We start from the raw sequence: 95038 nt of genomic DNA on the forward strand, positions 1-95038 counted from the left end.
ACCAGGGCCTGCGCCAGGCCTACGCCGAGATGATCGGCCTCGACAAGTTCACCCCATGGAAGAAGTCCGTCATGGACCTTCCGGGTGGAGTCCGGGCCGAGACCAACGAGCTCGCCAACGGCCGGCGCCGGGCCCGGCTGGTCTTCCTCAACATCGCCATGCTCTCCACGGCGGGCAACACCCGGCTGCCCCAGCTGTGGGACCGCCCCTACGCGATGATGCAGAGCCTGGTCGCGGCGGACTCGCCCTGCACCACCGTCAGCACCTACCGGCACAAGACCGTGGTCGACGTGCTGGCCACGATCATGGCGAGGTTCCGGCCGACCGTGGTGCACACCATGGACCCGGACCCCGACTACCAGGTCCACGACGCCACCCACCCCAAGGACAACGACTACGGGGCGTGCTCGGACCACCGCGACCACACCCCCACCGCGCTGTTCACCTGGAAGGCGCTCGCCCAGTGGGTCGCGGACGCCACCCGGCGCGAGGGGCACCCGCCGCGCTTCACCGTGAACTCCTTCCGCGGCTACTACAACCAGCGCTGGCCGCACAACCTCCCCGCCCAGGTCGTGGAGGACAAGCACCGCCTCGTCACCGCCTACGGCGGCGACCCGTCCTGGCAATGCGGCAACGCCACGGGCTGCGGCGACTACGGCCAGGGCGGCGAGCGCCCCCTGAACAACCGCAAGGGCTGGATCCGCTCCACCCACTACCGCTACCCCGGCGCCCTGCCCGTCGCCGACAGCGACCGCGCGGGCCGTCTGGAGGCCTACGGCGTGCTGGGCCTGCAGGCCGTGCGCTGGCAGGAGACGTCCGCCGGCAGCGGCCGCTGGGGCCCGCCGCAGAACCTGGGCGGCGGCCCCCTGGCGCCCTCCCTGGCGGCCGTCAGGGACGCCAAGGGGCGCCGGCTGCTGTTCGCCCTGCGCTTCTCCGAGCTGGAGGGCCAGGGCCGCGCCAACAGCCGCGAGATCGTCGTCCTGGAGCAGCGCGCCCCCGGCGGCCCCTTCAAGGGCTGGGCCGGCCTGGGCAACCCCGAGCGCAGGACCGAGCGGGGCCGCCGCGTGGGCATGCCCGCCGCCGTCGCCACCCCCGACGGCCGGGTCCACCTCTTCGTCCGCAACGCCGGCAAGGGCCTCTCCAGCCGGGTGCGGGAGGCCGACGGCACCTGGGGGAAGTGGCAGAGCCTGCACGGCCAGGAGATCCAGGAGGGCCTCACCGTCGCCCTGGACAAGCAGAGCCGCGTCCACGTCTTCGGCGCCGGCCGCGACACCGTGCACCACTGGAGCCAGGAGGCACCCGGCCGGCCGGTGCGCCACATGCCGCTGAGGGGCCTGCCGGGCCCCGGCGGGGACCAGGTGGGGGCCGCGCTGGGCCAGGACGGGGCGCTGACGGTCGTCTACCGCACCCCGGCCACCGCCGAGCCGGCCGCCTTCCGGCTGGGGCAGGACGCCGCCGAGCAGAGCGCGGGCGCGGGGCTGCGGAGCTTCTCCGGCTACGGGGCGCTCGCCGCGGCCACGCTGCCCCGGCGCGGCGGCAGGGACTCCCTGATGGTGCTGGGCCGGGGCATGACCGGCGGGATACAGCTCGTCGACGCCGAGTCCGGCGACTCCCCCGTCCGTCCGCCCCGCGACATCCCGGCCGTGGGCACCTCGACGCTGGTCACGGACGCGAGCCACCGGCTGTGCGCCGTGGGCCTGGGCCCGGACGCCGCGCCGTGGGTCTGGCGACCGGCTCCCGGCTCGGGGGCCTGAGCCCTATCCTCCGGGTGGGGCCGGAACGCTCTCTTCCCCGGCCCGTCCCACGTTCAAGCCACGCCACCGAGGGCAGGGGCAGACCGTGCGCATTCACTTCACCGGCGTCGACCTGGGCCGCATCCGCCTGACCGCGGAGCCGGACGTGCTGTGGGAGACGCTGCTGGCCGCCCACATGGTCCAGACGGGGCAGGCGCCCCTGGTCTTCGGCGAGTGGCGCAACCGGGTCCGCGGCCATCTGACGGACCCCATGCGGCGGCTCCTGACCCTGGCGCCGCCGCGGGGCTACTCCCCCGACTTCCTCACCCCGCCCGAGGCGGTCGAGGGGCTGCGGACCGGGCTCGACGCGATGCTCTCGCTGCCCCGCCGGCAGCTGCGCCGGGACCTGGAGCTGCTGGCGCCGGACCGGCGGGAGATGAACTTCGTCCGCGCCCTCGCCGGCGGGGAGACCGCGCCGCTGCAGGCCCTCGGCGACGGCATCACCGCCTTCCACGACCTGGCCGTCCGGCCCTACCTCGGCAAGATGCGCGAGCACATCTCCGCCGACCGGGCCACCCGCTCCCAGTCCATGCTGACGAGCGGCGGCGAGCATCTCCTGGCCACCTTGCATCCGGCCGTGCGCTGGAACCCACCCGTCCTGGAAGTGGCGATCCCATCGAACGAGGACGTCTATCTGGAGGGGCGCGGGCTACGGCTCGTGCCCTCCTTCTTTTGCTGGCGCGCCCCCACCGTGCTCCGGGATCCGGAGCTTCCGCCGGTGCTCGTGTATCCGATCGTCCACGACCCCGCCTGGCTGCTGGACGTCCACGGCCCCAGGCCCGGGCGCGGCGAGCCCCCGCTGGCCGCGCTGCTCGGCCGCACCCGGGCCGAGGTGCTGGAGGCGACCGCCCGCGGCTGCACCACCAGCGAGCTGGCCCGCCGGGTGCGCATCGCCATGGCCACGGCCAGCCACCACGCCACGGTCCTGCGCGACGCCGGGCTGATCACCACGCACCGCGCCAACGGCAGGGCGTACCACACCCTCAGCTTCCTGGGCCGGGAGCTGCTCAACGGCCGGCGGCTGATCGCTCCGGACGGCGCCCGGTGAGCCCCAGCCGCGCCAGCAGGACGTCCTCGGCGGGCAGCGCCAGCACCTGCACGTCCCGGCCGCCCAGCGTGCGCAGCACGGTCTCGAAGCCCTCGCGGGGCGAGAGCGAGCGGAAACCCTGCCGCAGGGCCCGCGCCCTGACCTGCGCCCCCGTGGCGGCGCCCACGGTGCCCCACCAGCCCCAGTCGACGACCCGTACGGGGAACGGCAGCCGTTGGTCGAGGGCGTGCGCGTACGCGTCCTGGAACGCCGATCCGGCCGCGTAGCCGGCCAGGCCCGCGTCGCCCAGGAAGGCCTGGACGGAGGAGAAGAACAGCAGGAAGTCCAGCTCCTCGCCGCCCAGGACCTCGGCCAGCGCGACGCTGACGCGGCTCTTGGCGGCGAGGCTCTCGCGCAGCGCCCCCTCGTCGAGGCCGCGCACCAGGCCCGGGGTGTGGGCGAGCGCCGAGTGGATCACGCCGTGCACGGGCCCGAAGCGCTCGCGGACGGTCCCCAGGCCCGCCCGTAGGCCCGCCGTCCCGGAGGCGTCGGCCCGTACGTACAGCAGCCGGGTGCCGTCGGGGTCGGCCTCGCGGATGCGGCGGCCGCGCTCGGGGTCCAGGGCGGAGCGGCCGAGCAGGGCCACCCGGGCGCCGTGGTCGCGGGCCAGGAAGCGGGCCGTCTCCAGCCCGATGCCGCCGGCGCCCCCGACGATCGCGTACGTGCCGCCGTCGCGGATCCGCCCGGGCGCGGCGGCGGGCAGGGTGAGCGGGTGCAGGGTCCTGACGTGGCGGACGCCGTCGCGGTGGGCGGCGTCGAGGCCCCGCTCGGCCGGTTCGGCGGCGATCAGCGCGGCCAGGCGCGCCATGCCGGGGCTGCCCGGGCCGGGGAGATGGCCGCCGAGGCCGAGGTCGACGACGGGGGCGCGCCAGCGCCGGTGCTCGCTCTCCAGCACCCGGGCGAGGCCGGTGAGGGCGGCGGCGTGCGGATTGAGGACGCGGCTCCCGGCGACGGGCCAGGTGTCGTTGGTGACGATCCGCAGGTCGAGCTCGCGCGTGGCGGCCGCGGGTATGAGCAGGTCCCTGGCGCAGTGGAAGAGCGCCCGGACCCCCCTCTCCTCGGCCTGTTCCAGGGCGGCCGTGCCGTCGGCCGTGCCGGTGCGCAGGCCGCCGAGGAAGTAGACCGTGCGCGGCGCGGATGCCGGCCGCGGGGCGCGGGTGCCCGCCTCGTGCAGGTGGACCCCGGCGCCGGCGTGGTGGGCGGCGAGCGCCTCGGCCAGGGGCCGGCCGTCGGGGGCGTGGACGATCAGCACCGGCCCGTCCGGGCCCTGCGGCGGTGGGGGCGGCGCCGGGGCGGGCCGCCATGCGCCGGTGTACGTGAACTCGCCGGTCGGCATCCGACCCTCCCCCTGCGGATATTGCCCGCCGCACGCCGGGCACCAGGGCCTACCGTAAGTTCCGTATGACGCACCACCAATAGCCGCCCGCGAGTCTGGGATTCGATGCAACAGCCGATTTCGCACCGCCCCGGCCGACGGCTCCTCGCCGTCAGCGATCTGCACACCGGCATGGCCGACAACGTCCCCATCGCCGAGTCCCTGCGCCCCGTGACCGACGAGGACTGGCTGATCGTGGCCGGCGACGTCGCCGAGCGCTTCGAGGACGTCGAGCGCACCCTGGCCCTGCTGGCCGGCCGCTTCGCCAAGGTCGTGTGGGTGCCGGGCAACCACGAGCTGTGGACGCCGAAGACGGATCCGGTCGATCTGCGGGGCGAGGCCCGTTACGAGCGGCTGGTGAAGCTCTGCCGCGACCTGGGCGTGGTGACGCCGGAGGACCCCTGGCCGGTGTGGGAGGGCGAGGGCGGGCCGGTCGCCGTGGCGCCGCTGTTCACGCTGTACGACTACACCTTCCGCACGCCGACGGCGACCACGAAGGAGGAGTCCCTGGCCCAGGCCCACGAGGCCGGCGTGGTGTGCACGGACGAGTTCCTGCTGCACCCGGAGCCCTACGACGGCGCGGACGACTGGTGCCGTGCCCGCGTCGCGGCGACCGAGGCCCGGCTGGCCGCGCACGACCCGGCCGTGCCGCTGGTGCTGGTCAACCACTGGCCGCTGGTGCGCGAGCCCACGGACGTCATGACGTACCCGGAGTTCGCCCAGTGGTGCGGGACCGTGCTGACCAGGGACTGGCACACGCGGTTCAACACCGCGGCGGTGGTCTACGGCCATCTGCACATCCCGCGCACGACCTGGTACGACGGGGTCCGCTTCGAGGAGGTCTCCATCGGCTATCCGAGGGAGTGGCGGCGCCGGGGCCATCCGAAGGGGCTGCTGCGGCAGATCCTGCCGTACGAGGCGTAGGAAGCACCGGGGAAAAGCGAGAAGGCCCGCACATCCGAAGATGTGCGGGCCTTCTCAGGTCTTGAGGACCCTCAAGCAAGCGGGAGCTTACTTGGTGATCTTGACGACCTGGCCGGCGCCGACGGTGCGGCCACCCTCACGGATGGTGAAGCGCAGGCCCTCCTCCATCGCGACGGGCTGGATCAGGGAAACGGTCATCTCGGCGTTGTCGCCGGGCATGACCATCTCCGTGCCCTCCTTGAGGGTCACAACACCGGTCACGTCAGTCGTACGGAAGTAGAACTGCGGACGGTAGTTGTTGAAGAACGGGGTGTGGCGGCCGCCCTCGTCCTTGGAGAGGATGTACGCCGTGGCCTCGAACTCGGTGTGCGGGGTAACCGAACCCGGCTTGATGATGCACTGGCCGCGCTCGACGTCCTCGCGCTTGATGCCACGGAGGAGCAGACCGACGTTCTCGCCCGCCTGGCCCTCGTCGAGCAGCTTGCGGAACATCTCGATACCGGTGACCGTGGTGGTGGTCTTCTCGGTCTTGATGCCGATGATGTCGACGGTCTCGTTGACCTTCAGGACACCACGCTCGATACGACCGGTGACGACGGTGCCACGACCGGTGATCGTGAAGACGTCCTCGATCGGCATCAGGAACGGCTTGTCGACGTCACGCTCGGGCTGCGGGATGTTCTCGTCCACGGCCTTCATGAGGCCGAGGAGCTTCTCGCCCCACTCCTTGTCGCCCTCGAGCGCCTTGAGAGCCGAGACCTGAACGACGGGGCAGTTGTCGCCGTCGAACTCGTACTCGTTGAGGAGCTCACGGACCTCGAGCTCGACGAGCTCCATGATCTCCTCGTCGTCCACCATGTCGGCCTTGTTCAGGGCGACAACGATGTACGGAACGCCGGACTGGCGGGCCAGGAGCACGTGCTCCTTGGTCTGCGGCATCGGACCGTCGGTCGCGGCGACCACGAGGATCGCGCCGTCCATCTGGGCGGCACCGGTGATCATGTTCTTGATGTAGTCCGCGTGACCCGGGCAGTCGACGTGGGCGTAGTGACGCGACTCGGTCTGGTACTCAACGTGAGCGATCGAGATCGTGATACCGCGCTGACGCTCTTCGGGCGCCTTGTCGATCTCGTCGAACGGCGTGAAGGGGTTCAGGTCCGGGTACGCGTCGTGCAGCACCTTGGTGATCGCCGCGGTAAGAGTGGTCTTACCGTGGTCGACGTGACCGATGGTGCCGATGTTGACGTGCGGCTTAGTCCGCTCGAACTTCGCCTTCGCCACTGGGGTCCTCCTGGGAGTGGTTCTGTACGCCTAGATTCGGTCGGCGCCAGGGATCTTTGCTGGGGTGCCGTCCGCCGGGGCACCCGATGCATTCCTCACGGTTTGCAACGGAATGCCCCGACAGTCGGTGTCAAGCCTAAGGCGTGAGCCTCGTCTGTGGAGACGAGAGCCCCTTACTCGCCCTTGGCCTTCGCGATGATCTCCTCGGCGACGTTCCGCGGAACCTCGGCGTAGGAGTCGAACTGCATCGAGTAGCTTGCGCGACCCGAGGTCTTGCTGCGGAGGTCTCCGACGTAGCCGAACATCTCCGACAGCGGAACCAGGCCCTTGACGAGCTTGGCGCCGTGACGGTCCTCCATGGCCTGGATCTGGCCACGGCGGGAGTTGATGTCGCCGATCACATCGCCCATGTAGTCCTCAGGGGTGGTGACCTCGACGGACATCATCGGCTCGAGCAGAGCCGGCGACGCCTTGCGGGCACCTTCCTTGAACGCCATGGAACCGGCGATCTTGAACGCGAGCTCCGAGGAGTCGACGTCGTGGTAGGCACCGTCGAGCAGCGTCACCTTGACGCCGGTCAGCGGGTAGCCGGCCAGAACACCGAACTCCATGGCCTCCTGGCAACCCGCGTCCACGGACGGGATGTACTCCCGCGGGATACGGCCACCGGTGACCTTGTTCTCGAACTCGTAGCCGTCGCCCTCGAGGGGCTCGATGGCCATCTGCACCTTGGCGAACTGGCCGGAACCACCAGTCTGCTTCTTGTGCGTGTAGTCGATACGCTCGACGGCCTTGCGGATCGTCTCGCGGTACGCGACCTGCGGCTTGCCGACGTTCGCCTCGACGCGGAACTCACGGCGCATACGGTCGACCAGCACGTCGAGGTGCAGCTCGCCCATACCCGCGATGATGGTCTGGCCCGTCTCCTCGTCCGTGTGGACCTGGAAGGACGGGTCCTCCTCGGCGAGACGCTGGATGGCGACACCCAGCTTCTCCTGGTCGCCCTTGGACTTCGGCTCGATGGCGACCTGGATCACCGGGGCCGGGAAGTCCATGGACTCGAGGATGACCGGCGCGGACGCGTCACAGAGGGTCTCACCGGTGGTGGTCTGCTTCAGACCCATGACGGCGACGATGTCACCGGCACCCACCGACTCGATCTCCTCACGCTTGTTCGCGTGCATCCGGTAGATCTTGCCGATGCGCTCCTTCTTGCCCTTCACGGAGTTCTGCACCTGGGTGCCGGTCTCCATGCGGCCCGAGTAAACCCGGACGAAGGTGAGCTTGCCGAGGTGCGGGTCGCTCATGATCTTGAAGGCAAGACCGGCGAACGGCTCGTCGTCGGAAGGCTTGCGCTTCACGACCTCGTCGGCGTTGTTGACCGCGTGGCCCTCAACGGCCTCGACGTCCAGCGGCGACGGCAGGTAGCGCACGACCGCGTCGAGCAGGGGCTGAACGCCCTTGTTCTTGAACGCGGTGCCACAGAACACCGGGGTGACGGTGACGGAGTCGGCGCTGCCGCGGGAGGCCAGCGTGATGCGGCGGATGGCCGCCATCAGCTGCTCCTCGGTGGGCTCCTGGCCCTCGAGGAAGAGCTCCATCATGGCGTCGTCGTGCTCGGCGACACCCTCGAGGAGCTTGCCGCGCCATTCCTCGGCGGCCTCGGCGTGCGTGGCCGGGATGTCGACGACGTCGTACATCTCGCCCTTGGCAGCCTCGGCGGACCAGACCAGAGCCTTCATCTGGACGAGGTCGACCACGCCCTTGAAGTCGGCCTCGGCACCGATCGGCAGCTGCATGACCAGCGGAACCGCACCGAGGCGGTCGACGATCATGTCGACGCAGCGGTGGAACTCGGCACCCGTACGGTCGAGCTTGTTGACGAAGCAGATGCGCGGCACGCCGTAGCGGTCCGCCTGACGCCAAACAGTCTCGGACTGGGGCTCAACACCGGCAACGCCGTCGAACACCGTCACGGCACCGTCGAGCACGCGCAGCGAACGCTCCACCTCGACGGTGAAGTCGACGTGGCCCGGGGTGTCGATGATGTTGATGGTGTGATCGACGTCGTTCAGCGGCCAGTGGCAGGTCGTCGCGGCAGACGTGATCGTGATGCCGCGCTCCTGCTCCTGCTCCATCCAGTCCATCGTGGCAGCGCCGTCGTGGACTTCACCGATCTTGTACGAAACACCGGTGTAGAACAGGATCCGCTCGGTGGTGGTCGTCTTGCCCGCGTCGATGTGGGCCATGATCCCGATGTTGCGGACCTTGGCCAGGTCAAGCGAAGTGGTGGCCATATGGCTCAGTCTTCTCTCGGTTCTCGATGGGGGTAGCGACTACCAGCGGTAGTGCGCGAAGGCCTTGTTGGACTCGGCCATCTTGTGCGTGTCCTCACGCTTCTTGACCGAGGCGCCGAGACCGTTCGAGGCGTCCAGCAGCTCGTTCATGAGGCGCTCGGTCATGGTCTTCTCGCGACGGGCGCGGGAGTAACCGACCAGCCAGCGCAGCGCCAGGGTGGAGGCGCGGCCCGGACGGACCTCGACCGGCACCTGGTAGGTGGCGCCACCGACGCGGCGGGACTTGACCTCGAGAGCCGGCTTCACGTTCTCGAGAGCGCGCTTGAGGGTGATGACCGGGTCGTTACCGGTCTTCTCGCGCAGACCCTCCATGGCGCCGTACACGATGCGCTCGGCGGTGGAGCGCTTGCCGTGCAGGAGGATCTTGTTGATGAGCGACGTCACCAGGGGGGAGCCGTAAACCGGGTCGATGATGACCGGGCGCTTCGGGGCGGGGCCCTTACGAGGCATTCTTACTTCTCCTTCTTGGCGCCGTAGCGGCTGCGAGCCTGCTTACGGTTCTTGACGCCCTGCGTGTCGAGGGAGCCGCGGATGATCTTGTAGCGAACACCCGGCAGGTCCTTCACACGGCCGCCGCGCACGAGCACGATGGAGTGCTCCTGCAGGTTGTGGCCCTCACCCGGAATGTAAGCGGTGACCTCGATGCCGGAGGTCAGACGCACACGCGCGACCTTACGGAGCGCCGAGTTCGGCTTCTTCGGGGTGGTCGTGAAAACACGCGTGCAGACGCCGCGGCGCTGGGGCGAACCCTCGAGTGCGGGCGTCTTGTTCTTCTCGACCTTGTCCTGCCGGCCCTTCCGGACCAGCTGCTGGATCGTAGGCACCGTTTCTCCGGTTTCTGTGTGCCGATCACGATAAAACTAACCTGGGAGCTACCACCGACCCACGCGGTCGGGTGTGTCGAAGGCTGCAGACCCCCGCCGATGGCGGATTGGTGCAGATTTCAGTGTCTCCGGAGCGGCCGAAACCGCCCGGTTCCGGGCCTCCCGCGCGGTCTGAAGGCACGCGCAAGAGCCCAGGGACACCCCAGGCACAAGGTCAGAGCGTACCTACCGCATGGGCTGCGGTCAAAACAAATGCACACGCGGAGGACACCCCGATGTGCTGGATATGTCGCAGATCAGAGCGGCCTCGCGGGGCCCGCCACGGGGCCGGCCGCCGGGCCTAGCGCCCGGCGGATACACCCCGATGGGTGCTGCGCGGGTCCTCCGGCCGGGCCCCGCTGACGGTCATGATCATTTCGGTCATCTCGATGAACTGCCGGCGGTGACTGTCGGGAATGCCCAGCAGTTCGGCCGCTTCCGCCGGGGTCGTCCGGCCGGCGCCGCGGTCCGCCGCGCGCGCCGCGCCCGGCAGCGGCAGGTCGTCCGCCGTCACCTTGCCGGACTCGATCAGCATGTCCCGCAGCGACACGCCGAGCGCGCGCGCCAGGGCGCGCATGGTCTCCAGGTCGGGCAGGCTCTGCCGCTGCAGCAGCCGCGTCACCGCCGCCCGGTGGACCCCGGCGTCCTCCGCCAGTCGCGACCTGCCTCCGCCGCGCGGACTGTCGATGTCGTACCCGCGCTCGCGCATCAGAGTCTCGACCCAGCCCGCGAACCGCTCCATCTCCGAGGCCTTTTCGCCCATAGCACTGCTCCCTCCGCCGCGGAAACCCTACCGTCCGTTCGCGCACGCAATGATCAGAATGCTGCACGGGGGCGCAACTTGCCGACCCACGCGGCCAAACTCACTCCTTACGGCCGATTGACTAGGGCTTTTCCTTGTGACAGGTGAGGCGCAAGAGCGCGCCTGTTGCGCTCTAGCACGCAAGCTGATGGGTGCTCATTGCGCTGTCGCAACACCTGGTCCCTCCGGCCGGGCGGCCGCACGCCACGCTCCGGGGCCTCCGCAACCCCGTACCCGCCCGTTCACCCGCCCCAGCCCCGTGCCCGAGAGGGACCCCGATCCGCCCATGCCCGCATCCGCGCTCCGCGCACCCGTCTCCGCCTACCCGCACCCCACCGACGCCCGCCGCTCCGCCGACTGGCGCACCCGCGCCGCCTGCATCGGCCTGCCGGAAGAGGCCGTCTTCGCCCGCCGCCCCAAGGCCGCTCTGCCCGCCCTGCGGGCCTGCGCCGTCTGCACCGTGAGCCGCTCCTGCCTGGAGACCGTCGCACCGCGCGAGAGCTGGGACGGGGTGTGCGCGGGCCGACTGTGGCGCAACGGCAGGGAGGCCCGGCTGCCCGAGGCGCCGGCCGACCCGCAGAAGGCCCCCGACACCCTTTTGGAGCAGCCATGACCACCGCGAACCGCCCCGACCGCGCAGCCGTGCGGCTGGGCATCCTGCTCCGCCAGTTCCCGGAACTGGGCCGGGCTCACCCGCGTCATGGCCGTGCCCGCCGTGCAGATCCTGCTCCCCACCTGGCTGCGCACCGGGCAGCCGGGATGCCCCCGCAGCCGCCCGCCACCGACCGGGGCCGTGCATGAGGGAATCCGACGCCTCCGCCCGCACCGCCCCCGCCACCGTCGCCCTGGAGCAGCTGGCCGACCACGAGGCCCACCTGGACGCCCTGGAACGCAACCGCTGGCCCCTGGCGAGCGTGGCCGCGCTGGCCGGGGTGGTGGTGGCCCTCCAGCTCGCCTCCCGCTGGAAACGCCGCAGGGCGGCCACCCCGGATGGGGTGACCGCCCTGACGAGCGTTGCGTTGCGACTACTGGTTGTACGGACCGTAGTCGTAGTCCTCCAGCGGAACCGCCTGGCCGGAGCCGGTGCCGAAGGGCGAGTAGTCGATGTCGTCGTAACCGACGGCCGAGTACATCGCGGCCTTCGCCTCCTCGGTGGGCTCCACCCGGATGTTGCGGTAGCGGGACAGACCCGTACCGGCCGGGATGAGCTTACCGATGATGACGTTCTCCTTGAGGCCGATCAGGGAGTCCGACTTGGCGTTGATCGCCGCGTCGGTCAGAACCCGGGTCGTCTCCTGGAAGGACGCCGCCGACAGCCAGGACTCGGTCGCGAGCGAGGCCTTGGTGATACCCATCAGCTGCGGACGGCCGGAGGCGGGGTGACCGCCCTCGGTGACCACACGACGGTTCTCGGACTCGAAGCGCGAGCGCTCCACGAGCTCGCCCGGCAGCAGCTCCGCGTCGCCGGACTCGATGATCGTCACGCGGCGCAGCATCTGCCGGATGATGATCTCGATGTGCTTGTCGTGGATCGACACACCCTGCGAGTTGTAGACCTTCTGGACTTCGCCGACCAGGTGGACCTGGACCGCGCGCTGGCCGAGGATGCGCAGCACGTCGTGCGGGTTGGTGGCACCCACGGTGAGCTTCTGGCCCACCTCGACGTGCTCGCCCTCGCTGACCAGCAGACGGGCACGCTTCGAGATCGGGAACGCCGTCTCGTCGCTGCCGTCGTCCGGAGTGACGACGAGCTTCTTGGTCTTCTCGGTCTCCTCGATGCGGACGCGGCCGGCCGCCTCCGAGATCGGGGCGACACCCTTGGGCGTACGGGCTTCGAAGAGCTCGACGACACGGGGCAGACCCTGGGTGATGTCGTCACCGGCCACACCACCGGTGTGGAAGGTACGCATCGTCAGCTGGGTACCGGGCTCACCGATGGACTGGGCGGCGATGATGCCGACCGCCTCACCGATGTCCACCAGCTTGCCGGTCGCCAGCGAGCGGCCGTAGCAGAAGGCACAGGTGCCGACCGCGGACTCACAGGTGAGGACCGAACGGGTCTTGACCGTCTCGACGCCGTGGGCGACGAGCTGCTCGATGAGCACGTCACCGAGGTCGACGTTGGCAGGCGCGATGACCTTGCCGTCGACGACGACGTCCTCGGCGAGCATACGGGCGTAGACGCTGGTCTCGACGTCGTCCGTCTTGCGCAGGACACCGTCGGCGCCCTTGGTCGCGATCGCCAGCTTGAGGCCACGGTCGGTGCCGCAGTCCTCCTCGCGGATGATCACGTCCTGCGAGACGTCCACGAGACGACGGGTCAGGTAACCCGAGTCGGCGGTACGGAGCGCGGTGTCCGCGAGACCCTTACGGGCACCGTGGGTGGAGATGAAGTACTCCAGCACGGAGAGACCCTCACGGAACGACGCCTTAATGGGTCGCGGAATGGTCTCGTTCTTCGCGTTCGACACCAGACCACGCATACCGGCGATCTGCCTCATCTGCATCATGTTTCCTCGGGCACCCGAGTCAACCATCATGAAGATGGGGTTCGTCTTGGGGAAGTTCGCGTTCATCGCCTCGGCAACCTCGTTGGTCGCCTTGGTCCAGATCGCGATGAGCTCCTGCGTGCGCTCGTCCTTGGTGATCAGACCGCGCTCGTACTGCTTCTGGACCTTCTCGTCCTGCGCCTCGTAGCCCTTGACGATCTCCTTCTTCGCCTCGGGAACGACGACGTCGGAGATGGCCACGGTGACGCCGGAACGGGTCGCCCAGTGGAAGCCGGCCGCCTTCAGGTTGTCGAGCGTCGCCGCCACGATGACCTTGGGGTAGCGCTCGGCCAGGTCGTTGACGATCTCGGAGAGCTGCTTCTTGCCCACCGAGTAGTCGACGAACGGGTAGTCCTCGGGCAGCAGCTCGTTGAAGAGCGCGCGGCCCAGGGTGGTGCGCAGGCGGAACGAGTCGCCCTGCTGCCACTCCGGCTCGCCCTCTTCGCGGACCGGCGGGGTCCAGCCACGCGGCGGGACGGTGCCGATCGGGAAGCGGATGTCGACCTTCGCCTGGAGCGAGAGCTCGCGGGCGTCGAACGCCATGATCGCCTCGGCGACCGAGCCGAAGGACCGGCCCTCGCCGATGACCTTGCGCTCTTCCTCGTCGGTGGTGAGGAAGAACAGACCGAGCACCATGTCCTGGGTCGGCATGGTGACCGGACGGCCGTCGGCCGGCTTGAGGATGTTGTTCGAGGACAGCATCAGGATGCGGGCCTCGGCCTGCGCCTCCGCGGAGAGCGGCAGGTGGACGGCCATCTGGTCACCGTCGAAGTCCGCGTTGAACGCGGTGCAGACGAGCGGGTGGATCTGGATGGCCTTGCCCTCGACCAGCTGCGGCTCGAAGGCCTGGATGCCGAGGCGGTGCAGCGTGGGCGCACGGTTCAGCAGCACCGGGTGCTCGGCGATGACCTCTTCGAGGACGTCGTACACGACGGTGCGGCCACGCTCGACCATGCGCTTGGCCGACTTGATGTTCTGCGCGTGGTTCAGGTCGACCAGGCGCTTCATCACGAACGGCTTGAAGAGCTCCAGCGCCATGGCCTTGGGCAGACCGCACTGGTGCAGCTTCAGCTGCGGACCGACGACGATGACGGAACGCGCGGAGTAGTCCACACGCTTACCGAGCAGGTTCTGACGGAATCGACCCTGCTTGCCCTTGAGCATGTCGCTCAGGGACTTCAGCGGGCGGTTACCGGGACCGGTGACCGGGCGACCACGGCGGCCGTTGTCGAACAGCGCGTCGACGGCCTCCTGCAGCATCCGCTTCTCGTTGTTCACGATGATCTCGGGGGCACCGAGGTCAAGGAGACGCTTGAGGCGGTTGTTGCGGTTGATCACACGGCGGTACAGGTCGTTCAGGTCGGAGGTCGCGAAGCGGCCACCGTCCAGCTGCACCATCGGACGCAGGTCCGGCGGGATCACGGGGATGCAGTCCAGCACCATGCCGCTGGGGCTGTTGCGGGTCTGCAGGAAGGCGGAGACGACCTTGAGGCGCTTGAGCGCACGGGTCTTCTTCTGGCCCTTGCCGGTCCGGATGATCTCGCGGAGGCGCTCGGCCTCCTCGTCGAGGTCGAAGGACTCCAGGCGCTTCTGCAGCGCGGCGGCGCCCATCGCACCCATGAAGTACGTGCCGAAGCGGTCACGCAGCTCACGGTAGAGCAGCTCGTCGCCCTCGAGGTCCTGGACCTTGAGGTTCTTGAAGCGGCTCCACACCTCGTCGAGGCGGTCGATCTCGCGCTGCGCACGGTCGCGCAGCTGCTTCATCTCACGCTCGGCGCCCTCGCGCACCTTGCGGCGCACGTCGGCCTTGGCACCCTCGGCCTCGAGCTCGGCCAGGTCGGACTCGAGCTTCTTGGCACGGGCCTCGAGGTCGGCGTCACGGCGCTGCTCGATCTGCTGGCGCTCGACGGAGACGTGGGCCTCCAGCGAGGGCAGGTCGCGCGTGCGGCGCTCCTCGTCCACCCACGTGATCATGTAGGCGGCGAAGTAGATGACCTTCTCGAGGTCCTTCGGGGCGAGGTCGAGCAGGTAGCCCAGACGCGACGGGACGCCCTTGAAGTACCAGATGTGGGTGACGGGAGCGGCAAGCTCGATGTGGCCCATCCGCTCACGGCGCACCTTGGCGCGCGTGACCTCGACGCCACAGCGCTCACAGATGATGCCCTTGAAGCGGACACGCTTGTACTTACCGCAGTAGCACTCCCAGTCCCGGGTAGGACCGAAGATCTTCTCGCAGAAGAGTCCGTCCTTTTCGGGCTTGAGGGTGCGGTAGTTGATGGTCTCCGGCTTCTTGACCTCGCCGTGGGACCAGGTTCGGATGTCGTCCGCGGTCGCCAGGCCGATCCGCAGCTCGTCGAAGAAGTTGACGTCGAGCACTTGTCGTCAATCCCTCTTTCAGGGTTCGTGCCCTCTCGCGCTAGCGAGGTATGGGCTCTACATCAGTGGTCTGGGGGTCCGGGGACGGCCGGGGCCTCATACGAGGCCCCGACCAGACCCGTCAGACCTCTTCGACGCTGCTCGGCTCGCGCCGGGACAGGTCGATACCGAGCTCCTCCGCCGCGCGGAAGACGTCCTCGTCGGTGTCCCGCATCTCGATGGACATGCCGTCCGAGGACAGCACCTCCACGTTGAGGCAGAGGGACTGCATCTCCTTGATGAGCACCTTGAAGGACTCGGGGATGCCGGGCTCGGGGATGTTCTCGCCCTTGACGATCGCCTCGTAGACCTTCACTCGGCCGGTGACGTCGTCGGACTTGATGGTCAGCAGCTCCTGGAGGGCGTAGGCGGCGCCGTATGCCTCGAGCGCCCACACCTCCATCTCACCGAAGCGCTGGCCACCGAACTGAGCCTTACCACCCAGCGGCTGCTGGGTGATCATGGAGTACGGACCGGTCGACCGAGCGTGCAGCTTGTCGTCGACCAGGTGGTGCAGCTTGAGGATGTACATGTACCCGACCGAGATCGGGTCCGGGAACGGCTCGCCGGAGCGGCCGTCGAACATCCGGGCCTTACCGGAGGGGAGCACCAGGCGCTCGCCGTCGCGGTTGGGGATCGTGGACTCGAAGAGACCGGCGATCTCGTCCTCGCGGGCGCCGTCGAAGACCGGGGTCGCGACGTTGGTGCCGGCGGCGACGTCGTCGGCGCCGATCGCCTGCAGGCGCTTCATCCAGTCCTCGTCGCCCTCGACCTTCCAGCCGCGGCTGGCGAGCCAGCCGAGGTGGATCTCGAGGACCTGTCCCGGGTTCATTCGGGACGGGACACCGAGCGGGTTGAGGATGATGTCGACCGGGGTGCCGTCCTCGAGGAACGGCATGTCCTCGACCGGCAGGATCTTGGAGATGACACCCTTGTTGCCGTGACGGCCGGCGAGCTTGTCACCGTCGGTGATCTTGCGCTTCTGCGCGACGTAGACGCGGACCAGCTGGTTCACGCCCGGCGGCAGCTCGTCGCCCTCTTCGCGGTCGAAGACGCGGACGCCGATGACCTTGCCGATCTCACCGTGCGGGACCTTCAGCGAGGTGTCACGGACCTCACGGGCCTTCTCACCGAAGATCGCGCGGAGCAGGCGCTCCTCCGGCGTCAGCTCGGTCTCACCCTTGGGCGTGACCTTGCCGACCAGGATGTCGCCGGCGACGACCTCGGCACCGATGCGGATGATGCCGCGCTCGTCGAGGTCGGCGAGGACCTCCTCGGAGACGTTCGGGATGTCCCGGGTGATCTCCTCGGGGCCCAGCTTGGTGTCACGGGCGTCGACCTCGTGCTCCTCGATGTGGATCGAGGAGAGGACGTCGTCCTGCACGAGGCGCTGCGACAGGATGATCGCGTCCTCGTAGTTGTGACCCTCCCACGGCATGAACGCCACGAGCAGGTTCTTGCCGAGCGCCATCTCGCCCTCGTCCGTGGACGGACCGTCGGCGAGCACCTGGCCGGTGATCACGCGGGCGCCCTCGTCCACGACGACCTTCTGGTTGAAGGACGTGCCCTGGTTCGAGCGGGAGAACTTCGCGACGCGGTAGGTGTTGTACGTGCCGTCGTCGTTGGCCACCGTCACGTAGTCGGCGGAGACCTCCTGGACGACACCGTCCTTCTCGGCCTTGATGACGTCGCCGGCGTCGACCGCACAGCGGTACTCCATGCCGGTGCCGACCAGCGGGGCCTCCGCCTTGATCAGCGGAACGGCCTGGCGCATCATGTTCGATCCCATGAGCGCGCGGTTGGCGTCGTCGTGCTCGAGGAAGGGGATCATGGCGGTCGCGACCGACACCATCTGGCGCGGGGAGACGTCCATGTAGTCGACGTCGTCGCCGGCGATGTAGTCGATCTCGCCACCACGGCGGCGGACCAGGACGCGGGCCTCGGCGTAGCGCATGTCCTCGGTGAGGGGCGCGTTCGCCTGGGCGATGACGAAGCGGTCTTCCTCGTCGGCCGTCAGGTAGTCGACCTCGTCGGTGACGACGCCGTTGACGACCTTGCGGTACGGGGTCTCCACGAAGCCGAACGCGTTGACGCGGCCGTAGGAGGCGAGCGAGCCGATCAGACCGATGTTCGGGCCTTCGGGCGTCTCGATCGGGCACATGCGGCCGTAGTGCGACGGGTGAACGTCTCGGACCTCGAAGCCGGCCCGCTCACGGGAGAGACCACCCGGGCCCAGCGCCGAGAGACGACGCTTGTGGGTCAGACCCGACAGCGGGTTGGTCTGGTCCATGAACTGCGACAGCTGGCTGGTGCCGAAGAACTCCTTGATGGAGGCGACGACCGGCCGGATGTTGATCAGGGTCTGCGGCGTGATCGCCTCGACGTCCTGGGTGGTCATCCGCTCGCGGACGACGCGCTCCATACGAGCCAGACCCGTGCGGACCTGGTTCTGGATGAGCTCGCCGACGTTGCGCAGACGACGGTTGCCGAAGTGGTCGATGTCGTCGGTCTCGACGACGATCGAGGTGCCGTTCTCGCCGAGCGTCTCGAGCTCGCCGGCGTGCAGCTTCACCAGGTACTTGATCGTCGCGATGACATCGTCGACGGTCAGCACACCGGCGTCGAGCGGGGCGTCGGCGCCCAGCTTCTTGTTGACCTTGTAGCGGCCGACCTTCGCGAGGTCGTAGCGCTTGGGGTTGAAGTAGAGGTTCTCGAGCAGCGTCTGCGCGGCCTCACGGGTCGGCGGCTCGCCCGGACGCAGCTTGCGGTAGATGTCGAGCAGCGCGTCGTCCTGGCCCTGGGTGTGGTCCTTCTCCAGGGTGGCGCGCATCGACTCGTACTCGCCGAACTCCTCGAGGATCTGCTCGGTGGTCCAGCCGAGAGCCTTCAGGAGGACGGTGACGGACTGCTTGCGCTTGCGGTCGATGCGGACACCGACCATGTCGCGCTTGTCGACCTCCATCTCCAGCCAGGCACCCCGGGACGGGATGATCTTGGCCGTGAAGATGTCCTTGTCGGACGTCTTGTCGATGGAGGAATCGAAGTAGACACCGGGGGAACGGACCAGCTGCGAGACGACGACACGCTCGGTGCCGTTGATGCAGAAGGTGCCCTTGGGCGTCATGAGCGGGAAGTCGCCCATGAAGACCGTCTGGGACTTGATCTCACCGGTCTCGTTGTTCGTGAACTCGGCGGTGACGAAGAGCGGAGCCGCGTACGTGAAGTCGCGCTCCTTGCACTCGTCGATCGAGTTCTTCGGGGGCTCGAAACGGTGGTCGCGGAAAGTCAGCGACATCGACCCGCTGAAGTCCTCGATCGGGGAGATCTCCTCGAAGATCTCCTCCAGACCGGACTTGGTGGGGACGTCCTGACCAGACTCCAGCGCAGCCTCGACGCGAGCCTTCCAGGCGGCATTGCCGAGCAGCCAGTCGAAGCTCTCGGTCTGCAGCGCAAGGAGGTTCGGAACCTCGAGGGGCTCCTTGATCTTCGCAAAAGAGATGCGCAGCGGGGCGGTGCTGGCGCCGTTGTTCGTATTGGCGGTCGAGGCGTTGCGCGAGGCGGCCAAGAGGGGGTCCTTCCGAGGGCTCGGACTCACTACGCGCGTACCGGTCCCACTCGTCGCGTACGAGAGAAATCCCAGCTCAGGGGGTTTCCATCAGCTGTGCTCGAGAGTGGGCATGCCCCTGGTGACGGGCAGGGAGCAGCTAACAGGCAGCGCAAAGGGTCAGTGTAGCCACTTGGCCCACTGATGTCCAGAGCGGATTTCCGGAGACCGGTGCGATACCAATCTCTCCCTCCGGGATCCTGTTGTTCCTCATCGCCTGGCGCCCGCCCGACGCAAGCCATGCGCCGGAAGCGCATGACGATACTTCCCTCTCCGCCGTCGATCCATGCCTCGGCCTGAGGATCGATGTGCGACGCGTCCGGGACGCGTCCTGAGAATCGCGCGCGGCGTGCCGTTCGTCAAGGCCCCTCGGCCCCCGGCAGCCTCCGTAGCGGGGGCTTCGACGGGTTCGTCGGAGATCTGGGCCGCCCCGGGGCAACGAAGATCACCATACTCGCCCCCGGGGGCGGGTGTGCGCATCCGTTCCGGGAACGCCCAAGGGCGACCACCCGTGTGGGTGATCGCCCTTGAGTTTGCGACGTACGTCAGGACGCACGTCCCAGAGGAGTCAGTCGACTCCGTGAGGTCACTTGACCTCGACGGAGGCGCCGGCGCCCTTGAGGGCCTCGGCGGCCTTCTCCGCGGCGTCCTTGGCGACCTTCTCGAGGACCGGCTTCGGGGTGCCGTCGACGAGGTCCTTGGCCTCCTTCAGACCCAGGGAGGTCAGCTCGCGCACGACCTTGATGACCTGGATCTTCTTGTCGCCGGCGCCGGTGAGGATGACGTCGAACTCGTCCTGCTCCTCGACGGCCTCGGCGGCGGCAGCGGCGCCACCGGCGGCGGCAACGGCGACCGGGGCAGCGGCGGTGACGTCGAACTTCTCCTCGAACGCCTTCACGAACGCGGCGAGGTCGATGAGGGTCATGTCCTCGAACTGCGCGAGCAGCTCGTCCTGGGTGAGCTTCGCCATGATGGCGGTCCTTCCACTAATTCGGCAGGTGCCGGATGTACATTTCGGCGGGCGTACGTAGGGCCCGCTGCGACCGTGACGGGCGCGAGTGATTCAGGCGTGAGCCTGGATTACTCGGCAGCCTCGGCCTCGACGGGAGCCGGCGTACCGGCACCGCCCTGCTCGACCTTGTCGCGAAGCGCGTCCACGGTGCGGACCAGCTTCGAGGGCAGGGCCTGGAAGAGCGCGGCAGCCTGGGACTGCTTGCCCTTCATGGCACCCGCCAGCTTGGCGAGCAGAACCTCGCGGGACTCGAGGTCCGCAAGCTTCTTGATCTCGTCGGCGGACAGCGCCTTGCCGTCAAGGACACCGCCCTTGATGACGAGAGAGGGGTTTTCCTTGGCGAAGTCACGGAGACCCTTCGCCGCCGTGACCGGGTCACCGGTCACGAAGGCAACAGCGGTCGAGCCAACGAGGTGCTCGTCCAGCTGGATTCCGGCCTCGTTGGCCGCAATCTTGGTCAGCGTGTTCTTCACCACGGCGTAGTGAGCGTTGTCACCGAGCGACCGGCGCAGCTCCTTGAGCTGCGCGACGGTGAGCCCGGTGTACGAGGTCACAACAGCGGCGTTGGAGCTACGGAACTTGTCCGCGATCTCCTCGACAGCTGCGACCTTGTCGGGCCTCGCCATGAGCCTCGGCCTCCTTCCGGGTGATTCGGACCGCATAGGCGCGAGAAGGGACCTGGGCAAAACGAAACGCCCCGGCGCAGGCGCTCGGGGCGTGACTCGACCGTGCGGACGTAATTTTCTTACGCACCGACGGGAGTGCAACCACAATCACCTGCGCAGGTCGCCCGCAGCTAGCGGATCCTTCGGCCACCACACCTCCGGGAGGAGGTACAGCAACGACCAGCGGTCTTTGGCTTCTGAAGGAGATTACGTGATACGTGCACAAGGATGCAAATCGAGCCGGGCCCCGCACCTTCGGAAAGGTGCGGGGCCCGGCCCACGAGGTGCGTTGCGCCCCCAGCTACCGCTGGAGGTGCCCCCGGCTACGAGACGGTCCTCAGACGGTCTCGTCCTCCACGAGGAGGTTGCGGGTGCGGTTGGGGTCCAGCGCGATGCCGGGGCCCATCGTGGTGGTCAGGGTCGCCTTCTTGACGTAGCGGCCCTTCGCGGCGGACGGCTTCAGACGGAGGATCTCCTCCAGCGCCGCGGCGTAGTTCTCGACCAGCTTGGTCTCATCGAACGACACCTTGCCGATGATGAAGTGCAGGTTCGAGTGCTTGTCGACGCGGAACTCGATCTTGCCGCCCTTGATGTCCGTGACAGCCTTCGCCACGTCCGGGGTGACGGTGCCGGTCTTCGGGTTCGGCATCAGGCCACGGGGACCGAGCACGCGGCCGAGGCGGCCGACCTTGCCCATGAGGTCCGGGGTGGCGACGACGGCGTCGAAGTCCAGACGGCCCTTCGCAACCTCGTCGATCAGTTCGTCGGAGCCGACGATGTCGGCGCCGGCGGCACGCGCGGCCTCGGCACGGTCGCCGGTCGCGAAGACCAGGACCCGGGCGGTCTTACCGGTGCCGTGCGGAAGGTTCACGGTGCCGCGGACCATCTGGTCGGCCTTGCGCGGGTCGACGCCCAGACGCATGGCAACCTCGACGGTCGCGTCGAACTTCACGGACGAGGTGTCCTTGGCGAGACGGACGGCCTCGAGGGGAGCGTACAGACGCTCCTTCTCGACCTTGGCGTCCGCAGCGCGGAGAGTCTTGCTGCGCTTCACTTCTGCTCCTGAAAGGGTTGAGCGTGGAGTCGTGGTCCGGACCAGCGCCGGTCCTGCCACTGGGGTGTCGATCATGCGGCTGACGCCGCGTGGTCAAACGGGGCTGGTCAGCCCTCGACCGTGACGCCCATGGAACGGGCGGTGCCGGCGATGATCTTCGCGGCGGCGTCCAGGTCGTTGGCGTTCAGGTCGGGCATCTTGACCGTGGCGATCTCACGGACCTGCGCCTCGGTGATCTTGGCGACCTTGGTCTTGTGGGGCTCGCCGGAGCCCTTGTCCACGCCCGCGGCCTTGAGGATCAGCTTGGCGGCCGGCGGGGTCTTCGTGACGAAGGTGAAGGAGCGGTCTTCGTAGACCGTGATCTCCACCGGCACGACCATGCCACGCTGCGACTCGGTCGCGGCGTTGTAGGCCTTGCAGAACTCCATGATGTTGACGCCGTGCTGGCCCAGCGCGGGGCCGACCGGCGGAGCCGGGTTCGCGGCACCGGCGCTGATCTGGAGCTTGATAAGCCCCGTGACCTTCTTCTTCTTGGGAGGCATTGCTCTCTCCGGGTCCTAGTGAGAGTTTTTTTGCCCACGCACACTGCGCGCAGGCATACCGCACCACGATAACGGGTAACGTGGCCGGGCCAAAAACCGAGAGGTCAGACCGGCTGTCTGCGCCGGTCTGACCTGTTCGGAAGCGTTTGCCAGAGAAGTGTTAGTTCTTCTGGATCTGGTCGAAGCTGAGCTCGACCGGGGTCTCGCGGCCGAAGATCTCGACGAGGCCCTTGACCTTCTTCGAGTCGGCGTTGATCTCGTTGATCGTGGCCTGCAGCGTCGCGAAGGGACCGTCCGTGACGGTGACCGAGTCGCCGACCTCGAAGTCCAGCACCTGGACCTCGACCTTGCGGCTGGGGGCCGGACGGCCCTCGGCCTCGGCGGCCTCCTTGGCGGCCTTCGCCTCGGCCTCGGGGGCGAGCATCTTGACGATCTCGTCCAGGGTCAGCGGGTACGGGTCGTAGGCGTTGCCCACGAAGCCGGTGACGCCCGGGGTGTTGCGGACGACGCCCCAGGACTCGTTCGTCAGGTCCATGCGCACCAGCACGTAGCCGGGGAGCTTGTTCTGGCGGACGGTGCGGCGGTCGCCGTTCTTGATCTGGACGACCTCTTCCTGCGGCACCTCGGCCTGGAAGATGTAGTCCTCGACGTTCAGCGAGACGGCGCGCTGCTCGAGGTTGGTCTTCACGCGGTTCTCGTAACCGGCGTAGGTGTGGATGACGTACCACTCGCCGGGCAGGCCGCGGAGCTCGTCGCGGAGCGCGTCGACCGGGTCGACCGGAGCGGCCTCTTCGGCGGCTTCCTCGGCCTCGGTCTCCTCGGCCTCCGCCGCCTCGGCAGCTTCGACGTCGTCGCCGGACTCGACGCGCAGCGCGGCCTCCTCGGCCGGCTCGCCCGCGGCGGCCTCTTCGGCGTCGAGCTCGTCGGCGCCGTCGGCGTTCTCGACGATCTCCTGCGCGGTGTCGTCGCCCTCGACCTCGGCCGAGACAGCCTCGTCAACGTTGGCCTCAGCCGCCGCGACGGGCTCGGCGGCGTCGTTCAGGTTCGGGTCAGACACGTGGCTGCTTCTTCCTGGCTTCAAGGGGTGGAACGAGCGAAGAGGCGGCTCTCCGGAAAGGCCGCCTTACGCGCGGGACCGGGCTCAGCCGAAGACGTACTTGACGGCCTGCTCGAACCCATAGTCAATCACGGTCACCAGACCAATGACGATGACAACAAAGACGATCACCACAGTGGTGTACGTCGACAGCTGGCTCTTGGTGGGCCAGACGACCTTGCGGAGCTCGGCGACTACCTGACGGTAAAAGAGCGCGAGGCGACCCAGGGGGCCCTTCTTCCCGCGCTTTCCACCACGGCGGCCCTTCTTCGTGGCCACCTCGTCCTCGGGACGACCGCTCTCAGGCGTCGCGGTGGAGCCAAGGGCTTCCGTCACTACGTCCTCACCTGAATCCGGGTCGTGGCCGTGCCGCGCCCGGTTGAGCCGCACGGCGGTGCATTTCAGTACGTACGCACGCACGCACCCAGTGTGATGCGTGTAGCAGGGCCGAAGGGACTTGAACCCCCAACCGCTGGTTTTGGAGACCAGTGCTCTACCAATTGAGCTACGACCCTTTGTGGTTCCCCCAACGTACCGCATCCATCCGGATGCACGGTGTGCACGCACGGAGCGGATTCGCCGGTGAGGGGCCAACGACGGTTGAGTGTACGTGGTCCGAAGCGTGTCGTCGAACAGCTGTGGACCTTGCGTTCCCCGAAGGCACCCCGGACCGGGACGGACCGGGCACCGAAGCCGCCCGGAAGGGCGGTCGGAACGGGGTGGGCGACGGGCCCCGGAAGGGCCGGTAATCCCCCCGGCATTGAGGCCGCGGAGTGTGCCCCGACCGGTGTGCGAAACCAATGTGCCCGGCCGCCGGAAGGTCTGCGACGATGCCTTTATGACCGCTGCGACTCCTTCCGCCCAGTCCCCCACCGAACGCCGGGTGTCGGCGCGAATCGGATCGATCTCCGAGTCCGCCACCCTCGCCGTCGACGCCAAGGCCAAGGCCCTCAAGGCCGCGGGCAAGCCCGTCATCGGCTTCGGCGCCGGCGAGCCCGACTTCCCCACCCCCGGCTACATCGTCGAGGCCGCGGTGGAGGCCTGCCGCAACCCCAAGTACCACCGCTACACCCAGGCGGGCGGCCTGCCCGAGCTCAAGGCCGCGATCGTCGAGAAGACGCTGCGCGACTCCGGCTACGAGATCGACGCCTCCCAGGTCCTGGTCACCAACGGCGGCAAGCAGGCCATCTACGAGGCCTTCGCCGCGATCCTCGACCCGGGCGACGAGGTCATCGTCCCGGCCCCGTACTGGACCACCTACCCCGAGTCGATCCGCCTCGCGGGCGGCGTCCCGGTCGACGTCGTCGCCGACGAGACCACCGGGTACCGGGTCTCGGTCGAGCAGCTCGAGGCCGCGCGCACCGAGCACACCAAGGTGGTCCTGTTCGTCTCGCCGTCCAACCCCACCGGCGCGGTGTACACCCGTGACCAGGTCGAGGAGATCGGCCGCTGGGCCGCCGAGCACGGCCTGTGGGTGCTCACCGACGAGATCTACGAGCACCTCGTCTACGGCGACGCGGAGTTCTCCTCCCTGCCGGTGGTCGTCCCCGAGCTGCGCGACAAGTGCATCGTGGTCAACGGCGTCGCCAAGACCTACGCCATGACGGGCTGGCGGGTGGGCTGGGTCATCGGCCCGAAGGACGTCGTCAAGGCCGCGACCAACCTCCAGTCGCACGCCACGTCCAACGTGAGCAACGTCGCCCAGGTCGCGGCGCTGGCCGCCGTCTCCGGCGACCTGACGGCCGTCGAGGAGATGAAGGTCGCCTTCGACCGCCGCCGCCGCACGATCGTCCGGATGCTCAACGAGATCGACGGCGTCGTCTGCCCCGAGCCCGAGGGCGCGTTCTACGCCTACCCGTCGGTCAAGGGCCTGCTCGGCAAGGAGATCCGCGGCAAGCGCCCGCAGAACTCCGTCGAGCTGGCCGCGCTGATCCTGGACGAGGTCGAGGTCGCGGTCGTCCCCGGCGAGGCCTTCGGCACCCCGGGCTACGTGCGCCTGTCCTACGCGCTGGGCGACGAGGACCTCGTCGAGGGCGTCTCGCGGATGCAGAAGCTACTGGCGGAGGCCCGCGACTGACGCGAGCGGCACGACTTTCCGTGTGATGCGGGCCCCGGCGACGCGCCGGGGCCCGCATTGGTTTTCGGGACGGCGCCCGTTCAGGGAAAGCCCCTTCCGGATGTCCGGTCCGTACGGCAAGATCCCAGGATGGAGAGTGTTCGTGACGTCCGACTGCTGCCGAAGGCCCATCTGCACCTGCACTTCACCGGGTCCATGCGCCCCTCGACCCTGCTGGAGCTCGCCGACAAGTACGGCGTGCACCTGCCCGAGGCGCTGAGCGGCGGGGAGCCGCCACAGCTCCGGGCGACGGACGAGCGGGGCTGGTTCCGCTTCCAGCGGCTCTACGACATCGCGCGTTCGTGCCTGCGCTCCGAGGAGGACATCCGGCGGCTGGTGCGGGAGGCCGCGGAGGAGGACGTCCGGGACGGTTCCGGATGGCTGGAGATCCAGGTCGACCCGACCTCGTACGCGCCCCGCCTGGGCGGGCTGATCCCGGCGCTGGAGATCATCCTCGACGCGGTGGAGGACGCGTCGAAGGAGACCGGGCTGGGGATACGGGTGCTCGTCGCCGCCAACCGCATGAGGCACCCCCTGGACGCGCGTACGCTCGCGCGCCTCGCCGTCCGCTATGCCGACCGGGGCGTCGTCGGCTTCGGCCTCTCCAACGACGAGCGGCGCGGGCTCGCCCGCGACTTCGACCGCGCCTTCGAGATCGCCCGCGAGGGCGGTCTGCTGGCCGCGCCGCACGGCGGTGAGCTCTCGGGCCCCGGCAGCGTCCGGGACTGCCTGGACGACCTGCACGCGGCCCGCGTCGGCCACGGGGTGCGCGCGGCCGAGGACCCGCGCCTGCTGGCGAAGCTCGCCGCCCGCGGCGTCACGTGCGAGGTCTGCCCCTCCTCGAACGTCGCCCTGGGCGTCTACGAGAAGCCGGGCGACGTGCCGCTGCGGACCCTGTGGGACGCCGGCGTGCCGATAGCGCTGGGCGCGGACGACCCCCTGCTCTTCGGCTCACGCCTGGCGGCCCAGTACGAGCTGGCCCGCGAACACCACGCCTTCACGGACGAGGAGCTGGCGGAGCTGGCGCGGCAGTCGGTCCGGGGGTCGGCCGCGCCGACGGACGTACGGGACCGGCTGCTGGCCGACATCGACCGATGGGTTGTGGGCAGTCGTTCCGCTGGGGCGGAACGGGTGGGCACAACCCACCCGCAGCCCGACGCCGGCAGCAACCGTCCTACAGGCTGACGCCCACGGTCACCGGCTCGTTCACGAGCGTCACCCCGAAGGCCTCGCGGACCCCGTCCCGCACCTCACGGGCCAGGGCCAGAAGGTCCTCCGTGGTGGCCGAACCCCGGTTCGTCAGCGCCAGCGTGTGCTTCGTGGAGATCCGTGCCCTCCCGGCCCCGTACCCCTTCGTGAAGCCGGCCCGGTCGATCAGCCACGCCGCCGAGGTCTTGATCATCCCGTCGCCCGCCGGGAACGCCGGCGGTGCGACGTCCGGGCCGAGCCGCTCGGCCACGCGGTCCAGGAACGCTGCGTGCTCGGCGGCGGTGAGGATCGGGTTGGTGAAGAACGAACCCGCGGACCACGTGTCGTGGTCCTCCGCGTCGAGGACCATGCCCTTGCCGGCCCGCAGCCTGAGCACCGTCTCGCGGGCGACGGCGGCCGGGACGCGGTCGCCGGCCTCGACGCCGAGGGCGCGGGCGGTCTCGGGGTACTTCAGGGGCGCGGAGAGGCCTCCGGCGTCCTCCAGCTCGAAGCGGACGCGCAGGACGACGTAGCGGGTGGGGTCCTCCTTGAAGCGGCTGTGGCGGTAGGAGAACGCGCACTCCGCGTTGGGGATCGTCACCGTGTCGCCGGTGCGGCGGTCGTACGCGACCACCTCGGTGATCGTGGAGGCCACTTCCTGGCCGTACGCGCCGACGTTCTGGATGGGCGTCGCGCCGGCGGAGCCGGGGATGCCGGCCATGCACTCGACGCCGGCCAGGCCGGCCGCGACGGTGCGGGCCACGGCGTCGGACCAGTTCTCGCCGGCGGCGAGCTCCAGGCGGGTGCCGTCGAGGGCGAAGCCGGTGGTGGCGATGCGCAGGGCGGTGCCCTCGAAGCCCTTGTCGGAGATGACGAGGTTGCTGCCGCCGCCGATGATCAGCAGCGGGGTGCCGGTCTCGTCGGCCTCGCGGACCGCGTCGATCACCTCGGCGTCGGTGACGGCCGTGATGAGGCGGGTCGCCGGGCCGCCGAGGCGGAAGGTGGTCAGGGGGGCCAGGGGGGCGTCGTGTCGTTCCTGCACGGGCACCAGGGTACGGGGGCCTGGGCGGGACGTCGGTCGTGGTGGCCGTCCGGGCCGTCGTGGTGCCGGGCGCCGGCGGCTCCGGGGGTCGTTCCGGAATCGGATATTTACGGGCGGGGAGCCGCCTCCCGCACGGGAACCCCGCACGCCGCCCACAAATATCCGGCAGCATTCCGGAACGACCCCCTCCGCCGCCGGCGCCCTCCCGTCGGTTCCTCAGACCCTGGCCGGGGTGTGGGCCGGCTTCTCCGGCTTCTCCGGCTGCTCCGGCTGCTCCGGCTGCTCCGGCTGCGGTTGCTTCCTGGTGGGGAGCAAGGCCGCTGCGATCGCTGCCAGGGCCACTGCCGCTGCCCCCGTCCACAGGGCCGGGCGTATGCCGTCCGCGAAGCTCGCGGCGGATTCGTAGCCGCCCTGCGCCGAGAAGACGGAGGCCATGACGGCCACGCCCAGGGCGCCGCCCACTTCGCGCAGGGCGTTGTTGGCACCGGAGGCGATGCCCTGTTCGGCGGGGCGGACGCTGGACATCACCAGGTTCGCGGCGGGCGCGAAGTACAGGGCCATGCCGACGCCGCTGACGATCAGTGCGGGGAGTTGGGCCGCATAGGAGACGTCGGCCTCGATCACCACGGCGAAGAGGGCCAGGCCCAGGGCCTGGAGGGCCAGTCCGGCGGTGACCACGGGGCGGCCGCCGATGCGGTCGGAGAGGTAGCCGGCGAGCGGCGCGACGATCATCGGCATGCCCGTCCAGGGCAGCATGCGCAGGCCCGCCTCCGTGGGCGAGTAGCCGCTCACGTTCTGGAGGAACTGGCTGAGCAGGAAGATCGACCCGAACATGCCCAGGAACATCAGGAGGCTCGCCGCGTTGATCGCGCTGAAGGCACGGTTGCCGAAGAGGCGCATGGGGAGCATGGGGGCCTTGTTGTGGATGCCGTGGTGGACGAACCCGCCCAGGAGCGCGGCACCGGCCAGGAAGCTGACGACCACCGGGGTGCTGGTCCAGCCGTCCGAGGGGGTCTTGACCAGGGCGTAGACGATGCCGAAGAGGCCGCCGCTGACGAGGAGCGTGCCGGGGACGTCGAGGCGGGCGCCGGGGGCGTACGACTCCTTCAGGCGGAAGCGGGCGAGCGGCAGGAGAACCAGGCCGAGCGGAACGTTCAGCCAGAAGATCCAGTGCCAGGAGATGTGCTCGGTGAGGCCGCCACCGACGAGGGGGCCGCAGGCGACGGCGAGGCCGTTGACCGCGCCCCAGACGCCGTACGCCATGCCGCGTCGTGCGGCGGGGACGGCGGCCGTGAGGAGGGTGAGGGTCAGCGGCATCATGATCGCTGCCCCGGCGCCCTGGACGGCGCGGGCGGCGATGAGGCTGTCGATGCCGGGGGCCGCCGCCGCTGCGGCCGACGCGGCGGTGAATATCGCGAGGCCGGTGACGAAGAGCCTGCGGCGGCCGAAGCGGTCGCCCAGCGCCGCGCCGAGCATCAGCAGGACGGCGAAGGTGAGGGTGTAGGCGTTCACCGTCCACTCGAGCTCTTCCAGCCCTCCCCCGAGGTCCTTGCGGAGGGAGGGCAGGGCCGTGGTGACGACGAGGTTGTCCAGGGCCGCCATGAAGCCGGCGACGCTGGTGATGATCAGGGCCCAGATGGCGCCCGCGCGGGAGGTGGGTGGTTCTTGGTGCTGCTTCATTGGTTCCCCCTGGCTGATTAGTTATTGATCACTAACTTTTGTGGGCGTGCGAATGCCCGGACCCCTGGCTTCTGCGGCTAGAGGGGCTTGGTCGTGTGGAAGCCGGCCCAGACGCGGTGATCGGCCGGGAAGCCCAGGGCCAGCAGGGTGTTGATGAGCATCCCGTAGGCCCAGAACTCGGTGGTCTCCTTCTGGTCCGCCCCGAGCGAGAGGTGGACGGAGTCCCAGAACTCCAGCCAGCTCTCCCTGATCGTGCGGCCGAACTCGTGGTCGCCCGCGGCCTCGGCGGAGGCCACCGCCACGTAGATCTGCATCTGGAACAGCAGCTGCTCGGGGTCGGTGTCCCCCAGGTACGCCTCCGCCATCATGTGGTTGGCCTCATCGGGCGACGCGGCGCCCTTGCACGCCTCTTCGAAGAGCAGCCGGGTCTCCTCCAGGCAGCGGTTGGCCGCGGCCAGGAAGATCGCCTGCTTGCCGGGGAAGAGCCGGAAGAGGTACGGCTGGGAGACCCCGACCCGGCGGGCGATCGCCTCGGTGGAGGTGCCGTGGTAGCCCCCGCGCGCGAACTCGGACATCGCGGCGCGGATGACACTCTCGCGGCGCTCTTCGGCGGTCATCCTGGGCATGGAGAGTAAGTTAGTGGCTACTCACTAACGAGTCAATGAGTAAGGGGCGCCCGCAATTGCGGGCGCCCCTTACTCGTGTCTGCTGCTCAGGCGAGCTTGACCACGGCGCGGGCCATGCCCAGCACCTTCTGGCCGTCGCTCATGGCCACCAGGTCCACGCGGACCGTACGGGCCTCGTCGTCGAGCTTGGCCGCGACCTTGGCGCTGACCTCGACGGTGGCGCCCTTGTCGTCGTTCGGCACGACCACGGGCTTGGTGAACTTCGTCCCGTAGTCGATGACGGCGGCCGGGTCGCCGACCCAGTCGGTCACGACGCGGATCGCCGCGGCCATGGTGAACATGCCGTGCGCGATGACGTCCGGCAGTCCGACCTCCTTGGCGAACTTCTCGTTCCAGTGGATCGGATTGAAGTCGCCGGAGGCACCCGCGTAGCGGACGAGGGTGTCACGGGTCACAGGGAAGGACTGGGCGGGCAGCTCGGTGCCGACCTCTACCGCGTCGTACGAAATCGTGGCGGCCATCACGCCTCCTCGGCGGCGCGCGCCACCAGCTTCGTGTGCACGGTCACCACGTGCTCCTCGTTCGCGTCGTGCACCTCGCCGCGGACCATCAGCACGTCGTTGCCGGCCAGGGACTTGATCGACTCGATCGTGGAGGTGACCGTCAGCCGGTCGCCGGCGCCGACCGGGCGGGTGTAGGCGAACTTCTGCTCGCCGTGCACCACGCGGTCGTAGTCGAGGCCCAGCTGGGGGTCCCTGAGGACCACCCCGGCGGCCCGGAAAGTGATCGCAAACACAAAAGTCGGCGGAGCGATCACATCCGGGTGCCCGAGCGCCCTTGCGGCCTCGGGGTCGGTGTACGCCGAATTGGCGTCGCCGACGGCCTCGGCGAATTCGCGGATCTTCTCCCGGCCGACCTCATAGGGGTCGGTGGCCGGATAGGTCCGTCCGACGAAGGACTGGTCGAGCGCCATGGGCTCGGCACCTCCTGGACTGAGATTCCGTGGGTACATACGCCATGAGGCCGCCCCCAGAAGTTGGGGACGGCCTCATGGACGTTCGCGTTTAGCGGGTCTCGCGGTGAGCCGTGTGGGACTTGCAGCGAGGGCAGTGCTTCTTCATCTCAAGACGGTCCGGGTCGTTGCGCCGGTTCTTCTTGGTGATGTAGTTCCGCTCCTTGCACTCCACGCAGGCCAGCGTGATCTTCGGGCGGACGTCGGTGGCAGCCACGTGAGTGCTCCTTGACGGAATGGACGGATGAACGCATAAAAGAGTAGCCGATCGGAGGACCGACCCCACAATCGGCTACTGTGTGTAGCGGTGACCGGACTTGAACCGGTGACACAGCGATTATGAGCCGCTTGCTCTACCGACTGAGCTACACCGCTTTGATGAGGGAGAGTTTCCCCGCCCGAAGGCGAGGAAACCTCACACACCAGAGCCCCAAAACGGAATCGAACCGTTGACCTTCTCCTTACCATGGAGACGCTCTGCCGACTGAGCTATTGGGGCGAGCGAGGAAGACATTACACGGTCTGCCGCCGAAGGTGAAATCCGTATCGGGACGCCCCCGCGAGGCGCCGAACCGGAGGCAGGAGCGGGGCCCGCCGGAGATCGTCTTTCCGGCCCGCCGGCCCGCCCTCCCCCATCGGTCACGAGAGCCACACCAGTACGACTATTCGGCGCCTGCTCGGACCGGCTTCGTGCGCGGCCTACGCTCGGAGCGCTGCGTGATCATGCCCGCCCCGGCCACCCGGAGGATCGCGATGCCCGACAGTCAGCCGCAGCCCGCGAGAAGTCCCGACGGCGACGCCGCCACCACGCCCGGAGACGGCGTCCTGGTGCTGTGCGGCGCCCGGCTCGCGGACGGCCGCGTGGTGGACGTGCGCCTCAGCGGCGGGCGCGTGGAGGCCGTCGGCACGGCCGGCAGCCTCGCTCCCGGCCCGCGCGTCGACCTCACCGGCTACGTCCTGCTCCCCGCCCCCGCCGAGCCCCACGCCCACTGCGACACCGCGCTCACGGCCGGCTCCGGCCCCCTCGCGTTCGGCGCCGAGGACGTCCAGCGCCGCACGACCGAGGCCGCCCTGCTGCAGCTGGGCCACGGCGCCACCGCGGTGCGCTCCCACGTCCGCGTCGGCGACGTCCAGGGGCTGCGCTCGCTGGAGGCCGTGCTGCAGGCCGGGCGGGCGCTGGCCGGGCTCACCGAGCTGAGCGTGGTGGCCGTCCCCCGGCTGCTGACCGGAGTGGCCGGCGCCGACGGCGCGGCGATGCTGCGGGACGCGGTCGAGATGGGCGCCACGGTGGTCGGCGGCTGCCCCGACCTCGACCCCGACCCGACCGGCTACGCCGAGACCGTGCTGGCGATCGCCGCCGAGCACGGCTGCGCCGTCGACCTCCACACGGACGGCGCCGACCCCACGCGCCTGGCCCGGCTCGCCGCCATGGCCGGCGGGCTGCGCCCGAGGGTCTCCGTCGGCCCCTGCGGGGGGCTGGCGCGCCTGCCGCACGACCAGGCCGTACGGGCGGGCCAGCAGCTCGCGGCGGCCGGGGTGACGGTGATCTGCCTGCCGCAGGGCGACTGCGGCGTCATGGGCGGCGGCCACGGCGCCTGGTGCGCGCCCGTACGGCTGCTGCGGGCGGCGGGCGTACGGGTGGCAGCGGGCAGCGGCGCCCTGCGCGACGCCGCCAACCCCGTGGGGCGCGGCGACCCGCTGGAGGCCGCGTTCCTGCTGGCCTCGCACGGCGAACTCGCCCCGGAGCAGGCCTACGAGGCCGTCAGCGGGCGTGCCAGGGCCGCGATGGGCCTCCCGGAGGTACGGGTGGAGGCGGGCTTCCCGGCGGAGCTGCTGGCCGTGCGGGGCGGCGGGATCGCGGGGGTCCTCTCGCTCGGCTACAGCCGGCTCGTGGTCCACCGGGGCCGGGTGGTGGCCCGTACGAGCGCGGTGCGGGAGTACGGCGACGTCCAGGCCGAGGACCGGGCCGCGGTGGCGCTGGACCTGCCCCGGCAGTCGCCGCGCGGCGGGGATCCCGAGCGGTGACGTCCGGCGTACGGTCGGATCATGCGCATTGTCATCGCTGGAGGACATGGTCGGATCGCGCTGCGGCTGGAGCGGCTGCTCGCCGGGCGCGGTGACGAGGTGGCGGGCATCGTCCGCCGCCCGGAACAGGCGGGAGACCTGCTGGCGGCGGGCGCCGAACCCGTGGTGGCGGACCTGGAGTCGGCATCCGTCGGGGACATCTGCCGGCACCTGGAGGGGGCCGACGCCGCCGTCTTCGCGGCCGGCGCGGGCCCGGGCAGCGGCATCGAGCGCAAGGACACCGTCGACCGGGCGGCGGCCGGCCTCTTCGCCGACGCGGCGGAGGCCGCCGGGGTACGGCGCTTCGTGATCGTCTCGTCGATGGGCGCCGACCGCGAGCCGCCGCCCGGCACGGACCCGGTCTTCGCCGCCTACCTGCGCGCCAAGGCCGCCGCGGACGAGGACGTACGCGCCCGGGCGGGCCTCGACTGGACCGTTCTGCGCCCGGGCCGGCTGACGGACGATCCCGGTACGGGCCTGGTGGAGCTGTCGGCGGGCACCACGGGCCGCGGCGAGGTGTCCCGGGACGACGTGGCGGCGGCGCTGGCGGCCCTGCTGGACGCGCCGGGAACGGCGGGCCTGACGCTGGAGCTGATCGGCGGCGGGACGCCGGTGACGGAGGCCGTCAGGGCCCTGACGGGCTAGCGCGGGCCACGGCCCCCCGGAACACCCCGGACATCGAAAGAAGCCCCTGACCTTTGCAGGTCAGGGGCCTCATTCCGTGGCGGCGCCAGGATTCGAACCTGGGTAGGCTAAGCCGACGGATTTACAGTCCGCTCCCATTGGCCACTCGGGCACACCGCCATGGGTTGTCGTCTCGGTCGCTCTTTCGAGCGCTCCGGGGCAACGACGTAAACCATACCCGATGACCTGGGGTGGTCCGCCACTCGGTTCACAGCCCCTCGATCCCGCCCCGGGTGACTAGGCTTGCTGCGCGGCCACCGGCCGCGCCCCCTGATGGATCTACGTACGAGGAGCCAACTCAATATGGCCGACTCCAGTTTCGACATCGTCTCGAAGGTCGAGCGGCAGGAGGTCGACAACGCCCTCAACCAGGCCGCCAAGGAGATCTCGCAGCGCTACGACTTCAAGGGCGTCGGCGCCTCGATCGAGTGGTCGGGCGAGAAGATCGAGATGCGCGCCAACTCCGAGGAGCGGGTCAAGGCCGTCCTCGACATCTTCGAGACCAAGCTGGTCAAGCGCGGGATCTCGCTGAAGTCGCTCGACGCGGGCGAGCCGCAGCCCTCCGGCAAGGAGTACAAGCTCTTCGCCACGATCGAAGAGGGCATCTCCCAGGAGAACGCGAAGAAGGTCGCCAAGATCATCCGCGACGAGGGCCCCAAGGGCGTCAAGGCCCAGGTCCAGGGTGACGAGCTCCGCGTGTCCTCCAAGAGCCGCGACGACCTCCAGGCCGTCCAGGCCCTCCTCAAGGGCAAGGACCTGGACTTCGCGCTGCAGTTCGTCAACTACCGCTAGTCGACGGGCAGGCGGCACGCGCGGCACGCCAAAAGGGCGCGCCGGGAGCGGTTTTCACCACCGCTCCCGGCGCGCCCTTCGCCGCTTTCGGCCCGCCCGTTGGTTCAGCGGGTGGCGAACGGCCGGTCCGTCGGGACGATTTCACGGCCGAGCGGCATCAGCGAGACCGGGATCAGCTTGAAGTTCGCGATGCCGAGCGGGATTCCGATGATGGTCACACAGAGCGCGATGCCGGTGACGATGTGGCCGAGCGCCAGCCACCAGCCCGCGAAGACGAACCAGATGACGTTGCCGATGAGGGAGCCCGCGCCGGCGTCGCGGCGCTCGACGGTGGTCCGGCCGAAGGGCCACAGGGCGTAGGAGGCGATGCGGAAGCTGGCGATGCCGAAGGGGATCGTGATGATCAGCACGCAGCAGATGATGCCCGCGACGACGTAGCCGAGGGCCATCCAGAGTCCACAGAGGACCAGCCAGATGATATTCAGGATGAACCTCATGATTTATAGCCTCCCACGTGACTGATTCTCCGGCTACTGAGACGCGCGTACGTCTCCGCCGGGTTGCAGGTTTTCGCAGGTGACAGACCCTGAGGAACTACCTAGGGGACGGCTGGGGGTTCGCCCGCTCCCGCAGCCCGGGTCGACGTGTGTTCGGACTGTAGGGTCCTCCCCATGGACATGGCCCCTGACAGCCGGCTCGGCCTGGACATCAAGCGCGCCGAGCACGCTCTGATGTCCGCCAAGAGCGGCGCGGTGAAGGCAGCCGACCTGACAGTCGCCCAGTACGCGGCCCTGCTGGCCCTGTCGCAGAACCCGGGCATGTCCGCGGCCGCCCTGGCCCGTGCCTGTCTCGTCACCCCGCAGGCCATGACGGCCGTGCTGAAGAACCTCGAAGGGCGCGGTCTCATCGAGCGGTCGGCGCATCCGTGGCACCAGAAGATGCTGGAGACCCGGCTGACCGATGCCGGCAGGCAGGCCGTCGAGCTCGCCGACCGGCAGGCCGTGCGCATCGAGCGGCGCCTCGCCGAGGAGTTCACCCCGGAGGAGCGGGACAGCCTGCGTGCCCTGCTGGCGCGCTGCGTCCAGGCGATCCGCGGCGAGGGCTGAGCGGCGCGTTCCGTTCCCCGTACGGAGCAGCACGACGCGCGGTGTGCCGCCCCGTGTGGTCAAGGTGGGCCGAGCCTTCCCACGGGACGACGAAGAGGAGCTCCCATGCGTGTGCATCGAACGGCGGCGGTGTGCTGGTCATCGCCGCGGTCCTGACGCTCGTGCCCGGCGCCCATGCCGCGGCCGCCCCGAAGGACACCGACGTGCGGACGTGCATCGACGGCGGCGGCCTGCCCACCTTCACGCTCGACCCCGGCGGCGGTGTCCTGTCGCCGACGATCAAGAAGGTCTGCGAGGGCGGCAAGTACGACGGCCAGCCCCTCACCTAGCCCCGTCCGGCGGTGCGGCCGGCTCAGGGGTTGCGGTGGCCGGCCATCTGCTCCAGGCGGCTGATGCGCTCGCGCATCGGCGGGTGGGTGGAGAAGAGCTTCGACATGCCCTCCCCCGCGCGGAACGGGTTCGCGATCATCATGTGGCTCGCCGTCTCCAGCCGTGGCTCGGGCGGCAGCGGCAGTCGCTGCGTACCGGTCTCGAGCTTGCGCAGCGCGGAGGCGAGGGCGAGGGGGTCGCCGGTGAGCCGGGCGCCGGAGGCGTCGGCCTCGTATTCGCGGGAGCGGCTGACGGCGAGCTGGATGAGGGACGCGGCGACGGGGCCGAGGATCATCAACATGATCATGCCGAGGATGCCGGGGCCCTCCTCGTCGTCGGAGCGGCCGATGGGGATCAGCCAGGCGAAGTTGACCAGGAACATCACGACCGACGCGAGCGCGCCTGCCACCGAGGAGATGAGGATGTCGCGGTTGTAGACATGGCTGAGCTCATGGCCGATGACACCGCGCAGTTCGCGCTCGTCGAGGAGGCGCAGGATGCCGTCGGTGCAGCAGACGGCGGCGTTGCGCGGGTTGCGGCCGGTGGCGAAGGCGTTGGGGGCCTCTGTCGGGGAGATGTACAGGCGCGGCATCGGCTGGCGGGCGGCCGTGGAGAGCTCGCGGACCATGCGGTAGAGCTGGGGAGCCTCGAACTCGCTGACCGGCCGGGCCCGCATCGCCCGCAGGGCGAGCTTGTCGCTGTTCCAGTAGGCGTAGGCATTGGTGCCGAGCGCCACCAGGACCGCGACGATCAGGCCCGTACGACCGAACATGCTGCCGATGACGATGATGAGCGCGGACAGCCCCCCGAGGAGCATCGCTGTCCTGAGCCCGTTGTGCCGGCGGTGCACGGTACGCCCTCCAAATGGTGCGGCAGGGGAACCCTTGAACCAGTGGAACCTTTCGAACAGGTCAACGCCAGACGAGGGCCGCTAGTTCCCTTGTGCACGCCGCCGGAGGCCGCGTCATACGGGTGACGCCGCCTACAGCAGCGCCTGTGAGGCGAAGCGCAGGACCGTCTGCGGGGCGCCGGAGAGGACCACGCCCAGGACGGCCGCCAGGGTGATGGCCACGGTGAGCGGGGCGGGGACGCGCGGCCGCGGCGCGGGGGCGGCGGCCTCCTCGGCGGGCTCTGCTGGGGCCTCTGCTGCGGGCTCCTCGCGGCGGAAGAGGACGGCCGTCCACTGGAGGTAGTAGTACAGGGCGATCACGACGTTGAGGGCCATGACCACCGCCAGCCAGCCCAGCCCGGCGTCGACCGCCACCGAGAAGACGGTGACCTTGGCGAAGAGCCCGATGACGCCCGGCGGCAGGCCCGCGAGGCAGAGCAGGAAGAAGCCGAGGGCGAGGGCGGCCAGCGGGTGGCGCGCGTACAGGCCGCGGTAGTCGGCGATGCGGTGGGCCGGGCTCGTACGGGCGACCAGGGCGGCGACGGCGAAGGCGCCGAGGTTCACGGCGGCGTACATCAGGGCGTACGCGACGGTGGAGCCGATGGCGCGGGAGGGGTCGTCGGCGTAGCCGGCGGCCGCGATGGGGACGAGCAGGTAGCCCGCCTGGCCGACGGAGGACCAGGCCAGCAGGCGGACGGCGCTGTGGCGGCGGTCCGGGCGCTGACGGAGGGCGGCGACGTTGCCGGCGGTCATGGTGAGCGCGGCGAGGACGGCGAGGGCGGGGGCCCACACCGCGGAGTACGAGGGGAAGGCGACGACGGTCACCAGGATGAGGCCGGTGAAGCCGACGGCCTTGCCGATGACCGACAGGTAGGCGGCGATCGGCAGGGGGGCGCCCACATAGGTGTCGGGCACCCAGAAGTGGAAGGGGGCGGCCGCGGTCTTGAAGGCGAAGCCGACCAGCGTCAGGGCGACGCCCGCCTTGGCGAGGACGGCCAGGCGCGGGTCGACGTGGGTGAGGCCGTCGGCGACCTGGGTGAGGTGCAGGGTGCCGGTGGCCGCGTAGACGAAGCTGACGCCCAGCAGCGTGACGGCGGTCGCGGTGACCGAGGAGAGGAAGAACTTCAGCGCCGCCTCGGAGGAGCGGCTGTCGCCGCGCCGGAGCCCGACGAGGGCGAAGGCGGGCAGCGAGGCCACTTCGAGGGCCACGACGAGCGTGGCGAGGTCGCGGGAGGCGGGCAGCAGGGCGGCGCCGGCCGCGGAGGACAGCAGCAGGAACCAGAATTCGCCCGCGGGAAGTTTGAAGTCGGCGATCGCACTGACGGACAGAAGCGCCGTCAGCAGGGCACCGCCGAGCACCAGGAGCTGGATGACGAGCGTGAAGTGGTCCGCCGTGTAGCTGCAGGCGTTCCCGGCGTCCGTGCCGGTCAGACAGAAGGTCGAGCGGTCGCCGTCCAGCAGCGGCAGGAGGCTCAGGCCCGCCAGGACGAGGCCGGCCATGGCGATCCACCCGAGCAGGGGCTTGCGGCCCTCGGGGAGGAAGAGGTCGGCCACCAGGATCGCCAGGGCCACGACGGCCGTGACGGTGGGCGGGGCGATGGCGAGCCAGTCGACGGACTGGACCAGGGAGCCCATCAGTTGCCTCCTGCGAGGAGCTGCTGAACGGCCGGGTCGCTGAGGCCGAGGAGGGCCGCGGGCCAGAGTCCGGCGAGAACGGTGAGGACGACGAGCGGGGTCCAGGCGGCCAGCTCGTACGGACGGACGTCGGCGAGCGGACCGGCCGGGCCGGGGGCGTTGGCGAGCGTGACGCCGCCGGTGTCCCCGTCGCCGCCCATGCACACCCGGCGGACCACGACCAGCATGTAGGCCGCCGTCAGCAGCGTCCCGAGGCCGGCCAGGGCCATGAAGGTGAGGAAGGCGGGGCGGCTGAGCCCCTCGGCGGGGCGGAACGACGCGAACATCGCGAGCATCTCGCCCCAGAACCCGGCGAGCCCGGGCAGTCCGAGCGAGGCGACGGCGCCGAAGGCCAGGAGGCCGCCCAGGCGCGGGGCCCGGCCGTAGAGCGCCGCACCCGTGGCGCCGGAGAGGCGGTCGAGGTCGCTGGTGCCGTAGCGGTCCTTGATGGCGCCGACGAGGAAGAAGAGGAGGCCGGTGATCAGGCCGTGGGCGATGTTGGCGAACAGCGCGCCGTTCACGCCGGTGGGGGTCAGGGTCGCGATGCCGAGCAGCACGAAGCCCATGTGGCCGACGGAGGAGTAGGCGATGAGCCGCTTGAGGTCGCCCTTGGCGCCGGAGCGGGCCAGGGCGAGGCAGACCAGGGAGCCGTAGACGATGCCGACGACCGCGAAGGCGGCGAGGTAGGGCGCGAAGGTGTGGGCGCCTTCGGGGGTGATGGGCAGGACGATGCGGACGAAGCCATACGTGCCCATCTTCAGCAGCACGCCCGCCAGGAGCACCGAGCCGACCGTGGGGGCGGCGGTGTGGGCGTCGGGCAGCCAGCTGTGCAGGGGCCACATCGGGGCCTTGACGGCGAGGCCGATGCCGATGGCCAGAACCGCGATGACCTGCGTGGTGTGGCTGAGCCCGGACCCGTTGTCAGTGGCGAGTGCCACCATGTCGAAGGTGCCGCCCTTGATGCCGATGAGGAGGAGGCCGAGCAGCATCACGACGGAGCCGAGCAGGGTGTAGAGGATGAACCGCCACGCGGCGCGATCCCTGCCCTCGCCGCCCCAGCGGGCGATGAGGAAGTACATCGGGATGAGCACCATCTCGAACGCGAGGAAGAACAGCATCAGGTCGAGGACGGCGAAGGTCGCGAGGGTGCCGGCCTCGAGGACGAGGAGCAGCGCGACGAATGCCCTGGGGGACGGGCCCGTGGGCATCTTGAAGTAGCTGTACAGCGCGCAGAGGAAGGTCAGCAGCGCCGTCAGGACGAGGAGGGGGAGCGAGACGCCGTCCACGCCGAGGTGGATCCGGATGCCGAGGGCCGGGATCCAGCTGATGTCGGTGGTCGCCTGCATGTGTGCCGGGCGGTCGTGGTCGAAGCCGGCGGCGAGGGCGACGGACAGCGCGAGCACGGCGCCTGTGACGGTGACGCCGTGGCGGAGTACGGCCTGGTCGGGGCTGCTGCCCTTGAGGCCGGGCGGGGCCGGGAGCAGGGCGGCGACGGCTCCGACGAGGGGGACGACGACGATCGCAGCGAGGAGGATCTGCATGACGGTGTGACTCATGGTCAGGCTCCGGTGGCTACGAGAACGGCGGCGACGGCCAGGACGACGGAGCCGGCGAGCAGGGCGCTGAGGTAGGTCTGCACATTGCCGGTCTGGGCGCGGCGGACGGCCGCGCCGAGCAGGCGGGGGGCGGTGCCCGCGCCGCGCACGTACGCCTCGATGACCTCGCGGTCGAGGAAGCGGGCGAGGCGGGCGGCGTCGCGCACGGGCCGGACGAAGAGCACCTGGTACACGGCGTCGAGGTGGAAGCCGCTGACGGCGTGCCGGTGCAGGGGGCCGAGGAGGAGCCGGCCGGGGTCGGCGGGGTCGGGGGCGCCCGCGATGCCGCCGTAGGCGGCCTCGTGGGAGGCGATGGTCTCTTCCTCGGAGACGTACGGCGCGCCCTCGGGGTCGGCCGCCACGGCGCCGAGCGGGGTGCGGGCGGTGAGCGCGCGGGCGCGGCGCCAGGCCGCGTACGTGACGATCAGGCCGGCGAGCGCACAGCCGGTGGAGAGGACGGAGGTGGTGAGCGTGGGGGTCAGGGAGCCGCCGTCGAACCAGTCGGGCAGCTTCCAGGCGGCCAGGCCGAGCGCGACGGTGGGCAGGAAGAGCACCCACAGCACGGCGGTCATGGCCAGGGGTTCCCGGCCGTGGTCGGCGGCTTCGGCGCCCTTGCCGTGGAAGGCGAGCAGCCACAGGCGGGCGGCGTAGCCGGCGGTGAGGAGGGCGGTGACCAGGCCGGCGATCAGGACGGTCCAGCCCGCCGCGCCCGGGATGCCGTGCCCGTCGCCGGTGGCGGCGTGCTCGGCGGCGCCGAGGACGGCTTCCTTGGAGAAGAAGCCGCTGAACGGGGGGATCGCGGCGAGCGCGAGCAGGGCGACGGTCATCGTCCAGTAGGCGTCGGGGATGCGCTTGGCGAGGCCGTTCATGCGGGACATCGCGGCGAGCGAGTTGGTGCCGGCGGCGTGGATGATCACGCCTGCCCCGAGGAAGAGGAGTGCCTTGAACGCGCCGTGCGAGATGAGGTGGAAGACGGCGGCGCCGCGGTCGCCGACGGCCAGGGCGCCGGTCATGTAGCCGAGCTGGCCGACGGTCGAGTAGGCCAGGACGCGCTTGATGTCGTCCTGCGCGAGGGCGGCGAGGGCGGAGCCGACCATGGTGACCGCGGCCATGACGGCGAGCACGACCAGGGCCGCCGCCGAGGCGGTGAAGACGGGCAGGAGCCGGGCGATGAAGTAGACGCCGGCCGCGACCATCGTCGCGGCGTGGATCAGCGCGGACACCGGGGTGGGGCCGGCCATCGCGTCGGGCAGCCAGGTGTGCAGCGGGAACTGCGCGGACTTGCCGGCGACTCCGGCGAGGAGCAGCAGCGCCACGAGGGTGGGGTGCTCGATGCCGCCGGAGGCGGCGGCGGTGAGGATGCCGTTGATCCGGAACGTTCCGGCGTCGGCGGCCAGCGCGAAGATGCCGATCAGGAAGGGGACGTCGCCGAGCTTGGTGACCAGGAAGGCCTTGAGGGAGGCGGCCCGTGCGGCCTCGGTCTCCCAGTAGTGGCCGACGAGGAAGTACGAGCAGATGCCCATGATCTCCCAGCCGACCAGCAGCACCATCAGGTCGCCGGAGTAGACGACGAGCAGCATCGCGGAGGTGAAGAGGGAGACGAGCGCCGCGTAGGAGGAGTAGCGGGGGTCGCTGCGCAGGTAGGCGGTCGAGTACAGCTGCACACAGGTCGCGACGACGCCGACGAGCACGGCGACCAGGACGGCGAAGCCGTCGAGGTTCAGGGCGAGGTCGATCGGCACGGACCCGGTGGGGGTGAGCCGGGTGGCGGCGGTCAGCGTCTCGCCCCCGCCCTGCTGCCAGGCGACGACGGCCGCGAGGACGGCGGCGGCGAGCGTCGGGAGCACGGCCAGGGGCCGGACGAGCCCGGGCGCGCGGCGGCCGAGCAGCAGTCCGGCGACGGCGCCGAGGAAGGGCAGCAGGGGGACGAGAACGGCGGTGGTCGTGGTGCTCACGCGGCGGCCTCGGCCTTCTCCTCGCGGTCTGCGCGTTCGGTTCCGGGTTCGGGGGCGTCCTCGTTCAGGTCGCGGAGGCGGTCGACGTCCGCGGTGCCGCGGTTGCGGTACACGAGCAGGACGATGGCCAGGCCGATGCCGATCTCGGCGGCGGCGATGGCGATGGTGAAGAGGGTGAGCGCCTGGCCCGCGTGGAGCTCGTCGCGCAGCCAGACGTCGAAGGCGACGAGGTTGAGGTTGACGGCGTTGAGCATCAGCTCGACGGACATCAGGACGAGGATCGCGTTGCGCCGGGCCAGTACGCCGTACAGGCCCACGCAGAAGAGGAGGGCGGCGAGGACGGCCGGGTAGACGAGATGCATCAGCGCTCCTCGTTCTTCCTGCGGGAGAGGACGATCGCGCCGACGAGCGCGGCGAGCAGCAGTACGGACAGGGCTTCGAACGGCAGCACCCAGTGCCGGAAGAGGATCTCTCCGGAGACCTTGGTGGTGCCCTGCGGCGCGCCGTCGAGGCCGATCCAGGTCGCGCGGAAGGCGTCCACGACCACCCAGACCAGTGCGGCCGCCGCGGCGAGCGCCACGGCGAGGGCGGGCAGGCGGTTGCCGGAGTCGGCGTCCGGGGAGCGGCCGATGGGGGCCTTGGTGAGCATGAGCCCGAACAGCAGGAGGACCACGACGGAGCCGACGTAGATCAGCACCTGTACCCAGGCGATGAACTCCGCCGTCAGCAGCAGGTACTCCACGGCGAGCCCGCCGAGCGCCACCACGAGCCAGAGGGCGGCGTGCACCAGCTGCTTGGTGGTGACGGTGATGACGGCCGCGCCGAGGGTGACGATGCCGACGAGCAGGAAGGCGATCTCGACGCCCGTCGGGGAGAGGAATCCGTGCGCGTTCGCGGCGAGCGCGGTGGCGGCCGTTGCGGTGCCGGTCATGCCTCTCCCTCCTTCTCCTGCTTCTCCTGCTGTTCCGCCTGTGCAGCTTCCGCCTGTGCAGCTTCCGCCTGTGCGGCCAGCTTCTCGGCCGTCTTGCGGGCCGTCGCGATCTCCTTCGGCTCCTCGGCCGCCGGGTCGAGCGCGGGCGGCTCGGGCACGGTCCACATCCACTCGCGGAGCTTGTCGCGTTCGTGGGTGAGGTCGTGGATGTCGGTCTCGGCGTACTCGAACTCCGGCGACCAGAACAGTGCGTCGAAGGGGCACACCTCGATGCAGATGCCGCAGTACATGCACAGCGCGAAGTCGATCGCGAAGCGGTCGAGGACGTTGCGGCTGCGCTCGCGGCCGCCGGGGGTGGCGGCGGGCACCGTCTCCTTGTGGGAGTCGATGTAGATGCACCAGTCGGGGCACTCGCGGGCGCACAGCATGCAGACCGTGCAGTTCTCCTCGAACAGCCCGATGACGCCCCGGGTGCGGGGCGGCAGCTCGGGCTGGACGTCCGGGTACTGCGCGGTGACCGAGCGGCGGGTCATCGTGCGGAGGGTGACGGCGAGGCCCTTGGCCAGGCCGGAGCCGGGAATGGGCATTACTGGGTCACCACCTTGACGACGCCGGTGAGCGCGATCTGCGCGAGGGCGAGGGGGATGAGGACGGTCCAGGCCAGCTTCTGCAGCTGGTCCTCGCGCAGCCGCGGATAGGTCACGCGCAGCCAGATGACGATGAAGGCCAGGACCGCGGTCTTGAGCAGCGTCCACAGCCAGCCGAGTCCCTCGGCCCCGAACGGGCCGTGCCATCCGCCGAGGAAGAGCACGGTCGTCAGACCGCACAGGACCACGATGCCGGCGTACTCGGCGAGGAGGAACATCGCGAAGCGCAGGCCGGTGTACTCGGTGTACGCACCGAAGATGATCTCCGAGTCGGCGACCGGCATGTCGAACGGCGGCCGCTGCAGCTCGGCGAGCCCGGCGGTGAAGAAGACGACGCCGCCGACGATCTGCCACGGCACCCACCACCAGTGGAAGGCGTCGACGATGCCCGGCAGCGACACCGTGCCCGCCGCCATGGCGACGGAGGCCGCCGCGAGCAGCATCGGCAGCTCGTAGGCCATCAGCTGGGCGGCGGTCCGCAGGCCCCCGAGGAGGGAGAACTTGTTCGCCGACGCCCAGCCGGCCATCAGCGAGCCGAGGACGCCGACGCCCATGACGGCGAGGACGAAGAAGATGCCGGCGTCGATGAACTGGCCGACGGCGTTGCCGGGGCCGACCGGGATCGCCAGGAGGACGAGCAGATAGGGCAGCAGCGCCACGGCGGGCGCGAGCTGGAAGATCTTGCGGTCCGCGCCCGCGGGCACGATGTCTTCCTTCTGCGCGAACTTCACACCGTCCGCGACGAGCTGCGCCCACCCGTGGAACCCACCGGCGTACATCGGGCCGAGGCGGCCCTGCATGTGGGCCATCACCTTGTGCTCGGTCTGTCCGATCACGAGCGGCAGCACGAGGAAGACGACGAACACGGCCAGCAGTCGCAGGACGACGTCGAGAGTGTCGCTGCTGCTCATGCGGGCTCGCCTCCGGCGGGGTTCGTGTCGTTGTCGGGCTCGCCACCGCTTCCGCCTTCGGCGGCGGGACCGGGCTCGCCTGCGGTGCCGGGCTCGCCTGCGGCGGGGCTTTCGCCGGTGCGCGGTGCGGCCTCTTCGGCCTGCTCGGCCGGTGCGGCCGGGGCCTCGGGGGCCGGGGTGCTCGGCGCCGCCGGGCTCCGCCGTGCCGGCTGGTCGCCGTCGCGGCGGGAAGGAGCGGGCTCGCCCTCGGCTTCCGGCTTCGTGGACGGCTCGTCGAAGGCCGGTACGGCGTGGTGCCAGGGGGCGTCGGTCGACCGGGGCGCCGGGCGGGAGCCCGTGGCCCGAGGACCGGCGGTGTCCTGCTGGCTGGCCGAACCCTCGCTCGCAGAACGGGCACGCCGAGGCGCCGGGGCAGCGCCCTCACCCTGCTGGCTCGGAGCGGGAGCCGCGCCCTCACCCTGCTGACTCGCCGAACCCTCGCTCGCGGAACGCGTACGCCGAGGCGCCGGGGCAGCACCCTCGGCCTGCTGGCTCGGAGCGGGAGCCGCACCCTCACCCTGCTGGCTCGCCGAGCCCTCGCTCACGCTGCGCGCACGACGCGGCGCAGCAGCCGCGCCCTCCGTCGCCTGGCTCGCCGAGCCCTCCGCCACGCTCCGCGCACGCCGCACCGGGCGCTCCGCGCCTGCGGCACCGGCGGCACCTGCGGCGCGGGGGGTGCGGGCCGGGCGGGCGGGGGCCGGGGGGAGCTGGCCCTTGAGGGGGCCCCATTCGTTGGGGTCGGGGACGCCCGGGGGAAGCATCTGGCGGCGCTTGGGGCCGCCCTCCGCCGACTCGCCCGGCTCCTTCGCGCCCGGCCAGGCCTTGACCACGCGGGCCGCGAGGACGAAGTCCTTGCGCAGCGGGTGGCCCTCGAAGCCCTCGGGCAGCAGCAGCGGCACCAGGTGGGGGTGGCCGGTGAAGCCGACGCCGAACATCTCGTGCGTCTCGCGCTCGTGCCAGGCCGCACCGGCGTAGACGCCCACGGCCGTCGGCAGCGCCGGGGCGTCGTGCGGCACCGTGGTGCGCACGATCAGGCGGCGGACGTCGTTCCCGCCACCCGGCAGGGCGGCCACGTGCGCGCACACGCGGAAGCCCGTACCCGGCTCGTCGACGGCGCTCAGCCAGTCGAAGAACGTGCAGCCGAGCCGGTCCCGGGCGGTCTCCAGCGCGGTGATCCAGGACTCGGCGGGGACGTCGACCGTGAGCAGGCCGTACGCCTCCTCGGCGCTCGCGCCCTCGCCGAACAGCTCGGCGGCTCCGCCCGGCAGCCAGCCCACGGCCGGCTGGGGCTCGGCCTGCTGGGGCTCGGGCTCCGGCAGGTCCGGCGTCGTCGGCTCGCTCATCGGTCCGTCTCCTCCGCGGCCGGAGCCGCAGCCGAGGCCGGGTCCGGCGCCGGCGGCGGCGTCACCAGGCCGCTGCGCAGGGCCGCCGCGGACGGCTGCGAGTAGCGCTCGCCCAGCGACTCCCGCGCGATCTTCTCCTGAAGCTTGATGATTCCCTGCAGCAGCGCCTCGGGCCGCGGCGGGCAGCCCGGTACGTACACGTCCACGGGGATGATCTGGTCGACGCCCTTGGTCACGGAGTACGAGTCCCAGTAGGGCCCGCCGCAGTTCGAGCAGGCGCCGAAGGAGATGACGTACTTCGGCTCGGGCATCTGCTCGTAGAGCCGCTTCACGGCCGGGGCCATCTTGTCCGTCACCGTGCCGGAGACGATCATGAGGTCGGCCTGGCGGGGGCCCGGCGCGAAGGGGATGACGCCGAGGCGGATGAAGTCGTGGCGCGCCATGGACGCGGCGATGAACTCGATCGCGCAGCAGGCGAGGCCGAAGTTGAAGACCCACAGGCTGTAGCGGCGGCCCCAGTTCAGGACCACCTTCATGGGCTCCGGGGCGAGGCGCGCCAGCGGCCCGAGACGGCGGGGCTCGGGCAGGTCCACGGGTGTCACGTCCATTCGAGGACGCCCTTCTTCCATGCGTACAACAGGCCCACGGCGAGGAAGCCGAGGAAGATGAACATCTCCACCAGCGTCGCTCCGCCGAAGCCGGGAGCGGCGAACACCGTCGCCCACGGGAACAGGAAGATCGAGTCCACCGCGAAGATCACGTACAGGAAGGCATAGACGTAATACCGCACCTGTGTGTGCGCCCAGCCCTCGCCGACGGGGTCGACCCCGCACTCGTACGTGAGCAGCTTCTCGGGCGTCGGCACCACCGGCCTCAGCAGCCGTGAGGCGCCGAAGGCCACGGCGACGAAGAGCACGCCGACGACGGCGACCAGCCCCACCACCGTATAGCTGTGGAAGTAGTCCGCCGCGAGCTGGACATCGGCGCTCCTGGTGCGCACGGTCGCCTCCGGCACGTCCGCCCCTCGCTCCCTGTCCTGTTTGTTCGACGATCTGTACGCACGCGAGTCTAGGCCCTGCCACGCCCGGGGTGAGCAGCGCTGCCCGGCCGGAGGTGGGGATATCCCCACCCTTCCGCACCCATGACCCCCATGGCGGTGGCCCTGCCGCCCGGGGCAGGCTTGCGATATGACCGCCCATACCGCGACCGGCACGATCCTCCGTGAAGCCGGCCCCCAGGACGAGGACCGGCTTCCTCCCGTCCACTTCGCCTTCCGCTCCTGGACCTGGAAGGAGATCGCGCACCTCCTGATCAATCTGCCGGAGTCGATGCTCGGCTTCGTCTACGTCTCCACCTGGTTGTGGGCGGGGGCGGTGCTGTCGATCACGGTCGTGGGGCTGCCGCTGCTGGCGGTCGGCCTGATGGGCGCGCGGCTGCTGGGCCGGATGGAGCGGCGCCGGGCGCGCGCGCTGCTGGGCGTGCGGATCGACGAGCCCAGCCCGCTCCCCCGTGACCTGCGCCGCAAGGCGGGCGGTGGCGGGTTCTTCGGCTGGCTGTGGACGACGTTGAAGGACCCGGTGGCGTGGCGCAGCACCCTGTATTCGTTCATCCGTTTGCCATGGGGTGTTCTCACGTTCGCCGTCACTCTCATCGCGCTGTTCGCGGCGTGGCCGGTTCTGGGCCATCTCGCGCGGGGTCTGACGAACCTGGACCGGGCGATGGTGCGCGGGCTGCTGTCGCCGTCGAGCGAGCTGGAGCGGCGGATCGCCGAGCTGGAGCAGGACCGCGGGGTGGTCGTGGACACCGCCGCCGCCGATCTGCGGCGCATCGAGCGCGACCTCCACGACGGCGCCCAGGCCCGGCTCGTCGCCCTGGCCATGGGTCTCGGTCTGGCGAAGGAGAAGCTGCTGGAGGACCCGGAGACGGCGGCCAAGATGGTCGACGAGGCGCACGGCGAGGTGAAGCTCGCCCTCCAGGAGCTGCGCGACCTGGCCCGCGGCATCCACCCGGCGATCCTGACCGACCGCGGTCTGGACGCGGCCCTGTCGTCGCTGGCGGGCCGCTGCACGGTCCCGGTGAAGGTGGCCGTGGACCTGCCGGCCCGCCCGGCGCCCGCGATCGAGGGCATCGCCTACTTCACCGTCTCCGAGCTCCTGCAGAACATCAGCAAGCACAGCCGGGCCCGGACGGCCGGCGTCGAGCTGTGGCGGCGGGGGGACCGGCTGATGCTGCAGGTCCGCGACGACGGCCAGGGCGGTGCCACGACCGGTGCCGGCAGCGGGCTGGCCGGGCTGGCGGAGCGGCTGGGCTCGGTGGACGGGGTGTTCGTCGTCGACTCCCCCGTCGGCGGCCCCACCGTCGTCACGGCGGAGCTGCCGTGGCGGGACCGTACGCCGGAGTAGAAACCCTTGGGGGGGTGGGGACAGCCCCACCCCCAGGACACCGACCCGCCGCATGGTCCGGGAGCCGTCCGCCGAGGAGCCTTGCAGGGAGCCGGAGAGACCGGGCGGGCACCGCCACCGGATGACGAGGACGGACGAGGACGAGGACATGGCCATCGACTACGGAACACCCCACGCGCCGGTGACGGCGTCCCGGTCCCACCGGGTGCCCGCCGTGCTGCGCGCGCCCGTGGAGGGCCGCACCTGGCGCGAGTTCCTCTACCTCCTGACGGGCCTGCCCGTCGCGGTCGTCATGTTCTCGTACGCCGTCACGCTGACCTCCCTCGGCGTCGGCCTGCTGATCACCTTCCTGGGGGTGCCGGTGCTGGCCGGCACGCTCGCCGGGGCGCGCGGGCTGGGCGCGGTCGAGCGGATGCGGGCCCGGGCGCTGCTGCGGCTGGACGTCGCCTCCCCGGCGCCCGTACGGCCCCGGCGCCGGCCCGGGACGGACGGGGGCGCCGGCCCGATGGGCTGGGTGGCGGCGTTCCTGAAGGACGGGACGTCCTGGCGGCACCTGCTCTACGGGGTGCTGTACCTGCCGTGGGCGATCTTCGGCTTCACCCTGGCCGTGGTGGCGGGGTCGCTGAGCTGGTCGCTGTTCCTCTACCCGGTGTGGCAGTGGACGCTGCCGACGTACAGCGACCAGCCGGGGATCCAGGTGTTCGGCGACGACAGCGGCCGCGCCCTCTACCTCGACAACCCCTTCGAGATCGGGGTCACCAGCGCCGTCGGCCTGGTCCTGGTGCTGGTGACGCCGTGGCTGGTGCGGGGCGTCACGCAGGTGGACCGGCTGCTGGTGAGGGGTCTGCTGGGGCCCTCGCGGCTGACGGAGCGGGTGTGGGAGCTGGAGGAGGACCGCGGGGTGGTCGTGGACACCGCCGCCGCCGATCTGCGGCGCATCGAGCGCGACCTCCACGACGGCGCCCAGGCCCGGCTGTCCGCCCTCGCCGTGGACCTCGGTCTGGCGAAGGAGAAGCTGCTCCAGGACCCGGAGGCGGCCGCGCAGATGGTCGACGAGGCCCACGGCGAGGTGAAGCTCGCCCTCAAGGAGCTGCGCGACCTGGCCCGCGGCATCCACCCGGCGATCCTCACCGACCGCGGTCTGGGCCCGGCCCTGTCGGTGCTGGTGGCGCGCAGCGCCGTGCCGGTGCGGGCCGAGGTGGACCTGCCGGCCCGCCCGGCGCCCGCGATCGAGGGCATCGCCTACTTCACCGTCTCCGAGCTCCTGCGCAACGTCAGCAAGCACAGCGGCGCCCGCAGCGCCCGCGTGGACGTGTGGCGCTCGGCGGACCGGCTGATGCTCCAGGTGTGGGACGACGGCGACGGCGGCGCCTCGACCGTCGCCGGCAGCGGGCTGGCCGGGCTGGCCGAGCGGCTGGACTCCGTCGACGGGCTGCTGCTCGTCGACTCCCCGGCGGGCGGCCCGACCACCGTGACGGCGGAGCTGCCCTGGCGCGGCTGACCCTCGCCCCTCTCTTCCGCCATCCATCCCTTCGGCCCCGGAGCGCCCCGTTCCGGGGCCGGATGCTGCGATGCTGGGACCGCCCGCGCGCCGTGCGGGGTCAAGCCAGCGTCGTCAGGGGGCCGTGGATCGTGATCGTGGAGGACAGCGTGCGGGTGGTCATCGCCGAGGATTCGGTACTGCTTCGGGAGGGCCTGACCCGGCTGCTGACCGACCGCGGGCACGACGTCGTGGCGGGCGTGGGCGACGCCGAGGCGCTGATCAAGTCCATCAAGGAGCTCGCCGCCGAGGGCGCCCTGCCGGACGTCGTGGTCGCGGACGTGCGCATGCCCCCGACCCACACCGACGAGGGCGTGCGGGCGGCTGTACAGCTGCGCCGTGACCACCCCGAGCTGGGCGTGCTGGTGCTCTCGCAGTACGTGGAGGAGCAGTACGCGACGGAGCTGCTGGCCGGCAGCAGCCGGGGCGTGGGCTATCTGCTGAAGGACCGGGTCGCGGATGTGCGCGAGTTCGCGGACGCGGTGGTCCGGGTCGCCCGCGGCGGCACCGCGCTGGACCCCGAGGTCGTCGCCCAGCTGCTGGGCCGCAGCCGCAAGCAGGACGTGCTGGCCGGGCTCACCCCGCGCGAGCGCGAGGTCCTCGGTCTGATGGCCGAGGGGCGGACGAACTCCGCCATCGCCAAGCAGCTGGTGGTCAGTGACGGGGCGGTGGAGAAGCACGTCAGCAACATCTTCCTGAAGCTGGGCCTGTCGCCGAGCGACGGCGACCACCGGCGGGTCCTCGCGGTCCTGACCTATCTGCGTTCCTGACGGGTCATCACCTGACCGGCCCCGGCCGCGGCGAGCCCGGCCGGGGTCCTACGCCCAACGGACGAGCGGGCCCCCGGCGGCCGGGCGCCTTCAAAAGGCGGCCCCTGGGGCCTGCTAAACCATGACAAGCAGGGCATATCAGGGGCACCTCCTGCGGTTTATCCCTTGATCCCTCCCGTGAAGGCCACCCTTGCCCACGTACGATGGCCAGGGGAACGCCGGTCGGCGCCACCGAGTGCGCGGCGCCGCCATGAGGGAGGTCCGAAGCAGTGACCAGCCAGGTCAGCAGCCCGGCCGAGCAGGCCGATTCCGCCGATCAGCGCGGCCAGACCGCGCCCGGGGCCGAGCCCCCCGCAGGCACCAAGGAGGTGCGCCGGCTCGACCGGGTGATCATCCGTTTCGCGGGTGACTCCGGTGACGGCATGCAGCTCACGGGAGACCGTTTTACCTCCGAGACCGCGTCGTTCGGCAACGACCTCTCGACGCTGCCCAACTTCCCCGCCGAGATCCGTGCCCCCGCCGGCACCCTCCCGGGCGTCTCGTCGTTCCAGCTGCACTTCGCGGACCACGACATCCTCACGCCCGGTGACGCGCCCAACGTCCTGGTGGCCATGAACCCGGCCGCCCTGAAGGCCAATCTGGGCGACGTACCGCACGGCGCGGAGATCATCGTCAACACCGACGAGTTCACCAAGCGCCCCATGGCCAAGGTGGGTTACGACGCCAACCCCCTCGAGGACGGCTCGCTGGCGGCGTACAACGTGCACCCGGTGCCGCTGACGACGCTGACGATCGAGGCGCTCAAGGAGTTCGGCCTCTCCCGCAAGGAGGCGGAGCGCAGCAAGAACATGTTCGCGCTCGGCCTGCTGTCGTGGATGTACCACCGGCCCACCGAGAGCACCGAGTCGTTCCTGCGGAAGAAGTTCGCGAAGAAGCCGCAGATCGCGGAGGCGAACGTCGCCGCCTTCCGGGCGGGCTGGAACTTCGGCGAGACGACGGAGGACTTCGCGGTCTCCTACGAGGTCGCCCCCGCCACCGCCGCCTTCCCGCCCGGCACCTACCGCAACATCTCCGGCAACCTCGCCCTGTCCTACGGCCTGATCGCCGCCTCCCACCAGGCGGACCTGCCGCTCTACCTCGGCTCGTACCCGATCACCCCGGCCTCGGACATCCTGCACGAGCTGTCGAAGCACAAGAACTTCGGCGTGCGCACCTTCCAGGCCGAGGACGAGATCGCCGGCATCGGCGCGGCGCTGGGCGCGGCCTTCGGCGGCGCGCTGGCGGTGACCACCACCTCGGGCCCGGGCGTGGCCCTGAAGTCGGAGACCATCGGGCTCGCGGTCTCCCTCGAACTGCCCCTGCTGATCGTCGACATCCAGCGCGGCGGCCCCTCCACCGGCCTGCCCACCAAGACCGAGCAGGCCGACCTGCTGCAGGCCATGTACGGGCGCAACGGCGAGGCCCCGGTCCCGATCGTGGCCCCCAGGACGCCGGCCGACTGCTTCGACGCGGCGCTGGACGCGGCCCGCATCGCGCTCACCTACCGCACGCCCGTCTTCCTGCTGAGCGACGGCTACCTCGCCAACGGCTCCGAGCCCTGGCGCGTCCCGGAGGTCGACGAACTGCCCGACCTGCGGGTGCAGTTCGCCTCCGGCCCCAACCACGAGCTGGCCGACGGCACCGAGGTCTTCTGGCCGTACAAGCGCGACCCGCAGACCCTGGCCCGGCCGTGGGCCGTGCCCGGCACGCCCGGCCTCGAGCACCGCATCGGCGGCATCGAGAAGCAGGACGGCACCGGCAACATCTCCTACGACCCGGCCAACCACGACTTCATGGTCCGCACCCGGCAGGCCAAGACCGACGGCATCGCCGTCCCGGACCTCGAGGTCGACGACCCCTCCGGTACGGCGACGACCCTGGTCCTGGGATGGGGTTCGACCTACGGGCCGATCACTGCGGCCGTGCGGCGCGTGCGCGCCGGGGGCGGCAGTGTCGCCCAGGCCCATCTGCGCCACCTCAACCCCTTCCCCGGGAATCTCGGGGAGGTGCTGGGGCGTTACGACAAGGTGGTCGTACCGGAGATGAATCTCGGTCAGCTCGCCACCCTGCTGCGAGCGAAATACCTGATCGACGTCCGCTCCCACACCCAGGTGAGCGGAATGCCGTTCAAGGCCGAGCAGCTCGCCAATGTGCTGAAGGAGGCCATCCACCATGGCTGAAGCGACCGAGACGACGATCGAAGCGCTTTCTCTCGTCCCCAAGGCCGAGGCCGCGCAGTCCATGAAGGACTTCAAGTCCGACCAGGAAGTGCGCTGGTGCCCGGGCTGCGGTGACTACGCCATCCTCGCCGCCGTCCAGGGCTTCATGCCCGAACTGGGCCTGGCGAAGGAGAACATCGTCTTCGTCTCCGGCATCGGCTGCTCCTCCCGCTTCCCGTACTACATGAACACCTACGGGATGCACTCCATCCACGGCCGTGCCCCCGCCATCGCCACCGGCCTGGCCTCCTCGCGCCGCGACCTGTCCGTCTGGGTCGTCACCGGCGACGGCGACGCCCTGTCCATCGGCGGCAACCACCTCATCCATGCGCTCCGCCGCAACGTCAACCTCAAGATCCTCCTCTTCAACAACCGGATCTACGGGCTGACCAAGGGCCAGTACAGCCCCACCTCCGAGGTCGGGAAGATCACCAAGTCGACGCCGATGGGCTCGTTGGACGCGCCCTTCAACCCCGTCTCGCTGGCGCTGGGCGCGGAGGCCTCGTTCGTCGCCCGCACCGTCGACTCCGACCGCAAGCACCTCACCGAGGTCCTGCGCCAGGCCGCGGCCCACCCCGGCACGGCCCTCGTCGAGATCTACCAGAACTGCAACATCTTCAACGACGGCGCGTTCGAGGCCCTCAAGGACAAGCAGCGGGCGCAGGAGGCGGTCATCCGCCTCGAGCACGGCAGGCCCATCCGCTTCGGCGCGGACGACGCGAAGGGCGTCGTCCGCGACCCGCTGACCGGCGACCTCAGGGTCGTCGAGGTCACGGAGGAGAACGAGGCGCAGATCCTGGTGCACGACGCCCACTCCCCGTCCCCCACCACCGCCTTCGCCCTCTCCCGGCTGGCCGACCCCGACACGCTGCACCACACGCCGATCGGCGTCTTCCGCAGCGTGGACCGGCCGGTGTACGACACGCTGATGTCGGACCAGCTGGAGGCGGCGATCGAGCAGAAGGGCAAGGGCGACCTGGGCGCGCTCCTCGCCGGCGGCGACACCTGGACGGTGGTGGGGTAGGGGGTTCTCCCCGATCCCGCCCTTTCACCGTTTCTTGTCCTCAATCGCCGGACGGGCTGATTGTTGCCCGGAACCGGCGGAAAATTGAGCCCCTCCGGCGATTGAGGACACCGCGCGTAGCGCGGTCCGGGGTCCGGGGCGGAGCCCCGGTTACGGGAAGGGGCGGGTGGGGGAAAGATCCCGTCCGACCGGAGCGCCGGACAGCCCGGCGGCAGGGCACGCGCTCTCATAAGGGGCATGGCCGACGCCACCCCCACCCCCGAACCCGTCGTCGTACCCGACCGGCTCGCCTACCGCGTCAAGCGACTCCTCCTGGGCCCACCGCTCGTCACCGAGCAACTCTCCCGCGAGAAGCTCTCCAACCCGATGGCGCTCGGCGTCCTGGCCTCCGACTGCATGTCCTCCACCGCGTACGGCAGCGAGGAGATGCTGCGCATCCTCGTGCCGGTGGCCGGGGTCGCCGCGTTCACCCTGCTGATGCCGGTGACCGGCGCGATCCTGTTCGTCCTGCTCCTGCTTACGCTCTCCTACCGCGACGTCGTCTCCGTCTACACGCGCGCCGGCGGCTCGTACGTCGTCGCCCGGGAGAACTTCGGCCCGCGCGTCGCGCAGATCGCGGCGGTGGCGCTGCTCGTCGACTACATCGTCACGGTCGCCGTGCAGACCGCCGCCGGCACCGACGCGCTGATCTCCCTCGCCCACCTCACCGGCAAGGGCTACACCGGCATCGACCACCTCAAGCTGCCCATCACCGCGGGCGTGGTGCTGGTGCTGGCGTACGGGAACCTGCGCGGGCTGCGGGAGGCGGGGCGGGCGTTCGCGGCGCCGGCGTATCTGTTCATGCTCGCGGTCGCCCTGATGCTGGGCGTCGGTCTCGCCCGGGCCCTGAACGGCGGGCTGCCGCACGCGGACGTCCACGCGCCGGGGGCCGTGCCGCTCGGCTCGCCGGGCTCCGGCTGGCTGTACGGGGTCTCGCTGTTCATGGTGCTGCGCGCGTTCGCGAACGGCGGCTCCTCGCTGACGGGCCTGGAGGCGATCTCCAACAGCGTCTCCGCGTTCCGCCGCCCCCAGGGCGTCAACGCCCGCCGCACCCTGACCGTCATGAGCTGCGTCCTGGGCGTCATGGTGCTGGGCGTCTCCACGCTGGCCCACTACACCCACGCCATTCCCTACGTGGACGGCAACCCGACCGTCATCGCCCAGGAGGCCCACCTGGTCTTCGGCCACGGCTGGCCGGGGACCGCCGGGCTCGTGTACGTCCAGCTGGCCACGGCCCTCATCCTCTACACGGGCGCCAACACGCCCTTCACCGGCTTCCCCTTCCTCGCCAGCTTCGTCGCCGAGGACCGCTTCCTGCCCCGGCAGCTGACCCGGCGCGGCCACCGGCTCACCTTCTCCAGCGGCATCATCTGGCTCACGGTCGTCTCGCTGGCGCTGCTGCTGGCGACGGGCGCCAACGTCGACAAGCTCGTCGCGCTGTACGCCATCGGCGTCTTCACCGGCTTCACGATGGCCGCGGCCGGCATGACCGCCCACTACTGGCGGCGCCGGGAGAGCCACTGGAAGATCGCGGTGAACCTGGTGGCCGCCGTGGTCTCGGCGCTGGTGGTCGTGGTCTTCGCCATCACGAAGTTCACCGAGGGGGCGTGGCTGGTCGTGGTGGTCTTCCCGCTCGGGGTGTGGGCCCTGATCCGCATCAACCGCGAGTACCGGGAGGAGGCCGCGGCCCTGGAGAACGTCCCGGCGTACACCACGGACCGGCCGCACTGGCGCCGCCACGTCGTGTACGTCCTCGTCGAGAACCTGGACCTCGCCGCGGTCAAGGCGCTGCGGTACGCGCACGAGCTGCGGCCCGACGAGGTGCGGGCGGTCCACATCGTCATCGACGAGACCCGGGCCCGGCACCTGGTCGAGCGCTGGGACGCGTCCGCGGGCACGACCGTCCCCCTGGAGCTCGTCGACTGCCCCGACCGCCGGCTGCGCCACGCCGTGGCCTCCCTGGCCGCCCGGGTGACGGCCGGCGGCACGACCGCCCTGACCCTGCTGATCCCACGCCGCACGTACACGCTCCCGATGGGCAGGCTCCTGCACCGTGACACCGGCGAGCGCCTGGCCAAGACGCTGGAACAGCTGCCGAACGTCGCCGTGACGATCCTTCCGTTCGACGTCGCGACGGCCATCGAACGGCTGCGCGCCTCGGGGCGCCACGTCGACTGACCACACCCCCTGTCATGACCGTCATGCGATACGCGTATGACACATGTGCGGGTGCGGCGTTACCTTCGCAAGGTCGCCGTGGGCATCGGCGCCCCTGGGAGGAAACACGTGGAGCCGCAAGTGTCGAGGAACGAGACCCGCACCGGGCTGGTGTGCGGCGTTCTGGCCTATGGAATCTGGGGGCTGTTCCCCCTCTACTGGCCGCTGCTGGAACCGGCCGGCGCGCTGGAGATACTCGCGCACCGCATGGTCTGGTCGCTGGCGGCCGTCGTGGTCGTGCTGGCCGTGACGCGGCGCTGGGGCTGGATACGCCCGCTGCTGCGGCAGCCCGGGCGGCTGGCGATGGTGGCGCTCGGCGCGCTGGTCATCTCCACGAACTGGGGGATCTACATCTGGGCCGTGAACTCCGGCCATGTGGTGGAGACGTCCCTGGGGTACTTCATCAACCCCCTCGTCACCATCGCCCTCGGCGTCCTGGTGCTGCGCGAGCGGCTGCGCCCGGCGCAGTGGGCCGCGGTGGGGGTCGGCGTGGCGGCCGTCGTCGTGCTGGCCGTCGGCTACGGCAAGCCGCCGTGGATCGCCCTCGCGATCGCGGCCACGTTCAGCACGTACAGCCTCGTCAAGAAGAAGGTCGGGCTGGACGGCCTGGAGTCGATGGCCGCCGAGACGGCCGTGCAGTTCCTGCCCGCGCTGGGGCTGCTGCTCTTCCTGGGCGCCCGGGGCGAGTCCACCTTCGCCGCCGAGGGCGCCGGGCACATGGCGCTCCTGCTGGGCACCGGCGTCATCACCGCGCTGCCGCTGATCTCCTTCGGCGCGGCGGCCGTGCGGCTGCCGCTGTCGGTGATCGGCATGCTGCAGTACCTCGCTCCCGTCTTCCAGTTCGCGCTGGGCCTGGCGGTCTTCCACGAGGCGATGCCGGCCGAGCGGTGGGCGGGCTTCGCGCTGGTCTGGCTGGCGCTGGCGATGCTGACCTGGGACGCGCTGCGTACGGCCCGTCACGCTCGGGTGGAGCTGAGGGCCGCTCAGGAGCGCGCGGCCATTGGTAACACAGAAAACACAATTGCCCCGCAGGCAACAGAAGCCACAGCTCAGCCCAATTGAGCCCACGCCCGATATCCGGAAAGCGGTGTTCGGTGTCCGAAATCCGCCCTTGACGGACTTTCAGGGGGCCCTCAACATCATGGCCACGTCAAATGGAGTTGGGAGCCCCCCATGCTTGAACTCAACGGACCCACCCTGCCGCGAAGATCTCGACGGACCGCCGCCCTGCTCGCCACCGGCGCAGCCGTCACGGCCACCCTGCTCGGCGTCTCCTCTGTCCCGGCGCACGCGGTTCCCACCGCCGCGGTCGCCCCCGCCAAGAGCGCCGCGGCACCCGACATATCCGTCGCCAACGTCAAGGCACACCTCAATCAACTGCAGTCGATAGCCACCGCCAACGGCGGCAACCGCGCGCACGGCCGCAGCGGCTACAAGGCCTCGATCGACTATGTGAAGGGCAAGCTGGACGCCGCCGGCTTCACCACCACCGTCCAGCAGTTCACCTCGAACGGCGCCGTCGGCTACAACCTCATCGCCGACTGGCCCGGCGGCGACGCGAACCACGTCGTCTTCGCCGGAGCCCACCTCGACTCGGTCTCCCGGGGCGCCGGGATCAACGACAACGGCTCGGGGTCCGCCGGCATCCTCGAGGTCGCCCTCACCGTCGCCAAGCAGGGCTACAAGCCCGACAAGCACCTGCGGTTCGCCTGGTGGGGAGCCGAGGAACTGGGCCTGGTCGGCTCGCAGAACTACGTGCGGCAGCTGCCCGCCACCGAGCGCCAGAAGATCGACGCCTATCTGAACTTCGACATGATCGGCTCGCCCAACCCCGGCTACTTCGTCTACGACGACGACACCAAGCTGGAGGGCGTCTTCAAGGACTTCTTCGCCACCCGGAACATCCAGACCGAGATCGAGACCGAGGGCGACGGCCGCTCGGACCACGCGCCCTTCAAGAACGCGGGCGTGGCGGTCGGCGGTCTCTTCAGCGGCGCCGACTACACCAAGACGGCCTCGCAGGCGGCCAAGTGGGGCGGCACGGCAGGCCAGCCGTTCGACCGCTGCTACCACTCCTCCTGCGACACCACGGCGAACATCAACGACACCGCGCTCGACAACAACAGCGACGCCATCGCGCACGCCATCTGGACGCTGAGCGGCGGTGGCTCCACCACGCCCGGTGGAAAGATCTTCGAGAGCAAGTCGGCGGTCGCCATCCCCGACGCGGGCGCGGCCGTCGAGTCCCCGATCACCGTCAGCGGTGTGACGGGCAACGCGCCCAAGGCGCTCAAGGCCGGGGTCGACATCAAGCACAGCTACCGCGGTGACCTGGTCGTCGACCTCGTCGGGCCGAGCAACCGCAGCTACCGGCTGAAGGACTCGAGCAGCAACGACTCGGCCGCGGACGTCGTGGCCACGTACACGGTCGACGCCTCGGCCGAGCCGGCGAACGGGACCTGGAAGCTTCGCGTCCAGGACGTCGCGGCCCAGGACACCGGCAGCATCAACGGCTGGAAGCTCACCTTCTAGCCCCGGTTCCGGCCCCGGCGTCACCCGAGGAAGCGCAGCATGCCGGGCGGGCCCTGCGAGGGCCCGCCCGGCATCGGCTCACGCCGTGACGTCCTTCGTCGTGAAGCGCGCCCAGGCGGCCGAGCCGAACACCGCCACGTACAGCGCCTGCAGGCCCAGATTGCGCAGCAGCTGGTCCCAGTAGACCGGGTCGCGCAGCAGGTCCGCGAAGCTGAGCCAGTAGTGCGGGAAGAGATAGGGCTGGACGGCGCTCAGCTGCGGGAACTGGTCGAGGATCTGGACCGTGATCAGCAGCCCCACCGTCGTGGCCATCGCGGCGATGCCGCTGCCGGTGAGCGTGGAGACGAACAGGCCCAGCGCCGCGAGGCCGGTCAGCGAGGCCGCCACCACCGCCGCGACCAGCAGCATGCGCAGCAGCCCCTCCGTGAACGGCACCGTCGTGCCGCTGATCAGCGTGACCTCGCCGACCGGGAAGAGCAGCGCGCCCACCGCCAGCGCCGAGAGGGCGACGACGAGCGTGGCGGCGCAGCAGAAGGCGACGACCGAGGTGAACTTGGCGAGCAGCAGCCTCGTCCGCCCCGCGGGCGCCACGAGCAGATAGCGCAGCGTGCCGGAGCCCGCCTCGCCCGCGATGGCGTCGCCGGCGACCACTCCGATGGCCATCGGCAGGAAGAACGGCAGGGTCGCGGCGAGCGAGGTGAAGACCAGGAAGAGGCCGTTGTTGGTGACCTGGCTGATGAAGGCCGGGCCGCCGCCCCCATGGCCGGCCGCGCCGCCGTCGCCGGTGTGGACCTTCACCGCGATGCCCACCAGCACCGGCACGGCGGCCAGCACCCCGAGCAGGGCGAGGGTGCGCCAGCGGCGGAAGACGGTGGCGATCTCGCTGCGGAAGAGGGACAGCGCCCACAGCGGGCTCGGGGCGCGGCCCCCGGCCACGCCGGCCGGCTCAGCCCGCGACATCGAAGCCCTCCCCGGTCAGGGCGACGAAGGCGTCCTCCAGGGAGGCCCGCTCGGTGCCGAAGGCCCGTACGCGCACGTCCGCCCGGACGAGCGCGGCGTTGAGGTCGGCGAGCTCCACGGCCTCCCCGGCCGGGAGCTCTCCGCTCACGCGGTCGTCGAGGACCGCCAGGTCGTTCACTCCGTGCTCCTTGAGGACGCGGACGGCGTCCGCCGTGTCGGGGGTGGTGACGGTCAGCCGGCCGCGGCTGGAGGAGGCCAGCTCGGCGACGGGGCCCTGGGTCAGGAGCCGGCCCCGGGCCATGACGGCGGCGTGCGTGCAGACCTGCTCGATCTCGTCGAGGAGGTGGGAGGAGAGGAAGACGGTGGTGCCCTCCGCGGCCAGGCCGCGCACCAGGGAGCGGATCTCGCGCATGCCCTGGGGGTCGAGGCCGTTGGTCGGCTCGTCGAGGACCAGCAGCTCGCGGGGCTGGAGCAGGGCGGCGGCCAGCCCCAGGCGCTGCTTCATGCCCAGGGAGTACGCCCGCGCCTTCTTTCCCGCGGCGCCCGTGAGCCCCACCCGCTCCAGGGCGAGGGCCACCCGGGCCGCGCGGGTGCGGGGGTCGGCCCGCGGGTCGGCGGCGTCGAACCGCAGGAGGTTGTCGCGGCCGGTGAGGAAGCCGTAGAGCGCGGGGCCCTCGATCAGGGCCCCGACCCTGGGCAGCACCCGCCGCACGGCGCGCGGCATCTCCTCGCCGAGCACCCGGGCGCTGCCGGAGGTGGGCTCGATCAGGCCCATGAGCATCCGGATGGTGGTGGTCTTCCCCGACCCGTTGGGGCCGAGGAAGCCGAAGACGCTGCCGCGGGGCACGACGAGGTCGAGCCCGTCGACCGCGAGCTGCCCGCCGCCGTAGCGCTTGGTGAGCCCGCGCGTGGCGATCACCGCTTCCGTGGCGGCGGACGGCTCCTGCATCCCATTCCCCCCGTACCGGCTGCGCCGCGGGCCTACTTGGCCGCGTTCGCCGCCTTGACCAGTGCGTCCTTGGAGACGGCGCCGATGTAGACCTTGCCGTCGTCCGTCATCAGGGCGTTGACGATCCGGGTGCTGAAGACGCGGCCGGAGCCGAAGTCGCCCGAGACCTTGGAGCCGAAGCTGTCCAGCAGCGCCGCGGCGTCGCCGTTCTTGCCGGCCGCCTTGCCCGCGGTCTTGCCCTTGCCGGACAGGGCGCCGCCGGCGTCCTTGCCCGCGTCGAAGGCGGCGATGGAGGCCCAGCCCTCGCCGGTGACCTTCGGCTCGCCACCGCCGGTGCCGGGCAGGCCCAGCGCCTCGGGCAGCTTGCCCTTGTGGTCGCGGTCGGCGGACGGGGCGCCCTTGGCGTCGCCCTCGGTCACCTTGGCGCCCTTGGGCGGGGTGAAGGAGAAGGTGTCCGCGCCCGGCTTGCCGAAGTCGACCTTGGTGAAGGCCGCGTCGACGACCGCCTTGCCGCCGCTCTTCGGGGCGAGCGTGAACTTCAGCGGCACGCCGTTCTTGGCGTCGATCGCGATCCGCACCGAGCCGACCGTGGACTCGGCCTGCTTCGGCTTGATCACCAGCTGGTAGGCGTCCCGGCCGGCCACCTTGGCCGTGCCGTCGACGGTCATCGTCGTCGAGGAGTCAGCGGCCTCGACGACCTTCTTGGCCAGCTCCTGCGGCGAGGCGCCGGCCAGGTCCTTCGGCAGCTCGCCGGAGGGCTTGTGCGCGCCGTCGGCGCCCTTGCCCCGGGGCGCCTTGGAGTGGACGGCGGTGTTGCTGGCGCTGTCGTACGCCCAGACCTCACCGGCGTTGTGGATGACGCTGTACTCGGCGGCGCGCTCGACGAGCGACAGGCGCTGCCTTTCGGGGCCGTCGACGGCCATGCGCAGCGTGTGGGTGCCGGAGAACAGGGAGGTCAGCTTGGACTCCGGGGAGGGCGCCGGGCCGTCCTTCTTGCCGCCGCCGGCGCCGTCCAGGCCGAAGCCCGAGGGCATCGAGGGCAGCCCCAGATCGGTGGTGATCTTGACCGAGCCGGACATCTGCTGGGTGTCGGACGCGGCCATCTTGGCTATGAGGTCCTGCGCGCTGATCCTGGGCAGGTCCGGGTCGCCGGTGCTGGCGAGCGCCGAGCCGATGCCGATCGTGGCGGCGGCGATGCCGGCCACCGCGACCGGTACCGCGTAACGGACGGCCTTGCGGCGGCCCGTGGCCGCCCGGGACGCGCCGCCCTCGCCCGTACCGTCGGCCCCGTCGGTGCCCGGTGTCGGATGGATCCGTGACATGTGCTCTACCTCCGTCGTCGGCGGCGGTCTGTAGCGTCGTGCACTCGCCCACACCCAGGCTCATTGTGGCCCGACCGCTCAATGGTGGCGCGGGAGTCCGGGGTTTCCCCCGGAGAAGACGCTTTCCATTCCACCAAAACGGCCACGCGCAGTCGTCAGCCGACGGGATCAAGTCACCGTACGTCTCCGGTATGACGCCCCCTAAGGGCACCACCGCCGGAAGACGGAGCGGCCGGGCTCAGCCGGCCCGGTGCACCACCGCGTCGCAGAGCTGCTCGAGCGCCGTCTTCGCGGAGCAGTCGGGCAGCGGCGCCAGCGTCGCGCGCGCCTCCTGGGCGTAGCGGACGGTGTCGCGCCGGGCCTGCTCCAGGGCGGGGTGGGCGCGCAGCCGGCGCAGCACCTCGGCGAGCAGGTCGTCGTCGGCGAGGTCGCCGTCGAGCAGCTCGCACAGCTCCAGGTCCTCCGGCGCGCCCGTGGTCGCGGCTCTGGCGCGCAGGTGCAGCACCGGCAGGGTCGGGATGCCCTCGCGCAGGTCCGTGCCGGGGGTCTTGCCGGACTCGTGGGAGTCGCTGGCGATGTCCAGCACGTCGTCGGCGAGCTGGAAGGCCACGCCGAGCCGCTCACCGTAGTGGGTGAGGATCTCGACGATGCGCTCGTCGGCGCCCGACATCATCGCGCCGTACCGCCCGGCGACGGCGATGAGCGAGCCGGTCTTGCCGGCGATGACGTCCAGGTAGTGCTCGATCGGGTCGCGCCCGTCGCGCGGCCCCGCCGTCTCCAGGATCTGGCCGGTCACCAGGCGCTCGAACGCCTCGGCCTGGATGCGGACGGCCTCCGGGCCCAGGTCGGCGAGTATCCGCGAGGCGCGGGAGAAGAGGAAGTCGCCCGTGAGGACCGCCACGGAGTTGCCCCAGCGGGCGTTGGCGCTGTCCACGCCGCGCCGCACCTCGGCCTCGTCCATGACGTCGTCGTGGTAGAGCGTCGCCAGGTGGGTGAGCTCCACGACCACGGCCGAGGGCACCACGCCCGGGGCGTACGGATCGCCGAACTGGGCGGCCAGCATCACCAGCAGCGGGCGGAACCGCTTGCCGCCGGCCTGCACGAGGTGCTGGGCGGCCTCGGTGATGAAGGGGACGCCGCTCTTCGTCGCCTCGAGGAGTCCCTCCTCGACGGCGGCCAACCCGGCCTGGACATCGGCTTCAAGAGCCTGGTCCCGCACGCTCAGCCCAAAAGGCCCGACGACGGTCACGAGGGGTACTCCTGTCTGCCTGCGAACACGGGGATTGTCGATGTGTCGCTGTCTTGCCAAAAGTCAGCGTATCCGGTCGGCTGTCGATCACCGTGGCCGCCTGCCCATTCGATCGCTCTCCGCCGACCATCCCGTGCTGGGTTACCCCTGTGTTCCGGGAGCCAGCCCCCGGACCCCCCGGACCGCGCTGCGCGCGGTGTCCTCAAACGCCGGACGGGCTGGAAATCCAGCCCGTCCAGGTCGAGGCCCCGCTCACATCGCCGCCACCGCCCTGGCCAGACGCGGCGAGGCGTACTCGGTGCCGCACACGAACCGCATCACCGGGCCGAAGCTGGCCGCCGCCGGCAGCCCCGTGAAGAACAGCCCCGGCACCGAGGAGTGGTAGCCGGCGCCGAGCCGGGGGCCGCCCGCGCTCACCGCGAGCCGGGTGCGCAGCCCGGGCCCGAGGAAGTCCAGGGCCGCCACGTCCACGCGGTAGCCGGTCGCCGCGATGACGTGGTCGGCGCGCAGCTCGTTCTCCGGGCCGTCCACGTCGCCGGCCAGGGTCAGCACCGGGCGCCCGGCCTCCACCCGCGCCCGCACGATCTGCTTGCCCTCGGTCACCTGGACCCGGCCCACGAACCGCTCCCGCAGCCACCACGCCCCCAGCGGCCCCAGCACCCGGCGCACCAGGAAGGCCCGGGTGGGCGCCGGGAGGTGGCGGAAACCGTCCGCGTGGTACGAGAACGCGTACAGCGACCAGGCCCGCCCGAACGGGGTGTCCGGCTTCAGCGGCGACTGCCCGTCCGGGGCCGCCCCGAACCGCACCGCCCCGCGCCGCCGCGCGAGGACCCGCACCGAGCCCGCGCCCGCCTCGGCCAGCAGCACCGCCGTCTCCAGCGCGGACTGCCCGGCGCCGACGACCACCACGTCCCGGCCGGCGAAGACCGACAGGTCGCGGTGTTGCGAGCTGTGCGAGAGGGGGCCGCTCGCCGAGGGCCCGTCCGGCACGGCCGCGGCCAGCTCGGGCGGCAGTTGCGCGAACCCGCTCAGGCCCGTGGCCACCACCACGGCCCGCGCGGCGAACTGCTCCCCCGAGTCCAGCTTCAGCTCGAAGCCCGAGCCCGAGGTGCGCCGCTCCACCGACACCACGCGCTCCCGCTCCAGGGCGGGCACCAGGCGCTGCTGGAACCACAGGCCGTAGCCGGCGAACGTCTCGACGGGGATGGCGTCCCAGTCCGATTCGTACCGCCGCTCCCCCACGTCCTGGCAGAAGTCGAAGAGGGTGTGGCCCGGCTGCGGGGCGTCGATGTTCGAGGCGACGGGGGTGGATTTGAGCAGCATCCCGGCGGGCATGTGCTCCCGCCAGCTCACCATCGGCGAGCCGAAGACGCGCGTCGGCACAGAGCGCGCCTTCAGGTGAGCTGCGGTCGAGAGGCCGTACGGACCGGCCCCGATGACGGCTACGGGAAGTGTCACGGGTCCCCTCCCAGGGCGTGACCCGGCGGCGGGCCGGGCGACGTCGATACGCGGTTTTCAGTCGGCTTGCTCGGCAGCGGCGGCGGAGCGGCGCCTGGAGCGCCACAACTGCCACAGATGCCGCGCGCCCGGCCGCACGAACCGGGCGAGCATGGTGAAGAACGGCTTCATGTCGTCACGGGCAGCCCACGCCAGCTCCGTGCCGCTCGCCCGGGCGGGGGCGTGGGGGGTGGTGTAGCCGCTGCGACGGTAGGCGGCGAAGGCGGGCAGGTCGATGTTCTCCACGATGAAGCGGCGGCCCGTGAGCTGCTCGGCCTCCGGGACGGGCCGGCCGGTCAGGTCCAGGTGCTGGGCCCGTACGACGTCGATGCCGGCCTCGTTCTCGAAGAGCCGGAACTGGGCTCCCATCCGGGGGTTGAAGTCCAGCAGCTTGTACCGGCCGTCGCGCCGGTCGAACCGCCAGTCCAGGTCGATGATTCCGCAGAAGCCGATCTGCTTGATGAACTGCGCGGCCATGGCGGCCAGTTCCGGATTGTCCACGACGTAGGCGTTGGCGGTCATGCCCGCGTGGGGCGGCCAGGAGCGCACCTTCACGCCCGTGAACATCGCCAGCGGGGTGCTCTCGGCGTCGAAGTAGGCGTGGACGATCCAGTCCTCGGCCTCCTCACGGGGCAGGTACTCCTGCAGGATCACCCCCGGCGAGGGCCCCCAGCCGCGCGCCAGCTCCAGCAGCTCGCGCGGGCCGCCGATGCGGGTCGTGCCGTGCACGGCGGGGTGCGCGCGCCGCTCGAAGGCCTCGCGGTTCTTGGCCACCAGCGGGAAGGAGGCGACCGAGGCGTACTTCTCGATCTCCTCGTACGAGGCCGGGAACAGCGCGGAGGGGGAGGGCACCCCGTGCTCCGCGCACAGCTCGTGCAGCCCCTGCTTGCTCGCCAGGCGGCGCGGCAGCGCCCGCTCGACGGGCGGGAAGAGGAAGGAGCCCGCCAGGGCCTCGGCGTGCTCGGCGATCAGCACGGCCGCTTCCTCGTCGGTGGGGATCAGCACCGCCGGCCGGCCGATCCTGCGTCCGATCCGCAGCAGACCCGCCACCAGCTCCTCCGGACGCTCGGTGCCGGTGGTCGGCCAGACGAAGCCGGAGCGCAGATAGCGGGAGAGGGCGGCGGGAGTCCATCTGTCCTCGGTGACGGCGTACATCGGGACACCCAGCCGGCCCAGGCTCCGGATCGCGCCCACCCCGCCGTGGTGCAGGGGATAGTCGCCGATCTTCACAATCAGCCCGGGTACGGACCGGTCCGCCGCTACGGGCGCGCTCCTGCTCGCCACCAGCACCCCCCTCGGCCACCCAGCCTCAGCGGCCCCCCACTGTGTGTGACCCGACTTAGGACGCTACTTCGGAATCGCCGCGTCCAGCAAGGAGTTACCGGACATTGCCTTCCCTTTGGCCTCCGGTCGGACACCTGTCGGACAGCTCTTGCCCATAAGCGGTCACCACGTAATGTGTGGATCGGCCCACAGGTTCGCAAGGAGCGTCCAGGAGAAGGCGAGGCAGCGTCCCATGCCCCAGCACCACCCCCGTGAGCTGCCCGAAGGCGACCCCTTCGGCGCACACACTCTCCCGTACGGCGTCTTCACCACCGCGGACGCGCCCGACCGCCCGCGCATCGGAGTCCGCTACGGCGCGCACGTCCTCGACGCGGCCGCCGCGGCCGCCGCGCACGGTTCCGCTTACGCCCCGCTGCTGGCCGCGCCGACCCTCAACCCGCTGATGGCGGCGGGGCGGCGGGTGTGGCAGGCGGTACGGGCGGAGATCCGCGGCTGGATCACCGGCGAGGCGCACTTCCACCCGCTCGCGGAGGTGACGCTGCGCCTGCCGTTCGAGGTCGCCGACTACGTCGACTTCTACGCGAGCGAGCACCACGCCACCAACGTCGGCCGCATCTTCCGCCCGAACGGCGAGGCGCTGACCCCGAACTGGAAGCACCTGCCGATCGGCTACCACGGCCGCGCCGGCACGGTCGTGGTCTCCGGCACGGACGTCGTGCGCCCCCAGGGCCAGCGCAAGGCCCCCGCCGACGCCGGCGCGCCTCTTGCCCCCACCCAGCCCGGCCCGGTATTCGGCCCCACCCTGCGCCTGGACATCGAGGCCGAGGTCGCCTTCGTCGTCGGCACCCCCGCGCCGGACCACACGCCGGTGCCGCTCGGCGCCTTCCGCGAGCACGTCTTCGGCGTCTGCCTCCTCAACGACTGGTCGGCCCGCGACCTGCAGGCCTGGGAGTACGTGCCGCTCGGCCCGTTCCTCGGCAAGTCCTTCGCGACGTCCGTCTCGGCGTGGGTCACCCCGCTGGACGCCTTCGACGAGGCGCGCACGGCGCCGCCGGAGCGCACCCACCCGCTGCTGCCCTACCTCGACGACTCCGCCGCCGAGCCCGGCGGCATCGACCTGCGCATCGAGGTGAGCATCAACGGCGAGACCGTCTCCCGGCCGCCGTTCGCCGCCATGTACTGGACGGCCGCCCAGCAGCTCGCCCACATGACGGTCAACGGCGCCTCGCTGCGCACGGGCGACCTCTACGCCTCGGGCACGGTCAGCGGCCCCGAGCCGGACCAGCTGGGCTGCCTGCTCGAGCTGACCCAGGGCAAGGGCCCCTGGCTGGCGGACGGCGACGAGGTCACGCTCACCGCGTGGGCCCCCGGCCCGGACGGCTCCCGCATCGGGCTCGGCGAGGTCTCCGGCCGCATCGCGCCGGCGCGCACGGCGGGATAGGGCGCGTGAACGGGGGACTCACGCTGCCGGAGGAACTGCTGCTGCTCGCGCACGACCCGGTGGACGGAAAGAAGCTGTGCCCGTCCCGGGACCTCGAGTACGGCCTGGCCGGGGCGGTCCTGGCGGAGCTGGAACTGCTCGGGTGCGTACGGGAGGAGGGCGGGCGGCCCGTGGCGGTCCCCGGGGCGGCCCGGCCGGCCAACGCCCTGCTCTCCGTGCCGCTGTGGCGGCTGCGCCCGCCCGGCGAGGGCCCGAAGACCTACAAGTGGATACGGGTCAACGCCAGGGGCCAGGAGGAGTCCTGGGTGATGGGGCTGCTGCAGCGGCGGGCCCTGCGGGTGGAGCGGCGGTTCGCCGGCATCGTCCGGCGGCTGCGCTTCCCGGTGGGCGCGGTCGACCTCACCACCCCGGCGCGCGCCTCCCTCGACGCGGCGCTGCGCGCGGGCTTCCCCGAGCCGCGCGACCGGGCGCTGGCGGCGCTGGCGTCCGCGACCGGCATCACCAGGGCGCTCTACCCCGGTTGGGGCGCGCGCCGGGACCGCAAGGCCATGCGCCGCCTCAGGCGCGGCCACTGGATCTCCTACGCCGTGCACCGCAACGTCGTGGCGGGCTCCGGCTCGTCCGACGGTGGCGGCGGCGGTGACGGAGGCGGCGGAGACGGTTGTGGCGGTGGCGGCAGCTGCGGCGGCGGGGGCGGCTGTGGAGGAGGCGGCGGCGACTGACCGCTGCTAGCTTGTCGTGTCCAGTTCCAACCGGGGCCGGACACGACGAAGGAGAGAGCGCACGTGCGCAAGGCAGTACAGATCACGGGGGCGGCGCTCATCGCCGCTGTGCTGATGACCGGTTGCAGCAAGAGCAGCGACGACGGTGACAAGAAGACGGACGCCAAGCCCAGCGCGGACGCCGGCCAGCAGACGCCCGGCGGCGAGGCCCCGAAGGACAAGCCGGCGGACAAGCCGGAGAGCAAGCCCGTCACGGCCGCCGAGCTCGCGGGCGGCTGGTCGAACGGCGGCAAGCTGACCGACAAGAGCATGGTCATCCTGTCGTTCGCCCAGAACACGGTGATGCTCAGCGGCAAGACCGCCTGCTCGGGCACGCTCGTCGACAACTCCCAGCCGGCGACGATCACCATCAAGCACTGCCAGGACGGCAGCACCGACTACTCCAAGGGCACCATCAAGAACTTCGACGGCAAGTCCTTCACGGTGGCCTGGGCCTCCGGCAAGGAGGACAAGATGTCCAAGGCCGTGGGCGGCGACGGCAAGCCCGTCGTCCCCGTGAAGCCGGCCGGCTGAACTCACCGGCATCACCGGCACCCGCAGACATGCCGCCGCCCGGCGCCCTTCCACGGGGACGCCGGGCGACGGGTGCAGCGGTGTCCGGCGGCTACCTCACGAACGTCCCCGCCTGGCCCGCCAGCTCGAGGAAGTACTGAGGCGCCACACCGAGGACGACCGTGACCGCGACGCCCACGGCGATGGCCGTGGACGTCAGCGGGCTCGGCACGGCGACGGTCGGGCCGTCGGCCTTCGGCTCGCTGAAGAACATCAGCACGATCACCCGGATGTAGAAGAACGCGGCGATCGCCGACGACAGCACGCCGACGATGACCAGCGGCGCCGCCCCGCCCTGCGCGGCCGCCTTGAAGACGGCGAACTTCCCGGCGAAGCCGCTGGTGAGCGGGATGCCCGCGAAGGCCAGCAGGAAGACCGCGAAGACCGCCGCCACCAGCGGCGAACGGCGCCCGAGCCCCGCCCACTTGGTCAGGTGGGTCGCCTCGCCGCCGGCGTCGCGCACCAGCGTCACCACCGCGAAGGCGCCGAGGGTGACGAAGGAGTACGCGGCCAGGTAGAAGAGCACCGAGGAGATGCCGTCGGGGGTGGTGGCGATGACGCCGGCGAGGATGAAGCCGGCGTGGGCGATGGAGGAGTAGGCCAGCAGCCGCTTCACATCGGTCTGGGTGACGGCCACGATCGCGCCGACCAGCATCGTGACGATCGCGACGCCCCACATGACGGGCCGCCAGTCCCAGCGCAGCCCCGGCAGGACGACGTACAGCAGCCGCAGCAGGGCGCCGAAGGCGGCGACCTTCGTCGCGGCCGCCATGAAGCCGGTGACCGGCGTGGGGGCGCCCTGATAGACGTCGGGCGTCCACATGTGGAACGGCACCGCACCCACCTTGAACAGCAGCCCCATCAGCACCAGGGCGCCGCCGATCAGCAGCAGGGCGTCGTTGCCCATCGTGCCGGCCAGCGCGGGGTCGAGGGTGCGGGTGGCGCCGCTGACGACGTCCGCGATGCCGGAGTAGGTGACCGTGCCGGCGTAGCCGTACAGCAGTGCCACTCCGAAGAGCAGGAAGGCGGAGGAGAAGGCGCCCAGGAGGAAGTACTTGACCGCCGACTCCTGCGAGAGCAGCCGCTGGCGGCGGGCCAGGGCGCACAGCACGTACAGCGGGAGGGAGAAGACCTCCAGCGCGACGAAGAGCGTCAGCAGGTCGTTGGCGGCGGGGAAGACGAGCATGCCGCCGATCGCGAAGAGCGTGAGGGGGAAGACCTCGGTGGTCGTGAGGCCCGCGCGGACGGCCTTGCGCTCGGCTTCGCCGCCGGGCACGGCGGCGGCCTGGGCGGCGAAGGAGTCCACCGGCCGGCCGTGCGCCGCCGGGTCGAGCCGGCGCTCGGCGAAGGTGAACACCGCGACCACGCCGACCAGGAGCACGGTGCCCTGGAGGAACAGCGCGGGGCCGTCGACGGCGACCGCCCCCATGGCCGCGATGTGCGCCTTGTCCGAGGCGTAGCCGCTCGTCGCCAGCGCGACGACGGCGGAGAAGGCGGCGGCCAGGCCGACGACGGTCAGCAGGAGCTGGGCGTGGTAGCGGGCCCGGCGCGGCAGGAAGGCCTCGGCGAGGACGCCCAGGACGGCGGCGCCGAGCACGATCAGCGTCGGCGAGAGCTGGGCGTACTCGATGTGCGGGCCGGGGATCTTCTTCGGCGCCTCGGCCGCCGCCAGTGTCCACAGGCTGTGGACAGATGCTGCGTGGCTCACTTCGCGGCCTCCACATCGTTCGCTCGGCGGTCGTTCACTGGGCTGGCGGGCTCGGGGTCGCTCTTCTCCACCTGCGACAGCGTGTGCTCGACGGCGGGATCGAGGATCCGGGTCACCGGCTTGGGATAGACGCCGAGGAAGAGCAGCAGCGCGATCAGTGGTGCGACGACCGCGAGCTCGCGCACCCGCAGGTCGGGCATCGTGCGCACCGCCTCCTTCACCGGGCCGGTCATGGTGCGCTGGTAGAGCACCAGGACGTAGAGCGCGGCCAGCACGATGCCGACGCTCGCGATGACGCCGACGACCGGATAGCGGCTGAACGTGCCGACCAGGACGAGGAATTCGGAGACGAAGGGCGCGAGCCCGGGCAGCGACAGCGTGGCCAGACCGCCGACGAGGAAGGTGCCCGCGAGGACGGGTGCCACGCTCTGGACGCCGCCGTAGTCGGCGATGAGCCGGGAGCCGCGCCGGGAGATCAGGAAGCCCGCGACCAGCATCAGCGCGGCCGTGGAGATTCCGTGGTTGACCATGTAGAGCGTGGCGCCGGCCTGGCCCTGGGTGGTCATCGCGAAGATGCCCAGGACGATGAAGCCGAAGTGGGAGATCGAGGCGTAGGCGATCAGGCGCTTGATGTCGCGCTGGCCGACCGCGAGCAGCGCCCCGTAGAGGATGCTGATCAGCGACAGCACCAGGATCACCGGCGTCGCCCACTTCGACGCCTCCGGGAACAGCTGGAGGCAGAAGCGGAGCATCGCGAACGTGCCGACCTTGTCGACCACCGCGGTGATCAGCACCGCGACGGGGGCGGTGGCCTCGCCCATGGCGTTGGGCAGCCAGGTGTGCAGCGGCCACAGCGGTGCCTTGACGGCGAAGGCGAAGAAGAAGCCGAGGAACAGGGCGCGTTCGGTGGTGGTCGCGAACTCCAGCTTGCCGTCGACGCGGGCCTGGACGATCTCCGTGAGGGAGAAGGTGCCGGTGCCCAGCTGGTGGGCGGTGACGGCGTAGAGCCCGATGACGGCGGCCAGCATGATCAGTCCGCCGACGAGGTTGTAGAGCAGGAACTTCACGGCGGCGTAGCTGCGCTGGGCCGCGCTCTCCGCCTCGCCGCGCTCCCCCGCCCGGTCGCCGAAGCCGCCGATGAGGAAGTACATCGGGATGAGCATGGCTTCGAAGAAGATGTAGAAGAGGAAGACGTCGGTGGCCTCGAAGGCGATCACCACCATCGCCTCGACCATGAGGATCAGCGCGAAGAAGCCCTGGGTGGGCCGCCAGCGCGTCGAGGTGTCCTCCAGGGGGTCGGCGTCGTGCCAGCCCGCCAGGACGACGAACGGCACCAGCAGCGCGGTCAGTGCGATGAGCACCACCGCGATGCCGTCCACGCCCAGGTCGTACCGCACCCCGAAGTCCTCGATCCAGGCGTGCGACTCGGTGAGCTGGAACGGGCCCTTCGCGTCGGGGTCGAAGCGCACGAGCTGGACCGCCGCGAGCGCCAGGGTGGCGAGCGAGAAGGCCAGGGCCAGCCACTTGGCGGCCGCGCGGCGCGCGGCCGGTACGGCGGCGGTGGCGACCGCCCCGAGGGCGGGCACCGCCGCCGTGGCCGTCAGCAGGGGAAATGACATGACTAGACCGCCCTCATCAGCAGGGTCGCGGCGATGAGCAGCGCCGCACCGCCGAACATCGAGACCGCGTAACTGCGCGCGAAGCCGTTCTGCAGCCTGCGCATCCGGCCTGAGAGCCCGCCGACGGAGGCGGCGGTGCCGTTGACGACGCCGTCGACCAGCGTGTGGTCGACGTAGACCAGGCTCCGGGTGAGGTGTTCGCCGCCGCGGACCAGCACGACGTGGTTGAAGTCGTCCTGCAGCAGGTCGCGTCGGGCGGCCCGCACCAGTGCGTTGCCGCGCGGCGCGGTGACCGGCACCGGCGCGCGGCCGTACTGCGCCCAGGCGAGCGCGACGCCGACGAAGAGGACGACCATGGTGGCCGCGGTGACCTGCACGGCGGTGACCGGCGAGTGGCCCTCGGCGTGCCCGGTGACGGGCTCGAGCCAGTTCAGGAAGGCGTCGTTGACGCTGAACAGGCCGCCGGCGAAGACCGATCCGAAGGCGAGCACGATCATCGGGACGGTCATCGTGCGCGGCGACTCGTGCGGGTGGGGCAGCTCGCCCCGCTCGTCCGGCTGCCAGCGCTTCTCGCCGAAGAACGTCAGCAGCATCACCCGCGTCATGTAGTACGCGGTGATGGCGGCGCCCAGCAGTGCCGTCCCGCCCAGGATCCAGCCCTCGGTGCCGCCCTTGGCGAAGGCCGCCTCGATGATCTTGTCCTTGGAGAAGAAGCCGGACAGGCCCGGGAAGCCGATGATCGCGAGGTAGCCGAGGCCGAAGGTCACGAAGGTGATGGGCATGTACGAGCGCAGGCCGCCGTAACGCCGCATGTCGACCTCGTCGTTCATGCCGTGCATCACCGAGCCGGCGCCGAGGAAGAGCCCGGCCTTGAAGAAGCCGTGGGTGACCAGGTGCATGATCGCGAAGGCGTAGCCGATCGGCCCCAGCCCGGCGGCGAGGATCATGTAGCCGATCTGGGACATCGTCGAGCCCGCCAGGGCCTTCTTGATGTCGTCCTTCGCACAACCGACGATCGCACCGAAGAGCAGCGTGACCGCGCCCACCGTGACGACCGCGGTCTGGGCGTCCGGCGCCCCGTCGAAGATCGCCCCGGACCGGGTGATCAGATACACGCCGGCGGTCACCATGGTCGCCGCGTGGATGAGCGCGGAGACCGGCGTCGGGCCCTCCATCGCGTCCCCGAGCCAGCTCTGCAGCGGCACTTGGGCCGACTTGCCGCAGGCGGCGAGCAGGAGCATGAGCCCGATGGCGGTCAGCTTCCCCTCGCCGGCCCGGTCCGCGTTCTCGAGCACGGGACCGAAGGCGAAGGTTCCGAAGGTCGTGAACATCAGCATGATCGCGATGGACAGGCCGACGTCGCCGACGCGGTTGACGAGGAAGGCCTTCTTGGCGGCCGTCGCCGCGCTCGGCTTGTGCTGCCAGAAGCCGATCAGCAGGTACGAGGCGAGGCCGACGCCCTCCCAGCCCACGTACAGCAGGAGGTAGTTGTCGGCGACGACCAGGAGCAGCATCGCGGCGAGGAAGAGGTTGAGGTAGCCGAAGAAGCGCCGGCGGCGCTCGTCGTGCGCCATGTAGCCGATCGAGTACAGGTGGATCAGCGAGCCGACGCCCGTGATCAGCAGCACGAAGGTCATCGACAGCTGGTCGAGCTGGAAGCCCACGTCGGCGCGGAAGTCGCCGACGGGCACCCAGCTGAAGACGGTCGCGCCCAGCTCGCGGTCCTCGGCGTCGCGGCCCAGCATGCCGGCGAAGAGCACCGCGCCGATGACGAAGGACAGGGCGGCGAGCAGCGTGCCGATCCAGGGGGCGCTGCTGTCGAGCCGGCGGCCGCCGCAGAGCAGCAGGCCCGCGCCCAGCAGGGGCACCAGGACGAGCAATCCGATGAGGTTCTCCACCGTCAGTGTCCCCTTACAGCTTCAGCAGGCCGGCGTCGTCGACCGAGGCCGAGTGGCGGGAGCGGAAGATCGTCACGATGATCGCGAGACCGATCACGACTTCGGCGGCGGCCACGACCATCGTGAAGAAGGCGATGATCTGGCCGTCGAGATTGCCGTGCATCCGGGAGAAGGTGACGAACGCCAGATTGCAGGCGTTCAGCATCAGCTCGACGCACATGAAGATGACGATCGCGTTCCGCCGGATGAGCACGCCGGCGGCGCCGATGGTGAACAGCAGGGCCGCCAGATAGAGGTAGTTGACCGGATTCACTGGGCACCCTCCTGCGAACGGTCCTTGTGCCGGCCCAGCCGCTCCTCCGCGCGCTGCTCCAGCGCCGCCAGGTCCGCAAGTGCCTCGGCGGACACGTCGCGGATCTGGCCCCGGGCGCGCAGCGTGGGGTTGACGGTGAGCTCGGACGGTGTCCCGTCGGGCAGCAGGCCGGGGACGTCGACGGCGTTGTGCCGGGCGTAGACGCCGGGCGCGGGCAGGGGCGGCAGGTGCTGGGAGCGCACGCGCGCCTCGGACATCTCGCGCTGGGTGGCGGCCCGTTCGGTGCGCTCGCGGTGGGTGAGGACCATGGCCCCCACGGCCGCGGTGATGAGCAGCGCGCCGGTGATCTCGAAGGCGAAGACGTACTTGGTGAAGATCAGCGCGGCCAGCCCCTGGACGTTGCCGCCGGAGTTGGCCTGGCCCAGGCCGTTGAACTGGTCCAGCGAGGCGTTGGCGATGCCGGCCGCGAGCAGGATGCCGAAGCCCAGCACGCACAGCCCCGCCAGCCAGCGCTGGCCTCTGATCGTCTCCTTCAGCGAGTCCGCGGCCGTGACGCCCACCAGCATCACCACGAACAGGAACAGCATCATGATCGCGCCGGTGTAGACGACGATCTGCACGATGCCGAGGAAGTAGGCGCCGTTGGCGAGGTAGAAGACCGCCAGGACGATCATCGTCCCGGCGAGCGACAGCGCGCTGTGCACGGCCTTCTTCATCAGCACCGCGCCCAGGGCGCCGGCCACGGCGACGACCGCCAGCAGCCAGAACTGGACCGCCTCGCCGGTCGACGTCGCCGAGGCGGCGGCAGCGACGCTCATGCCTCCACCTCTTCCTCGTGGTTCTCCTTCGGCTTCTCGCCCTTGGAGACGGCCACCTGCCGCTCCGTGCCCGGCGCGGCCTCGGTCACCAGGCCCCGGTAGTAGTCCTGTTCGGTCATGCCGGGGTAGATCGCGTGCGGGGTGTCGACCATGCGGTCCTCCAGCCCCGCCAGCAGCTGCTCCTTCGTATAGATGAGCGACTCGCGGCTGGCGTCGGCCAGTTCGTACTCGTTCGTCATCGTCAGCGCCCGGGTCGGGCAGGCCTCGACGCACAGGCCGCACAGGATGCAGCGCAGGTAGTTGATCTGGTAGACGCGGCCGTAGCGCTCGCCCGGGGAGTAGCGCTCCTCCTCGGTGTTGTCCGCGCCCTCGACGTAGATCGCGTCCGCCGGGCAGGCCCAGGCGCACAGCTCGCAGCCGATGCACTTCTCCAGGCCGTCGGGGTGGCGGTTGAGCTGGTGACGGCCGTGGAAGCGCGGCGCCGTGTGCTTCTTCTCCTCCGGGTACTGCTCGGTCAGCCGCTTCTTGAACATGGCCTTGAAGGTCACGCCGAAGCCGGCCACGGGATTCTGGAAGGGGGTCCGGGGGGCGTCCCCCCGGGAAGACTCGCTAGACACCGTCGGCCTCCTCTCGGTCACTGTGAGTGTCCACCCCGCCACTGACAATCAGCTCCGCGTCACGGCGCGACCGGCGCCGGGGCACGGGCGGCAGCGTCTGACCGGGCAGCGGGGGCACGGGGAAGCCGCCCGCCATCGGGTCGAACGGAGGCGCCGGCTCCGCGACGCCCTCCTCCCCGGCCTTGTCGCCGTCGCGCCCGCGGAAGACGTCGACGAGGAGCGAGAGCAGCAGGATCGCGAGGACCGCGCCCCCGACGTACAGCACGATGTCCTGGAAGTCGTAGTTCTCGTTGCGCAGCGCCCGTACGGTCGCGACGAGCATCAGCCACACCAGCGAGACCGGGATGAGCACCTTCCAGCCGAGCTTCATCAGCTGGTCGTAGCGGACCCGGGGCAGCGTGCCGCGCAGCCAGATGAAGAAGAACAGCAGCAGCTGCACCTTGATGACGAACCACAGCATCGGCCACCAGCCGTGGTTGGCGCCCTCCCAGAACGCGGAGAGCGGATACGGGGCCTGCCAGCCGCCCAGGAAGAGCGTGACCGCCACCGCCGAGACCGTCACCATGTTCACGTACTCGGCCAGCATGAACATCGCGAACTTGATGGAGGAGTACTCGGTGTTGAAGCCGCCCACCAGGTCACCCTCGGACTCCGGCATGTCGAAGGGGGCCCGGTTCGTCTCCCCGACCATCGTCGCGATGTAGACGAGGAAGGAGACCGGCAGCAGCAGTACGTACCACCGGTCGTGCTGGGCCTCGACGATCGTCGACGTCGACATCGAGCCGGAGTAGAGGAAGACCGACGCGAAGGCGGCGCCCATCGCGATCTCGTAGGAGATCATCTGCGCGCAGGAGCGCAACCCGCCGAGCAGCGGGTACGTCGAGCCCGAGGACCAGCCGGCCAGCACGATGCCGTAGATGCCGATCGAGGCGACCGCGAGGATGTACAGGATCGCGATCGGCAGGTCGGTCAGCTGCATCGTCGTGCGGTGGCCGAAGACGGAGACCTCGTTGCCCGCCGGGCCGAAGGGGATCACCGCGATGGCCATGAACGCCGGGATCGCGGCGACGATCGGCGCGAGGACGTAGACGACCTTGTCGGCGCGCCGGACGACCAGGTCCTCCTTGAGCATCAGCTTGATGCCGTCGGCCAGCGACTGCAGCATGCCCCAGGGGCCGTGCCGGTTGGGGCCGATGCGCAGCTGCATCCAGGCGACGACCTTGCGCTCCCAGACGATGGAGAAGAGCACGGTCAGCATCAGGAACGCGAAGCAGAAGACGGCCTTGACGACCACCAGCCACCACGGGTCCCTGCCGAACATCGACAGGTCCTCGACGGCCAGTCGGCTCAGTGCAGGGTTCACGACCGCACCTCCCGTCCCGCGTCCCCGGCGCTCTCGGCGCCCTCATCGGCGGACGCCCCGATCCGTACGAGCTGTCCCGGGCACGCCCCGGTGTCGGAGGCGACGCCGCCGCCCACCGAGTTCAGCGGCAGCCACACCACCCGGTCCGGCATCGGTGTCACGCACAGCGGCAGCCGGACCGTGCCGGCCGGGCCGGTCACCGCCAGGTACTCGCCGTCGCGCACGCCCGCCTCGGCCGCCGTGGCCGCCGAGAGGCGGGCGAGGGCGGCGTGCCGGGTGCCGGCCAGCGCGTCGTCGCCCTCCTGCAGCCGGCCCAGGTCGAGCAGCAGCCGGTGCCCGGCCAGCACCGCCTCGCCGGGCTCCGGGCGCGGCAGCGGCCGGCCCGGTTCCGACGGGCCGGCGGCCCGCTCACCGCTCCAGCGGCCCAGGCGGGCCATCTCCGCCCGTACGGCCGGCAGATCGGGCAGGGCGAGGTCGGCGCCCATCGCGTCGGCCAGCATGTGCAGCACGCGCGCGTCCGGCAGGGCGTGCCGCCGGGCCAGCTGGTCCGGTTTGACCGCGGCCTCGAACGGCCGTGCCCGGCCCTCCCAGTTGAGGAAGGTCCCGGACTTCTCCACGACGGCCGCGACGGGCAGCACCACGTCGGCCCGGTCCGTCACCTCGCCCGGCCGCTGTTCCAGGCTGACGAGGAAGCCCACCGCGTCCAGCGCCTCCCGGGCGCGCGCCGGGTCGGGCAGGTCCGCGACCTCCACGCCGCCCACGACCAGGGCCGCCAGCTCGCCGGTGACCGCCGCCCCGACGATCTGGCCGGTGTCCCGGCCGGGGCTGCGGGGCAGTTCGGACACGCCCCAGGCCGCCGCCGTCTCCTCCCGCGCCCGCGGGTCGGTGGCCGGCCGGCCGCCCGGCAGCAGCCCCGGCAGGGCCCCTGCCTCGACCGCGCCCCGCTCCCCCGCCCGGCGCGGCATCCACACCAGCTCCGCACCCGTCGCCGCGGCCGCCTCCACGGCGGCCGTCAGCGCGCCCGGCACGCCTGCCAGCCGCTCGCCGACCACGATCACCGAGCCGGCGGCGCGCAGCGCCTCCGCGGCCGCCCGGCCGTCGGCGTCCAGGCCCGAGGCCCCGGCCAGCGCCCGCAGCCACTCGGTCTCGGTGCCGGGCGCGGCCGGCAGCAGCGTGCCGCCGGCCTTGCGCAGGCCGTCACTCGCGTGCGTGGCCAGCGCGAACGTACGCTGCCCGCGCTTGCGCCAGGCCTTGCGCAGCCGCAGGAAGACGCCGGGCGCCTCCTCCTCGACCTCCAGACCGGCCAGCAGCACGGCGGGCGCCTTCTCCAGCGCCGTGTACGTAAGTCCCCGGCCGTCCAGGTCCCGGCCGCGCCCCGCCACGTGGGCCGCGAGGAAGTCGGCCTCCTCGCCGCTGTGCACCCGCGCCCGGAAGTCCACGTCGTGCGTGTCGAGCGCCACGCGGGCGAACTTGGCGTAGCCGTAGGCGTCCTCCACGGTCAGCCGGCCGCCCGCCAGCACCCCGGCCCGGCCCCGCGCCGCCGCGAGCCCCCGGGCCGCGGCCTCGAGCGCCTCCGGCCAGCTGGCGGGCTCCAGCGCCCCGGCCTCGTTGCGGACCAGGGGCGTCTCGATGCGCTCCGGCCGCTGCGCGTAGCGGAACGCGAAGCGGCCCTTGTCGCACAACCACTCCTCGTTGACCTCGGGGTCCTCGGCGGCGAGGCGGCGCATCACCTTGCCGCGCCGGTGGTCCGTGCGCGTCGCGCAGCCGCCCGCGCAGTGCTCGCAGACCGACGGGGAGGAGACGAGGTCGAAGGGGCGGGCACGGAATCGGTACGCCGCCGACGTCAGCGCGCCCACCGGGCAGATCTGGATGGTGTTGCCGGAGAAGTACGACCGGAACGGGTCGCCCTCGCCCGTGCCCACCTGCTCCAGCGCCCCGCGCTCCAGCAGCTCGATCATCGGGTCGCCCGCGATCTCGTTGGAGAAGCGGGTACAGCGCGCGCACAGCACGCACCGCTCGCGGTCCAGCAGGATCTGCGCGGAGATCGGCAGGGGCTTGGTGTAGGTGCGCTTGCGGCCCTCGAAGCGGGTGTCGGCCTGCCCGGCGCTCATGGCCTGGTTCTGCAGCGGGCACTCGCCGCCCTTGTCGCAGACGGGGCAGTCGAGCGGGTGGTTGATCAGCAGCAGCTCCATCACGCCGCGCTGCGCCTTCTCGGCGACGGGCGAGGTCAGCTGCGACTTGACGACCATGCCGTCGGTGCAGGTGATCGTGCAGGAGGCCATCGGCTTGCGCTGGCCCTCGACCTCGACGATGCACTGCCGGCAGGCGCCGGCCGGGTCCAGCAGCGGATGGTCGCAGAAGCGCGGGATCTCGATGCCGAGCAGCTCGGCCGCCCGGATGACGAGCGTGCCCTTGGGCACGGAGATCTGGATGCCGTCGATGGTGACGGACACCAGGTCCTCCGGTGGGACGGCCGCGTTCCCTCCCGGGGAGGGGGCGGACGTGGTGACGGTCATGCGTTCACCCCCAGGTGAGCGTGCTGGTGGTTGGCGGGGCCGTCGGCCCACACCGTCGACTTCGCCGGGTCGAAGGGGCAGCCGCGGCCCTTGATGTGCTGCTCGTACTCGCCGCGGAAGTACTGCAGCGAGGAGAAGATGGGGCTGGCCGCGCCGTCGCCGAGCGCGCAGAAGGACTTGCCGTTGATGTTGTCGGCGATGTCGGCGAGCTTGTCGAGGTCGGCCATGCGGCCCTTGCCGGCCTCGATGTCCCGCAGCAACTGCACCAGCCAGTAGGTGCCTTCGCGGCAGGGCGTGCACTTGCCGCAGGACTCGTGGGCGTAGAACTCGGTCCAGCGGGTCACCGCCCGCACCACGCACGTCGTCTCGTCGAAGCACTGCAGGGCCTTGGTGCCGAGCATCGAGCCCGCCGCGCCCACGGCCTCGTAGTCGAGCGGTACGTCCAGGTGCTCGTCGGTCAGCAGCGGGGTCGAGGAGCCGCCCGGCGTCCAGAACTTGAGCCGGTGGCCGGGGCGCATGCCGCCGCTCATGCCGAGCAGCTGGCCCAGGGTGACGCCGAGCGGCGCCTCGTACTGGCCGGGGCCCGCGACATGGCCGCTGAGGGAGTAGATCGTGAAGCCCGGGGACTTCTCGCTGCCCATCGAACGGAACCATTCCTTGCCGCGGTTGAGGATCGCGGGGACCGAGGCGATGGACTCGACGTTGTTCACGACGGTGGGGCACGCGTACAGGCCCGCGACGGCGGGGAAGGGGGGCCTCAGCCGGGGCTGGCCGCGCCGGCCTTCGAGCGAGTCGAGGAGGGCGGTCTCCTCGCCGCAGATGTAGGCGCCCGCCCCCGCGTGCACGGTGACGTCGAGGTCGAGTCCGCTGCCGAGGATGTTCCGGCCGAGATAGCCCGCCGCGTACGCCTCGCGCACGGCCTCGTGCAGCCGGCGCAGCACGGGGACGGTCTCGCCGCGCAGATAGATGAAGGCGCGGCTGGAGCGGATCGCCCAGCAGGCGATCACCATGCCCTCGATGAGGGAGTGCGGGTTGGCGAAGAGGAGGGGGATGTCCTTGCAGGTGCCGGGCTCGGACTCGTCGGCGTTGACGACGAGGTAGTGCGGCTTGCCGTCGCCCTGGGGGATGAACTGCCACTTCATGCCGGTCGGGAAGCCGGCGCCGCCGCGGCCGCGCAGCCCGGAGTCCTTGACGTAGGCGATGACGTCGTCGGGGGTCATGGCGAGGGCCTTGCGCGCGCCCTCGTAGCCCTCGTGGCGCAGATAGGTCTCCAGCGTCCAGGAGCGGGGCTCGTCCCAGAAGGCGCTCAGGACGGGCGCGAGCAGCTTCTCGGGACTGGTCTCGAAGATCTCGGGTGCCACGGTCATCCCTCCCCCTCCTCGGTGACCGGTCCGCTGGGGTGATCGGGGTCCGAGGCGGATGTCTGCGGTGGATGCTGCGTCCCGGAGGGACTCGATGAGGGGTGGTGGTCGGGCGACGGGTGGGAGTGGGAGCTCAGGTGCTCCGGGGGGCGCTCGTCATGCGGGGGCGCGCCCCGCGGGGGGCCGACGCGGGCGGTGCCGTTCTCGCCCTTGGCCAGCCGCAGCCCGGCCAGCGAGGCGGGGCCGGCGCCGCCGCTCGCCTCGACGGCGCCGGGGCGCCGGTCGGGGAAGCCGGCCAGGATGCGGGCCGTCTCCCGGTACGTGCACAGGGGGGCGCCGCGCGTGGGTTCGGCGCCGCGGCCGGCCCGCAGGTCGTCGACGAGCCGGATGGCGCTCTCGGGCGTCTGGTTGTCGAAGAACTCCCAGTTGACCATCACCACGGGCGCGAAGTCGCAGGCCGCGTTGCACTCGATGTGTTCGAGGGTGACCTTGCCGTCGTCGGTGGTCTCGCCGTTGCCGACGTCCAGGTGGCGCTTGAGGGCGTCGAAGATGGCGTCGCCGCCCAGCACCGCGCACAGCGTGTTGGTGCAGACGCCGACCTGGTAGTCGCCGCCGGGCTTGCGCCGGTACATGGTGTAGAAGGTCGCCACCGCCGTGACCTCGGCCGTGGTGAGCCCGAGGAGCTCCGCGCACAGGCGGATGCCGGTGCGGGTGATGTACCCCTCCTCGGCCTGCACGAGGTGCAGCAGCGGCAGCAGGGCGCTGCGGCTGTCGGGGTAGCGGGCGATCACCTCCCGGGCGTCCGTCTCGAGCCGGGCCCGTACGTCGGCGGGGTAGTCGGGCGCGGGGAGTTGCGGCATCCCCAGCTGTACGTCGGTCACCGGTCTACGCCTCCCATCACGGGATCGATCGAGGCCACGGCCACGATGACGTCGGCGACCTGGCCGCCTTCGCACATGGCCGCCATGGCCTGCAGGTTGGTGAAGGAGGGGTCGCGGAAGTGGACCCGGTAGGGGCGGGTGCCGCCGTCGCTGACCACGTGCACGCCGAGCTCGCCCTTGGGGGACTCCACGGCCGTGTACGCCTGCCCGGGCGGCACCCGGAAGCCCTCCGTCACCAGCTTGAAGTGGTGGATCAGGGCCTCCATGGAGGTGCCCATGATCTTCTTGATGTGGTCGAGGGAGTTGCCGAGCCCGTCCGGGCCCAGCGCCAGCTGCGCGGGCCAGGCGATCTTCTTGTCCGCGACCATGACGGGGCCGGGCTGGAGCCGGTCCAGGCACTGCTCGATGATCCGCAGCGACTGGCGCATCTCCTCCAGCCGGATCAGGAAGCGCCCGTAGGCGTCGCAGGTGTCGGTGGTGGGGACCTCGAAGTCGTAGTTCTCGTAGCCGCAGTAGGGCTGGGCCTTGCGCAGGTCGTGCGGGAGGCCCGCGGAGCGCAGGATGGGCCCGGTGGCGCCCAGCGCCATGCAGCCGGTGAGGTCGAGGTGGCCGACGTTCTGCATGCGGCCCTTGAAGATGGGGTTCCCCGTGGCGAGCTTGTCGTACTCGGGGAGGTTCCGGCGCATCTTCTTCACGAACTCGCGCACCTGGTCCACGGCGCCGGGCGGCAGGTCCTGGGCGAGGCCGCCGGGGCGTACGTAGGCGTGGTTCATGCGGAGGCCGGTGATCAGCTCGAAGATGTCGAGGACGAGCTCGCGGTCCCGGAAGCCGTAGATCATGATCGTGGTGGCGCCGAGCTCCATGCCGCCGGTGGCGATGGCCACCAGGTGGGAGGAGATGCGGTTGAGCTCCATGAGCATGACGCGGACGACCGAGGCGCGGTCGGGGACCTGATCCTCGATGCCCAGGAGCTTCTCCACGCCCAGGCAGTACGCCGTCTCGTTGAAGAACGGCGTCAGGTAATCCATGCGCGTGACGAACGTGGTGCCCTGGGTCCAGTTCCGGAATTCGAGGTTCTTCTCGATGCCGGTGTGCAGATAGCCGATGCCGCAGCGGGCCTCGGTGACCGTCTCGCCGTCGATCTCCAGGATGAGGCGCAGCACTCCATGGGTAGAGGGGTGCTGGGGGCCCATGTTGACGACGATGCGCTCGTCGTCGGCCTGCTTGGCGGCGGAGGCGATCTCGTCCCAGTCGCCGCCGGTGACGGTGTAGACGGCGCCCTCGGTGGTCTCGCGGGGACCGGCGGCGGCGTCGTGGGGAGTGGAGGACGGAGTGGACATCAGCTGTACGACCTCCGCTGGTCCGGAGCCGGGATCTGGGCGCCCTTGTACTCGACGGGGATGCCGCCGAGGGGGTAGTCCTTGCGCTGCGGGAAGCCCTGCCAGTCGTCGGGCATCATGATCCGGGTGAGCGCCGGGTGGCCGTCGAAGACCAGGCCGAAGAAGTCGTACGTCTCGCGCTCGTGCCAGTCGTTGGTCGGGTAGACGGCGACGAGGGACGGCAGGTGCGGGTCGTCGTCGGGGACGCCGACCTCCAGCCTGATCAGCCGGTTGTGGGTGATCGAGCGCAGGTGGTAGACCGCGTGCAGCTCGCGGCCCTTGTCCCCGGGGAAGTGCACTCCGCTCACGCCCGTGCACAGCTCGAAGCGGAGGGCGGGGTCGTCGCGCAGGGTGCGGGCGACGAGCGGCAGGTGCTCGCGGGCGATGTGGAAGGTGAGCTCGCCGCGGTCCACGACGGTCTTCTCGATCGCGTTCTGCGGGACGAGCCCCTGTTCCTCCAGGGCGCCCTCCAGCTCGTCGGCCACCTCGTCGAACCAGCCGCCGTACGGGCGGGGGGTCCCGCCGGGCAGCCGTACGGTGCGCACGAGGCGGCTGTAGCCGGTGGTGTCGCCGCCGTTGTTCGCGCCGAACATGCCGTGGCGGACGCCGATGACCTCGCCGTGGTCCAGGCGCTGGCCGGGCAGGTTCTGGGTGCCGAGATCCTTGTCGGGGTTGACCCCGTTCGGTCCCTTGGGGTTCTTCTCGCTCACCGGAGCAGCCCCTTCATCTCGATCAGCGGCAGGGCCTTGATCGCCCTCTCCTCCGCCTCCCGCTCCGCCTCCTCGCGGTGGGCGCCGAGCTTCTCGGACTGGATCTTCTTGTGGAGCTTGAGGATCGAGTCCAGGAGCATCTCGGGCCGGGGCGGGCAGCCGGGCAGGTAGATGTCGACCGGCACGATGTGGTCGACGCCCTGCACGATCGCGTAGTTGTTGAACATGCCACCGCTGGAGGCACAGACGCCCATGGAGATCACCCACTTGGGGTTGGGCATCTGGTCGTAGACCTGCCGCAGCACGGGCGCCATCTTCTGGCTGACCCGGCCGGCCACGATCATCAGATCGGCCTGCCGGGGCGAGCCGCGGAAGACCTCCATGCCGAAGCGGGCCAGGTCGTAGCGGCCGGCGCCGGTGGTCATCATCTCGATGGCGCAGCAGGCCAGGCCGAAGGTGGCCGGGAAGACGGATGCCTTGCGCACCCATCCCGCGGCCTGTTCCACGGTGGTCAGCAGAAAACCGCTGGGCAGCTTTTCCTCGAGTCCCATGTCCCGCGAAGCCCCCTAGTCCCATTCCAGGCCGCCGCGACGCCAGACGTAGGCGTAGGCGACGAAGACGGTGAGCACGAAGAGGAGCATCTCCACGAGCCCGAACAGCCCCAGGGAGTCGAAGGTGACGGCCCAGGGGTAGAGGAAGACGATCTCGATGTCGAAGACGATGAAGAGCATCGCCGTGAGGTAGTACTTGATCGGGAAGCGGCCGCCACCGGCCGGGTGCGGGGTCGGCTCGATGCCGCATTCGTACGCCTCGAGCTTGGCGCGGTTGTACCGCTTGGGCCCGATGATCGATGCCATGACCACGGAGAAGATCGCGAAGCCTGCACCGAGGGCTCCCAGTACGAGGATGGGCGCGTAGGCGTTCACCGCTCCTCGCTCCTTCCAGTCTGTCGACGCTGACTGCTGGCTGACCGGACCCGGCGGCGGGCTCACCGCCCCCTGCCGCCGGCGAGCCGTCCTCGGCGGGATCACCGCGAAGATCGCCGGCATGTGAGGCAGTTCACAAGCCCGGTTCGATTGCATCCTATGCCCGTCGGTCTGTGATCTGCGACACGGCGAACACGACCACGTTTGTGATCTCCACCACCTGACGAACGATCATCAAGTCGGATGAGCGGTGATCTTCATACGCGAAGCGGTTGAGTGATCACCAGAGGTGACAATCGGGGGTCGAAGCGCTGGTCGGAGCGGTGAGGCACTATCAAGCCGTGGCCGGTTCGCGCAAATTGGCATGATCGATTGTCAAGTGATAAGGGGGGCGCGCCCGCTGGGCCGGCCGCCGTCGCCGGCCACTGCCCGCCGTCCGGTCGCCGGGGCGCCGGGCGGGACGGGCGTTGCGTGAGTTCCGCCACGCGCCGAGAGGTTCGGGATCCGGTTTTGCCGGGTAGCCTCGACGGGCGGACCGTAAAGGTGATAAGACGTCCGCCGACCGTCGGTCGGATGGCCAAATGCCGTGCTGAGGGGCCTGATCGCCCCCCGGGGCCGGGGCCGCGCCGTGACCCTCCCGTGATCCGAAGGTCCGAATTCTGGGCGCGTTCACGCCAATTGTGACGCACGTCACTTATCTTGAACTCAACCTGTGCGGCCTGATAGTCCGTTGTCCCATGTCCCCGAACGCGCACATAACCAGCCACCGGAAGCCCCGTCGCCCCGCGACCCAGTCGTGGGTCGTCCGCACGGGTGTTGCCGGTGGCGTCCTCAGCACCCTGGCCGTGGCCGGCACCGCTTCCGCCACCACGTCCGAGAAGCCCACCGAGGCGACCATGGAGATGCCCGCGTTCAACGCGGCGCTGTCCACCTCCATCGCGCAGAGCGCGGTCGCCACGCAGCAGACCGCTGTGGACTACCAGGTCCGCGCACAGGTCGAGGAGGCCCTCGACCAGGCCAAGGCCGACGCCAAGAAGGCCAAGGAAGAGGCCGAGCGCAAGGCCGAGGCCGAGCGCAAGGCCAAGGAGAAGCGCGAGGCGGACGAGGCCCGTGCCTCCCGCACCAGCGACCGCGGCTCCCTGGGCACCAAGTCGACGTCCGCGTCCGGCAGCGAGGCCGGCTCGTCGTCCTCCTCCACGGCCACGGGCAGCTCCGCGAGCCTGGTCAACTTCCTGCGCGCGCAGGTCGGCAAGGCCTACGTGATGGGCTCCACCGGCCCGTCCTCCTACGACTGCTCGGGCCTGGTCATGGCTGCCTACAGCCAGATCGGCATCGACCTGCCCCGCGTCTCCCAGGACCAGTCGACGGCCGGCACCCAGGTGTCGACCTCCAACCTCAAGGTCGGCGACATCCTCTACTGGGGCTCGGCGGGCAGCGCGTACCACGTGGCCGTCTACATCGGCGGTGGCAAGTTCATCGGCGCGCAGAACCCCAGCACGGGCATCGTCGAGCGCGACATGAGCTACTCCCCGCCCACGGGTGCCGTCCGCGTCATGTGACGCACGTGCGCTCCGCGCACACCGGACACGGAAGGGCCGCCGTTCCCCCCGCTCGGGACGGCGGCCCTTCGGCATGTCCGGGTGCCCACCCCCGTTGTCCACGGGCACCCGGTCCCCTGTGCCGGTAACCGAGTCTGGGCGGATGTCCGGCCGAAGGGCAAACCCCTTCGGCACGGGTCGAATTCGGACGTACGACGGAAGGGCCGCCCGGGCGGAAAACCGCAGGCGGCGGCCGTGGAACGGCCAAAAACGGGACCGCCCGCCGTGCGGGGGCGTTCGCACGGCGGGCGGCGCGGAGGGACGGGTCCCCGGTCAGGGAAGGCGGCCGGCGGCGGGCCCGCCGGCCGGGGCCGCGGAGCGTTCGTCCACGACCCGCACCTTCCCTTCACGAGGGAGCCGTTCCATTCCCAACCGGAATGGGGTTCCCCTCATTACTTCCGTAAAGCCGACACGCCGAAACGGCGCAAAAGCTACTCGAAAGGGTGAATCTACGGGCGCGTTACGAGCGCGGGGCCACCTTGCTCAGGCCGTTGATGATGCGGTCCATCGCGTCGCCGCCCGTCGGGTCGGTCAGGTTCGCCAGCATCTTCAGCGTGAACTTCATCAGCAGCGGATGCGTCAGCCCGCGCTCCGTGGCCAGCTTCATGACCTTCGGGTTGCCGATGAGCTTCACGAACGCCCGGCCGAGCGTGTAATAGCCCCCGTAGGTGTCCTTGAGGATCTTCGGGTAGCGCTGCAGCACCAGCTCCCGCTGGGCGTACGAGGCACGGGCGTGCGCCTGGACGATGACGTCGGCGGCGATCTGCCCGGACTCCATGGCGTAGGCGATGCCCTCGCCGTTGAAGGGGTTGACCAGGCCGCCCGCGTCGCCGACGAGCAGCAGGCCGCGCGTGTAGTGCGGCTGGCGGTTGAAGGCCATGGGCAGGGCGGCGCCGCGGATGGGGCCGGTCATGTTCTCGGGGGTGTAGCCCCAGTCCTCGGGCATGGAGGCGCACCAGGCCTTGAGGATCTCGCGCCAGTCCAGCTCCTTGAAGGAGTTGGAGGTGTTCAGCACGCCCAGGCCGACGTTGCTGGTGCCGTCGCCCATGCCGAAGATCCAGCCGTAGCCGGGGAGCAGCCGGTCCTGCGCACCGCGCCGGTCCCACAGCTCCAGCCAGGACTCGAGGTAGTCGTCGTCGTGGCGCGGGGAGGTGAAGTACGTGCGCACGGCCACGCCCATCGGGCGGTCCTCGCGCCGGTGCAGGCCCATGGCCAGGGACAGCCGGGTGGAGTTGCCGTCGGCCGCGACGACCAGGGGCGCGTGGAAGGTGACCGGGGTCTTGTCCTCGCCGAGCTTCGCCTCCACCCCGACGATGCGGCCGGTGCGGTCGTCGATGACGGGCGCGCCCACGTTGCAGCGCTCGTACAGCCGGGCTCCGGCCTTCACGGCGTGCTGGGCGAGCTGCTCGTCGAAGTCGTCGCGCTTGCGGACCAGTCCGTAGTCGGGGAACGAGGCCAGGTCGGGCCAGTCCAGCTCGAGCCGGACGCCGCCGCCGATGATGCGCAGGCCCTTGTTGCGCAGCCAGCCCGCCTCCTCGGAGATGTCGATGCCCATCGACACGAGCTGCTTGGTGGCGCGCGGGGTGAGGCCGTCGCCGCACACCTTCTCGCGCGGGAAGGCGGTCTTCTCCAGGAGGAGGACGTCGAGGCCGGCCTTGGCGAGGTGGTACGCCGTCGTGGAGCCGGAGGGGCCTGCCCCGACGACGATCACATCAGCGCTGTGTTCGGTAGGGGACTCGGTCACGGCGGCTCTCCGTTCGGCGAGGGAAGGGTCGTCGCCGAGTCTATGAGCCGGGCGGGAACGGAAGGTCGGCGACCGCCCGTTCCCGCCCGGCCCCGGGCTCAGCTGACGCCGTAGGGCCCGACCCACCAGAACTGCAGGGCGGTGTCGAAGACCTTCCGGGCGTCGGGGTAGAAGCGCTCGCGCTCGGAGTACATGACCGCGTACTCGGTGCCGTTCTCGTCCACGTACGCCTGGTTCAGGGCGTGCATGACCTCGCCGTTCTTCTCCCGCCAGGTCCACTCCCACAGGGCGCCGGGCCGGCCCATGAAGGTGTTCGCGGTCATCTGGACCCGCTGGTAGCCCTCCTGCTTGCCGACCGACTTCTCCATCTCCTGGAAGTGGTCGTACGCCGACGCGCCCGCGTTCGGCACGATGCCGACGCGGATGTGGCCGGGGCCGGTGGGGCCGGCGTAGTCGATCTGGTTGGTGCCCTTGTTCTCGCGCTGCCAGGACTCGGGCACCGCGAGGGAGAAGCCCTCGGGAGAGGTCATCCGCTGGTAGCCCTTGGGGGGCTCACCCTTGGGGGGACGCGGCTTGGAGCCCGGCCGCGCGGACGCGGACGGGGACGGCCCCGCGGACGGCGCCCCCGAAGCACCGTCGCCCCCGGTGGCCCCGCCGGACGGCGCCTGACTCTGCGAAGCGGGAGCCTTGGCATCCTCCCCGCCCCCACTGTTCTTGCCGTTCCCCAGGAGCATCACCCCGGCCGTAGCGGCCCCACCGACCAAAAAGGCCGCCAGCCCGATGGCCACCCACATGAGCGGCCGCCGCACGGACCGCGCGGGCGCGGCCGGGACGGGGCCGGGGACGGTGAGGTGGGCGAAGGACGAGTGGGGGGACGGGGCGGGGGCGAACGCGTCGTACTGGGCGGTGGCCGGGCCGGCCGGGTGGGCGGCGAACGGCGCGGGCTGGGCGGCGGGTGCACTGGGGTGGGCGACGGAGTGCGCCACGGTCTGGGCGCCTGCCGGACCACCGGCGGGCGCGGGCTGCGCGGCAGGCTGAGCGGCCGACGACGGGGGCTGGGCCCCGGCCGGCGGTGCGGGCTGCGCGGCGGCCTGACCCGCTGCGGACGAGAGCTGGGCCCCGGCCGGCGAAGCAGGCTGCTTGACGGTCGGGCTCGGGGCGACCGACTGGGCCCCGGCCGGCGGCACGGGCCGCGCGGCGGCCTGGCCCGCCGCAGACGCGGCCGAGTCGGCCGCCTGGGCGCCGGCCGCAGGCGCGGCAGCCGCAGCCGGCGCCGCCGGCGGCCACGCCGGCTGTGCAGTCGGCGCGGTCGGCTGGGCACCGCCCGTCGGCATCGACTGGGCACCGCCCGACGGCATCGGCTGAGCGCCAGCCGTCGGCATCGGCGGCATCGGCGGCACCGGCTGGGCCGGCGGCGCGGGAGGCGCCGAGGGGGCGGTGCGGGGCGTGGAGGCCGGGCCGCGGGGGTGGGTCAGGGCTGTGGCCAGGAGGAGCGCGCCGGCGGTCCACAGGAGGCCGAAGAGCAGCAGTTCGCCGGCGTTCGTGGCGACCGATCCGTCCGTGCCCTGGCTCCGGGACGAGAAGGACGTGCCCGTCGTCATCTCCATCGCACCGCCGGAGACGAACGACAGCAGCCACAGCGTCGCCAGGAAGAAGATCCCGGAGAGCACCTGCTCGGTGCGGTCCGCCGAGCGGCGGGCCACCGTCACGGCCAGGATCACCGCGCAGGCCACGCCCGCCGCCACCGCGCCGGTCTGGGCCCAGCCGCCCGCGAGGTCGCCGATCTCGGAGAGGCCGAGGGTCTCGCCGGTGTGGCGTCCGTGCTCGGTGGAGGAGCCCTCCACGCCCGCGCCCCAGGACAGGCCGAGCGCCATGAGGCCGAGGTTGATCAGGAAGGGCAGCGAGCCGGCCCACGCCCAGTCGCCCGTCTCGTCCGGGTGGGAGGCGATCACGAAGAACACGATCACCCCGCACAGCGCCACCGACAGCCCGAGGGCGCGCAGGGCCGTGCCCCACGCCCGTACGGCCAGCTGGGCGCCGGCGCCCAGGCGCGCGGCCACCGCGTCGCGGCAGAGCACCGCGCCGCTCACCACGCCCGCCAGCGCGCCCGAGAACAGCGCGGCCAGCACAGGGGTGGTGGAGACGGAGACGATCTCGAGGTCCGGCTGTCCGTAGAGGCCGAGCAGGAGCACGGCCCCCGCACAGATCAGGGCGATGCGCAGCGTGGCCTCCGCGCCGCCGCCGGAGCCGCCGGAGCCGGCGGGCAGCGTGCGGCGCAGCCGCTTGGCGCCGAGGGCCACCGCACCCGCCCACAGGGCGGTGATGGTCAGCGGCCACACGGACACCGAGCCGCTGCCGCGCACCAACATCGTCAGCAGGCCGCCGCCGCTGCGCGTCTCGACCTCCAGGGTCGCGCCCAGCCCCTGCAGGAGCAGGCCGATGGCGGCCGGGAAGCGGTCGGACCAGCTGGTGAGGCCCAGTTCCTCGTAGTCACCGGGGGACGGCAGCGAGATCACGAGCGCGAGGACGAGCAGCAGGGCCGTCGGCCACGCCGCCGCCTTCGCGGAGCCCGCCCAGTCACCGGTGAAGGCGCGGCGCAGGAACAGCGCCCCGCGCGAGGGCGGGGCGTAGGGGGCGTACCCGGGCGGGGCACCCGGCAGCGGCGGCTGACCCGGCGGGGCCGGGGGCGCGGCTGGGGGCGGGGGCGACGGCGGCATGACAGGAGCGGTGGCGGTGCCGGCGGCCGTTGCCCCGGCCGCCGCCCTCTCCGCCTCCGGCCGTTCCTTTCCGCACTTCATGCAGAAGCGCGCGTCCGGTTCGAACGCGGAACCACAGGCGGGACAGAACGAGGGCATAGGGCCTCCGGGATTCGGACTGATCATGACTGGGAAAGGTCAAGATCGTACCGATCACAAATTGCCTGGCCATGACAACGAACAGGACGCGCAATAAGCGCGCCCTGCCCCGGAATTGCCCGTTCCGCAGCGCTACGCGAGCTTGGTGCCCCGGTGCAGCGCGACGACTCCGCCCGTGAGGTTGCGCCAGGCCACGTTCGCCCAGCCGGCCTGCTGCAGGCGCGTCGCGAGCCGCGCCTGGTCGGGCCACTCGCGGATCGACTCGGCGAGGTAGACGTAGGCGTCCGGGCTGCTGCACACGGTCCGCGCGATCGGCGGCAGCGCGCGCATCAGGTACTCGCTGTAGACGGTGCGGAACGGCGCCCACGTGGGGTGGCTGAACTCGCAGATGACCACACGGCCGCCGGGCTTGGTGACCCGCAGCATCTCGCGCAGCGCGGTGTCGGTCTCCTGCACGTTGCGCAGCCCGAAGGAGATGGTGACGGCGTCGAAGACACCGTCCGCGAAGGGCAGCTTCGTCGCGTCGCCGGCGGTCAGCGGCAGCCACGGGTTGCGCTTCTTGCCCTCGCGCAGCATGCCGGTGGAGAAGTCGCACGGCACGACGTACGCGCCGTCGGCGGCGAAGGGGAGCGAGGACGTGCCCGTGCCGGCCGCGAGGTCCAGGACCTTCTCACCGGGGCGGGCGGCGACGGCCTGCGCCACGGCCTTGCGCCACAGACGGGCCTGGCCGAGCGAGATCACATCGTTGGTCAGGTCGTACTTCGCCGCCACGTCGTCGAACATCGCGGCGACTTCATGCGGCTGCTTGTCCAGGGATGCTCGGGTCACGACCCCATTGTTCACCACGGGCCCGCGGGGCCTTCGACGGGGACTGGACGGGGACGGCTCGCCCGGGAAGGACCGGCCCCTCCCGCGGTGCGGACTGCGCCCGCTCCTGTGGGCCCCCGCCCCCAAGGCCTGCCGGTCCCCCACCCGTCGCCCCCTCGGCAACAAGGCTTGACCACCGGCAGTGCGCGTCCCTCATGGCCCGTCTGTCGACAAGGCCCTCCATGTCGCACCGCGGGACGGACCGTAGCGGCCGTCCCCGCGCCACTCATCCTGCCGGGTGACGGCGGACGGACGGCGTCCGTTGACACCGCCCTGACGTGCGGCGGACGCCTCTTGACGGTTCGCTGACGGGAGCCCGGTCAGCGGCGCCGGTACACCAGCCGCCCCGCGAGCACCGTGGCGACGCACGTGCCCGCTCCCGCCTCCGCCAGCGCCGCCTCGTCCGGTACGTCGAAGGCGGCGAAGTCGGCGCGACCGCCGACGACGAGAGGGCCCGCGACGGCGTCCGCGAGGCTGTACGCGTTGCGGAAGGGGTCGAGGTCCGGCTCGTCGAGGAGGATGCCGGGTGCGCCCAGGACCGAGACAGATGTCAGGCCCGACCGTGCGACCGCCGTCGACACCACCGGGTCGGAGCCGATCGCCACCGCCGTCGTGCCGTGGCGCAGCATCTGCTGCAGGCCGCGGCGGACGCTGCCCGCCCACCGCGTGTCGGTCATGTCGAGCGCCTCGAACCGCTCCCCCGTCAGCGGCCGGTCGCCCAGCTCGTCGTACTCACGGGGGTCGGGGTGGTAGGCACGCTTCAGCAGGTACGTACCGTGCCACTGCCGCAGCCCCGGCGTGATCACTCCCGGCCACCGCCGCACCCGCGCCCGCGGGAACGCCGCCGCGAGCTCCTCGTACGGACCGAGCGCCGCGACGGTGCCGCCGTCGACGAACACCGCCCCGCCCGGCACGGGGTCCGCGCCGGGGACGGCGATCAGCAGGTCGGCCGCGTGAAGCGTCAGCAACCCGTCAGCTCGCCTGGACGATCTTCAGCTCGGGGTGGGCCGTGCCGCCCTCGATCGCCGTGGAGGACAGGTGCGAGACGACGCGGTCGTCGACCGGGTCGTTCGCCGGGTCGTCGTGCACGAGCAGGTGCTCGTACGTGGTGGCGCGCTGCGCCGGGACGCGGCCCGCCTTGCGGATGAGGTCGATGATCTCCATGCGGTTGGAGCGGTGCTTGGCACCGGCGGAGGAGACCACGTTCTCCTCCAGCATGATCGAGCCCAGGTCGTCGGCGCCGTAGTGCAGGGAGAGCTGGCCGACCTCCTTGCCGGTGGTCAGCCACGAGCCCTGGATGTGGGCGACGTTGTCGAGGAAGAGCCGCGCGATGGCGATCATCCGCAGGTACTCGAAGATCGTGGCCTGCGTCCGGCCCTTCAGCACGTTGTTCTGCGGCTGGTAGGTGTACGGGATGAAGGCGCGGAAGCCGCCCGTACGGTCCTGCACGTCACGGATCATCCGGATGTGCTCGATCCGCTCGGCGTTGGTCTCGCCGGTGCCCATCAGCATGGTGGAGGTCGACTCGACGCCCAGGTTGTGGGCGAGCTCCATGATCTCCAGCCAACGCTCGCCGGACTCCTTCAGCGGCGCGATGGCCTTGCGCGGCCGCGCGGGCAGCAGCTCGGCGCCGGCGCCCGCGAAGGAGTCGAGGCCCGCGGCGTGGATGCGGCGGATGGCCTCCTCGGCGCTGACGCCCGAGATGCGCGACATGTGCTCGATCTCGGAGGCGCCGAGGGAGTGGATGACGAGCTGCGGGAACGCCTTCTTGATCGCCGAGAAGTGCTCCTCGTAGTACTCCACGCCGTAGTCGGGGTGGTGGCCGCCCTGGAACATGATCTGCGTGCCTCCCAGCTCCACGGTCTCCGCGCAGCGGCGCAGGATGTCGTCGAGGGGGCGCGTCCAGACCTTGTCGCTCTTCGGCGGGGCGTAGAAGGCGCAGAACTTGCACGCGGTGACGCACGAGTTCGTGTAGTTGATGTTCCGCTCGATGATGTACGTCGCGATGTGCTCGGTGCCCGCGTAGCGCTTGCGGCGCACGGCGTCGGCGGCCGCGCCCAGCGCGTGCAGCGGCGCGGAGCGGTAGAGCTCGAGCGCCTCCTCCGGGGTGATCCGGCCGCCTGCTGCGGCGCGGTCGAGGACGGACTGGAGGTCGGCGTTCTCGGTCACCGGGCGTCCCTTCGGAGGGGGTATGCAAATACCGGGCCAGACTACGCGAAGGGCCTTGGCGGGCTTGAGACCGGGCCGGTTCAGCCACCGGTTCTGGTGAGCGTCGCGGTGGGGCGGCCGCCGCGGGGGTCGTCGGAGGTGAACGCCAGCTTGCCGTCCGCGGCGAGGCTGTACGTCACGGTCGCCTTCTCCCCCGTGCACAGGGCCGTCTTCTCCCCGTCGGTGACCTCCTCCAGCGTGATCTTCCCGCCGGCGACGGACGTGAGCTTCGCCTTGCTGCGGCACTCCAGGACGCCGAGCACGGAATAGCTCGTCCGCACGACGTAGGCGCCCGGGCCGCCGGCGGTGACGGTGCTGGTCATGGTGCCGTTGGGGGTGCCGTCGGACTGGATGACGGAGCCGGTCCAGGTGCCGATGAACTCCTTCGGGAGGGTGCCGGTCGGCGGCTGCGGGGCGGTGGCCGCTGGGGGGCGCGCCGTCTTGCCGCCGTCGCCGCCGGGCAGGAGGTCGAAGACGAACAGTGCGGTGGTGGCTGCGGCCAGGGCGCCGGTGATGGTCAGTACGAGGGTGCAGCTGAGGCGGCGCTTGGTGCCGGCGGTAGCCGTGGCGGTGACGGTGGGGGCCTGGGCCAGATCGTGCCCCTGCCCCGCCCTTTCACCGTTTCTTGTCCTCAATCGCCGGACGGGCTGCAAAGGCAGCCATTCTCATCATACGGACAACAGTGGACTGGCCGAAGAGCGCCGTGCCACGCTTCCCCCATGTCCCGTGCTGGAATCGCCTTGGTGAGTCGGCGTCA

The 95038-nt window shown here is 71.0% G+C and carries 81 protein-coding genes and 4 tRNA genes (1 of these 85 only partly in view); 23 read left to right on the forward strand and 62 right to left on the reverse strand.

Annotation, left to right across the window (positions count from 1 at the left end):
- Positions 1-1754, forward strand: partial view of a PIG-L family deacetylase gene (locus AB0G59_RS08120; protein WP_360909204.1) — the 3' portion only. The gene continues 370 nt to the left of window position 1, outside the view; 1754 of the gene's 2124 nt are visible here — the last part of the coding sequence; the start codon falls outside the window, past its left edge; it ends in the stop codon at positions 1752-1754.
- A gap of 85 nt (positions 1755-1839) precedes the next feature.
- Positions 1840-2841, forward strand: coding sequence for a winged helix-turn-helix domain-containing protein (locus tag AB0G59_RS08125; RefSeq protein ID WP_360909206.1), 1002 nt, complete (start codon positions 1840-1842; stop codon positions 2839-2841).
- Here AB0G59_RS08125 and AB0G59_RS08130 read toward each other — a convergent pair.
- A complete protein-coding gene (locus tag AB0G59_RS08130) occupies positions 2801-4216 on the reverse strand; it encodes an SDR family NAD(P)-dependent oxidoreductase (protein ID WP_360909208.1) in 1416 nt (471 codons plus the stop codon). The genes AB0G59_RS08125 and AB0G59_RS08130 overlap by 41 nt on opposite strands.
- Before the next feature lie 105 nt (positions 4217-4321).
- On the opposite strand from AB0G59_RS08130, the gene AB0G59_RS08135 reads away from it, so the two are divergent.
- Positions 4322-5179 carry a metallophosphoesterase gene (locus tag AB0G59_RS08135; RefSeq protein WP_360909210.1) on the forward strand — a complete coding sequence of 286 codons (858 nt, stop codon included), beginning with the start codon at positions 4322-4324 and terminating at the stop codon, positions 5177-5179.
- 87 nt (positions 5180-5266) lie between these two features.
- Here AB0G59_RS08135 and tuf read toward each other — a convergent pair whose 3' ends face one another.
- From tuf to AB0G59_RS08160, 5 genes are all read right to left on the reverse strand, one after another.
- Positions 5267-6460 carry an elongation factor Tu gene (tuf, locus tag AB0G59_RS08140; RefSeq protein WP_360909212.1) on the reverse strand — a complete coding sequence of 398 codons (1194 nt, stop codon included), beginning with the start codon at positions 6458-6460 and terminating at the stop codon, positions 5267-5269.
- 173 nt (positions 6461-6633) lie between these two features.
- A complete protein-coding gene (gene fusA, locus AB0G59_RS08145) occupies positions 6634-8757 on the reverse strand; it encodes an elongation factor G (protein WP_360909214.1) in 2124 nt (707 codons plus the stop codon).
- A 39-nt stretch (positions 8758-8796) separates the two neighbouring features.
- Entirely contained in the window at positions 8797-9267 is a 471-nt protein-coding gene (rpsG, locus tag AB0G59_RS08150; RefSeq protein ID WP_004950419.1) for a 30S ribosomal protein S7, read from the reverse strand.
- Positions 9268-9269: 2 nt separating this feature from the next.
- Positions 9270-9641 (reverse strand): 30S ribosomal protein S12, encoded by a 372-nt coding sequence (rpsL, locus tag AB0G59_RS08155; RefSeq protein ID WP_003948652.1) that lies wholly within the window; start codon positions 9639-9641, stop codon positions 9270-9272.
- 340 nt (positions 9642-9981) lie between these two features.
- Entirely contained in the window at positions 9982-10443 is a 462-nt protein-coding gene (locus tag AB0G59_RS08160) for a helix-turn-helix transcriptional regulator (protein WP_360909217.1), read from the reverse strand.
- A 325-nt stretch (positions 10444-10768) separates the two neighbouring features.
- Here AB0G59_RS08160 and AB0G59_RS08165 point away from each other — a divergent pair, with 325 nt between their 5' ends.
- Positions 10769-11095, forward strand: coding sequence for a WhiB family transcriptional regulator (locus AB0G59_RS08165; RefSeq protein ID WP_360909219.1), 327 nt, complete (start codon positions 10769-10771; stop codon positions 11093-11095).
- A 412-nt stretch (positions 11096-11507) separates the two neighbouring features.
- On the opposite strand, the gene AB0G59_RS08170 is transcribed toward AB0G59_RS08165, so the two are convergent.
- The 9 genes from AB0G59_RS08170 to AB0G59_RS08210 all read right to left on the reverse strand — a co-directional run bounded on the left by AB0G59_RS08170 (position 11508) and on the right by AB0G59_RS08210 (position 23934).
- Positions 11508-15407: a DNA-directed RNA polymerase subunit beta' gene (locus tag AB0G59_RS08170; RefSeq protein ID WP_360909221.1), complete on the reverse strand. Its 3900-nt coding sequence runs from the start codon at positions 15405-15407 to the stop codon at positions 11508-11510.
- Positions 15408-15528: 121 nt separating this feature from the next.
- A complete protein-coding gene (gene rpoB / locus AB0G59_RS08175) occupies positions 15529-19011 on the reverse strand; it encodes a DNA-directed RNA polymerase subunit beta (protein ID WP_360909223.1) in 3483 nt (1160 codons plus the stop codon).
- Between the two features lie 625 nt (positions 19012-19636).
- Positions 19637-20020, reverse strand: coding sequence for a 50S ribosomal protein L7/L12 (rplL, locus tag AB0G59_RS08180; RefSeq protein WP_071961689.1), 384 nt, complete (start codon positions 20018-20020; stop codon positions 19637-19639).
- A 110-nt stretch (positions 20021-20130) separates the two neighbouring features.
- Positions 20131-20688, reverse strand: a complete 558-nt coding sequence (gene rplJ, locus AB0G59_RS08185; RefSeq protein ID WP_071961688.1) for a 50S ribosomal protein L10 — start codon at positions 20686-20688, stop codon at positions 20131-20133.
- A gap of 376 nt (positions 20689-21064) precedes the next feature.
- A complete protein-coding gene (gene rplA, locus AB0G59_RS08190) occupies positions 21065-21781 on the reverse strand; it encodes a 50S ribosomal protein L1 (protein WP_360909225.1) in 717 nt (238 codons plus the stop codon).
- Between the two features lie 107 nt (positions 21782-21888).
- The gene (gene rplK, locus AB0G59_RS08195) at positions 21889-22323 is read right to left on the reverse strand and encodes a 50S ribosomal protein L11 (RefSeq protein ID WP_071961686.1); all 435 of its coding nucleotides are present in this window, start codon (positions 22321-22323) and stop codon (positions 21889-21891) included.
- A 160-nt stretch (positions 22324-22483) separates the two neighbouring features.
- Positions 22484-23380 carry a transcription termination/antitermination protein NusG gene (gene nusG / locus AB0G59_RS08200; protein ID WP_360909227.1) on the reverse strand — a complete coding sequence of 299 codons (897 nt, stop codon included), beginning with the start codon at positions 23378-23380 and terminating at the stop codon, positions 22484-22486.
- A gap of 84 nt (positions 23381-23464) precedes the next feature.
- Positions 23465-23755, reverse strand: coding sequence for a preprotein translocase subunit SecE (gene secE, locus AB0G59_RS08205; protein WP_071961684.1), 291 nt, complete (start codon positions 23753-23755; stop codon positions 23465-23467).
- A gap of 106 nt (positions 23756-23861) precedes the next feature.
- Positions 23862-23934, reverse strand: a tRNA-Trp gene (locus AB0G59_RS08210).
- Between the two features lie 323 nt (positions 23935-24257).
- Here AB0G59_RS08210 and AB0G59_RS08215 point away from each other — a divergent pair.
- Both AB0G59_RS08215 and AB0G59_RS08220 read left to right on the forward strand, forming a co-directional pair.
- On the forward strand, positions 24258-25496 hold the full coding sequence (locus AB0G59_RS08215; protein WP_360909229.1) for a pyridoxal phosphate-dependent aminotransferase: 1239 nt from the start codon (positions 24258-24260) through the stop codon (positions 25494-25496).
- Between the two features lie 129 nt (positions 25497-25625).
- On the forward strand, positions 25626-26720 hold the full coding sequence (locus tag AB0G59_RS08220) for an adenosine deaminase (protein ID WP_360909231.1): 1095 nt from the start codon (positions 25626-25628) through the stop codon (positions 26718-26720).
- On the opposite strand, the gene AB0G59_RS08225 is transcribed toward AB0G59_RS08220, so the two are convergent.
- The 8 genes from AB0G59_RS08225 to AB0G59_RS08260 all read right to left on the reverse strand — a co-directional run bounded on the left by AB0G59_RS08225 (position 26710) and on the right by AB0G59_RS08260 (position 31582).
- Positions 26710-27765: a UDP-N-acetylmuramate dehydrogenase gene (locus AB0G59_RS08225; RefSeq protein ID WP_360909233.1), complete on the reverse strand. Its 1056-nt coding sequence runs from the start codon at positions 27763-27765 to the stop codon at positions 26710-26712. The two genes, AB0G59_RS08220 and AB0G59_RS08225, sit on opposite strands and share 11 nt — an antisense overlap.
- Positions 27766-27981: 216 nt before the next feature.
- A complete protein-coding gene (locus AB0G59_RS08230) occupies positions 27982-29445 on the reverse strand; it encodes a DHA2 family efflux MFS transporter permease subunit (RefSeq protein ID WP_360909235.1) in 1464 nt (487 codons plus the stop codon).
- Positions 29446-29522: 77 nt separating this feature from the next.
- Positions 29523-30071, reverse strand: a complete 549-nt coding sequence (locus AB0G59_RS08235) for a TetR/AcrR family transcriptional regulator (RefSeq protein WP_360909237.1) — start codon at positions 30069-30071, stop codon at positions 29523-29525.
- Positions 30072-30157: 86 nt separating this feature from the next.
- Entirely contained in the window at positions 30158-30592 is a 435-nt protein-coding gene (locus tag AB0G59_RS08240; protein ID WP_360909239.1) for a MaoC family dehydratase, read from the reverse strand.
- Positions 30592-31044, reverse strand: a complete 453-nt coding sequence (locus tag AB0G59_RS08245; protein WP_360909241.1) for a MaoC family dehydratase N-terminal domain-containing protein — start codon at positions 31042-31044, stop codon at positions 30592-30594. Before AB0G59_RS08245 ends, AB0G59_RS08240 begins: the two co-directional genes overlap by 1 nt.
- Positions 31045-31135: 91 nt before the next feature.
- Entirely contained in the window at positions 31136-31300 is a 165-nt protein-coding gene (rpmG, locus tag AB0G59_RS08250; RefSeq protein ID WP_030986111.1) for a 50S ribosomal protein L33, read from the reverse strand.
- Between the two features lie 85 nt (positions 31301-31385).
- Positions 31386-31458: transfer RNA gene (locus tag AB0G59_RS08255), tRNA-Met, on the reverse strand.
- A 51-nt stretch (positions 31459-31509) separates the two neighbouring features.
- A tRNA-Thr gene (locus AB0G59_RS08260) sits at positions 31510-31582 on the reverse strand.
- Positions 31583-31836: 254 nt separating this feature from the next.
- On the opposite strand from AB0G59_RS08260, the gene AB0G59_RS08265 reads away from it, so the two are divergent.
- Positions 31837-33108, forward strand: a complete 1272-nt coding sequence (locus tag AB0G59_RS08265) for an amidohydrolase family protein (RefSeq protein ID WP_360909243.1) — start codon at positions 31837-31839, stop codon at positions 33106-33108.
- 21 nt (positions 33109-33129) lie between these two features.
- Positions 33130-33792: an NAD(P)H-binding protein gene (locus AB0G59_RS08270; RefSeq protein WP_360909245.1), complete on the forward strand. Its 663-nt coding sequence runs from the start codon at positions 33130-33132 to the stop codon at positions 33790-33792.
- Positions 33793-33869: 77 nt separating this feature from the next.
- Here AB0G59_RS08270 and AB0G59_RS08275 read toward each other — a convergent pair.
- Positions 33870-33951: transfer RNA gene (locus AB0G59_RS08275), tRNA-Tyr, on the reverse strand.
- Positions 33952-34134: 183 nt separating this feature from the next.
- On the opposite strand from AB0G59_RS08275, the gene AB0G59_RS08280 reads away from it, so the two are divergent.
- Positions 34135-34623, forward strand: a complete 489-nt coding sequence (locus AB0G59_RS08280; protein ID WP_360909247.1) for a YajQ family cyclic di-GMP-binding protein — start codon at positions 34135-34137, stop codon at positions 34621-34623.
- Between the two features lie 104 nt (positions 34624-34727).
- Here AB0G59_RS08280 and AB0G59_RS08285 read toward each other — a convergent pair whose 3' ends face one another.
- Positions 34728-35120 (reverse strand): YccF domain-containing protein, encoded by a 393-nt coding sequence (locus AB0G59_RS08285; protein ID WP_360909249.1) that lies wholly within the window; start codon positions 35118-35120, stop codon positions 34728-34730.
- A gap of 174 nt (positions 35121-35294) precedes the next feature.
- On the opposite strand from AB0G59_RS08285, the gene AB0G59_RS08290 reads away from it, so the two are divergent.
- Positions 35295-35729 carry a MarR family transcriptional regulator gene (locus AB0G59_RS08290; RefSeq protein ID WP_360909251.1) on the forward strand — a complete coding sequence of 145 codons (435 nt, stop codon included), beginning with the start codon at positions 35295-35297 and terminating at the stop codon, positions 35727-35729.
- 131 nt (positions 35730-35860) lie between these two features.
- A complete protein-coding gene (locus AB0G59_RS08295; protein WP_360909253.1) occupies positions 35861-36058 on the forward strand; it encodes a hypothetical protein in 198 nt (65 codons plus the stop codon).
- A gap of 23 nt (positions 36059-36081) precedes the next feature.
- Here the strand turns inward: AB0G59_RS08295 and htpX are convergent, their stop codons facing one another.
- The 11 genes from htpX to AB0G59_RS08350 form a co-directional block, all read right to left on the reverse strand.
- Positions 36082-36948, reverse strand: a complete 867-nt coding sequence (htpX, locus tag AB0G59_RS08300; RefSeq protein WP_360909256.1) for a zinc metalloprotease HtpX — start codon at positions 36946-36948, stop codon at positions 36082-36084.
- Positions 36949-37080: 132 nt separating this feature from the next.
- The gene (locus AB0G59_RS08305; RefSeq protein ID WP_360909258.1) at positions 37081-38622 is read right to left on the reverse strand and encodes an NADH-quinone oxidoreductase subunit N; all 1542 of its coding nucleotides are present in this window, start codon (positions 38620-38622) and stop codon (positions 37081-37083) included.
- Complete coding sequence (locus AB0G59_RS08310) at positions 38622-40217, reverse strand: NADH-quinone oxidoreductase subunit M (RefSeq protein ID WP_360909260.1); 1596 nt, start codon at positions 40215-40217, stop codon at positions 38622-38624. The genes AB0G59_RS08305 and AB0G59_RS08310 overlap by 1 nt, the downstream gene beginning before the upstream one ends.
- Positions 40218-40219: 2 nt before the next feature.
- Positions 40220-42211, reverse strand: coding sequence for an NADH-quinone oxidoreductase subunit L (locus AB0G59_RS08315; RefSeq protein ID WP_360909262.1), 1992 nt, complete (start codon positions 42209-42211; stop codon positions 40220-40222).
- Positions 42208-42573: an NADH-quinone oxidoreductase subunit NuoK gene (gene nuoK / locus AB0G59_RS08320; RefSeq protein ID WP_360909264.1), complete on the reverse strand. Its 366-nt coding sequence runs from the start codon at positions 42571-42573 to the stop codon at positions 42208-42210. Before nuoK (AB0G59_RS08320) ends, AB0G59_RS08315 begins: the two co-directional genes overlap by 4 nt.
- Entirely contained in the window at positions 42573-43142 is a 570-nt protein-coding gene (locus AB0G59_RS08325) for an NADH-quinone oxidoreductase subunit J (RefSeq protein ID WP_071964464.1), read from the reverse strand. Before AB0G59_RS08325 ends, nuoK (AB0G59_RS08320) begins: the two co-directional genes overlap by 1 nt.
- Complete coding sequence (locus tag AB0G59_RS08330; protein ID WP_360909266.1) at positions 43139-43729, reverse strand: NADH-quinone oxidoreductase subunit I; 591 nt, start codon at positions 43727-43729, stop codon at positions 43139-43141. The genes AB0G59_RS08325 and AB0G59_RS08330 overlap by 4 nt, the downstream gene beginning before the upstream one ends.
- Entirely contained in the window at positions 43729-44700 is a 972-nt protein-coding gene (locus AB0G59_RS08335; protein WP_071964462.1) for a complex I subunit 1 family protein, read from the reverse strand. Before AB0G59_RS08335 ends, AB0G59_RS08330 begins: the two co-directional genes overlap by 1 nt.
- Positions 44697-46082, reverse strand: a complete 1386-nt coding sequence (locus tag AB0G59_RS08340) for an NADH-quinone oxidoreductase subunit C (RefSeq protein ID WP_360909268.1) — start codon at positions 46080-46082, stop codon at positions 44697-44699. The genes AB0G59_RS08335 and AB0G59_RS08340 overlap by 4 nt, the downstream gene beginning before the upstream one ends.
- Entirely contained in the window at positions 46079-46690 is a 612-nt protein-coding gene (locus AB0G59_RS08345; protein WP_360909270.1) for an NADH-quinone oxidoreductase subunit B family protein, read from the reverse strand. Before AB0G59_RS08345 ends, AB0G59_RS08340 begins: the two co-directional genes overlap by 4 nt.
- A complete protein-coding gene (locus AB0G59_RS08350) occupies positions 46681-47097 on the reverse strand; it encodes an NADH-quinone oxidoreductase subunit A (RefSeq protein WP_071964060.1) in 417 nt (138 codons plus the stop codon). The genes AB0G59_RS08345 and AB0G59_RS08350 overlap by 10 nt, the downstream gene beginning before the upstream one ends.
- 172 nt (positions 47098-47269) lie before the next feature.
- Here AB0G59_RS08350 and AB0G59_RS08355 point away from each other — a divergent pair, with 172 nt between their 5' ends.
- From AB0G59_RS08355 to AB0G59_RS08390, 8 genes are all read left to right on the forward strand, one after another.
- Positions 47270-48484: a sensor domain-containing protein gene (locus AB0G59_RS08355; protein WP_360909272.1), complete on the forward strand. Its 1215-nt coding sequence runs from the start codon at positions 47270-47272 to the stop codon at positions 48482-48484.
- 148 nt (positions 48485-48632) lie between these two features.
- Complete coding sequence (locus tag AB0G59_RS08360) at positions 48633-49985, forward strand: sensor domain-containing protein (RefSeq protein ID WP_360909359.1); 1353 nt, start codon at positions 48633-48635, stop codon at positions 49983-49985.
- A gap of 149 nt (positions 49986-50134) precedes the next feature.
- Positions 50135-50794 (forward strand): response regulator transcription factor, encoded by a 660-nt coding sequence (locus AB0G59_RS08365; RefSeq protein WP_071964098.1) that lies wholly within the window; start codon positions 50135-50137, stop codon positions 50792-50794.
- Positions 50795-51063: 269 nt separating this feature from the next.
- Positions 51064-53013 carry a 2-oxoacid:acceptor oxidoreductase subunit alpha gene (locus AB0G59_RS08370; RefSeq protein ID WP_360909274.1) on the forward strand — a complete coding sequence of 650 codons (1950 nt, stop codon included), beginning with the start codon at positions 51064-51066 and terminating at the stop codon, positions 53011-53013.
- Entirely contained in the window at positions 53006-54076 is a 1071-nt protein-coding gene (locus AB0G59_RS08375; RefSeq protein ID WP_360909276.1) for a 2-oxoacid:ferredoxin oxidoreductase subunit beta, read from the forward strand. The genes AB0G59_RS08370 and AB0G59_RS08375 overlap by 8 nt, the downstream gene beginning before the upstream one ends.
- A gap of 237 nt (positions 54077-54313) precedes the next feature.
- Positions 54314-56293, forward strand: coding sequence for an APC family permease (locus tag AB0G59_RS08380; RefSeq protein WP_360909278.1), 1980 nt, complete (start codon positions 54314-54316; stop codon positions 56291-56293).
- Positions 56294-56401: 108 nt separating this feature from the next.
- Positions 56402-57394: an EamA family transporter RarD gene (gene rarD, locus AB0G59_RS08385; RefSeq protein WP_360909280.1), complete on the forward strand. Its 993-nt coding sequence runs from the start codon at positions 56402-56404 to the stop codon at positions 57392-57394.
- A gap of 111 nt (positions 57395-57505) precedes the next feature.
- On the forward strand, positions 57506-58864 hold the full coding sequence (locus AB0G59_RS08390; RefSeq protein ID WP_360909282.1) for a M28 family metallopeptidase: 1359 nt from the start codon (positions 57506-57508) through the stop codon (positions 58862-58864).
- A gap of 78 nt (positions 58865-58942) precedes the next feature.
- Here AB0G59_RS08390 and AB0G59_RS08395 read toward each other — a convergent pair whose 3' ends face one another.
- The 6 genes from AB0G59_RS08395 to AB0G59_RS08420 form a co-directional block, all read right to left on the reverse strand.
- Positions 58943-59824: an ABC transporter permease gene (locus AB0G59_RS08395; RefSeq protein ID WP_360909284.1), complete on the reverse strand. Its 882-nt coding sequence runs from the start codon at positions 59822-59824 to the stop codon at positions 58943-58945.
- The gene (locus AB0G59_RS08400; protein ID WP_360909286.1) at positions 59811-60773 is read right to left on the reverse strand and encodes an ABC transporter ATP-binding protein; all 963 of its coding nucleotides are present in this window, start codon (positions 60771-60773) and stop codon (positions 59811-59813) included. The genes AB0G59_RS08395 and AB0G59_RS08400 overlap by 14 nt, the downstream gene beginning before the upstream one ends.
- Before the next feature lie 32 nt (positions 60774-60805).
- Positions 60806-62095 carry a DUF2092 domain-containing protein gene (locus tag AB0G59_RS08405; protein ID WP_360909288.1) on the reverse strand — a complete coding sequence of 430 codons (1290 nt, stop codon included), beginning with the start codon at positions 62093-62095 and terminating at the stop codon, positions 60806-60808.
- A 238-nt stretch (positions 62096-62333) separates the two neighbouring features.
- Complete coding sequence (locus AB0G59_RS08410) at positions 62334-63344, reverse strand: polyprenyl synthetase family protein (RefSeq protein WP_360909290.1); 1011 nt, start codon at positions 63342-63344, stop codon at positions 62334-62336.
- Positions 63345-63596: 252 nt separating this feature from the next.
- Complete coding sequence (locus tag AB0G59_RS08415; protein WP_360909292.1) at positions 63597-64802, reverse strand: NAD(P)-binding domain-containing protein; 1206 nt, start codon at positions 64800-64802, stop codon at positions 63597-63599.
- Positions 64803-64859: 57 nt separating this feature from the next.
- Positions 64860-66125 (reverse strand): ATP-grasp domain-containing protein, encoded by a 1266-nt coding sequence (locus AB0G59_RS08420; protein ID WP_360909294.1) that lies wholly within the window; start codon positions 66123-66125, stop codon positions 64860-64862.
- Between the two features lie 232 nt (positions 66126-66357).
- Here AB0G59_RS08420 and AB0G59_RS08425 point away from each other — a divergent pair, with 232 nt between their 5' ends.
- The 3 genes from AB0G59_RS08425 (at position 66358) to AB0G59_RS08435 (ending at position 68861) form a co-directional block, all read left to right on the forward strand.
- Positions 66358-67566 carry a fumarylacetoacetate hydrolase family protein gene (locus AB0G59_RS08425; RefSeq protein WP_360909296.1) on the forward strand — a complete coding sequence of 403 codons (1209 nt, stop codon included), beginning with the start codon at positions 66358-66360 and terminating at the stop codon, positions 67564-67566.
- 5 nt (positions 67567-67571) lie between these two features.
- Positions 67572-68288: a GPP34 family phosphoprotein gene (locus AB0G59_RS08430; RefSeq protein ID WP_360909298.1), complete on the forward strand. Its 717-nt coding sequence runs from the start codon at positions 67572-67574 to the stop codon at positions 68286-68288.
- Between the two features lie 63 nt (positions 68289-68351).
- On the forward strand, positions 68352-68861 hold the full coding sequence (locus tag AB0G59_RS08435; protein ID WP_360909300.1) for a hypothetical protein: 510 nt from the start codon (positions 68352-68354) through the stop codon (positions 68859-68861).
- A 91-nt stretch (positions 68862-68952) separates the two neighbouring features.
- Here the strand turns inward: AB0G59_RS08435 and nuoN are convergent, their stop codons facing one another.
- Genes nuoN through AB0G59_RS08505 form a run of 14 tightly spaced genes read right to left on the reverse strand, consistent with a single transcriptional unit; the run spans position 68953 to position 85009 of the window.
- Positions 68953-70608, reverse strand: a complete 1656-nt coding sequence (gene nuoN, locus AB0G59_RS08440; RefSeq protein WP_360909302.1) for an NADH-quinone oxidoreductase subunit NuoN — start codon at positions 70606-70608, stop codon at positions 68953-68955.
- Positions 70605-72227 (reverse strand): NADH-quinone oxidoreductase subunit M, encoded by a 1623-nt coding sequence (locus AB0G59_RS08445; RefSeq protein WP_360909304.1) that lies wholly within the window; start codon positions 72225-72227, stop codon positions 70605-70607. The genes nuoN and AB0G59_RS08445 overlap by 4 nt, the downstream gene beginning before the upstream one ends.
- A 2-nt stretch (positions 72228-72229) precedes the next feature.
- Positions 72230-74125 (reverse strand): NADH-quinone oxidoreductase subunit L, encoded by a 1896-nt coding sequence (gene nuoL / locus AB0G59_RS08450; protein ID WP_360909306.1) that lies wholly within the window; start codon positions 74123-74125, stop codon positions 72230-72232.
- 13 nt (positions 74126-74138) lie between these two features.
- Positions 74139-74438 (reverse strand): NADH-quinone oxidoreductase subunit NuoK, encoded by a 300-nt coding sequence (gene nuoK / locus AB0G59_RS08455; protein WP_071964083.1) that lies wholly within the window; start codon positions 74436-74438, stop codon positions 74139-74141.
- Positions 74435-75256 (reverse strand): NADH-quinone oxidoreductase subunit J, encoded by an 822-nt coding sequence (locus tag AB0G59_RS08460; RefSeq protein ID WP_360909308.1) that lies wholly within the window; start codon positions 75254-75256, stop codon positions 74435-74437. The genes nuoK (AB0G59_RS08455) and AB0G59_RS08460 overlap by 4 nt, the downstream gene beginning before the upstream one ends.
- Complete coding sequence (gene nuoI / locus AB0G59_RS08465; RefSeq protein ID WP_360909310.1) at positions 75253-75873, reverse strand: NADH-quinone oxidoreductase subunit NuoI; 621 nt, start codon at positions 75871-75873, stop codon at positions 75253-75255. The genes AB0G59_RS08460 and nuoI overlap by 4 nt, the downstream gene beginning before the upstream one ends.
- Positions 75866-77194 (reverse strand): NADH-quinone oxidoreductase subunit NuoH, encoded by a 1329-nt coding sequence (gene nuoH / locus AB0G59_RS08470; protein ID WP_360909361.1) that lies wholly within the window; start codon positions 77192-77194, stop codon positions 75866-75868. The genes nuoI and nuoH overlap by 8 nt, the downstream gene beginning before the upstream one ends.
- A gap of 38 nt (positions 77195-77232) precedes the next feature.
- The gene (locus AB0G59_RS08475; RefSeq protein ID WP_360909312.1) at positions 77233-79752 is read right to left on the reverse strand and encodes an NADH-quinone oxidoreductase subunit G; all 2520 of its coding nucleotides are present in this window, start codon (positions 79750-79752) and stop codon (positions 77233-77235) included.
- Complete coding sequence (gene nuoF / locus AB0G59_RS08480; protein WP_360909314.1) at positions 79749-81119, reverse strand: NADH-quinone oxidoreductase subunit NuoF; 1371 nt, start codon at positions 81117-81119, stop codon at positions 79749-79751. The genes AB0G59_RS08475 and nuoF overlap by 4 nt, the downstream gene beginning before the upstream one ends.
- Positions 81116-81973, reverse strand: coding sequence for an NADH-quinone oxidoreductase subunit NuoE (gene nuoE, locus AB0G59_RS08485; protein ID WP_360909363.1), 858 nt, complete (start codon positions 81971-81973; stop codon positions 81116-81118). The genes nuoF and nuoE overlap by 4 nt, the downstream gene beginning before the upstream one ends.
- 17 nt (positions 81974-81990) lie before the next feature.
- On the reverse strand, positions 81991-83334 hold the full coding sequence (locus AB0G59_RS08490) for an NADH-quinone oxidoreductase subunit D (protein ID WP_360909316.1): 1344 nt from the start codon (positions 83332-83334) through the stop codon (positions 81991-81993).
- Positions 83334-84083 carry an NADH-quinone oxidoreductase subunit C gene (locus tag AB0G59_RS08495; protein ID WP_360909317.1) on the reverse strand — a complete coding sequence of 250 codons (750 nt, stop codon included), beginning with the start codon at positions 84081-84083 and terminating at the stop codon, positions 83334-83336. The genes AB0G59_RS08490 and AB0G59_RS08495 overlap by 1 nt, the downstream gene beginning before the upstream one ends.
- Positions 84080-84634: an NADH-quinone oxidoreductase subunit B gene (locus AB0G59_RS08500; protein ID WP_071964089.1), complete on the reverse strand. Its 555-nt coding sequence runs from the start codon at positions 84632-84634 to the stop codon at positions 84080-84082. Before AB0G59_RS08500 ends, AB0G59_RS08495 begins: the two co-directional genes overlap by 4 nt.
- 15 nt (positions 84635-84649) lie before the next feature.
- Complete coding sequence (locus tag AB0G59_RS08505) at positions 84650-85009, reverse strand: NADH-quinone oxidoreductase subunit A (protein WP_071964090.1); 360 nt, start codon at positions 85007-85009, stop codon at positions 84650-84652.
- A gap of 737 nt (positions 85010-85746) precedes the next feature.
- Here AB0G59_RS08505 and AB0G59_RS08510 point away from each other — a divergent pair.
- Entirely contained in the window at positions 85747-86568 is an 822-nt protein-coding gene (locus AB0G59_RS08510; RefSeq protein WP_360909320.1) for an NlpC/P60 family protein, read from the forward strand.
- 499 nt (positions 86569-87067) lie between these two features.
- Here the strand turns inward: AB0G59_RS08510 and AB0G59_RS08515 are convergent, their stop codons facing one another.
- From AB0G59_RS08515 to AB0G59_RS08540, 6 genes are all read right to left on the reverse strand, one after another.
- A complete protein-coding gene (locus AB0G59_RS08515) occupies positions 87068-88351 on the reverse strand; it encodes a geranylgeranyl reductase family protein (RefSeq protein ID WP_071964096.1) in 1284 nt (427 codons plus the stop codon).
- Positions 88352-88449: 98 nt separating this feature from the next.
- Positions 88450-91206, reverse strand: coding sequence for a zinc ribbon domain-containing protein (locus AB0G59_RS08520; RefSeq protein ID WP_360909322.1), 2757 nt, complete (start codon positions 91204-91206; stop codon positions 88450-88452).
- Positions 91207-91338: 132 nt separating this feature from the next.
- Positions 91339-92034 carry a demethylmenaquinone methyltransferase gene (locus AB0G59_RS08525; protein WP_071965667.1) on the reverse strand — a complete coding sequence of 232 codons (696 nt, stop codon included), beginning with the start codon at positions 92032-92034 and terminating at the stop codon, positions 91339-91341.
- A gap of 359 nt (positions 92035-92393) precedes the next feature.
- A complete protein-coding gene (locus AB0G59_RS08530; protein ID WP_360909324.1) occupies positions 92394-93041 on the reverse strand; it encodes a hypothetical protein in 648 nt (215 codons plus the stop codon).
- A gap of 4 nt (positions 93042-93045) precedes the next feature.
- Positions 93046-94242, reverse strand: coding sequence for a cyclic dehypoxanthinyl futalosine synthase (mqnC, locus tag AB0G59_RS08535; RefSeq protein ID WP_360909326.1), 1197 nt, complete (start codon positions 94240-94242; stop codon positions 93046-93048).
- Between the two features lie 80 nt (positions 94243-94322).
- Positions 94323-94916, reverse strand: coding sequence for a hypothetical protein (locus tag AB0G59_RS08540; RefSeq protein WP_360909328.1), 594 nt, complete (start codon positions 94914-94916; stop codon positions 94323-94325).
- Between the last annotated feature and the right edge of the window lie 122 nt (positions 94917-95038).

This window comes from Streptomyces sp. NPDC021096 (genome assembly GCF_040641275.1).
Classification (GTDB): Bacteria; Actinomycetota; Actinomycetes; order Streptomycetales; family Streptomycetaceae; genus Streptomyces.

Coding starts and splice junctions, on each gene's coding strand:
- AB0G59_RS08130 (WP_360909208.1), bottom strand. CDS start 4,216: ATGCCGACCGGCGAGTTCACGTACACCGGCGCATGGCGGCCCGCCCCG.
- AB0G59_RS08135 (WP_360909210.1), top strand. CDS start 4,322: ATGCAACAGCCGATTTCGCACCGCCCCGGCCGACGGCTCCTCGCCGTC.
- fusA (WP_360909214.1), bottom strand. CDS start 8,757: ATGGCCACCACTTCGCTTGACCTGGCCAAGGTCCGCAACATCGGGATC.
- rpsG (WP_004950419.1), bottom strand. CDS start 9,267: ATGCCTCGTAAGGGCCCCGCCCCGAAGCGCCCGGTCATCATCGACCCG.
- AB0G59_RS08160 (WP_360909217.1), bottom strand. CDS start 10,443: ATGGGCGAAAAGGCCTCGGAGATGGAGCGGTTCGCGGGCTGGGTCGAG.
- AB0G59_RS08165 (WP_360909219.1), top strand. CDS start 10,769: ATGCCCGCATCCGCGCTCCGCGCACCCGTCTCCGCCTACCCGCACCCC.
- rplL (WP_071961689.1), bottom strand. CDS start 20,020: ATGGCGAAGCTCACCCAGGACGAGCTGCTCGCGCAGTTCGAGGACATG.
- rplJ (WP_071961688.1), bottom strand. CDS start 20,688: ATGGCGAGGCCCGACAAGGTCGCAGCTGTCGAGGAGATCGCGGACAAG.
- rplK (WP_071961686.1), bottom strand. CDS start 22,323: ATGCCTCCCAAGAAGAAGAAGGTCACGGGGCTTATCAAGCTCCAGATC.
- AB0G59_RS08215 (WP_360909229.1), top strand. CDS start 24,258: ATGACCGCTGCGACTCCTTCCGCCCAGTCCCCCACCGAACGCCGGGTG.
- AB0G59_RS08220 (WP_360909231.1), top strand. CDS start 25,626: ATGGAGAGTGTTCGTGACGTCCGACTGCTGCCGAAGGCCCATCTGCAC.
- AB0G59_RS08230 (WP_360909235.1), bottom strand. CDS start 29,445: ATGAAGCAGCACCAAGAACCACCCACCTCCCGCGCGGGCGCCATCTGG.
- AB0G59_RS08235 (WP_360909237.1), bottom strand. CDS start 30,071: ATGCCCAGGATGACCGCCGAAGAGCGCCGCGAGAGTGTCATCCGCGCC.
- AB0G59_RS08240 (WP_360909239.1), bottom strand. CDS start 30,592: ATGGCCGCCACGATTTCGTACGACGCGGTAGAGGTCGGCACCGAGCTG.
- AB0G59_RS08245 (WP_360909241.1), bottom strand. CDS start 31,044: ATGGCGCTCGACCAGTCCTTCGTCGGACGGACCTATCCGGCCACCGAC.
- AB0G59_RS08265 (WP_360909243.1), top strand. CDS start 31,837: ATGCCCGACAGTCAGCCGCAGCCCGCGAGAAGTCCCGACGGCGACGCC.
- AB0G59_RS08270 (WP_360909245.1), top strand. CDS start 33,130: ATGCGCATTGTCATCGCTGGAGGACATGGTCGGATCGCGCTGCGGCTG.
- AB0G59_RS08280 (WP_360909247.1), top strand. CDS start 34,135: ATGGCCGACTCCAGTTTCGACATCGTCTCGAAGGTCGAGCGGCAGGAG.
- AB0G59_RS08285 (WP_360909249.1), bottom strand. CDS start 35,120: ATGAGGTTCATCCTGAATATCATCTGGCTGGTCCTCTGTGGACTCTGG.
- AB0G59_RS08290 (WP_360909251.1), top strand. CDS start 35,295: ATGGACATGGCCCCTGACAGCCGGCTCGGCCTGGACATCAAGCGCGCC.
- AB0G59_RS08305 (WP_360909258.1), bottom strand. CDS start 38,622: ATGGGCTCCCTGGTCCAGTCCGTCGACTGGCTCGCCATCGCCCCGCCC.
- AB0G59_RS08310 (WP_360909260.1), bottom strand. CDS start 40,217: ATGAGTCACACCGTCATGCAGATCCTCCTCGCTGCGATCGTCGTCGTC.
- nuoK (WP_360909264.1), bottom strand. CDS start 42,573: ATGCATCTCGTCTACCCGGCCGTCCTCGCCGCCCTCCTCTTCTGCGTG.
- AB0G59_RS08325 (WP_071964464.1), bottom strand. CDS start 43,142: ATGACCGGCACCGCAACGGCCGCCACCGCGCTCGCCGCGAACGCGCAC.
- AB0G59_RS08330 (WP_360909266.1), bottom strand. CDS start 43,729: ATGCCCATTCCCGGCTCCGGCCTGGCCAAGGGCCTCGCCGTCACCCTC.
- AB0G59_RS08335 (WP_071964462.1), bottom strand. CDS start 44,700: ATGAGCAGCAGCGACACTCTCGACGTCGTCCTGCGACTGCTGGCCGTG.
- AB0G59_RS08340 (WP_360909268.1), bottom strand. CDS start 46,082: ATGAGCGAGCCGACGACGCCGGACCTGCCGGAGCCCGAGCCCCAGCAG.
- AB0G59_RS08345 (WP_360909270.1), bottom strand. CDS start 46,690: ATGGACGTGACACCCGTGGACCTGCCCGAGCCCCGCCGTCTCGGGCCG.
- AB0G59_RS08355 (WP_360909272.1), top strand. CDS start 47,270: ATGACCGCCCATACCGCGACCGGCACGATCCTCCGTGAAGCCGGCCCC.
- AB0G59_RS08360 (WP_360909359.1), top strand. CDS start 48,633: ATGGCCATCGACTACGGAACACCCCACGCGCCGGTGACGGCGTCCCGG.
- AB0G59_RS08375 (WP_360909276.1), top strand. CDS start 53,006: ATGGCTGAAGCGACCGAGACGACGATCGAAGCGCTTTCTCTCGTCCCC.
- AB0G59_RS08380 (WP_360909278.1), top strand. CDS start 54,314: ATGGCCGACGCCACCCCCACCCCCGAACCCGTCGTCGTACCCGACCGG.
- AB0G59_RS08390 (WP_360909282.1), top strand. CDS start 57,506: ATGCTTGAACTCAACGGACCCACCCTGCCGCGAAGATCTCGACGGACC.
- AB0G59_RS08395 (WP_360909284.1), bottom strand. CDS start 59,824: ATGTCGCGGGCTGAGCCGGCCGGCGTGGCCGGGGGCCGCGCCCCGAGC.
- AB0G59_RS08400 (WP_360909286.1), bottom strand. CDS start 60,773: ATGCAGGAGCCGTCCGCCGCCACGGAAGCGGTGATCGCCACGCGCGGG.
- AB0G59_RS08405 (WP_360909288.1), bottom strand. CDS start 62,095: ATGTCACGGATCCATCCGACACCGGGCACCGACGGGGCCGACGGTACG.
- AB0G59_RS08425 (WP_360909296.1), top strand. CDS start 66,358: ATGCCCCAGCACCACCCCCGTGAGCTGCCCGAAGGCGACCCCTTCGGC.
- AB0G59_RS08445 (WP_360909304.1), bottom strand. CDS start 72,227: ATGTCATTTCCCCTGCTGACGGCCACGGCGGCGGTGCCCGCCCTCGGG.
- AB0G59_RS08460 (WP_360909308.1), bottom strand. CDS start 75,256: ATGAGCGTCGCTGCCGCCGCCTCGGCGACGTCGACCGGCGAGGCGGTC.
- nuoH (WP_360909361.1), bottom strand. CDS start 77,194: ATGTTCGGCAGGGACCCGTGGTGGCTGGTGGTCGTCAAGGCCGTCTTC.
- AB0G59_RS08475 (WP_360909312.1), bottom strand. CDS start 79,752: ATGACCGTCACCACGTCCGCCCCCTCCCCGGGAGGGAACGCGGCCGTC.
- nuoF (WP_360909314.1), bottom strand. CDS start 81,119: ATGACCGTGGCACCCGAGATCTTCGAGACCAGTCCCGAGAAGCTGCTC.
- nuoE (WP_360909363.1), bottom strand. CDS start 81,973: ATGCCGCAACTCCCCGCGCCCGACTACCCCGCCGACGTACGGGCCCGG.
- AB0G59_RS08490 (WP_360909316.1), bottom strand. CDS start 83,334: ATGTCCACTCCGTCCTCCACTCCCCACGACGCCGCCGCCGGTCCCCGC.
- AB0G59_RS08500 (WP_071964089.1), bottom strand. CDS start 84,634: ATGGGACTCGAGGAAAAGCTGCCCAGCGGTTTTCTGCTGACCACCGTG.
- AB0G59_RS08510 (WP_360909320.1), top strand. CDS start 85,747: ATGTCCCCGAACGCGCACATAACCAGCCACCGGAAGCCCCGTCGCCCC.
- AB0G59_RS08520 (WP_360909322.1), bottom strand. CDS start 91,206: ATGCCCTCGTTCTGTCCCGCCTGTGGTTCCGCGTTCGAACCGGACGCG.